Here is a 105,589-nt window from a genome sequence, read left to right on the forward strand (position 1 = left end):
ATGCTGAATAGCATGAATTTTAAAGAATTCCTCTCGGTTATCGTCGTTGCTTTGGCGCCGCTGGCAAGAAATTTCCTGTTAAATAACATTGACAAACATCATAGAATTGAAAAAAATCTAACCACAAATTGTCAACATTTTAAAATTTAGAATGTGTACAGTTTAAACCAAGAAGGCAGCGCATGTGGTCTCAGCTCCCGCCCCAAGCAGGCAGGGCATCTGTTTCGATGCGCTAGGGTCCAAGTAATAAATATGAAACAGAGAAGGTAATACCATGGAAGCGTATCTGCTGGAATTTGGTAACTTGTTGCTGAGATGGCTGCACGTCATTGCCGCCGTCGCCTGGATCGGTGAATCCATCTACTTCGTGATGCTGGACAATGGCCTGAAGCCCCCCAAATCGGAAGAGTGCAAGAAGAAAGGGGTGTTCGGCGAAATGTGGGCGGTGCACGGCGGTGGTTTCTACCACAACCAGAAATATGCCACCAGCCCGGAAAAACTGCCGGATGACCTGCACTGGTCGTTCTGGAAGTCCTACACCACCTGGCTGTCGGGTTTCGCCCTGTTCACCCTGCTGTACATGACCAAGCCGAGCTTCTACCTGGTCAACCCCAACAGCGCCTGGGAATGGGCCGCCAACATGACCGGCTGGCAAGCCAACCTGGTCGCGCTGGTGTTCCTGGCCCTGGGCTGGATCCTGTACAACGAGCTGTGCAAACGCATCAGCCCCAACATGGAACGCGACGGCGTGCTCAGTATCGCCGTGGCCGTGATGATGGTGGTAGTCGCCTACCTGAGCGCCCATATCTTCTCCGGTCGTGCCGCCTTCCTGATCACCGGTGCCGTCATGGCCACCGCCATGTCCGCCAACGTGTTCTTCTGGATCATCCCCGGCCAGCGCCGCATGGTCAAAGCCTTGAAAGCCGGTGAAACCCCGAACCCGATCGACGGCAAGCGCGGCAAGCAGCGTTCGGTGCACAACACCTACTTCACCCTGCCGGTGCTGCTGCTGATGTTGAGCAACCACTACTCCTTCACCTACAACCACCCCCATGCCTGGGTGATCATGACGCTGTTCATCTTTGCCGGCGCGCTGATCCGTCAGTACTTCGTGCTGATGCACTCCGGCCAGCACAAGCCGGCCTATCCGGCGGTGGGTGTGCTGCTGATCCTGGCGGTGGTGTGGATCGGTGCCCCGGCCAGCCAGGCCCCGGCAACGGTCACCACACCGGCCAGCCAGGGCAGCAACGGCGCCCAGGCCGCCGAGCCGGCCGAAGCCGTCACTCTGACCCAGGTGCAGGGCATCATGGAGGCCCGTTGCGTGCAGTGCCACGCGGCCCAGCCGAGCCAGCCCGGTTTCGCCTCCGCCCCCTCAGGCATGATGATGGACTCGGAAGAGCAGACCCGGGTCCTGGCCCAGCAAATCAAGCAGGTGGTGGCCAGTGGCTACATGCCGCTGGGCAACATGACCCAGATGACCGATGAAGAGCGTGCGCTGATCGCCGCCTGGAACGGCAACTGAGTCTTCCCCGCTAAAAAACACCAGGGCCCACCATCCGGCGGGCCCTGGTCATTTCGCCCCGCTACTTCAGCGCCGGGCACCCCGGCACCGGCTCTTCCGGCTCGGTCAGGTTCGCCAGCCAGTAGCCTTTGCGGATCCGCCAGTACACCCCCAGCGCCTTCACCACTTCCTCGCTCAGCACCATGGCGTATACCCAGACGAAGGGCAGTTCCCAGAAAAAGGCCGCCAGCCAGGTCAGCGGCAGGCCGATGATCCACATGGCCACCATGTCCATCCCCAGGCAGAAGCGGCTGTCACCGCCGGAGCGCAGAATGCCCTGGATGGCGGTCATGTTGAATACCTTGACCCAGAACCCCAGGCACATCACCACCATCGCCAGTTGGGTCTGGTAGGCGGTGTCGGCGTCCGGCATGTTCATCCAGCCCAGCAGCGGCGGCGAGACCGCCAGCAGCATGAGCCCCAGCAGCAAGGAGCCCAGCGGCGCTATCCACAGGAAACGGTGGGCCAGCCAGCGGGCCTCGGCAAACTGATCCCGCCCCAACCGCTGACCGATCATGATGCCGCAGGCGCTGACCAGGCCGAAAAAGAAGGCGTGGTACATGCCTTCTATCGGCGCCAGCAGGCTCATCACCGCCAGCGGCACCGTGCCCAGGCGGCCGGCGATCAGGTGATAGCCGAGCGAGCCGGCCGACCACAGGGTAAAGTTGGCCACCAGCGGCCAGGTCAGGGCAATGAAATTCCCCGGCAGCCGGGTGCCGCGCAGCGCGCGCCAGGTGGCGCCTTCCAGCCGCAGCTCCGGCCGCTGTTGCTGCTCCCAGAGGATCCAGCCGAACTGGAACAGCCGGGCCAGCACGGTGGCGATGGCCGCCCCGGTCACCCCCAGGGCCGGCAGCCCCAGGCCGCCGTTGATCAGCCAGTAGTTGAGGGCGATGTTGAGCAGTATGGCCACCGCCGCGTACTTGAGCGGCCAGTCGGCGCGACCGATGGAACGCATGGCCGATTCGTAAACGATGATGCCCTGGGTGGTGAACAGGGTCAGGCCGATCAGGGTGAGATACAGGGTACCCAGCTCGACCACGTTGGGGTCGCTGCTGCCCAGGCGGATCAGCGGCGCGGACCAGCCCAGCAGCCAGAGGGTAAAGGGCAGCATCACCAGGGTGCCCAGCAGCAGCGCGCAGGCCAGGGTCTGGCGCACCTTGTCGCGCCGGCCGGCGCCGAAATACTGGGCCACCATGATGGAGCAGCCGGTGCCGATGGCCGCCATCACCAGGATCAGCACGAAGTTGAGCTTGGCCGACAGCCCCACCGCCGCCACCGCCTCGTTGCCCAGGTGGCTGACCATCAGCACGTCGGCCATGCCCAGCGCCGCCACCAGCGCCGACTGCACCGCCACCGGCAGCGCCAGGTTCATCACCTGCCGCCAGAATTGTCGATACCCCATAATGACTCCCGCCCGGGGCGCCCGCGCAGGCTGTCCCGGAATATTAAGGTAATGTGAAAAAGGATTAACAGTGACACAGAAGCCCCACCGCCAGTACCGAAACGGCTGGCAGGGCAGGCTGGAGAAGTAGTTATGATGGGGATATTCTAATGACCGGATGAAAATCAGGCTATGTGCATATGAATCAACAACCTGTGAATTTGAATCATGATGAGTTCCAGGACCTGCTGGTGCTGGGGCCGGAATGCCGGGAGCGCTTCCTGATCACCGAGGAGGTGCCGGAAATGCAGGAGTACGATCTGCACCTGGGTGGAGTCAGCGTGCTGAAGGGGCAGTACCAGGTCGGCCAGAAGGCGCCGGATCTGCACACCCTGCTGTTCACCACCGCCGGCCGGGGCCGGCTGTCGCTGCCGGGCAAACAGCTGGCGATCCAGCCCGGCAGCGTCACCCTGCTGCCGGTGAACCGGCCCTTCCTGTTCGAGCTGGACGGCGACGACTGGCACATGGCCTGGCTGCTGCTGCGCGACAGCGGCACCTGGGCCCCGCTGCGCGAGCACGACAGCGACGTGTTCCAGCACGAGCAGGTCTGGGCCCTGGCGCCGCTGATGGACACCCTCTACCACCAGACCCGCACCCCGCGCCGGCGCCAGCTGCTGGCCCTGGTCAACGAACTGCTCACCGAAATCCTGCTGCGGCAGAGCGGCCTCAGCCGGCTGGAAATGGCGGTCAAGCAGCTGTTCGCCCGGCTCGAGGCCCAGTTGCACCAGAAATGGAGCCAGGCCTCCCTGGCGGAAGAAGTGCACTGCTCGGTGCCCCATCTCAACCGGGTCTGCCGCAAGCTCTACGGCCAGAGCCCCATGCACCGGCTGGCCCGGCTGCGCCTGCAGCGGGCCCGGGAGCTGCTGGCCCACAGCAACTGGCAGGTCAGCCAGATAGCCCAGCGGGTCGGCTACCCGGACGCCTTCAACTTCAGCCACTGGTTCCGCCATCACACCGGGCTGTCGCCGTCCCGCTTCCGGGAGCAGTCCCGTGCCCATGCGCCCGCCAAGCGCTAGCCATACCCGCCTTGGTCGACCACATTGCATAGCAAAATAAAAATCTGAACTGTTATGTTAATTCTGTATAAGTTACCGTTAAATAGAGATTAAATAAGACATCCGTCACAATGCGGCGCAAAAATTAGGCTAAGATAGGCCCTATGGTCCAACCACCGGGGCGGGCCATCAACCCACGATAAAGGAAAACGACCATGAACCAGCCTAACGAAGACATGAACGACAAGATCTGCGTGGTGACCGGCGCCGCCCGGGGCCTGGGCCGGGCCATCAGCGAAGCCCTGGCCCGGGCCGGCGCCACCCGGGTCTATGCCTGCGACATCAATATGGCGCCGGCCCAGAGCTGGATCGGGGATTACCCCAATGTGACCGCCGCCACCCTGGACGTGTGCGATCCGCAGGCCCTGAGCGAGCTCAGCGGCCGCATCCTGGCCGAGCACGGCCGGGTGGACGTGGTGGTGAACAATGCCGGCATCACCCGCGATGCCCTGCTCGACAAGATGACCGAGTCGGACTGGGATCTGGTGATGAACGTGAACCTCAAGGGGGTGTTCATGATGACCCAGGCCATGCTGCCGCTGATGAAGCTGCACAACAAGGGCAGCATCGTCAGCATCTCTTCCATCGTCGGCACCGACGGCAACATCGGCCAGAGCAACTATGCGGCCAGCAAGGGCGGCATCATCTCCATGACCCGGGGCTGGGCCAAGGAATTCGCCCGCGGCGGCGCCCGGATCCGCGCCAACTGCATCGCCCCCGGCTTTATCAATACCGAGATGACCCAGGCGGTGCCGGAGAAGGTGCTGGACAAGATGCGCGCCCGCATCCCTCTGGGCGAGCTGGGCGAACCCCGGGACATCGCCGAGGGCGTGCTGTTCCTGGCCAGCGAGCGCTCACGCTACATCACCGGCCAGGTGCTGAAAATCGACGGCGGTCTGGTGCTCTAATCCTCACAACACCTCCGCCCGGCTGCTCAGGTGCAGCCGGCGGCGCAATCGCCGGGCCAGGGCGTCCACCAGGATATTGAGCCCGGCGCACACCAGCAGCAACGCCATGGCCCGATCGAAGCGGAACTCGCTGAACGCCGAATCGATAAAAAAGCCCAGGGTGGGAATGCCCAGCATGCCCAGTATCGCCGTTTCCCGGATCAGGTTCTCGAACCGGTACAGGCTGTAGGCCATAAAGGCCCGGTACAGCCGGGGCAGCACCTCGAACAGGTAAAGATTCACTCCGCGGGGAGCGTCCTCCCGCAGCGCCAGGCCATTGAGATGATGCCCCAGCAGGTGGGCGATGATGGCGCCGTTGTGCAGGCCGAGCGCCAGCATGGCCGGCAGCATGCCCGGGCCGAGCAGCAGCATGCCGATAAAGGCCAACAGGTATTCGGGCAGGGAGCGCATCAGCACCAGCCACCCGTGGCTGAGGGTGCGGCTGGCCGGGTTGCCGAAGCGGCGGGAGATGGCCGGAAACCAGGCCAGCGCCAACAGGGCGGTAACCACCAGCGCCAGCAGGGCCAGCACCAGGGTGTTGAACAGCCCGGGCGCCATCTGCCCCCGCCACAGCGCCCCCAACCAGGGCCAGAGCCCGGCCCAGTCGCCGACCCGCAGCGGGGCAGGCACTATGTCCTGAGTGAAAAAGCGCGCCATCAGCGCCCAGTCCAGGCTGGCCAGGGGCGGCAGCCAGAGCAGCGCCGCCAGCAGGCAGAGCGGCACCAGCCGGGGCCGGAGCCACCACTTGATGGTGGCGATGATCAGCACCAGGGCGTAGAAGAAGCTCGCTGCCTCGTCGTAGTAGCCCTGGCGCAGCAGGGACTCCAGGTGATAGCCCAGGGTCGGCAGGCCGATAAAGCCCAGCACCGCCGAGCTGCGGATGCCGCACTCCAGCCGGTAGCCGGTGTAGGTGGCCATCTGCCGCCCACACAGGGGCAACTGGATGAACAGCAGCCGGGACAGGCCGCCGACACCCGGGGGGAGCGCCTGCTCCGGCGCCGGATCCGCCTCTTCGAACAGCTCGCCGTAGATCTTGGCGAAGGTGCCGGCGTAGGGTAGCGCGATGGCCAGTACCCCGGCCGGCGCCGTGAGCCCCAGCAACTGGATAAACAGCAGCGCCCAGAACAGCTCGTGCACCGCCCGCAAGGCCGCCGCCAGCCGGCGCACCCAGGCCAGACGGTAGCCCGCCGCCAGTCCCAGCCCCAGCACCGCCCCCAGGGCCACCCCCTGCAGGGCGAAGGCCAGGGTGTTGGCGAGGGCGGCAAGCAGGGTCCCCGCCTCGGGCGGGGCCGGCAGCAACAGGCCGGCGCCGAGGCGGGAAAGCTCGTGCCAGGGGTCCAGGACGGTAACGGACAAATCGGCCCAGGGCAGGCACAACAGCGCCAGCAGCAGGAACAGCAGGCTGCTGTGCACCATGGCCCGGGCCGGCTGCGGCTGGGCCATCAGCGGCTCCGGTACAGGGCGCGCAGCTGGTCCGGGGTCAGCGCCTGGCTGGCCGCGTCCAGCACCACCCGCCCCTGGCGCAGGCCGACGACGCGGGTGCAGTGAGTGAGCGCCTGCTCCACGTTGTGCAGCGCCAGCACCACGGTGCGGTGGCGGGCACAGACCAGCCGCAGCAGCTCGTCGGCCTGGCGCTCGTCCAGCGCCGACACCGGCTCGTCGCCGATAAAGATGGGCTTTTGCTGGTACAGGGCCCGGCCCAGGCCGACCCGCCCCTGCTGGCCGCCGGAGAGCCGCTCGGCGGCGGTCCACAGCTGGCCGGCCAGCCCCAGCTGGCTGGCCAGCTCGGTGATCTCGGCCCGGGGCCGGGCCAGGGGCCGCACCAGGTTGGCCAGGTTGTACCAGCAGGGATGGCGCTCGAGCCGCCCCATGTAGATGTTGTGGAAGGCCGACAGCATGGGCACCAGCCCCGGCTGCTGCGGGCACCAGGCCACTTCATGGGGGCGCAGCTCGCGCAGCCGGCGCAGCAGGGTGCTCTTGCCGGTGCCCGACTCGCCCAGCAGGGCGATCTTGTCCCCTTCCCTCACCTCCAGCGACAGCTCGCGCAGCACGGGGGTGCCCGCGTAGCCCAGGGTGTCCTGGTGGAAGCGGAACAGGCTGGCGCCCTTGTCCATTACGGCTCGGGATCCATGATGCCGATGGCCACGGCGGTATCGCGGATGGGGGCGTAGTCATCGTTGCCCGCCGCGATAAAGCCAGAGCGGGGGAAGGCCGCCAGCAGCTCGGGATCTTTCATCTCCAGCAGCGCCTGCTGCACCTTCTGCTTGAAGCCGGCGCCGAAGCGCGCGTCCACGTCGCCGCGGATGCTCCACTGGTAGTCGGGATAGGTCGGCGTGGCCCAGATCACCCCGACCTTGCTCTCGTCGATATTGCCCTTGGCCTTTTCCGCCTCCCACACCGCGTAGTTCACCGCGCCCAGCTCGAAGGCGCCGGACTGCACCAGGCTGATGGTGCGGTTGTGGTCGCCGGAAAAGCCGACCCGGGAGAACAGCTGCTCCGGCGCCTGGCCGAAGTGCTGGCGCAGGTAGAACTCGGGCATCAGCCGGCCGGAGGTGGAGCCCTTGTCGCCGAAGGTGAAGCGCTTGCCGGCCAGCCCGGCGGGTAATTGCTCACTCTCGCCCAGACCGGTACTGGCGTGGGCGATGATGTAGCTGACGAACTCGGTGTCTTCCACCCCCTGGGCGATGGCCTCGCTGCCCGGCACCAGCTCGCGGGCCTGCACCCCGGTCAGGCCGCCGAACCAGGCCAGCTGCACCTGATCGTTGCGAAAGGCGCTCACCGCCGCCGGGTAGCTCTTCACCGGAATGTACTGCACCTCCACCTCCAGCTTTTCAGACAGGTAGTCGGCAATCTTGCCGAAGCGCTCGGTCAGGTGGCGTTCATCCTGATCGGGGATGGCGGTAAACACGAAAGGCGCGGCCTGGGCCAGAGAGCCCAGGCACAGAGTCATCAGGCCCAACAGGCGGGCACGCAAAACAGGGGTCATCTTCATGGTCGACTCATCCGGAAAAAGGCGGGAGCCGGATTATAGCCGAAAGCCGGCCGGGATCAGAGCCCCAGCCAGCCGTTCATCAGCGCCATGTAGACCAAGGTGCCGGCGAGGATGCTGAGCAGCGCCTGCCGGCGCCACAGCTGCAGCGCCGCCACCACCGCCACCGCAAGCAGCTGATGGCTGCCGTCGGCGGGCGCGCTCCACTGGTGCACCCCCATGGCATAGAGGGTGAGCAGCACCATCATGGCCACCGGCAGCCGCCGGCCCAGCACCTGGATGCGCCTGTGGTGGGCGATAACCCCCCGCGCCACGAAGGGGAAGGCGCGCAGGCCGAAGGTGACCGCCCCCATGATCAGCGCCGCCAGCAGGTAGTCGAGTTCAGACATGGGCCACCTCCCGCCTGGATTCGGGCCAGGCCAGCAACACCAGCACCAGCATCAGCGAGGCCGCCAGCAGGAAGTAATCACTGACCCAGATGCCGGCCACGGCCGCGGCCAACAGCCCCAGGGCCACGGCGCCCCAGTCCTTTTTGGCGCGGATCTGCTCCACCGCCAGCACGGTGAACAGGGCGGTGAGGGCGAAGTCCAGCCCCTGCAGGCCGGGGGGCAGGCCCCGTGCCAGCAGTATGCCCGCCAGGGTGCCCAGCACCCAGTAGCCCTGGTTGAACAGCGTTACCAGCAGGGCGGTCTTGCTGTCCTTCACCTGGCCGGAGGCGCTGAGCAGGGAATAGGTTTCGTCGGTGATGCCGAAGATAAAGTACTGGCGGCCGAGGGCGCCCTTGGGCAACAGGTGATAGAGCGACAGGCCGTAGAACAGGTGGCGGAAATTCACCAGCAGCGCCGCCACCGCCAGATCGATCCAGCCGATGCCCGCCGCCAGCATGCCCACCGCCAGGTATTGCAGGGCGCCCGCATAGACCAGCACGCTCATCAGCGGCGCCCAGTACCAGCTCAGGCCCGCATCCACCCACAGCACCCCGAATACCGCCCCCAATGGCAAATAGCCCATCATCACCGGCAGGGTAAGCGGCACCACGCCGCGCCACGTATCCATGATTTTCGCCCCGATACCTTATAAAACATTAAAAATTAAGGGATTCACCCTGCATTAGCAAGGTATTAACGCCGCCAGGCAGGCGATTTTCCGGCAGGCGCCAAACGGAACATGCTTTGAGCAAACGGACTTTTATTCGGCGCAACAACCACATAACCCGACCCTGACCGGTATGAAGACATGGCGGAGCCGAGCCCCGTGCGCTGGTGGCGGGCCGCCTTTCGCCCGCGCCACCCATGACCGACGGCCAGGAGCGGCTGACGGACACCCTGTTGTTCTTTTCCTTTATCGCCCTGCGGGTGGGCGGCACAGACTGCTGAAGTGGGCTGGCCACGGCGCCGGCGAGCTGGGCCGGGCAACCCCTGGCCACCAGCCGCCAGATGGCCGCCCATGAAGCGGAATTGCAGGGCATTACCCGATTGCTGATCAGCTTGCATCACCGATGCATCCAGATGGCCAGACATCCTGGCGTGCATTGGCAGCATTTAAATAACCGATCCTAATAGTGCTACATCGGCCGGGTCCCGCACGCAGACACGCCGTGAACCCATCCCTGGGGGCTCCGCCGCGCCATCCCTGGCGCGAAGGGTCTGCTTAGCAGCCCCGGTCGCTGTCGGCAGTGATCTACCATTCGGAACAGTTATTTAAACAATGAAAATAATGGTATATTTTCAATAAATCATGAATTATATTCATAAGGTTAAGTGCTAAAGACCGGAGTTAAGTGATGTTGGAGCGGTTTCACCTTGAAGTACTGGCAGCCATAAAAGAGCAAGGAACCTTAACCCAGGCGGCTGAATCGTTAAATTTATCCCAGTCTGCATTGAGTCACAGCATCAAAAAATTAGAAGGCCAGATCAAAACACCCGTTTGGCAAAAAGAAGGGAGAAACTTGCGCCTTACCGATGCGGGTGAACGAATTCTGACTCTTGCCAATCGGGTATTGCCGCAATTTAAACACACTGAACTGCTATTGCATCAGATAGCGACAGGCGAAATGGGTTCACTTCGCATCGGCATGGAATGCCACCCTTGCTATCAATGGCTGTTAAAAGTGATTGAACCTTATCTTGAAAAGTGGCCAAGCGTTGACATTGACGTGAAGCAGGAATTTCAGTTCGGTGGTCTGGGTGCCCTGCATAGCTACGAGATCGATATCCTCGTCACACCTGATCCCTTGTATAAACCTAATTTGACGTTTATACCGGTATTTGACTATGAACATAGACTCGTCGTTTCGGCAGCTCACCGCCTTGCCATGCAAGACTCGATCATGCCTGAACAGCTGAGTGAAGAAGTATTATTTAGCTACCCGGTAGAGCCTGAGCGGCTGGATGTTTACAGTCAGTTTTTAAATCCCGCAAAATGCACGGTCAAAAAACACAAGACAATCGAAACGACGGAAATCATGTTGCAAATGGTGGCAGCAGGCAGAGGCGTCTGTGCATTGCCTGGTTGGTTAGTGGATGAATTCGCCAAAACAATGGTCATTAAAAGCCTCCGGTTCGGTCAACATGGGATTAGAAAACAAATCTTTTTGGGAATACGAAAAGGCGAAGAACAGATTAATTACCTGAGTGATTTCATTGCTCAGGCTCAGCAGGTCAGATGATCACGCTGCTTTTTCATTCAAACTCCCTCATCTGTTAAATAGCTGTTCCGAATAGTAGATCAATCAAGACAGCGGGCGGGTACTGCTAAGCAGACCCTCTGCGCCAGGGATGGCGCGGCGGAGCCTCCAGGGATGGGTTCACGGCGTGTCTGTGTGCGGTGCCCGGCCGATGTAGCACCATTAGGATCAGTTATTTAAATCATACAGCTGCCGCCCCTGCCAAGTGTTCCAACATCAGTCACAGGCGGTTGTGTCCTGCTCGTTGCACACGCAGCTAACCCAACGTTTACAGGCATCGCCGGCGTTGCTCGAAGCAGCTGCGCCCCGTGAACCCGGCATACCGCTTGCTCTTGTGGGCGCAGGCTTGCCACTAATCATGAAAAAATTGCATGTGTTTATGAGATAAAATCATTTTTGCTCATGTAATGTCCCCTGTATAACATAGCCACGCTTAGCTCTAGACATCTGGACTTCTAGATAACAGACCATCATCAAGCCCAGAAAGAGCAACAAACAGATTCAGATTTTAGTGCGGGAAATGGGGTATCAGGACATTATGAATAACGAATTTAAATTTACCATCAACAGCATTGCTTTCGATGAAAACTATCAGCCCTCTGACAGTACGCGTATTACCACCAACTTTGCTAACCTGGCCAGAGGGGAGAGCCGCCAGGAAAATTTGCGTAACGCCTTAACGATGATTGACAATCAATTTAATTCCTTGGCTAACTGGGATAATCCGAAAGCAGATCGTTATTCAGTTGAACTTGAAATCATTTCCGTTGATATGGATATTGATAACGAAGGCAATGGTCAAAGTTTTCCTACTATCGAAATATTGAAAACGAATATCGTTGATCACAAAACCAACAAACGTATTGAAGGCATTGTAGGGAATAATTTTTCCTCGTACGTGCGGGATTATGACTTCAGTGTGCTGCTGTTGGAGCATAACAAGGATAAGCCGGGTTTCAGTATCCCGGAAAACTTTGGCGATCTGCACGGCAAACTTTTTAAATGTTTTGTGAATTCCGATGCCTACAAGCAGAACTTTACTAAACTGCCTGTGATATGCCTCAGTGTTTCCGATAACAAGACTTATCATCAAACTGAGAACCATCACCCAATATTAGGTGTTGAGTACCTGCCCAATGAATCATCCTTGACTGAGCAATACTTCAAGAAGATGGGATTGAAGGTTCGTTATTTTATGCCGCCAAATAGCGTTGCCCCTCTGGCCTTTTACTTCTTTGATGATTTGCTTAATGATTACAGCAACCTTGAACTTATCAGCACCATCAGCACGATGGAAACTTTTCAAAAGATTTACCGACCTGAAATTTATAATGCTAACGCGGCAGCAGGAAAATGCTATAAACCAAACCTGAAGAACCTGGACCACTCATTAACTCAGATTGTTTATGATCGAGAAGAACGTAGCCAGTTAGCTATCAAGCAGGGAAAACTTGCTGAGGAGAATTTCATCAAGCCATACCAATCCATTCTTGAGCAATGGTCTGCCAATTACGCCTTATAATTAACGACAATATAAAACGGTACTCTTTATGAAAAGATTATTACCCACTTCAACTGCGGGCAGTTTACCCAAACCTTCCTGGCTTGCACAACCTGAGACACTTTGGTCACCCTGGAAATTGCAGGAAGAGGAATTAATTGATGGAAAACACGATGCGTTACGTGTGTCGTTGCAAGAGCAGCAACAAGCTGGCATTGATATTGTCAGTGATGGCGAGCAAACGCGCCAGCATTTTGTGACTACGTTTATTGAGCACCTTAGCGGTGTTGATTTTGAGAAACGTAAGACCGTTAAAATTCGTGATCGCTATGATGCGAGTGTACCGACGGTCGTTGGGGCAGTCAGTCGCCAGCAGCCAGTTTTTGTTGAAGATGCCAAGTTTTTACGTCAGCAAACCAGGCAACCTATCAAATGGGCCCTGCCAGGCCCCATGACCATGATAGATACGCTTTATGATGACCATTATAAAAGTCGCGAAAAGCTGGCCTGGGAATTCGCCAAGATACTCAATCAAGAAGCCAAAGAATTAGAAGCGGCTGGCGTTGACATTATCCAATTTGATGAGCCTGCATTTAATGTGTTTTTTGATGAGGTAAATGATTGGGGGATTGCTGCTTTAGAAAGAGCAATTGAAGGACTTAAATGTGAAACGGCCGTACATATTTGCTATGGCTATGGCATCAAAGCCAATACGGACTGGAAAAAGACGTTAGGTTCCGAGTGGAGACAATATGAAGAAGTGTTCCCCAAACTGCAAAGATCTAATATCGATATTATCTCATTAGAATGTCACAACTCTCGTGTCCCAATCGAGCTGCTTGAACTCATTCGAGGTAAAAAGGTGATGGTCGGGGCCATTGATGTTGCAACCAATACCATCGAGACGCCAGAGGAAGTCGCCAATACCCTACGAAAAGCACTTGAGTTTGTAGATGCCGACAAGCTCTACCCTTGTACCAACTGCGGCATGGCCCCCTTATCTCGTCGAGTAGCAAGAGCCAAGCTAAATGCCTTAAGTGCAGGTGCAGAAATCCTCCGAAGAGAACTCTCGGCCCAGGGCGTTGTTTCCTAAATCAGTGAACTATCTGTCTCAGCCATGATCTGATCAGCTGACGAACGGACTCAGGTGCAGACAGATAGGCAAATCGCGGCACAACATCAGCAACTGGCGGCAGTACAACCGGACCTTGGTCAATCGTGGTTCACTGACCTTCTGGATGGATGAAGAGGCTATCCGGCAGTGGTACTGCCATCAGCACATGGACGCCGGGGACGCGGCTTTTACGATAGTGACGTCGCCATCGAAACCGTCCTCGCGCTCAAGGACTTCTTTGGCCTGCCACTGCGGCCGCTGGAAGCGGTTTATCAACTCCATTTTTCAACTGATGGACATACCCCTGACTTCGCCGGGATACAGCTGCATCTGCCAGCGCGCCCGGACCGTAAACGTGCAATACCGTTTGCCCAACAAAGGTGCTGTCACTCCCCTGGTTATCGATGTCATCGGGCTGAATCTACGAAGGCACCGAGAGACCGGATATGTACCGCCACCAGATTAATGAACTCGACAAACTGGAGCTTAGTGTGGGAGGGATAAGTCGACCCGCTCATCATCCGTTGTTCACGGACGCCTCCCGGCCGCCTCGTTATTTCATACTTGGATCTTCGCCCAGGCGGAGATCCACAACCTATTGAACCGAATGTCCCTCTGTAACGAGGATGACGAAAGTAATCCCCGTTGTCCTTGTCGGCGGCCAGCTTGATCCAGCCGTTCGCCTTGCCCCTCCCCCCGACGACTAAGACGTAAAACCTATTAATAGAAAGAAAATAAATATTTCACTAACCGGTTACAAAAAACCAATATCTGCACAAATTATCGACTTCCTGTTTTTTGCCATGCGGGCGACCAAAGGAGAATCACCATGAATGGAAAATTTGATGCAGACAAAATCGACGCCCTGGTGGATGCCAGGAACGGACGCATCACACCGCTGATTTTCACCGATCCAGAACTCTACGAACTGGAGCTGGAACGACTCTTCGGTCGCTGCTGGCTGTTCCTGTGCCACGAGAGCCAGATCCCCAAGGCCGGCGACTTCTTCAACACCTACATGGGCGAGGATCCCGTTATCGTCACCCGGCAGAAGGACGGCAGCATCAAGGCCTTGCTCAACCAGTGCCGTCACCGCTCCATGCGGGTATGCCATGCGGACTCCGGCAACACCCGCGCCTTTACCTGCCCCTATCACGGCTGGTCCTACGGGGTGGATGGCGCCCTGAAAGACATTCCGCTGGAGGATCGGGTCTATCCCCAGGGCGCCTGCAAGGAACAATGGGGCCTGCTGGAAGTAAACCGTGTCGCCAGCTACAAGGGGCTTATCTTCGGCTGCTGGAGCGACGAGACGCCTGCCCTCGAGGAATACATGGGCGACATCGCCTGGTATCTGGATGGTGTGCTGGATCGCCGGGAAGGCGGCACCGAGATCATCGGCGGCGTCCATAAATGGGAAATCGAGTGCAACTGGAAGTTTGCGGCCGAACAGTTCGCCTCCGATCAATACCACGCCCTGTTCTCCCACGCTTCCGCCATCCAGGTGCTGGGCGCCCAGCCCGATGACGAAGGTTCCAAGAAGCTGGGCGCGGCCCAGACCGCCCGCCCGGTGTGGGAAACCGCAAAAGACGCCATCCAGTACGGCCAGCGGGGCCACGGTTCCGGCTTCTTCTTCACCGAAAAGCCGGATGCCAACGTCTGGGTGGACGGGGAAGTGGCCCAATATTTCCGCGACACCTACCAGGAAGCGAAGGAACGCCTGGGTGAGGTGCGCGCCCTGCGCCTGGCCGGGCATAACACCATGTTCCCGACCCTGTCCTGGCTGAATGGCACCGCCACCCTGCGCATCTGGCACCCGCGGGGGCCGAACAAGACCGAAGTGTGGGCCTTCTGCATTTGTGACAAGGACGCCCCCCAGGAGGTGAAGGAAGCCTTCGAACGCTCGGCGACCCGCGCCTTCGGCCCGGCCGGCTTCCTGGAGCAGGACGACTCGGAAAACTGGGTGGAAATCCAGAAGGTACTGCGCGGCTACAAGGCCCGCCAGAGCAAGCTTATCGTCGAAATGGGGTTGGGCAACGAGAAGGTTCGTGAAGACGGCATTCCCGGCATCACCAACTATATCTTCTCCGAAACCGCCGCCCGCGCCATGTACCGCCGCTGGGCCGACCTGCTGATGCATGAAAAATGGGCAGACGTCGAAAAGGCAACCGAGCAGTTTGAAAAGGAGCTGGTGTGATGAGTCGCTTAATCCCCGTAAACCTCGAGCTTTACCATGAGATCTCGCAATTCATGTATGTCGAGGCGCAACTGCTCGATGACTGGCACTTCCGCGACTGGCTGGACCTGCTGGACGAGGACATCAGCTATACCCTGCGCACCAACGTCAATGCCCAGACCCGCGACCGCCGACGCAGCGTGCAGCCGCCGTCCACCTGGGTGTTCAACGATGACAAGCACCTGCTGGAGCGCCGTATCGCCCGCCTGGAAACGGGCATGGCCTGGGCCGAAGAGCCGCCCTCACGCACCCGCCACCTGATCACCAATATCCGGGTGGAGCCGACGGATATAGCGGGTGAATACGGCGTTTACACCAATTACCTGCTGTACCGCTCGCAAAAGGAAAAGGACATCACCATCTATGTCGGCAAGCGCGCGGACCGGGTGCGCAAGGCCGATACGGAGCCGGGCTGGAAGATCTGCCGGCGTGAAATCACGCTGGACCAGGCCACCTATACCTCTCACAACCTGAGCGTACTTTTCTGATGAACAAGATATTTGTTTGCAACATCGACGAGCTGGAAGAAGGCGAAGCACTGAAAGTGGACTGCGGCGTCAACGGGATCGATGCCCTGGCCGTGTTTAATTCCCAAGGCAACTTCTTCGCCATGAATGACCGTTGCAGCCATGGCAATGCCTCCATGTCCGAAGGCTACCTGGAAGACGACGGCACCGTGGAGTGCCCTCTTCATGCGGCCCGCTTCTGCCTGAAATCCGGCAAGGCGATGTGCATGCCGGCAACGGATCCGATCCAGACCTTTCCGGTGGTGATCGAAGACGATGCCCTCTACGTAGACATGGCGGGGTAACGACCATGGGCTGGCTGGAAGGAGAAGTGATTATTATCACCGGGGGCGGCTCGGGACTGGGACGGGCGCTGATCGACCGTTTTATCCGGGAAGGCGCACGCATCGGGGTACTGGAGCGGGCCGAGGACAGGGTGAAGGCGTTGGCCGAACGATACGGCGACCGAATCGTGGCGGTGACCGGCGACGTCACCAGTTACAACGACAATCTGCGCGCGGTGGAAGCCACCGTGGCCCGTTTCGGCAAGCTTGACTGCTTTGTCGGCAACGCGGGTATCTGGGATCACGGCGCCGACATCCTGAGCCTGTCCGGCGACGATCTCGAGCAGGCGTTTGACGAAATAGTGTCGGTCAATACCAAGGGCTACCTGCTCGGGGCCAAGGCTGCGGTGGATGAACTGATAAAAACCGAAGGCGCCATGATCTTCACCCTGTCGAACGCGTCCTTCTATCCGGCGGGAGGCGGTCCCATCTATACCCTGAGCAAGCACGCTGGCGTGGGCCTGGTCAGGGAGCTGGCTTATGAGCTGGCACCCAGGGTGAGGGTCAACGCCGTGGCCCCTTCGGGCATGAGAACCAACATTCCCGGCGCCGCCGCCCTGGGCCAGGACCAGCTCGGGCTGCTCGACGCCCGGGATCCGGAAAAAATCGCGGGCGGCATGCCCCTGAAGTTCCTGCCCGAACCCGAGGACATGACCGGCCCTTACGTCCTGCTGGCCTCACGGCAGAATAACCGCACCCTGACGGGGGTGTTTATCAATGCGGACTGCGGCCTGGGCATACGGGGCTTGCGCCAGCCCAATGCGGGGCTGTTTTAAGGTGGAAGGGATAAGAAAATGAGTCTGTCACACATCGTCATCATCGGTGCCGGCCAGGCGGGTGCCAACGCCATCCTGGAACTGCGCGCTCATGGCTATGAAGGGAACCTCACCCTGATCGGGGACGAACCCCATTTGCCCTATGAGCGCCCGCCCCTGTCCAAGGAGGTCATTCTGACCCCGGGGTCCGCCCGGGTCGAAATACTGTCGGCGGAAAAGCTGGAAGCGCTGAAGGTGACCGTGATTACCGGCAATGGCGCCGAACGCATCGACCCCGAGGCGCACCTGATCGAGCTGGAAAACGGCGAGACCATCGGCTACGACAAACTGCTGATCGCCACCGGTGGCGCACCGCGCCGCCTGCCCATGTTGGACCGCCTGGAAAAACAGGTTTATACCCTGCGCAACCTGGAAGATGCCAGGAAGCTGGTTACCGTGTTCACGGCCGAAAAAAGGATCGTTCTGGTCGGCGGCGGCGTGATCGGGCTCGAGCTGGCTTCCAGCGCCAGCGCCAAGGGCTGCCGGGTAACGGTGCTCGAGCAGGAGTCCATGGTAATGAAGCGCTGTGCGCCCGCCGCTCTGGGTGAGTATTTGGTCGGGCGACACCGGGCCCAGGGGATCGATATCCGCCTGGCCACCGGGGTAACCCGTGCCGAGTGGCAGGGCGAGGAGATCCATCTTTCCCTGCAGGATGACCAGACCCTGGTGGCGGACGCCGTTGTGTACGGCATCGGCATCGTCCCCAATGTGCAGCTGGCAACCACAGCGGGGCTGGAGGTCGATGGCGCCATCCTGATCGACAAACACTGCCAGAGCTCGCACCCGGATATCTATGCCGCGGGCGATGTCGCCGCCCGGCGCAACGGCGCGGACCGCCCTCGGCGTATCGAAACCTGGGAAAACGCCAACAACCAGGCCGCCATTTTCGCCCGCCATGTGTTGGCGCTGGAGCCGCCGGCCGCCAGGGCGCCCTGGTTCTGGACCGATCAGCTCGGCATCAACGTCCAGTTTGTCGGCGACATGGCGGCGGCGCAGTGGCATGTGCGCGGCGACATGGCGGGCCCCGACACCAACTCGGCCTTCTCTCTGCTCGGTGTGAGCGACGGCACCGTGGTGGCCGGCATCACCGTAAACCAACCCCGGGAAATGAGAAACCTGAAAAAAATGGTGGACAACCGGGTGTGTTTCCAGCCAGAAACTCACCTGGATACCAGCCGGGATCTGCGCAAAATAGTCTGAATCGTTGAACCTTGACCCCCTTCGGCCTGCTCCTTAGGGGCTTGTGAGTCAAGGCGCGGGCCGCGTACCATGGTGGCCCGATGCAGGCGAAACCATCCTATGATCAACAGCAATAAATTTCCCTGAACGTACTGCCAGAAGGAGTATTCCATGGAGTTACGGCATTTGCGCTACTTTGTAACCGTGGCCGAGGAACTGAGCTTCAGCAAGGCAGCCAACCGGCTCTATACGTCCCAACCCTCCCTGAGCCAGCAGATCAAGGATCTCGAAACCGAACTCGGCGTCAGGCTCTTCAACAGAACCAAACGCAAGGTGGAGCTGACGGAAGAAGGAGAGGTCTTTCTCCGGGAAACCCGACTGACCCTGGCCCAGGCGGAAAAGGCGGTGTCCATCACCCGCCAGGTCGCCCAGGCCAGGGCATTCCGCCTTGCCATCGGCTTCGTTCCCGTCGCCGAAATGAACGTCTTCCCCCATATACTGCCGGCTTTTCGTATTCACTACCCCGATCTGAGCGTGGAGCTGAAAAGCCTGAACAACCAGCAGCAGATTGAACGGCTGCGCAACGGCGAACTGGATATCACCTTTACCCGCGACAATGTGCAGGATGAGGAAATCGACAGCTTCCTGATCCTGAAAGAGCCCCTGAAGTTCCTGATCCCGAAGAACCATCCCCTGGCCGACTACGAGGTGGTGCCGGTCAGGATGCTCGACCAGCAGGACTTCATCATCGTCAATCCGTCGGAATCCCTGCCCCTGTACAACCTGATCCTGGCGTTCGCAGAACAGAACCATATCCAGCTCAATATCGTGCAGCAGGCCGACAATATCCTGCTGAACATCAACCTGGTCAATATCGGCATGGGCTGCAGCATACTCCCCACCTACATCACCCCTATCGGGCAGGAAAATGTCGTGCTCAGGCCACTGCAGCCCGAGCTGCCGTTGATCGGCCTCTATGCCAACTACCGCAAGGACAACGGCTCCCCCATCCTCGCCACCTTTATCGGGCACCTGAAGAAACTGTCCTTCAAAGGCGGACAATATTCCGACACGGGATAATACATCCCGTCATACTCCCGATGACCTAATACAAAAAGGGAGCCGAAGCTCCCTTTTTCATGGTGGACAAGCTGAAACGAATTACAGCGCTTTCAGGATATTGTCCACGCTGTCCTTGGCGTCGCCGAACAGCATGACGCTGTTTTCGCGGAAGAACAGCGGGTTCTGCACCCCGGCGTAGCCGGTGTTCATGGAACGCTTGAACACCACTACCTGCTGGGCCTTCCACACTTCCAGCACCGGCATGCCGGCGATGGGGCTGGCCGGATCTTCTGCCGCCGAGGGGTTGACGGTGTCGTTGGCGCCGATCACCAGTACGGTGTCGGTGTCGTCGAAGTCGTCGTTGATCTCGTCCATTTCCAGCACGATGTCGTAAGGCACCTTGGCTTCCGCCAGCAGCACGTTCATGTGGCCGGGCAGACGACCCGCCACCGGGTGGATGCCGAAGCGCACCTTGACGCCGGCCGCGCGCAGCTTGGACACCAGATCCGCCACCGGGTACTGGGCCTGGGCCACCGCCATGCCGTATCCGGGGGTGATGATCACCGAGCTGGAGTTCTTCAGCATTTCGGCCACGTCCTCGCCGTTCACCTCGGTGTACTCGCCGTCTTCCTCTTCACCGCTGCTCACGGCACCGTCGGAGCCGAAGCCGCCGGCGATAACGGAAACGAAGGAGCGGTTCATGGCCCGGCACATGATGTAGGACAGGATGGCACCGGAGGAGCCCACCAGGGCGCCGACGACGATCAGCAGGTCGTTGGAGAGCATAAAGCCCGCCGCCGCCGCCGCCCAGCCGGAGTAGGAGTTGAGCATGGAGATCACCACCGGCATGTCGGCGCCGCCGATGCTGGCCACCAGGTGCCAGCCGAAGGCCAGGGCGATCAGGGTCATCACCAGCAGGGCGAAGCTGGAGCCTTCCACCTGCACGAACCAGATCAGCAGCAGGGCGGACACCACCACCGCCAGCAGGTTCAGCTTGTGGCGATGCGGCAGCATCAGCGGCTTGGACGATACCAGGCCGCGCAGCTTGCAGAACGCCACGATGGAGCCGGTGAAGGTGACGGCACCGATAAACACACCGAGGAAGACTTCGGTGTTGTGAATGTTCAGCATGGCGCCGGACATGTCACCGTGATCGATGTAGGTGTTATAACCCACGAACACCGCCGCCAGGCCGACGAAGCTGTGCAGTATGGCGATCAGTTCCGGCATTTCGGTCATTTCCACTTTCAGTGCGAAGCGGATACCGATGGCGGCACCGATGGCCATGGCCACGACGATCCAGCCCAGGCCGGTGACCTCGGGGTTGAAGATGGTGGCCAGCAGGGCGATGGTCATGCCCGCCACGCCGAACCAGTTACCGGCCTTGGCCGATTCCTGCTTGGACAGACCCGCCAGACTCAGAATAAAGAGCACGGCGGCGATAATATAAGACGCAGTTACAAGTCCTTGTGACATTCCATTAGCCCTTTCTAAACATCTTAAGCATACGGTGTGTAACGGTGAAACCGCCAAACACGTTGATTGAGGCGATCAGTACCGCCACAAAGGCGAGGAAGGTGACAAAGCCACCGGCTCCCACCTGGGACAGGGCCCCCACCACGATAATCCCGGAAATGGCGTTGGTGACCGACATCAGCGGGGTATGCAGGGAGTGGGACACGTTCCAGATCACGTAGTAACCCACGATGCAGGCCAGTACGAACACGGTGAAGTGGGACAGGAACTCGGCCGGCGCCACCGCCGACAGCCAGGCGAACAGCAGCACGCCGACGCCGCCCAGATAGTACTTGAGGTTGCTCGGCTGCTTGGCGTGGGGCTCGGCGGCCGGCTTGGCCGCGGCCTTGGCCTTGGGTGCGGCGGAGACGCTGATGGCGGGCGGCGGGAAGGTGACTTCACCGTCCTTCACCACCGTCATGTTGCGCAGCACCACGTCCTCGAAGTCGACGTCGATGTTGCCGTCCTTCTCCTTGCACAGCAGCTTGGCCAGGTTGACCAGGTTGGTGGAGTACAGGGTGGAGGACTGGGTCGGCAGCCGGCCGTTGAGGTCGGTGTAGCCGATGATCTTGACGCCGTTGTCGGACACGAACAGCTCGCCAGGCTTGGTCAGCTCGCAGTTGCCGCCGTTTTGCGCCGCCAGATCCACGATCACCGAGCCTGGGTTCATGGCCGCCACCATTTCGGCGGTGATAAGCTTTGGCGCCGGCTTGCCGGGGATAAGCGCCGTGGTGATGATGATGTCGACTTCCTTGGCTTGCTGCATGAACAGCGCCATTTCGGCATCGATGAAGGCCTTGCTCATCTCCTTGGCGTAACCGTCGGAAGAATCGGCTTCTTCTTCATAGTCGAGTTCGAGGAACTCGGCACCCATGGAGTTGATCTGTTCTTTTACCTCGGGGCGGGTGTCGAAGGCGCGGACGATGGCGCCGAGGGAGCCGGCGGCACCGATGGCGGCCAGGCCGGCCACGCCGGCACCGATCACCAGCACCTTGGCGGGCGGCACCTTGCCGGCGGCGGTGATCTGGCCGGTGAAGAAGCGGCCGAATTCATGGGCGGCTTCCACCACGGCACGGTAGCCGGCGATGTTGGCCATGGAAGACAAGGCATCCAGGGACTGGGCGCGGGAAATACGCGGCACCATGTCCATGGCCATCACGGTCACGCCCTTGGCCTTGAGTTGTTCCACCAGCTCGGGGTTTTGCGCCGGCCAGATAAAGCTGACCAGGGTGGTGCCGGCCTGCAGCCGCTCGATTTCTTCGGCGGTGGGGGCGTTGACCTTGTAGATGATGGCGGATTGCCAGATTTGATCGGCGCCCACCAGCGAGGCGCCGGCCGCTTCATAGGCCGCATCCTCGAAGCTGGCCTTGATGCCTGCACCCTGCTCGATGCACACGTCAAAACCGAGTTTACGCAGCTGTTCGACCGACTTGGGGGTCGCCGCCACCCGAGTCTCGCCGCTAAGCGTTTCCCTTGGAATTCCAATTAACATAATAATTCCCTGATTAATGTTGATATCGCACCGGATACCGACGAGGCGCGTCCGGTTTCGGGCAAGCTGTTCCTTCAACTGCCAGGCAGCCTTGCCTTTGTTGCTCCAGCCTGATTACGTTCTTTTACAACAGTGCTAGGCCATTCACGTATATCAAAACGACGTTTTTATATCTTTTAACATTATTAACGTCGAAACACCGACGATACCCGCCAGAAGGCGCATATTCACGGGGATATAACGTAAGAAAGAAACAGCACGTCGAGCACTATACTGGCTCCCAAGGAAAAAGATAAATCGATCTTTCCTCGAACCTTAATAGGCTGTGGCTTTCAATCACTAAAGTATCACTTATCGACCGCCGGCCAAGCGGTGGTTTAGCGAGCAGGATCACAGAGCTCGCGAGCGGGTAGCCAAAAGAAACCAGGCCCCCGGCGAGGATGCATCATGCTCGTGCCCGCGCCTGGCCCTGCGCCGAGGCCGGGAGTGGGTCGAGGGTCCATTGCAATGGGCCTTCGCCACCGATGCCGGGGTTGGTCGAATAAATTCGACCCTACAAGATCTCCGGGGGGTGCCGCTCGGCCGGATGAGGCCGGCCGTCGTGATCTTCGCCCTGCTCTTCCGGCTGGCGCGGCAGGGGATCCTGCCCGAACAGGGCCACCAGTTGGCGATACACCGCCGGATAGGCGGCCGCCAGTTGGCGCGGCCGGGTAAAGAACAGTTCGCAGGCCACCGCCAGAAACTCGGCCGGGTGGGTGGCGGCATAGGGATCGATGGGCGGCGCCTCGTCGCGCTCCAGGCGCCGGCAGAGCGAGTCGAACGCCGCCTGGAAGGCATCGCGCCAACTGCCCATCGCCATGCCGGGGCGCATGGGCGGCACGCCGTCGGCATCGCCGCCCAGCATGTCCATCTTGTGGGCCAGCTCGTGGATCACCAGGTTGTAGCCGTCCCAGCCGCCGTCCTCGCACAGCTCGCTCCAGGCCAGCACCAGCGGCCCCTGTTGCCAGGACTCGCCGGCGTGCTCCTCTTCCACCTCGCTCACCAGGCCGAATTCGTCCTGCACCGACTCCCGCCGGGTCACCGGCTCGGGGATGACGATGATCTCGCGAAAGCCCCGGTACCATTGCAGGTCGAGGTACAGGATGGGCAGCGCCGCCTGCAGCGCCAGGGCCACCCTGTCCTCCGGGCCAAACGTCACCCCGAGCAGGGTCAGGGTCTTGCGCGCCAGCAGCGCCTGGCCCAGCTCGCACAGCCGGGTCTGCTCGCTCTCCCCCAGCCCTTGCAGTATGGGGATCTGCGCCAGCACCTCCCGCCAGGGAAGGGCCTCGATCTCCCCGCTCCCTTGCCCGAACCAGCCCTTAAGCCTGGCGAAGAACGACATTGACTCTCCCGCTGGCGCCGCCAGTGCGACGCCGCAACCCTCGATGGGGATAGAAGTACAGGGAACGGCGCCCGGACGCAACTGCCCGGGCGCCGGGCGGACTTATTTCACCCACAGATACCAGTAGCCGAACAGCAGGTTGAAGCCGGCGAAAAACAGGATGCCGGCCCAGCTCAGGGCCACCATGCCGCCGCCCAGGCGGTAGCGCTCCGGCACCTGCGGCAGTTTCATCAGCCGGTAGTTGAGCCAGGCGAACACCAGGGCGCTGATAAAGGCGGAGATCATGGCGAACTCCAGCATGGCCAGCAGGGCGCCCTTGAAGAACATGATGATCAGCGCGCCCACCAGCCCCATCACCACCATCAGCGGGTAGGTATAACGGGCGCCGTGGCCGGTGGGGCCGCTGCCCTTGTGCTGGCCCAGCTGCACGAAGCATTCACTCAGGGCGCGGCTGTAGCCGTCCAGCACCGTCACCGTGGTGGAGAACATGCACAGGAAGGCGATCAGCGCGATCAGCCAGCGGCTCCAGTCGCCCATGACGCTGGCGTACACGTCCACCAGCTGGTGGGCGAAGGCGATGCCGGAGGTGGCCAGGCTCTCGCCGCTGCCGTGCAGCACCAGGGCGCCGAGGGCGACGAAGGCGATGGCCAGCAGGGTGGAGGTGACGTAACCCACGTTGAAATCGACCAGGGCGTCCCGGTAATCCAGCTCATCGCCCAGGGCCTTTTTCTTTTGCCGCAGCCACACGCTGTTCCAGGAAGAGAGCTCGATCGGCGCCGGCATCCAGCCCATCAGCGCCACCAGAAAGCCCACCGCCGCCAGGTTCCAGGGGCTGGGCGCCACGAAGTCGGGGGTGGCCACGCCGCCCTGGTTGAGGGCGATAAACACCGCCGTGACGGTGGCGATGGCCAGGCCGACGATGATCCACTTGGTGACCCGGTCCAGGGTCTTGTAGTGGCCGGTGATCAGGAACACCAGGGAGCCGGCCAGCACGATCATGCTGAGCTGGGTCACGCTCAGGTCGTCGCCGATAAAGAGGCCGAGGATGCTGCCGCACAGCATGGCCACCCCGGCGGTACTGACCACGGAGGCGAAGATGTTGAGGAGGGTAAAAAGGTAGAGATAGCCCCGGCCGATACGGTCGTAGCCCTGGATCAGGGTCTCGTCCGCCGCCATGGTGTAGCGGGCGCCGATCTGGAAAAAGGGATATTTCAGCAGGTTGACGACGATGATCAGGCCCACCAGCTGCCAGCCGTAGATGGCGCCGGCCTGGGTGGAGGCCACCAGGTGGGAGCCGCCGATGGCGGCGGCGGCGCCCAGAATGCCGGGGCCCAATATCCGCATATAGTGGCTTATGCTGCGTGGGCCCTTTTCGGCCGCGTCGACTAACTCTGCCATCTTGTTTTCCTGCCTTTTTACTTTGATTTGTTCACGAAAAGGCAGGTAAAAAGCCACAGCAAACAGCATAAAGCAACTGATTTTTCCATCGGATACGGGCAGTATCAAACAAAAAAACCAATAATAAATCACAAAAAAGAGATTTATATCGCAAAAAAACTTGAACACTCGGTTCATGTTTTGGCAATAAACAAAAAACGATATTTAATATCACACCCTGTTTTTAGAGCATTTACCCAATTGGAACCGTTTCCGCCCGGCCCTGTCAGTCCCTGGCCAGCAGCCAGTTGCCCGCCTCGGGATAACGCCCCTGCAGGGTGAAGGGAATCGACTCCAGCCCCTTGCCGTTGTTGATCTGCAGGGCGAAGTGCAGGTGCGGCCCCGAGCTGAAGCCGGTGTTGCCGGACGCCGCCACCCGCTGCCCCGCCGTCACCCGCTGCCCTTTTTTGACCAGGATGGAGCCGGTGTGCAGATGGGCGTAGAGGCTCATGGTGCCGTCATCGTGCAGCAGCCGCAGGTAATTGGTGCGGGCCCGGTATTCCTGCTTGAGGCCACCGCCGCTGTGGTGATCCACCGCGTCCATCACCACCCCGTCGCGGGTGGCCAGCAGCGGCGTGCCCACCGGCAGGGCGATGTCCAGGGCATAGCGGTTGGCGGGCCTGTTGTGGCTGAACCGGCCGTTGAAGCCCTGGGAAATGCGGTAGCGCCCGGCCACCGGCGACAGCAGATCCAGGCCGCCGGGCTGGGAGGAATAGAGCCCGCGCGGCGCCGGCAGCTGCCGGTGGCTGCCGGGCCGGTTGAAGGACGCCAGCAGCAGCCGCTCACCGGGGGTATAGGCGAAACCGTAGTCGTAACGCCATTCCCCCGGCAGGGCCGGTACCAGCTTGCCGATGAACTTTTCTTCCCGCGGGGCCAGTACGATGGCCTGCAGCATGCGGTGGGGGATCAGCACGTTGTCCTGCTGGGGAAAGCGCAGGGTCAGGGTGGCGGGGCCAAACAGCCGATTGAGGGCGAAGAAGTAGTGGCCGTCCGCTTTCTCGACCACCCGCAGGGAGACGCCCTCTTCGTCCACCTCGTCCCGCGCCCACAGCTCCGGCTGGTGATCGAGCGAGCCCATGTAGCTGTCGGTGTAATGGGTGACGCCGCCGGCATCCTGATAGCGGTAGATATTGGCATCGGACATCGGCGGCAACCAGGCCAATGCCAGAAGGTAAAGACGTAAGGCACTCATCTCGCATCCTTGCTGGAGTGTTTGCCTTTGAGTATGGAAGCCTACAGCGGTTTTTGCATCACGATGGCGTCTTCCCGCCCCTCGCCGGTTCGGTAATAGTCCTTGCGCCGGCCGGCCTTGGCGAAGCCCGCCGTCCGGTACAGTTTCAGCGCGGCCTGGTTGGAGGCCCTCACTTCCAGCCAGGCCATGGCCAGCCGCCGCTGCCGGCACACTTCCAGCCAGTGCTCCAGCAGCCGGCGGCCGAAGCCCCGGCCCTGCCACGAGGGAGCGATGCAGAGATTCATCAGGGTGCTTTCATCGATCACCGCGTCGGCGATAAAAAAGCCGAGCAGCTGCTCCTGCCGCCACAGGGCACCGGAAAAGTAGCGCCCGTGCAGGCTCTCGGCCAGCTGTTCCCGGCTCCAGGGTTCGAGGTGGGCGTCCCGCTCCACCCGGACCATGGCGTCCAGATCGGCGGGCGTCAGTCGGCGGTAAACAACTGGCATAACCGGCTCCATAATTCACGTTTGTGCCGGGCGGTCAGCGGCAGGCCGCCATGCCAGAGAAAGGCCCCGGGGGCGGTGGTCAGGTGAAAGCCCAGCAGCGCCCCGGCAACGGGTTGCTCCGCCGCCAGCCAGGCGGCTTCGTCCATTACCCTGATTCGCTCTTCGGCAAAGGGCAGGGCCCGGGCGATGTCGGCCAGCAGGGTCTCCGGCAGCGTCCGCCCCTGGCCGACCACGATACACAGGGCGGCGGGCCCAGCCTCGGGCCGGGGCGCATGGGGCAGGCGCTCCGGATGCGCGCAGCGCCAGGCCGGCAGTTCAAGCAAGTGCCACAGTTGCGATTGTAACGGCGTCATAGCCACTCCATAACGCAAAAAGCCAGCATGGAAGCTGGCTTTAAGAGGTGAAGTTGGCAGGGGCAGAGGGATTCGAACCCCCAACCGTCGGTTTTGGAGACCGCTGTTCTACCAATTGGAACTATGCCCCTGCAACACGAGGCGCATTATAACCGGCGACCTTCAAAGGTAAAGGGCTTTTTCGGGGGGAAAGGCGCGTTCGCTCACCTTTTCGCCGCTTCCGGGCTGTCACCTCGCCGTATTTTGCTTTGGCCACACATTTCTCTATAATCCGTACGGTTTGCAATCGTCCGGAGTTGCTGGATGCTGGTCTTTTCCCGTTATCGCCAGGCTGGTTTCCTGCCCGTTTTTCATTCAAACGGCGGCGTTTGCGATCATTTTGCTCTAATGGCCCCGTTTTGGGGCTTTTTTATGGTCTCCACTTCACCGGAAGAGCGTTGCTGATGGCAAACCCCCTATTTCAAAAGCATGTAATCTCCATTTCCGACTTCACCCGCGCCGAGCTGGAGCTGGTGATCGACACCGCCGTGATGCTCAAGACCCACCCCCGGCCCGAGCTGCTCAGGCACAAGGTGGTGGCCAGCTGTTTCTTCGAAGCCTCCACCCGCACCCGCTTGTCGTTCGAAACCGCGGTGCACCGGCTGGGCGGCGCCGTGATCGGCTTTTCCGACAGCGGCAGCACCTCCCTGGCCAAGAAGGGCGAAACCCTGGCCGATTCGGTGAAGATCATCAGCTCCTACAGCGACGCCTTCGTGATGCGCCATCCCCAGGAAGGAGCCGCCCGGCTGGCGGCGGAGTTCTCCTCGGTGCCGGTGATCAACGCCGGTGACGGCTCCAACCAGCACCCAACCCAGACCCTGCTGGATCTGTTCACCATCTATGAAACCCAGGGCACCCTGCAGGGCCTGACCGTGGCCTTCGTGGGCGACCTCAAGTACGGCCGCACCGTGCACTCCCTGACCCAGGCGCTCAGCCTGTTCGGCTGCAAGTTCTACTTTATCGCGCCCCAGGCCCTGGCCATGCCCGACTACCTGTGCGACGAGCTCACCGAAAAAGGCATCAACTTCGAGTTCCGCGACAGCATGGAAGAGGTGATGGACGAGCTGGACATCCTCTACATGACCCGGGTGCAGAAAGAGCGCTTCGACGAAACCGAGTACATGCACGTGGCCTCCAAGTACGTGCTCACCCCGGAGGTGCTGGACAACGCCAAGGACAGCCTCAAGGTGCTGCACCCGCTGCCGCGCATCGACGAGATCACCGCCGAGGTGGACGACACCCCCTACGCCTATTACTTCGAGCAGGCCGAAAACGGCGTTTACGCCCGCCAGGCCCTGCTCGCCCTGGTGCTGAACGAAAGCCTGTGAGAGACATGATGAACAAGAGTCAACTGCAAGTCGAAGCCATCCACAACGGCACCGTCATCGACCATATCCCCGCCGGCCAGGGCATCAAGATCCTGCAGCTGTTCGGCCTGGTGCAGACCCACGAGAAGATCACCGTGGGCCTGAACCTGCCCTCCAAGGCGCTGGGCGCCAAGGACATCATCAAGGTGGAGAACACCCGGCTGTCCGCCGCCCAGGCCAACCAGCTGGCGCTGTTCGCGCCCCAGGCCACGGTCAACCTGATCGAGGACTTCGAGGTGGTGGAAAAGCTGCAGCTGCACCTGCCGGAGAGGGTGGAGGGGGTGTTCTCCTGCCCCAACAGCAACTGCATCAGCCACAACGAACCGGTCACCAGCAAGTTCAGGGTAAGGGCGGTGGACGGCCAGGTCCGTTTCCGCTGCGGCTACTGCGAGAAATCCTTCCATCAGGACATGATGGCGGTATAAGGACCCGGGTCCGGCGGATGCCGGGCCCTGGCCGCCCCCTCCCCGCGCTTCAGCCCCCACCATCTATACTTAGCCTGTGCGGAACCAACCATCATGGAGGTGCGCAGATGGCAAGCACTGAGTTCAAGCTGGCGAACGGGGATTGCGTGCTGTTCCGGCCCAGCTACGACAGCGACGACGATTTCGTGGGCTATGAAATGGTGGTCGATTACCCGGATCACCACAGCGAACACATAGCGCGCGAACGCCTCTTCCGGCCCGAGGAATTCGTGGACCTGGTATCCCACTACGCCAGCGACAGGAAAACCCGAATGCTCTGATCACCAGGGGCGGCCAAGGCCGCCCTTTCCTTATGATGACCGTCCAGGGCCCATGCCCGGCCGCTGCCGGACATCGCTACTCGGGCGGGGTGTCCGAGACGGTGCGAAAGCCGATATGGGAGCTGCCCAGATACAGCAGCTGGGGCTGACGGGCCGAGGGCCGGTAGCGCAGGCAGTAGTCGGGGGAACACAGGTGCGAGCCGCCCTTGATCACCTTCACCGGCATGCCCGGATCCCGGGGATCCAGGCTGCTGTCCGGCCCCTGCGGGTTGTGTCCCGGCTCCGGCTCGTGACCGGGCCGGTACCAGGTGCGGGTCAGCTCCCAGACGTTGCCGCCCATGTCGAACAGCTCGTAGCCGTTGCCCGGGTAGCAGCCCACCGGAGAGGTGCCGCGGTAGCCGTCCGCCCCCAGATCCCGGAGCGGAAAGGTCCCCTGCCAGGTGTTGGCCACCGCCGCCACCTCCGCCGCCACCTCCGGCGGCGGCGCTCCCCAGGCGAAGTCCGCGTCCTCCAGCCCGCCACGGGCCGCATATTCCAGCTGGGCCTCGGTCGGCAGCGTCCGTCCGGCCCATTCCGCATAGGCTTTGGCGTCCTCGTAGGTGACATGCACCACCGGGTGGTGCATCCGTTCCCCGATATCGCTGCCCGGCCCTTCCGGCTGGCGCCAGTGGGCCCCGGGCACGAAGCGCCAGCCGGGATCCGCCGGATCCCGGCCGAACACCAGGGAGCCGGGCCGGGCCGCCGCCGGTGGCAGTCCCTCCAGCGCCTCCGCCGGCAGGCCTCGCTCGGCCCGGGTCAGGTAGCCGGTGGCCGCCACGAAGGCGGCGAACTGGGCATTGGTCACCGGATGGCGATCGATCCAGAAGCCGTCGACACTGGCCCGCCGGGCCGGCCGCTCTTCCGGATACCAGCGATCCGAGCCCAGGGTGAAACCGCTTCCCTCCAGCCGGATCATGCCCTGGCGGGCTTCCCCCTGGCGCGCCGGTGGCAGCCCGGAATAGTCCTCGCACAGCAGCGCCGGCAGCGGCGCCTGGCGAGCCTGGCCGAGGGCGAACAGGCTGCCGCCGGCGAGCAGGCCGACAAGGCCCAGGGCCAGCCACCGCCCGTCGCCCCTCCTCATTGGGCCGCCATCCGCTGTCCGGGCGCCTCCCGCACCGGGGTCGCCGGTGTCAGATCCGCATTCAGGGCGATATTGTTGAGCTGGGCGTAGTGGCGCCAGTCCGCCAGCATGGTCTTCACCAGCTCCTGCCGCTCGGTCGCCAGATCATGTCGTTCCCCGGGATCCGCCGCCAGATCGAACAGCCGCCACCCTGCGCCGAGTTGCCGCGGGGCATGGACCAGTTTCATGCTGCCGCGACGGATGGCGGCGCTGCCGTCCACCTCCCAGCCGAGGCCGGCGCTCGCCGGCGATGCCGGGCGGGTGGCGTCGCTCAGGTGGGCCAGCAGGGAGCTGCCCTGCACCGGCAGGGTCGGCCGGCCCCGGTATTCGATGCCCGGGAGCGCCACCCCGGCCAGCTCCAGCAGGGTGGGCATGATGTCCCTCATGCTGGCCAGCTCGCGGCTGATCCCGGCCTCGACGCGGGCCGGGAAATGGGCCACCAGGGGCACCCGGATGCCGCCCTCGAGGATGCCCTGCTTGAAACCGCGGAACGGCTGGGCGCTGACCTGGGCCCAGGCCTTGCCGTAGGCGATAAAGGAGTTGGCTCGCCCCAGGTTGTCCAGGCTGTTGTCGAAGTGCCGGTTCACCCAGTCCTGGATCGGCTGTTCCCGGTCCACCGACTCGGGGCCGTTGTCCGAGGTGAACAGGATCAGGGTGTTGTCGTAGGCACCCGTGGCCTTCAGGTGGTCGAGCAGGCGGCCTATCTCCCGGTCCATCGCCTCCACCATGGCGGCGTAGGCTTCCATCTTGCGGGCCGAGCGCTGCTGTTGCTCCCGGCTCAGGCTCTCCCAGGCGGGCACGCCCTCCAGCCAGGCCCGCTCCGGGTAGTCCTCGCCCAGCAGCCCCAATGCCTTGAGCCGGGCCAGACGCCGGTCGGCCACCGCCTGGTAGCCATCGTCATAATGGCCGCGATACTTCTGCAGCAGGGCATCCGGCGCCTGCAGCGGCCAATGGGGGGCGGTATAGGCGGCGAAGGCGAAGAAGGGCCGGCCCGCCTGCCCGGCGGCATCGATGCCCTCGATCAGCCGGTCGGTGAAGAAGGTGGTGGAATAAAAGTCGTCCGGCAGCGCCAGCGGCTCGCCGTTGTGCAGGAAGGTGGAGGAATAGTTGGCCATCAGCCCCATCTCCGCCTGCTTGAAGTGGGCCGAGCCGCCCTCCAGCACCACGTGGGACTGCGCGAAGCCGAGCCGCTCGGGCCCTTGCTCCGGCGCCATGCCCAGGTGCCACTTGCCGGCGATCAGGGTGTGGTAACCACCATCCCGCAACAGCTCGGCGACGGTCACCGCATCGCCGCGCAGCTCGCCTTCGTAGCCCGGGCGAATGCGCTCGGCGGGCACCTCGGGATAGAGGCGCTTGCGCACCTCCGCCATCATCCCCAGCCCCGACAGGTGCTGATCATTGCCGGTCATCAGCATGGCCCGGGTCGGCGAGCAGCTGGGGGCGCTGTGGAAGTCGAGCAGCAGCCGGCCGTCCCGCACCAGGCCGTCGATATGGGGGGTGTCTATCTCGCCCCCCAGGGCGCCGATATCCGAATAGCCCATGTCGTCGGCCATCAGCAGCAGTATGTTGGGCCGGCTCTCCGCCGCCATGGCCAGCGGGGCCAGCAGTCCCAGGCCGAGGGCCAGTATGGGGTTGCGTATCATCATGAATTCTCCTCCTCAGAACTTGTACATCACCATGCCCTGCAGGCGCACGGTGTCCCCTTCCCGGCCGTCCTGTACCTGGCGGCGGTGGTAGCTGGTCTCGATGCCGTAGCTGACGCCGGCGAGCGGCGACCAGATGTAGTTGAGGTGCCAGGCCTCGAACTGCTGGTTGGCGGCACCGGTCAGGGCACCGGCGGCCACCGCCTCGTCCAGCTCGGCCCGGGCCACCCCGTAGCCCAGGGTGATGTCGCCCGGGCCCGCCGCCAGGCTGACCCCGGCGGTGGCGCCGCTGGCCTCGATGGGCTCCAACTCGCCGGTCAGGGGATCCACGTAGGCAGGCGCCGCCGGGCTGCCCTCCAGGTAGCCGCCGATGCCGTCGCCATGGGTCAGGGCGCCGCGCAGCACCAGTCCCGGTACCGGCCGGTAGGCCGCTTCCAGGTTCAGGCCCCAGCCAACGGCGCTCCGCTCTTCATCGCTGGCCGCCCGGTAATACGCCAGCTGGCGCAGCACCGCCGAGGCACCGAAGTCCAGGCTGCCCGCCTTGCCCTGGTAGCGCAGGGTCAAGTCGGGCAGCGGCTGCTTGGCGCTGTCGGGCGCGGCCACGCTCACCTTGCCGCCCAGGCTGCCCGGATCCTCCAGCGCCGCGGAAAAGCCGCCCCGGCTGTAGCGCAGCTGGGCCTGGCGGGCGGCGTTGCCCTGGCCGGGCTGGGGGGTGAAATCCACGGTCGGGTTCATGCCGAGAAAGCCGCCGAAGTTGGTCCAGGTCTGGCCGGCGGTGATGCCGTTCCACTCGCCGTAGGCGTGGCGCAGGCGGAAGCTGCCGCCGCCGCTGCCGAAGAAATCCCCCTCCAGCACCGCCTTGACCTCGCCCCGTGAGGTGGCGGTCAGGCTGCTCACCCCCAGCCGGCTCTGGTAGCCGTGCAGGATGCTGTGGCCCTCGGGCCCCTTTTCGCCGTCCAGGCGGATGTCGCCGCGCTTGACGCTGTTGCCCAGGTTGGCGTCCAGATCGTGGATGATGTCGAGCTTGGCGTAGCCGTAGACGCTGGCCCTGGTATCGCCTATCTGCCACTCGAAGGCGGTGACGGAGCCGGACAGCGCCGTCCCCGCCAGGGCGGCGCAGAGGGTGATGGGTTTCATGTCCATATCAGTGTTCTTCCTTTTATATGTTGTGGTTAAGCCCTGCCCGGGAAAAATCGGAGACAAGGCATTCCCGGGAGGCGGCATCCGCCGCCTCCGGTAAGCAATAAAGGGGGTGTCGACAGTCAGTCGGGCCGCACACCGGGCGGCTCTTGTGGTTATGCCGGCATCAGGACAGGCTGCCCGGCACCTTGGCCAGGGGAGCCGGTTGCGGTACCCGGCCGGGCGCGGTTTCCCGCGACCAGTACACCCCGGCGGCGCTCACCAGGCACAGCCCGCAGAACAGCATGGAGATGTACTGGGTATTGGTGCCGCCGCCCCCGAGGCTGAGCAGGGTCTGGGCGATCAGCGGGGTAAAACCGGCGCCCAGCACGGCGGTGAGCTGATAGGTCAGCGACAGCCCGGTGTAGCGGGTGCGGGTGGTGAATTTCTCGCTGATAAAGGCGCCCATGGGGCCGTACATCACCGCCTGGATCAAGGGGTTGCCGATGGTGAAGCCGAGCAGCAGCATCCAGGACGAGCCGTGACTGATCAGGGCGAACATGGGCCAGACCATGATGCCGCCCACCAGGGCACCCACCAGCATCACCGGACGGCGACCGTAGCGATCCGACAGCGCCGCCATCAGCGGGATGGTGAAGATGTGCAGCACGCTGGACAGGGTCAGCATCAACAGGGCGTCGCTGCGGCTGTGGCCGATGGACACCGCGTAGGTCAGGCCGAAAGTGGCCAGCATCGACTGCATAAACAGCGGCGCCAGGCCGGCCAGCACGCCGAGGGAGATATTGGAGGACGACTCCCGGAACAGCCGCACCAGGGGGATGCCGGTATGGGCCGACGCCTCCGGCTTGGCTTCTTCCGCCGCCCTGGCCGCCTCGAACTCGGGGGACTCGGTCACGCTGTAGCGCAGGTAGAGGCCGATGATCACCAGGATGGCGGACAGCAGGAAGGGGATACGCCAACCCCAGCTCATGAACTGATCCTCGGGCAGCAGCGAGAACAGCCCCAGTACCATGGTGGCCAGCACGGCGCCGGACGGGCCGCCGGACACCGCTATGCTGGCGCCGAAGCCCTTGGACTTCTTGCTCGAGTGCTCCATCGCCAGCAGGGTAGCGCCGGCCCACTCGCCGCCCACCGCCAGGCCCTGGATCACCCGCAGCACCACCAGGGTGATGGGTGCGGCCACGCCGATGGTCTCATAGGTGGGCAACAGGCCGATCACCACCGAGACCCCGCCCATTACCATCAGGGTGATGAACAACACCAGCTTGCGGCCGACCTTGTCGCCGAAGTGGCCGAACAGCAGGCCGCCCACCGGGCGGGCCACGTAGCCCGCCGCCAGGGTCAGGAACGACAGCATCAGCCCCACGCCGGGCTCCAGCTCGCCGAAGAACAGGGTCGGGAACACCAGGCTGGCGGCGGCGGCGTACAACAGGAAATCGTAGAACTCCACCGTCGAGCCCAGGTAGCTGGAAATGATGGCCCGGCGGCTGTCCTTGCGCTGCTGCCGGGGATCCTTGTCACCGTCACCGGGACGGCCTTGATGGGTTGAAATTGACATTTAACTCTCTCCTCCTAGAGTTGGCCGGGCCAGCCGGCCGTGCTGTCCTGCTTGTCTCCGCTCAATGGAGACATTTAAAAAACAATTCATTTACTTCGATGAAACACCCGCAGTGTAAAAACTGGACGGCAAGCTAACAACGAAAAACAACCCTAAGGTGCATATAGTGCACACTGTTGATTTAAAAAATTTTTTATAAAAAACCCGGACCTGCAGCTCCACTAAAGGAGCCGCAGGCCCGGGCCCGTTATCCGCCCGAAGCGCGGTCGGCTTATCCCTGGCGTGCCGCCAGCATGTCCAGGGCGACGTCCACTATCATGTCTTCCTGGCCGCCCACCATGCGTCGCTTGCCCAGCTCCAGCAGGATGTCCGCCGTCTTCAGGCCGTAGCGCTGCGCCGCCGTCTCCGCATGGCGCAAGAAGCTCGAGTAGACACCGGCATACCCCAGCGCCAGCGTTTCCCGATCCACCCGCACCGGCCGGTCCTGCAACGGCCGCACCAGATCGTCCGCCGCGTCCATCAGGGTGGTGAGGTCGGTGCCGTGGTGCCAGCCCAGCCGCTCGGCGGCCGCGATAAACACCTCCAGCGGTGCGTTGCCGGCCCCCGCGCCCATCCCCGCCAGGCTGGCGTCGATGCGATCACAGCCCTCTTCCACCGCCACCATGCTGTTGGCCACTCCCAGGCTCAGGTTGTGGTGGGCATGGATGCCGGTTTCGGTTTCCGCCTTGAGCACCGCCTTCACCGCCCGGAAGCGGTCGCGCACGTCCTGCATGGTCATGGCCCCGCCCGAATCGACGATGTAAATGCAGGTGGCGCCGTAGTCTTCCATCTTCTTCGCCTCCAGCGCCAGGTTGCCGGGGCTGGTCAGGTGGCTCATCATCAGGAAGCCGACCGTGTCCATGCCCAGCTTGCGGGCGTGCTCGATATGCTGGCGCGACACGTCCGCCTCGGTGCAGTGGGTCGCCACCCGCACCACCCGGGCCCCGGCCCGATAGGCGTTATCCAGGTCGTGCACGGTGCCGATGCCCGGCAGCAACAGGGTGGCCACCCTGGCGTGCGTCACCTCGTCCGCCACCGCCTCAATCCACTCCAGGTCGGTGTGGGCGCCAAAGCCGTAGTTGAAGCTCGAACCCTGCAAACCGTCGCCGTGGGCCACCTCGATGCTGTCCACCCGCGCCGCGTCCAGCGCCCGGGCGATGGCCCGCACCTGATCCAGGGAATACTGGTGGCGCACCGCGTGGCTGCCGTCGCGCAGGGTGACATCGGAGATATAGAGTTTCTTGCCGTTGTTGATGCTCATCCGAAGTTCCTCCTCAGGCGTTGAGCTGGGACAGGGCCATCCGCTCGGCGGTGGCCAGGGCGGCGGAGGTCATGATATCCAGGTTGCCGGCGTAGGCCGGCAGGTAGTGGGCCGCCCCTTCCACCTCCAGGAACACCGCCGTCTTGAGCCCGCTGAAATCGCCCAGGCCGGGAATGTGCAGCGGCGCCTCGGCCGGGATGACCTCAAACTGCACCCGCTGCTTGAGCCGGTAGCCGGGCACATAGCCCTGCACCGCCGCCACCATTTCCTCGATGGAGGCTTCCACCACCGCCGGCTCGGCCGCTTCCGACAGCACATAGACGGTGTCGCGCATCATCAGCGGCGGCTCTGCCGGGTTGAGCACTATGATGGCCTTGCCCCTGGCCGCACCACCGACTTCTTCGATGGCCCTGGAGGTGGTCTCGGTGAATTCGTCGATATTGGCGCGGGTGCCGGGACCGGCGGACTTGCTGCTGATGGACGCCACTATCTCGGCGTAGTGCACCTTCGCCACCCGGGATACCGCCGCCACCACCGGTATGGTGGCCTGGCCGCCGCAGGTGACCATGTTGACGTTGCCCTCAGCCAGGCACTGCTCCAGGTTCACCACCGGCACGCAGTAGGGGCCGATGGCCGCGGGAGTCAGGTCGACCAGCTTGATGCCCGGCTTGTGCTTGCGCAGCAGGGCGTCGTTCTTGAGATGGGCACCGGCGGAGGTGGCGTCGAACACCACGTCGATGTCGGCGAACTCGGGCATCTTCACCAGGCCGTCCACCCCTTCATGGGTGGTGGCCACGCCCATGCGGGCGGCGCGGGCCAGGCCGTCGGAGGCCGGATCTATGCCGACCATGACCCCCATCTCCAGCTGTTGGCCCTGGCGCAAGATCTTGATCATCAGGTCGGTGCCGATATTGCCCGAGCCGATGATGGCCGCTTTCAGTTTGTTCATTTCCTTTTCCCCTCTGTAATGGGTTCAGTCCCGGCCGAAGTTCACGGCCACCTGGCCGATGCCGTCGATATGGGCTTCAAAGCGATCCCCCGCCGCCACCGGCGCCATGGGCCCCAGGGCCCCGGTCAGGATCAGGTCGCCGGCGCGCAGCGGCTCGCCCAGCCGGCTCATGGTGCGCGCCAGCCAGACCGCGGCGTTAAGCGGGTGGCCCAGGCATTCGGCACCGCTGCCGGCGGACACTTCCTCGCCGTTGCGGGTCATGCGCATGCTGGCGGCACGCAGATCCAGGCCGTCCGGCCGGCGGGCCGGGCCGCCCAGCACGAACAGGCCGCTGGAGGCGTTGTCCGCCACGGTGTCGACGAAGCGGATGTCCCAGTCGCGCACCCGGCTGCCGACGATCTCCAGCGCCGGCAGCACCCAGCCGGTGGCGGCCAGCAGCTCGGCGAAGGTGGTGTCGGCCGCCGGCAGATCCCGCTCCAGGATCAGGGCGATTTCCGCCTCTATCTTGGGTTGCAGCACCCGGCCAAAGGGCACCGTCTCGTTGTCGCCATAGCCCATGTCGGCGAACAGGGTGCCGAAATCGGGCTGGTCCACCCCCAGCTGCTGCTGCACCTTGGGGTTGGTCAGGCCGATCTTGCGGCCGACCCCCCGGCGCCCGCCGGCCACGCCCTGGGCCACGTTGATGCGCTGGATGGCGTAGGCCGCCTCGGCGTTATCCTCGCCTATCCGCTCGCGCAGCGGCGCCAGGGGCTGGCCCTCGGCCTCGGCCCGGCGCAGGGCGCCGGCCAGTTGTTCCAGAGTTTCTTGATTCGGGTTCATCGGTTTCCCTCTCTCGGGCGATCAGTGGGTCAGGAAGTCCAGCACCATACGGTTGAACTTGTCGGCGTGTTCCCACTGAGCCCAGTGGCCGCAGCGGTTGAACAGGTGCAGCTCGGCGTTGGGCAGGCCAGCCACCAGGCGCAGGCCGGTGTCCATGGGCACGAAACGGTCCTGCCGGCCCCAGATCACCAGGGTCTCGGCGACAATTTCCCCAAGCCGTGGGCTGAAGTCCGGGAACTGTTTGGGGTTGGCCGCGATGCTCTTGACGAAGTTCTCCAGGTGGTCGCGACGCGCCAGCATGTTGTCGAGCCGGGCCTGGAACAGCTCCTCGGTGAGATCCGAGGTGTCGTAGACGAAGATGTCCATCATCGCCTTGAGGTTGTCGATGGTCGGGGCGCGGTAGAGGCCCTGCAGACGCTTGATGCCTTCGGTGGGCATGGGGGTGAACAGGCTGGCGCCGCCGGTGCCGCCGCCCATCAGTACCAGCTTGCCGAGGCGCTCCGGATAGCGCAGGGCGAAGGCCACGGCGCTGTGGCCGCCCATGGAGTTGCCGAGGATGTCCACCTTGTCGATGTCGAGGGCATCCAGCAGCCCCTTGAGTGCGCTGGCGTTGAGATCGGAGCGGGAGCCCTCACAGACGATGCTGTCGCTCTTGCTCCAGCCGGGGCAGTCCAGCAGTATCACCCGGAAGCCGGCCTCCACCAGGGGCGCGACGTTGCGGTTGAAGTTGGCCCAGCCGCTGGCGCCGGGGCCGGAGCCGTGCAGCATGACCACCACCCGGTCGCCCTGGCCGCAGTCGTTGTAGTGCAGTTGCAGGTCGAGATCGCCTTCCCGGATGCGGACGAAACGGCTGGTGGCGGCTTCGGTAAGATATTGGCTTGTCATAGTCTGGTTCCTGTGGTCGTTGAATTAAGAAAAACGGTTCAGCGCAGCGGCGCCGCGCTGATCGAGCCGAAGCCGGCGATCCACTCGGGGATGGCCCGGTAGTAGCCGTGGTCCGCCCCATAGGGGCCGTAGGCCGAGAGTGCGGCGAAGGCCGCCACCCAGGTCTTGACCTCGTTGGCCGACTTACCGGCCAGGGCCGACAGTTCCTCGTTGCCGAGCCCGTCCAGCTCGGCCAGGCGGCCTTCCGCCAGGGTGGCCATAAACTGCCGATCCCAGTCCGGGTTGAGCGGGTACAGGCTGTGCTGGTCGTCGACGAAGGCCCGCGCCGCCGCTATCACCCGCTGGGTGCGCGCCTCGCGCTCTTCCACCGGCAGGTCACGGCCGCTGCCCTTGAGCCGGTCGGCCAGGTGCTCGTTGGCGGTGGCCAGCTCCGGCACCGGCGGCTGGTGCGACAGACCGCCGGAGCCGATCAGCAGCACCCGTTTATCCAGGCTGCGGGCGAACCGGCCGATGGCCTCGCCCAGCAGGCGGGCACGCTGGAAACCGGGCAGGGGCACGGCCACCGAATTGATGAACACCGGGATCACCGGCACCCGGTCGATGCCGCCCATCAGGAACTCCAGCGGCTGGGCGAAACCGTGATCCACCTGCATGCGGTAGGACACGGCGGCGTCTATACCCTGGGCCAGCACGCTGCGGGCACAGTCTTCCGCCAGCGCCCGGGGCACCGGCAGCTCGCCGGCGGCGCTGCCGAAGTCACCGATGGCCCGGGCCGCCATGCCGATGCAGAAGGACGGCATGATGTCGTAGAAGAAGCCGTTGTAATGATCCGGCGAGAACAGGATCACCAGCTCGGGATCGAAACGGGCGATGCGCTCCCGCGCGGCGGCGATGCTGGCGTCCACCTCCGCCAGCACGGCGGGCGCGGGATCCACATGACCGATCAACGGGGTGTGGGACAGGCAATGCAGATAAACACTCATGGTCATGCCACCTTGCGCGCCGCGGCCGGCGCCTGTTGGGGTTGTGCCTTGGCCTTGAGCGCCTGGCGCAGTTGCCGGCACAGGAGCTCCAGGGTCTGGGGAATGGCGATGCCGGCCACGAAGCGATCCGGACGCAGTACTGCTATGGAGGCCGGGTAGCGCCCGAACCATTCCTTGAGCCGCCCGCTCTCGTCGCCGATACGGATGACCCCTTCCGCCAGGCGGGCCTCGGCCTGCAACTGCACCGAGGGCACCACCTGAATAAAGCAGGTGCCGAGGCGCCGCCAGTGAGCCAGCTCTTCCGCGCTCAGGCCATAAGTGGGATCCGTGCCCCAGGCGATCACCGCGAAACGGCGGCCGATCACCTCGTCCAGCAGCAGCACCTGCTCGCCCAGCCGTACCCTGGGCTGGATAAACAGCTTGCCCACCGGCGATGGCTTCAGCTTGGGCGTCGGCTCGACCAGCACCCCCTGGCGATACTGGGGCATGGGCTTGAAGCGCATTTCCAGGAAGTAGCGCTTGACCGGCGGTATGTAGTTGAGCAGCCAGGAGATGCCGTCGCGCAGGCTGGCCTGCCACTTCTTCGGCGGCGCCAGCACATGGCCGGCGGTGACCGACAGATCGATCATCGCCCTGGCGTGATCCCGGCGTTCCTGCTGGTAGCTGTCGAGCAGTTCGTCGCCGGCCAGGCCCTGGACCACCAGCGCCAGCTTCCACGCCAGGTTGCTGGCATCGCGCATGCCACTGTTGTAGCCCTGGCCCTGCCACACCGGCATGATATGGGCGGCGTCACCGGCCAGCAGGATACGACCGCGGCGGAACTCGCCGGCCAGGCGGGCATTGTGGGTGTAGACCCGCTGGCGGATGACATCGACCCGGGTCGGGTCCGGCAGCACCTTGGCCAGCAGCCGTTGCAGTTCTTCCGGCCGGCTCAGTTGCTCCTCGGTCTCGCCCGGCATCACCATAAATTCGAAACGGCGGATACCGTGGGGCAGGGCCGCGGACACATAGGGCCGCTCGGCGTCGCAGCACATGTAGATGTTGGGGGTGCCCAGGGGATCGTTGCGCACGTCGATCACTATCCACTGGTTGGGCGCCGTCTTGCCCTCGAAGCTGATGTCCAGGGTGCGGCGCACCAGGCTGTTGCCGCCGTCGCAGGCCACCAGGTAGCGGGCGCGCAGCCGCTCTTCCCCTTCCGGGCCGGCCAGCGTCAGGCTGACCCCTTCCCCATCCTGGCCGAACGCCTGCAGATCGCGGGAAAACAACACCTTGACCTTGTCGAAGCGGGCCAGGCCCTCATACAGCACCCGGTCCGCCAGCGGCTGGATAAAGGCGTTGCGGCGCGGCCAGCCGAACTCGTCGGTGTTGGGTTGGATGTCGGCGAAGCAGCGCCCCTTGGGGGTGAGGAAGCGCATGGCGTGCATGGGGGTGGTGTGGGGCAGCACCTGCTCGGCGAGTTCCACCGCCTGGAAGGTGCGCAGGCTTTCGTCGTCCAGCCCGATGGCGCGGGGATAGTCGATCAGGGTATCCAGTTTTTCCACCACTACGACCTCGACACCGCAGTGCCCCAGGTAGTTGGCGATCATCAGCCCGACCGGGCCGGCACCGGCGATCACCACATCGGCGTCGAAACGGGCGTCGGGGCCCGGGGTTGTGAGGGTTGTTGCTGTCACGTTCTTCACTCCTGAATCGGTGAAACTTGATGCCTTTCGTCCGACAGCAGGCAAGCCTTGCCCGTCGGCTCCGACGGGCGGAACCCTTGCTGTCAGGGTCTTGAATGGGTTGCTAAACTCGGGCGCTAAGCCCGGAGGTGGTCATCATTGGGAGCCGGTCAGGGCCAGCCCTGGCGCGGGTTGTAACAATAGGCGGTGTAACCTTGCATAATTGTTTCCCCTTTGTTTCACTCCTTGACCAATGGACCGAGTATAAAAAGCCACCAGTAATGCGGCAATGAAAAACCGCCAGATCGTGCACTAAGTGCACGTAATTGTTTATTAAGGACTTTTATAGATGAGTGGCGATAACAAGAGCGACTACAAAGCGGTGCGTGGCTTGATCCGCGGCCTGGACCTGCTCAACAGCCTCAACCGCTTCGACGGCGGTGCCCGCATCGGCCAGCTGGCCGAAGCCACCGGCCTGCACCGCACCACGGTGCGCCGCCTGCTCGAAACCCTGCAGAACGAAGGCTATGTGCGGCGCAGCGAGTCCGACGACGGCTACCGGCTGAACATCAAGGTGCGGGAGCTGAGCGAGGGCTTTCGCGACGAGCAGTGGATCTCCCAGCTGGCGGCCCCCCTGCTCGGCCAGTTGCTGCAGGAGGTGGTCTGGCCCACCGATATCACCACCCTGGACGTGGACGCCATGGTGATCCGGGAAACCACCCACCGTTTCAGCCGGCTGTCGTTCCACCGCTCCATGGTGGGCCGGCGGCTGCCGCTGCTGCAGACCGCCGCCGGCCGGGCCTATATCGCCCACTGCCCCGACGCCGAGCGGGAGGGCATACTGGCGCTACTGGCCTCCCGTGACGATACCCAGGGCCGGCTGGCCCGCAACCGCATCTGGGTGGACAAGCTGATCCGTCAGACCCGGGCCAACGGCTACGGCGCCAACTACGGGGAATGGGGGGAGGAGGAGAAAATCGGCGCCATCGCCGTGCCCATCCGCCACGGCGAGCAGGTGCTGGGCAGCCTCAACCTGATTTATATCGCCAAGGCCATGCCCATCGAAGAGGCCGCCCGGCGTTACCTGGGCAGCATGAGGGGCATGGTCGGCCAGATAGAGCAGCAGCTGGAGCAGCAGGACGCCGAACGGCGGCAAGCGTTGGAAGAAGCACGGCGGCAGGAAAACGGGGAGAGCCAGTTGGCCGGCGGCGAAGCGCAGACACCGGATACAACCCCGCCCGGTGCCGAGGATGGCGCCGGGCGGGAGCAAGGGTCATAGGCTCAGGGCAGATCGAACACCAGGGCCCGCACCGGCTGGACGGCGCTGAAGCTCAAGTGCGGCTCGCCGCTTAAGGCGGCGCCGTCGCCGGCGGCCAGCCGTTCGCCGTTGACGACCAGCTCCCCCTCCACCAGCTGCACCCAGGCCTTGCGCCCCGGGGCCAGTTCGAGCCCGGCCTCTTCCCCCAGCCCCAGCCACAGCTGGTACAGGCGGGCGTCCTGCCTGATGACCAGCGACCCCTCGGCGCCGTCCGGGCTGACCACCAGGGTCAGGCCGGGAGCGCGGCCGAAGTCCTTCTGCTGGTAGCCGGGCTTGCCGCCGGTGGCGTTGGGCTCGATCCAGATCTGCAGGAACTTCAGCGGCCTGCCGTTGGACGGGTTGAACTCGCTGTGGAAGATGCCGGTGCCGGCGGACATCAGCTGGAATTCCCCCGCGCTCAGCAACTCCTCGTTACCGGAGCTGTCCTTATGGGCGATGCAGCCCTCCAGCACATAGCTGATGATCTCCATGTCCCGGTGGCCGTGGGTGTCGAAACCCGCCCCCGGCGCCACCGCGTCGTCGTTGATCACCCGCAGCCGGGAAAAGCCCATCTGCGCCGGATCGTAGTAGCTGCCGAAGGAAAAAGTGTGTTGGCTGTGAAGCCAACCGAAGTTGGCCCTGCCCCGTTCATCCGCCTTTCTGATGCTGATCATGGAACCCCCTCACTTCAGACGTTGTGCCAGGGCCTGGTCCAGGCCCAGCTTGCCGGCGCCGGAGAACAGCAGGGAGACCGAGGCCGCCAGCAGCGCCAGGCCGAACTCGTAGCCGCCGTTGCTCATGAACAGACCGTTCTCGACGTGCACCGCCAGGATGGCCACCAGCATGGTCGCCGCCAGGCTCAGCGCCGCCGGCCGGGTCAGCAACCCGAGCAGGATAAAGAGCCCGCCGAAGAACTCGCCCGCCCCGGCCAGGAAAGCCATCAGCACGCCCGGCTCCAGTCCGATGGACGCCATCCACTGGCCGGTGCCTTCCAGCCCGTAGCCGCCGAACCAGCCGAACAGCTTCTGGGCGCCGTGGGCCATGAAGATGATGCCCACCGGCAGCCGCAGCGCCAGGGGCGCCCAACCGGACTTGGACTGGAGTACGGAGATCAGGGTCGCCTTGTTCATAAATCACCTCTTCATAAAATTTGAAATAAATGTGTGGGTTTTAACGCCCGCCATCAGGGCGCTCGTTGAACTTGGAGCCAGTGTAGTGAAGCCGATGAAGGGATAAAATCGGAATGATTTGGCAGGTTAGTTTAAATTTTTTGAACTAAATAAAATAACATACGTCCGGGACGGCCGCGACCGCCGGCAAAGCCTGATACACTGACTAATCCAACCATCAGATGAGGACTTTATGATGAGCGATACCCCCTACGTTCCCCCCGAGATCTGGAAATGGGAAGCCCCCAGCGGCGGCGCCTTCGCCCATATCAACAGGCCCGTGGCCGGCGCCACCCACGATAAGATCCTGCCGATGGGCAAACACCCGCTGCAGCTCTACTCCCTGGCCACCCCCAACGGGGTCAAGGTCACCATCATGCTGGAAGAGCTGCTGGCGCTGGGGTTCGAGGCCGCCGAGTACGACGCCCACCTGATCCGCATCGGCGAGGGCGACCAGTTCGGCAGCGGCTTCGTGGCGATCAACCCCAATTCCAAGATACCGGCCCTGGTCGATCACGGTGTGCAGCCGCCGCAACGGGTGTTCGAGTCCGGCGCTATCCTGCTGTACCTGGCGGAAAAGTTCGGCGCCTTCATCCCCCAAGATCCCGCCGGGCGCACCGAGTGCCTGTCCTGGCTGTTCTGGCAGATGGGCAGCTCCCCCATCCTGGGCGGCGGTTTCGGCCACTTCTACGCCTATGCCCCGGAGAAGTACGAATACCCCATCAACCGCTACGCCATGGAGGTGAAGCGCCAGCTGGACGTGCTGGACCGGCGGCTGGCCGAACGCCCCTACATCGCCGGCGAGGAATACAGCATCGCCGACATCGCCATCTGGCCCTGGTACGGCGCCCTGGTGCGCAATCAGGTCTACGAGGCGGCGCAGTTCCTCTCGGCCCACGAGTATCCCCATGTGCAGCGCTGGGCCGAGGCCATCGCCCGACGTCCGGCCGTGCGGCGCGGCCGCATGGTCAACCGGACCTCGGGCCCGCTCGAGGAGCAGTTGCACGAGCGCCATGACGCCAGCGATTTCGAGCTGAGAACCCAGGACAAGCTGGCACCCCCTGGCTTATAGTACCGGCAGGCGTCACCGTTCCCGGCGCTGCCTGCTCTCAAACACGCGATGAAGAAACCTCATCACCTATACGCTCCACCGCGATATCATGGCTACTCCCTGGCAGAGAGTACTGCTCCGCTGTTCGATACCCTCGGTCATTGGAAATAAGCCTTTCGATCTGGTCACGCAGTGCCTTTTCCCATCGACAGCAAGTGGCGCACGACCGGGGGGTGTTCCCCCCGGTGAAAACGCCGCACTTCTTCCTGAATGTCGGCTCCGGCCCTGGAAACCCGGCGATGCTGGCGTAAATGCTCGGCCCAGGACTCGACTTCGAACCATTCGAGCACCAGGCCCGGCTCGGCGGTATCCTCGCTGATACCCCAGGCATAAGCACCGTCGCGCCGCCGCTCGGCCGACAGCCGCCTGGCCGCAGCCGCAAAGGCGGCACGATCAGCGGGATCGATGCGATATTCGATGGTGATCAGCACCGGGCCTCGGTCGTGTTCGACCGGCTCTGCCGTCAGCGGCTCCGGCCAGTGGTTGGAAGGCACCAGATCGGCCTCTCCCCTGGGGAGCTTGAGCCGATGGGCGATAAACCCGACCAGCATGAGCCCGGCGGCGCCCATCAACAAGGTCGGGGGCACGCCAAGCAGCTGGGCAACGCCTCCCCAGCACAGACTGCCGGCAGTCATGGCGCCATTAAACACGGTCAGATACACCGCCAGAGAGCGGCCGCGCACCCAGTTGGGCAAGATGGATTGCGCCACGCCATTGAGGGTGGTCAGGGCGGTGATCCAGGCCGCCCCCAGTGCCAGCAGCGCCACTATGGCTGCCCACTGGGGCGGCGCCAGCGAGAGGAATGCCATCACCGCCGCTGTCACCACGGCGGCCAGCAGCAACAGGCCATCGGCGCTCAGGCGCTCACGTAATCGGGGCATTATGACAGCCCCGCCTATCGCGCCCAGACCGACAGCGCCGAGCAGAATACCGTAGAAACTGGCTCCCCCGCCCAGCAGTTGGCGTGCAATCAGCGGCAACAGCGCCCATACCGAACTTGCCAGGGCAAAGAACAGGAAAGTGCGTGCCAGAACCACATGCAATTCGCGGCTGGCGCGGGCGTAGCGCAAGCCCGCCCGGAAAGCGCCGGCAAAACGCTCGGACAACACATCCGGGGCCACCACCGGCCGTCGCCACCACAGCAGGGCCGTGATGACGAACACGTAGCTGATGACGTCCACGCCATAAGTGACTGCAGCCCCCAGGCCGGCAAGGAGAACACCGCCCAGAGCGGGACCGATGGCTCGTGCGATATTGATCCCCAGAGAATTGAGCGCCACCGCACTCTTGAGGTCCTTCCTTTCCACCAGCTCGGGCACGATGGACTGCCAGACCGGCCCCATCAATGCGGCCCCGACGCCGCCCAGAAAAGTCAGGGCGACCAGGGAAGTAATGGATTGCAAACCGGCGGCCGACAACAGCATCAGGGTGATGCTGGTACAGGCCAGCAGCACCTGGATACCTATCAATAACTTCCGTCGATCGAGGATATCGGCCAGTACGCCGGCCGGAATCGCCAGCAGGAAAACCGGCAACGAAGCTGCGGCCTGCACCAGGGCCACCGCCGCCGGCGACGGTGACAAGTCGGTCATCAGCCAGGCGCTGGCCACATCCCGGATGAAGCTGCCCGTATTGCCAATGATGGTGGCGATCCAGAGCACGGCAAACAGCTTCTGTCGCAGGGGGGCGAAGCCACTCGGTGAAGCATCGCCCGAAGGAAGGCTCTTCTGAGTCATGTTCATGACTCCCTCAGGCTGGTCACCCGCAGAAAACCGCCCACCGGTTCCAGCGCCCCCGGCCACGCCGGGAGGCGTATCGTGGAAACGCCTGATCCAGACACCATCGACATGACCGCGCCCAGGTGGGCGGCAAGGCGCACGAGATGACCCTCATGCGCTGGCCGCAGGGTTGCGGCCAGCGCCTGGCCAAGCGAATCGCTCGTAGGCATGAGCACCTCCTTACACCATCCAGCAGGAACACCCCAGGGCGCCAAAGAAGCCCTTGAAATCCGAAACCGGCACATTGGACGCCCAGGCGCGCGCGTGGTCGTGCCCGTGCAGACCGCAGGCACGGGCACAGCCACAGGAGCCGATGGCCTGGGCACGCATGGGTGCGAGCGAGTGTTTTCCTGCCCCATCAGGCTCGCCCCAGGCACCATAGCCCTTGAAGGTGCGCGTGGGCGACCAGTCGGGCATGGCGGGAGGCAACGGATTGTCATCCAGTGCCGCGAAGTCACCCGCACCGTAGACCACCCGGCCACCCACCATGGTCAAATCCGAGGTAAGAAAGGAAATTTCGTCCTCGGGCACGCTGAAATAGTCCTTGCTCGGCACGAGCAGATCGGCGAACTGACCCACTTCGATACGCCCGCGCCGGCCTTCCTCGTTGGAGAACCAGGCCACATTTTCGGTCCACATCCGCAGTGCCGTCTCCCGATCAAGCAGGTTATGCTGCGGATAGAGATTCAGGCCACCCACCGTCTTGCCGGTCACCATCCACGACAATGAGACCCAGGGGTTATAGGATGCCACTCGGGTGGCATCCGTGCCGGCCGAGACCTTGACCCCTTTCTCCAGCATGCGGGCCACGGGGGGCGTGGCCTCGGCGGCAACGGCACCGTAGCGCTCGACGAAATATTCGCCCTGATACGCCATGCGATGCTGCACGGCGATACCGCCGCCCAGGGCGGCAATGCGGTCGATGGACTGGTCGGAGATGGTCTCGGCATGATCGAAAAACCAGTTGATGCCGGTGAGCGGGATGTCCTGGTTGACCTTCTCGAACACATCCAGCGCGCGTGAAATGGTCTCGTCGTAAGTGGCATGCAGTCGCCATGGCCAATGGTTCTGTGCCAGGATGCGCACCACTTCCTCCAGTTCCCCTTCCATCTCCGGCGGCATGTCGGGGCGTGGCTGGCGGAAATCCTCGAAGTCGGCGGCAGAAAACACCAGCATCTCACCGGCACCGTTGTGGCGGAAATAATCATCGCCCTGCTTGTAGGTGACGCTCGAGGTCCACTTGAGGAAATCTTCTTTCTCCTGCTTGGGTTTCTGGGTAAAGAGGTTGTAGGCCAGGCGCACCGTCATCTGTCCCTCATCGGCGAGTTGCTGAATGACGGCATAATCATCGGGATAATTCTGGAAGCCGCCACCGGCATCTATCACGCCGGTCACCCCGAGACGATTCAGCTCCCGCATAAAATGCCGGGTAGAGTTGACCTGGTAGTCGAAGGGCAGCGCCGGCCCCTTGGCCAGGGTCGCGTACAGGATGGCCGCATTAGGCTTGGCCAGCAGCAGGCCGTTAGGATTGCCCCTGGCGTCACGGGTGATCTCGCCGCCCGGAGGTTCGGGGGTATCCTTGGTATAGCCCACCGCCCGCAACGCTGCGGCGTTAAGCAGGGCTCTATCGTACAAATGCAGCAGGAAGACCGGCGTGTCCGGCGCTATGGCATTGATCTCGGCGATGGTGGGCAGGCGCTTCTCCACAAACTGGTGCTCGGTAAAACCACCCACCACACGTACCCACTGAGGCGCCGGGGTGATGGCCACCTGCCGCTTGAGCATCTCCATGGCGTCGGCCAGGGAACGTACTCCGTCCCAGCGCAGTTCCATGTTGTAGTTGAGGCCACCACGCACCACATGGGTATGGTTGTCGAACAACCCAGGCAACACGGCTCGGCCTCTGAGATCGATCACCCTGGTCCCGGCTCCGGCCAGCGCCATGATGTCGGCTTCCTCCCCCACGGCCAGGAATTTTCCGTCCTTGATGGCGACGGCGCTGGCTACCGGCTTGCCGCGATCCAGGGTGGTGATACGTCCCCGGTGCAGGACCACATCGGCGGTGACTGAGGTACTCATGATGATTTCTCCTCCGTGGATTTGTCCTTAGGCGCCATTTCTTGCTCCTGGCGCCCGGGCAACTGGCCCAGCACATGCTTGCCAGCCTGCGCCTTGTCGCAGGCCGTGCTGAACGCCGTGCCGCCGAGCAATTGCTTGCCGACCGGGATGATTTGCTCCCCGACCAGAATGCCGAGCAGCCCCAGCAGGGCGACCAGCGGCGGAGCCGGTGAGCGTACGTTAAGCAGGCTGTAGATGACGCCAACCAGCAGGCCGGCCCCCAGAGACAGGATGTAAAGCTTCATGCGATCCTCTTCAACATAACTGATGCCGAGAACATTGCCGGCGATTAAGCAGCCTCTTGAAGAGTTCCTCACTTTTCGTCGCCACAGCCGGTACCGCTCGAGAACAGGAATTTAAAAGCAGCGAACTGCGGCGCAACGACGTTGACTGTCACAACAGCACCGCACTCCGAATACCCCGGGCCGATTACTTGGCCGGATTGGGTCCGATACGTTCGCCGTGCTGCACGCGCTCGGGGGCCTGGTGGACCATGGTGTAGGCATAGTCGACGCCCATACCGTAGGCCCCGGAATGTTCCTGCACCAGGCCGATAACGGCGTCGTAGGTTTCCTTCCGAGCCCAGTCGCGCTGCCACTCCAGCAAAACCTGCTGCCAGGTCACGGGGATGATGCCCGCCTGGATCATCCGATCCATCGCATACTTGTGCGCGTCGACCGAGGTGCCACCGGAGGCATCGGCCACCATGTATATCTCATAGCCTCCTTCCAGTGCCGCACACAGGGCGAAGGTGGTATTACAGACCTCGGTCCACAGGCCGGAGACGATCACCTTCTTGCGGCCGTTGGCAGCCAGCGCATCGCGCACATTTTGATCGTCCCAGGAGTTCATTGAAGTTCGTTCGAGGATCTTGTGCTCGGGAAACACCGCAAGCAGTTCGGGATAGGTATTGCCCGAGAAGCTGTCGGTCTCGACCGTGGTGATGGTGGTCGGGATATCGAACACCTTTGCCGCCTTGGCCAATGCCACCACGTTGTTTTTGAGGGTCTGGCGATCGATCGACTGCACGCCAAAAGCCATCTGAGGCTGCTGATCGATGAAGATGAGCTGGCTGTTTTGTGGCGTCAGCACTTCGAGATACTTGTTAGACATGATGGTTCTCCTTCAAGGATTAGAAAGCGGCCTGGGTGCCGTTCGCCCTGACACAGCATTCGAAGGTCTATTCTGCCGTACCGGGCACGGAGGGCCTTAACCAAACGCAAGGGGTGCCGCAGAAAGCCCGTCGCGCCTCATAAACATCAGGTCATGGCACCGTCAGCCGACAGCGTCCATATGCCAGCCTTAAATGTAGCCCTTGTAGCCCACGTCGTTTCGATGGGGATGGTTCCCTCGCCTGCGCGGACGATAATGTCCATATCTGCATGCTGGGGTGGCAAGGATGCTGCGCCTGGGACCATGCTATTCAGCAAAGGAGGAATAGTGATGTTCATCAAGCCAACCATGGCTCCGCCAAGGCCATCAAACGGATGATGCTCGGGCATCGAGGTTTTCCTTCTGCTGATAACGCACCAGTGAGGAAAACTATAGGTCCAAGCAAACATCACAGAAACAGAATAAATGGAATACCATCTATTCCGTTTACCAGACACCTGGACGACGTCCGAAGGAGCCACTCCACATGAACAAACTGCCCGATCTGGAAGCCTGGGCGATCTTCGCCAAGATTGCGGAAACCGGTTCTTTCACCAAGGCCGCGGAGGCGTTGTCACTGTCCCAAGGCACGGTATCCAAGGCGATCAATCGACTGGAAAAACGCATGAAGGTCATACTGTTCCATCGCACCTCCCGGCGCATGGTCCTCACCGACTGCGGGCTGACCGCATTGGGGCGCGCATTGCGTATCCTCGAGGAAGGGGCAGCGATTGAAGCCGAACTGGCGGAGCAATCGGCAAGCCTTCGCGGCTCGGTACGATTTGCCGCACCTATGTCATTTGGCATCTCATACCTCGCGCCGGTGCTGCCGCAGTTCATGGCCACCCATCCCGACGTTACCCTCGACATTGAGTTCGATGACGAATTGATCGATCTGGTTGCAAACCGGTTCGATCTCGCACTGCGTATATCCAACCTGTCCGACTCCAGCCTGCTCGCTCGGCGCCTGTGCAGCGTACGTATCCAACTGGTTGGTTCGCCTGATTACTTTGCACAATATGGACACCCCCAGCACCCTCGGGAATTGGCCAACCATCGCACCCTGCAATATGCCTATTCGCATACCGGCCCGAGCTGGAAATTCCGACATCTCCACCAGGGGGAGTTCACCCAGGCAATACACTCCCCCTTGCGAGTCAACAATGCGGAAGCCTTGGCACCGGCGCTACGGGCGGGACTGGGGTTGGCTCTGCAGCCCGAGTTTCTGGCTTGGCAGGATTTACAGACAGGCGCCCTGGAAACCGTATTGGAGGATTGGCAGGTAGAGCCGATTGCCCTGCATCTGGTTACCCCGCCAGGACGAACCCGGCCAATACGCGTACAGGCATTGATGGATTATCTGATCCAGCATTTCTCGGAAGTGCCCTGGGCCCGGGAGGCCAGCGGGAGACAATGACATTCCCGACTTCGGATGACCACAGTCCCGAAAACTCCGAGCAGAGTCACTGTTTGCCCTACGCCAGCGACAAAAAACCCGGGTACTCTGATCACCAAGGGCGGCCACAGCCGCCCTTTTCACAGGATGAAGATCCGCCGCTAGCCCCGGGTTCAGGGCAGGTCGAACACCAGGGCCCGCACCGGCTGGACGGCGCTGAAGCTCAAGTGCGACTCGCCGCTTAGGGCTGCGCCGTCGCCGGCGGCCAGCCGCTCGCCGTTGACGACCAGCTCCCCTTCCACCAGCTGCACCCAGGCCTTTCGCCCCGGGGCCAGTTCGAGTCCGGCCTCTTCGCCCTGCCCCAGCCACAGCTGGTACAGGCGGGCGTCCTGCTTGATGACCAGCGACCCCTCGGCGCCGTCCGGGCTGACCACCAGGGTCAGGCCGGGAGCGCGGCCGAAGTCCTTCTGCTGGTAGCCGGGCTTGCCGCCGGTGGCGTTGGGCTCGATCCAGATCTGCAGGAACTTCAGCGGCCTGCCGTTGGACGGGTTGAACTCGCTGTGCAGGATGCCGGTGCCGGCGGACATCAGCTGGAATTCCCCCGCGCTCAGCAACTCCTCGTTACCGGAGCTGTCCTTATGGGCGATGCAGCCCTCCAACACGTAGCTGATGATCTCCATGTCCCGGTGGCCGTGGGTGTCGAAACCCGCCCCCGGCGCCACCGCGTCGTCGTTGATCACCCGCAGCCGGGAAAAGCCCATCTGCGCCGGATCGTAATAGCTGCCGAAGGAAAAAGTGTGTTGGCTGTGAAGCCAACCGAAGTTGGCCCTGCCCCGTTCATCCGCCTTTCTGATGCTGATCATGGAACCCCCTCACTTCAGACGTTGTGCCAGGGCCTGATCCAGGCCCAGCTTGCCGGCGCCGGAGAACAGCAGGGAGACCGAGGCCGCCAGCAGCGTCAGGCCGAACTCGTAGCCGCCGTTGCTCATGAACAGACCGTTGTCGACGTGCACCGCCAGGATGGCCACCAGCATGGTCGCCGCCAGGCTCAGTGCCGCCGGCCGGGTCAGCAACCCGAGCAGGATAAAGAGCCCGCCGAAGAACTCGCCCGCCCCGGCCAGGAAAGCCATCAGCACGCCCGGCTCCAGTCCGATGGACGCCATCCACTGGCCGGTGCCTTCCAGCCCGTAGCCGCCGAACCAGCCGAACAGCTTCTGGGCGCCGTGGGCCATGAAGATGATGCCCACCGGCAGCCGCAGCGCCAGGGGGGCCCAACCGGACTTGGACTGGAGTACGGAGATCAGGGTCGCCTTGTTCATAAATCACCTCTTCATAAAATTTGAAATAAATTTGTGGGTTTTAACGCCCGCCATCGTAGCGCTCGTTGAACTTGGAGCCAGTGTAGTGAAGCCGATGAAGGGATAAAATCGGAATGATTTGGCAGGTTAGTTTAAATTTTTTGAACTAAATAAAATAACAGGCGTCCGGGACGGCCGCGACCGCCGGCAAAGCCTGATACACTGACTAATCCAACCATCAGATGAGGACTTTATGATGAGCGATACCCCCTACGTTCCCCCCACAGTGTGGAAATGGGAAGCCCCCAGCGGCGGCGCCTTCGCCCATATCAACAGGCCCGTGGCCGGCGCCACCCACGACCGGGCCCTGCCGGTGGGCAAACACCCGCTGCAGCTCTACTCCCTGGCCACCCCCAACGGAGTCAAGGTCACCATCATGCTGGAAGAGCTGCTGGCGCTGGGGTTCGAGGCCGCCGAGTACGACGCCCACCTGATCCGCATCGGCGAGGGCGATCAGTTCGGCAGCGGCTTCGTGGCGGTCAACCCCAACTCCAAGATACCGGCCCTGGTCGATCACGGCGTGCAGCCGCCGCAACGGGTGTTCGAGTCCGGCGCCATCCTGCTGTACCTGGCGGAAAAGTTCGGCGCCTTTATCCCCCAAGATCCCGCCGGGCGCACCGAGTGCCTGTCCTGGCTGTTCTGGCAGATGGCCAGCGCCCCCATCCTGGGCGGCGGTTTCGGCCACTTCTACGCCTATGCCCCGGAGAAGTACGAATACCCCATCAACCGCTACGCCATGGAGGTGAAGCGCCAGCTGGACGTGCTGAACCGGCGGCTGGCCGAACGCCCCTACATCGCCGGCGAGGAATACAGCATCGCCGACATCGCCATCTGGCCCTGGTACGGCGCCCTGGTGCGCAACCAGGTCTACGAGGCGGCGCAGTTCCTCTCGGCCCACGAGTATCCCCATGTGCAGCGCTGGGCCGAGGCCATCGCCCGACGTCCGGCCGTGCGGCGCGGCCGCATGGTCAACCGGACCTCGGGCCCGCTCGAGGAGCAGTTGCACGAGCGCCATGACGCCAGCGACTTCGAGCTGAAAACCCAGGACAAGCTGGAACAGGGTTGAAAGAAAGGATAAAGGGTGCCCCTTGCCGGGGGCGCCTCAGCTTGATGACCAAGCCGTTGTCATGACCGCATCAGTCGGCCAAAGGGCCAACTCCGCCGACACGCCGCGAGTACATCCATGTAGGCTCGCACCTGCCATCCCTGGCAGGTGACGGTCGGCGGAGTCGTTCCCTTTGTCCGCCTGCTTGGGCATGGGAGTTGGCTGTCCAGATAAACCTGAAGGTTTGTCAGCAGCCCGAGGCGCCCCTTGCCGGGGGTGCCTGTCGCGGCACCGGGCCGTTCAGCCCCTGGCCGCCTTGTATTCCCGCGCCTGGGACGCCAGCCGGATATGGGCGTTGATCTCGCCGTAGCGGGAATAGCCCCGGCGCTGCACCACCTCGAAGAAGACGCCGTGCACCTCGTGGGTGTAGAAGTGGAAGAACTCGCCCTCGTCGTTGCGATCGTAGAGGATATTGAGCCGCCGGAGCCGCGCCAGCAGCTCGGGGGCCAGCTCGAAGCGGGCGTCCAGATCCCGGTAGTAGTTGTCGGGGATCGGCAGTATCCGCTCCCCCCCCACCTGCTCGGCGGTGGCGAAGATATCCCGGCTTTCGAAGGCGATCTGCTGCACCCCCGAGCCCTTGGACTGGCTGATAAAGCGCTGGGCCGAGGCCTCCCGCGCCGACGACATGTTGATGGGAATGCGGATATTGCCGTTCTGGCTGCGCGCCACCCGGCTCACCATCAGGCCGTACACGTCGGGCAGATCCTGGCTCGGCTCGATGTCGAAGCCGAAGATCGACTTGTAGAAGAAGGAGGCCGACAGGAAGTCCACCGGCGCCACCGTCTGGCCGAGGTGATCGATGCGGCTCAGGCCGTAGTCCGGGACCGGCGGCTCCGCTTCGATGGGCTCGAAGTCGATGTCGAAGAAGCGGTAGGCACCGCGCCGCTCCACGAAGTAAACCAGGCTGTCGCCGACCCCGCGGACGGCCGGAATGTTGAGCTCGCCCGGCCCGGCCTGGTGCTCGAAGCGGTTGCAGCGGTAGTGCCGGGTGCGCCGGAGCAGCTGCGTGAGGTTGTCGGTGGCCAGCGCCAGGGCGCACACCGACACCCCGTGGGCCAGGTAATGCTGGTGCGCCAGGCTCTCGGGCTCCCGGTTCAGCACCAGATTGATGTCGCCCTGGCGCATCAGGGTGACCTGCTTCGACTTGTGTTTGTGGGTTTCCCGGAACCCCAGGCCGTGGAACAGCCCGAGCAGCTCCTCGCCGGTGTCGCCTTCGATGGCGAACTCCACGAATTCGATGTCCTGGATCTCGGGGCAGCGGCTGTCCTCGCTGGCCGCCGAGGTCTGGTCGTCCAGCCAGATCAGCGAACGCATGCCGTCCACCGCCTTTTCGGCCGGCGAAGAGGAGCGGAACTCGTCGTTGAAGATCTCATGGGACAGGTAATCGTCGAAGCCCTTGTCCTTCAGGCACTGCACGAACTCCACCACCGGCATGTCGCCCTGGCCGGGGAAACAGCGGAAGTGACGGCTGAAGTGCAGTATCTCCATCTGCAGGCTGGGGGCGTCGGCCACCTGCACCAGGGCGATTTTGTCGAGGGGGATCTCGTCGCGCAGCAGGTCCAGGCTGTTGCCCCGGGCGAACATGTGGAACGTGTCGAGGATGATGCCGAGCCGGGGATGATCCGCCCGCTTGACGATGTCCCAGGCCTGGTCGTAGTCGCGCACGTGGCGGCCCCAGGCCAGGGCCTCGTAGCCTACCCTGAATCCCTCGTTGCCGGCCAGGGTGGCCAGCTCGTGCAGATCCGCCGCCGCCCGCGCCGGATCGTCGATGACGTGGGGCGAGACGTTGCTGCAGATCAGCAGCCGTTGGGTGCCGAGTTCGTGCATCAGCTCGAACTTGCGCTGGGCCCGGTAGAAATTCTGCCGGCGCAAGGGCTCGGGCATGGCCTCGAAATCGCGCAGGGGCTGCAGGGCGATGATCTCCAGCCCCAGATCCGCGGCCAGCTGCCGCACCTGCCCGGGGGTCAGATCCGACTGGGTCAGATCGTTTTCGAATATCTCCACCCCCTGGAAGCCCGCGGCGGCGGCGGCCTCCAGTTTTTCCCGCAGGGTGCCGGACAGGGTGACCGTGGCCAGTGCCGTTTTCATGCCGTTTCCTCCTCCAGTGACAGGGCGAACAGGGCCGCCTTGTAGCTCCCCGCGCCCAGGCCGACGATGACCCCGTCCACCACGTCCGACAGGTAGGAGTGGTGGCGGAAAGCCTCGCGGGCATGGACGTTGCTCATGTGCACTTCAATTTTCTTGCCGGTGACCAGCGCCAGGGCATCGCGGATGGCCACCGAGGTATGGGTGTAGGCGCCGGCGTTGATCACCAGCGGCTCGCCGCTGAACGCCATCTCGTGCAGCCAGCTCACCAGATCCCCCTCGTGGTTGGACTGGCGGATCAGCAGCTCGAAGCCCAGCCCCCTGGCGGTGGCGCACAGCTCGGCGCACAGCTCCTGGTAGGTGAGAGAGCCGTAGTGTTTGGCTTCGCGCAACCCGGTCATGTTGATGTTGGGGCCGTTGTAGATATGTACCCGCCTAGACATGGCTCACCCCCTGGCGGGCCACGTCCGGGTCCACCTTGATGCCGGTAAAGAATTCGAAGGCGTCGATGCCCTGGTGCAGGAACAGCTCGAAGCCGGTAATCAGGTTCAGCCCGGCCCGCTCGGCCCCTTGCAGAAACTCGGTCATGACCGGGGTGTAGACCGCGTCGAAGGCCCAGCGCTGGCCGCCCAGCAGCCCGGCGGCGAAGGCCAGCCCCGGGGTGCTGTAGTGACCGACCGGGGTGGCGTTGACCAGGCCGTCGCAGCCACGGATACAGTCGTCGACCTCGGCCGCCGCCACCGTGCTGGCCCGGGCGCCGCCGGCCTGCAGATCCGCCAGCAACTGCTGCTGGCTGGCGGCCTGCTCGTCGTACAGGTAAATGTGTTCGGCATCCAGCGCGGCCAGGCCGAAGGCGACGGCCCGGCCCACGCCGCCGGTGCCCTTGACGAACACCCGGCCCGGGTTCAGCCCGGGCTGGGCCGCCCGGTAGGCGCGGCCGAAGCCGCTGCAGTCGGTGTTGGTGCCGACGATGCCGCCGGCCTCGAACACCACCGTATTGAGGGCGCCCAGCCCGGCCGGGGTATGCCGCCGCTCGCCGACGATGTCCCAGGCCTTCACCTTGTAGGGATGGGTCACGTTGACCCCGCGATAACCCTGCTCGCCCAGGCGGTGCAGCAGTTCGGCCAGGGCTGGGGTATCGTCCAGCACCAGGTCGAACAGTTCATAGCTCACGTCCAGGCCGTATTGCCGTCCCAGCCAGGTATGCAGCCGGTTGGATTGGGTCTTCTGGATATGCTGGCCTACCAGTCCAAGTTTCATCTCTTACTCCTAGAATCCGAACAGTCGCGGCAGCGTGGTCACCGTTGCCGGCACGAAGGTGATGATCAGCAACACCAGTACCTCGACGAGGAACATGGGGATGATGCGCCGGGTCAGCGCCGCCATGCCCACGTTGGACACCGAGTCGGCCACGAACAGGCACAGGCCCATGGGCGGGGTGATGAGGCCGATCATCAGGTTGAAGATCACCACTATGGCGAAGTGCACCGGATCGATGCCGAAACTCATGGCGATGGGGTGCAGTATGGGCACCAGCACCAGCATGGCGGCCATGCCCTCCAGCAGGAAGCCCACCACCAGCAGCAGCACCAGGATCAGCATCAGGAAGGTGAAGGGCGAGGTCACCATGTCCAGCACATAGCCGCTGATGGCCTGGGGGATGCCGTTGAAGGTCATCAGCCAGTTGGCGGCGGCCACCACCCCGATGATCAGCAGTATGGTGGAGGAGTCGCGCATGGAGGTGACGAAGATGCCCGGCAGATCCTTCAGCTTCAGCGACTTGAGCAGCACGAAGCCGGCGAACAGCGCATAGGCGGCGGCGAAGGCGGCGGCCTCGGTGGGGGTGACCACGCCGGCGACGATGGACACCACAATGAACACCGGCATCAGCAGCGGCACCAGGCCGTTCTTCAGCGCCACCAGCTTCTCTCTCATGTTCAGCCGGGGATGACGGCTGGCGTAGTTGCCGGCGAACAGGAACACGTAGATGGACAGCATGAGCGCCAGCAGCACCCCGGGCACCACCCCGGCCAGGAACAGCGCCGGCACCGAGACCCCGGGCACGATCAGCGCGTAGATGATGGCCGGGATGCTGGGCGGAATGATGGGGCCGATGACCGAGGACGAGGCGGTGAGCGCCGCGGCGAAGCTCTTGGGATAGCCTTCCTTTTCCATGGCGGGCACGAACACCCGGCCCAGGGCCGAGGTGTCGGCCACCGCCGAGCCGGACAGGCCGGCGAAGATCACCGAGGCCCAGACGTTGACCTGGGCCAGGCCGGCCTTGAAGTGGCCGACCAGGGCGTTGGCCAACTGGATGATGCGGCCGGTGATGCCGCTGGCGTTCATCAGTTCGCCGGCCAGCACGAACAGCGGAATGGCGAGGATCGAGAACGAATCCAGGCCGACGAAGGTGCGCTGGGCCAGCAGGGTCACCGGCATGCCGGCGTTGCTCAGGTAGGTGAAGATGGCCAGGATCACCGCGAAGGCGATGGGCACGCCGATGGCCAGCGCCAGCAGCAGTATGATGGTAATCAGCATGGCTCAGCTCTCCTCGCCGTGGCGCAGCGCATGGGCGCCGTTCAGGAAACAGATCAGCGCGGTCAGGGCCAGCAGCACGCCGCCCAGGCTCAGTGCCGCCTGGGCATAGGCCATGGGAATGCCGAGCCCGGTAGACATCAGGCTGCCGCGGGTGGTGAAAAACACGTAGCCGGCGTAGGCCACGATGACCCCGACCGCCAGGGTCGCCAGGTGCACCAGCAACGCCAGCCGGGCCTGGGCCCTGGCCGACAGCAGGTCGGTCAGCAGGTTGAAACCGATCTGCCGGCCTTCGATGTAAGCCAGGCTGGCGCCGAACATGGTGCCGTAGATCATGGTGTAGCGGGCGAATTCCTCGCTCCACAGCAACGGCGCGTTGACCGCATAGCGACTCAGGCTGCTGGCAAACACCACCAGGAAAATCGCCAGCAGGGAGCCACCGGTCAGCAGCGCCAGCAGCGTCCGGTAGTAACGAGTGAGTTTGTTCACGGGAACCTCGGCAGGTTGTACAGGGCTTCGGCGGCCGGTCGCCGCCGAAGGTGGGTTGAACAGGGTTCGGCTCAGAGGCGGGCTTCAGCCTCTGCCACCGCCTGCTGCAGGTCGCTGATCCAGCTCGGGTCGATCTGCGACTCCAGCCACTTCAGCACCGCCGGCTGGGCCAGCTGCTTGAACTCTTCCAGCTCGGCGGGGGTGGGTACCGCCACTTCCATGCCGTTTTCGATGAGCTGGGTCAGGCCGATGGCGGAGTTGAACTGCTGGATGGAGCGGCCCATGACCCCGGCGATCACCGCGTTGCGCTTGATGATCTCCTGGTCCACTTCCGGCAGGCTCTGGAAGAAGCTGTCGTTGATCAGGAAGAAATCGGTGCCGTACACGTGCTGATCCAGGGTCATGTACTGCTGCAGCTCGTCAAACTTGTTGGCATAGATCACGCTGACCGGGTTTTCCTGGCCGTCCACCACCCCGGTGCCCAGGGCGGTCGGCACTTCCGGCCAGGGGATGGGGGTGGGGTTGGCGCCCAGCGCCTTGACCATTTCCACGTAGAGCGGCATGGTCTGCACCCGGATTTTCAGCCCTTCCATGTCCTTGGGAGTGCGCACCGGGCGCTTGGAGTTGGTGAAGTGGCGATAGCCGGTCTCCCCGTAGGCCAGGGTGCGCAGGCCGGTTTTCTGCAGGCAGTGCTCCGCCAGCTTCTGGCCGAAGTCGCCGTCCAGCACCCGCCAGGCCACGGGGGCGGACTTGAAGATATAGGGGGTATCCAGCACCGCCGCCTCCGGACACACCTGGGAGAAGGCGCCGGACACCGCCGTCATCTTGAGGATGCCGTCCTGCACCGACTGCACCATGTCGGTTTCGCCGCCGAGCTGGCTGGCGGGAAACAGCTTGACGGTGACCCGCCCTTCCGACTCGGCTTCCACCAGGTGCTTGAACAGCAGGGTGGCCGCGCCCTTCTTGGAAGTCTGCCAGTCGGCCGGATCCACGTGGCCGAAGTTGATTTCCACCGCCTGGGCGCTCATGGCGCCCAGGCCGCAGGCCAGCGCCAGCGGGCGCAGCAGGGACGTAAAGGTTTTATTCACTCGCATCGGGGAATACTCCTTATTCCGATTTTGTGTATTGACCGTGCCGGGCACCGCCGGGCGGCCTCGTGACAACTCATGTTGCATCGATGTTATTGAGGTTAAGCCTAATCCCCTATCGGCTGGGGTTAAAATGAAAGTTTCGAAGGCAACCATATCGAAATCGATATAAATAAGGGCGAGACCCGCCGTTGCCGTCTTCCGCCCGCGCTGCCCGCGCTCCCCCCATCGGCCTGTAACACCCAGAAAGCCATCGACAACAACGACTTAAAACCAAAATACCGATTCCACCCGGTGGCGGGATGAAACTAAATCGACCGTATTGATATATCAAAAAAGAGTGTAACGGGTCGGAAAAGCGTTCCATCCATAACAAAATATGTGAGCAACTTCATATCCTGCCCATCGTCATCGCCTGGCCCGCGCCGATATCGGCAAGAATAAAGGGGTGATAGATCCATAGCCCCCGCCGGCGGAGCCCGGCCAGAGGTAGCCCATGCTTGAAAACCGAATCAAATTCCGCCACCTGCAGTGCTTTATCGAGGTCGCCCGGCAGCACAGCGTGAGCCGGGCTGCCGACGTGCTGGCGCTGACCCAGCCGGCGGTGTCCAAGAAGCTGAAGGAACTGGAAGAGATGCTGGAGGTGCAGTTGCTGGATCGCAGCAAGAAGGGCGTGGTGCTGACCCAGTTCGGCGAGGTCTTCCTCAAGTATGCCGGCGCCAGCGTCTCGGCCCTGCGCGAGGGCACCGACAGCCTGGTGCAGGCCCAGATGAAGGGCAACATGCGCATCAGCGTGGGGGTGCTGCCGACGGTGGCGACCAGCGTGCTGCCAGAGGCGGTGGCCAGGTTCCGCCAAGCGGGCATGGACGCCACCCTCAACCTGGTGGACGGGCCCAATACCCTGCTGCTGGGCCAGCTCAGGGTGGGCGAACTGGATCTGGTGGTGGGCCGGCTGGCGGAGCCGGAGCTGATGACCGGGCTGTCGTTCCAGCACCTCTATTCCGAGCGGATCACCCTGGTGGTGCGCCCCCGCCACCCCCTGCTCGGCCAGGCGCCCTTCGACATCCAGCAGATCCGCCACTTCAACGTGCTGTTCCCCACCAGGGAATCCATTATCGCCCAGGCCGCCGAACGCTTCCTGATCGCCCAGGGGGTGGGGATGCTGCCGGACAGGATCGAAACCATCTCGGTCTCCTTCGGCAAGGAATATATCCGCCAGACCGATGCCATCTGGATCATCTCCCGGGGCGTGGTGGCGCGGGAGATCTTCGACGGCGAGCTGGTGGAGCTGCCCCTCGACACCAAGGAAACCCTGGGCCCGGTGGGGCTCACCACCCGGGCCGACACCATCCCCAGCCCGGCGGTACAGCTGTTCATGAATGCGGTGCGGGACGCGGCCATCCGGGTCAGGGACAGGGTCGGCGACTAAGGACATACCATTTTCGATATACGAAATTGACAAAACCTTATTTTACATAACCGTTACCCTGATCAACATTGGAAGGAGGATTTCAGTAGCCAAGACAGGCAGAACATATGACACAGACCCTGGCCATCAACGGCGTCACGCTCCACTACCGGCTGGATGGCCCCAGCCACCTGCCCTTGCTGGTATTTTCCAACTCCCTGGGCACCGACCTGCGCGTCTGGGAGCCCCTGCTGCCCCTGCTGGCCGGCCGCTACCGCTTCCTGCGCTACGACAAGCGCGGCCACGGGCTGTCGTCCTGCCCGCCGGCCCCCTACGCCATCGACGACCATGTCGGGGATCTTATCGGCCTGCTCGATGCGCTCGGCCTGAGCCAGGTCAACCTCTGCGGCCTGTCGGTGGGCGGCATCATCGCCCAGGGCGTGGCGGCCCGCCGCCCCGAGCTGGTGAGCCGCCTGATCCTGTGCGATACCGCCCACCGCATCGGCCCGCGCGACGCCTGGGAGCAACGCATTGCCGCCATCCGCGACGGCGGCATCGAAGCGGTCGCCGAGGCGGTGCTGGAGCGCTGGTTCTCCCCGGCGTTCCGCCACCATCACCCCACCGAGCTGGCGCTGTGGCGCCACATGCTGACCCGCACCCCGGTGGAGGGCTATGTCGGCACCTGCGCCGCCATTCGCGACGCGGATCTCACCGACAGCAGCGCCCGCCTGACCCAGCCGGCCCTGTGCCTGGTGGGCGATCAGGACGGCGCCACGCCGCCGGCCCTGGTCGAGAGCCTGGCCGGGCTGCTGCCGCAGGGCCGCTTCGAGGTCATCGCCAACGCCGGCCACCTGCCCTGCGTGGAACAGCCGGCGGCGCTGGCCGCCTTGATCGGTGACTTCCTCGGTGGCCAGGACGCCTCCCCCAGCCGCTTCGAGCAGGGCATGAAGGTACGCCGCTCGGTGCTGGGCAACGCCCACGTGGACCGGGCCAACGCCGGCAAGACCCCCTTCGACGAGCCCTTCCAGACCTTTATCACCGAAGGCGCCTGGGGCTCGGTATGGAGCCGCCCGGGGCTGAGCAAGCGGGACCGCAGCCTGCTCACCATCGCCCTGATGGCCTCGCTCGGCCACGAGGAAGAGCTGGCCATGCATATCCGCGCCACCCGCAACACCGGCGCCAGCATGGAAGAAGTGCAGGAAACCCTGCTGCATATCGCGGTCTATGCGGGGGTGCCGGTGTCCAACACCGCCTTCCGCATCGCCAAGGAAGTCTATAACGAACTCGATAACCAAGAGGAAGCATCGTCATGAGCCGTATCACCGCCCGGGACTGGTCCAGCCAGCCGCCCTACCGCTATCCCGACTACAAATCCACCGCCCTGCGCGGTGTGTCCCAGAGCCTGATCAAGATAGATCCCGAGCTGGCCGAGCTGACCGGCCCGGCCTTCGGCGCCGAGGTACTGGGGCCGCTGGACCACGACCTGACCCAAAACGGCCGGGTCAACGGCGAACCCCTCGGCGAGCGCATCCTGGTCACCGGCCAGGTGTTCGACGAGTTCGGCCGGCCGGTGCCCCACACCCTGATCGAGGTGTGGCAGGCCAACGCCGCCGGCCGCTACGTGCACAAGCGCGATCAGCACGACGCGCCGCTCGATCCCAACTTTCTCGGCTCCGGCCGCTGCCTGACCGATGACCAGGGCCGCTACAAGTTCTACACCATCAAGCCCGGCGCCTACCCCTGGGGCAACCACCCCAACGCCTGGCGCCCGAACCATATCCACTTTTCCCTGTTCGGGCCCTCCATCGCCACCCGGCTGGTGACCCAGATGTACTTCCCCGGCGATCCGCTACTGGCCCATGACCCCATTTTCGAGGCGACCCCGGCCGGGGCCCGGGACCGGCTGGTGAGCGAATTTTCCCTGGCGGTGACCGAAGAGGGTTTCGCCCTGGGCTATATCTTCAATATCGTGCTGCGTGGCGTGGACGCCACCCCCGTGGAGGCCTGAATCATGACCATGAAACAAACCCCGTCCCAGACCGTGGGCCCCTACTTCGCCTACGGCCTGACCGCCCAGCAGTATCATTACCCCTTGAGCCAGGTGGCCGGTGGCAACCTGCTCCGGGGCGAGACCGCCGGCGAGCGCATCCGCGTCACCGGCCGGGTGCTGGACGGCAACGGCCAGCCGGTGGACGACGCCATGATCGAGATCTGGCAGGCCAACGCCGCCGGCCGCTTCAACCATCCGCTCGACCGGCGGGCGGAGCGCCCGCTGGACCGGGATTTTCTCGGCTTCGGCCGCTGCGGCACCGGCACCCGTGAGGATCTGAGCTTCTGCTTCGAGACCGTCAAGCCGGGCGCCGCCCGGCCCGGCCAGGCGCCCTTCATCTCGGTGATCGTCTTCCTGCGCGGCGCCCTGAGCCACGCCTACACCCGCATCTACTTCGCGGACGAAACGGCCGCCAACGCCGAGGATCCGGTGCTGAACGCGGTGCCGGCGGCGCGCCGGGAGACCCTGCTCGCCCGGCGTGTCGACACCGCCACCGGGGTGGAGTACCGCTTCGATATCCGGATGCAGGGCCCGCAGGAAACCGTGTTTTTCGATCTGTAAGCGGGCAGCTCCGGGCCGGGACGCCAACGGCAGCGCTATGCACGAGGCGGTCCCGGCCTTATCCTGTCCGTCACCGCCATCTCAGCGAGGCCATCATGTTTTCCATCTCTCCGTTCGATTCCGCCCTGTACCGGCAACTGCTGTCCGACAAGGAGGCCGCCGCCTTCCTCGGCGACGAGGCCCAGATCGCCGCCATGCTGAAAGTGGAGGGCGAGCTGGCCCTGGCCCAGGCCGACTGCGGGCTGCTTCCCCCCGATGCCGCCGCGGCCATCGCCCGGGCCGCCGCCGGCCTGGCGCTGCCGGCCATCAAGCTGGCCGCCGGCACCGCCTCGGCGGGAGTGCCGGTGCCGGCCCTGGTCAAGGCGCTGAAGCAGGCCCTGCCCGCCGAACAGGCGCGCTGGGTCCATTTCGGCGCCACCAGCCAGGATATCGTCGATACCGCCCTGGTGCTCAACTGCCGGGCGCTGCTGGCGCTGTACGAGGAACGCCTGGGCCGGGTCGTCGCCAGCCTGGCCGGACTGGCCCGGGAGCACCGGCATACCCCGATGGCCGGCCGCACCCGCAGCCAGCAGGCGGCGCCCATGAGTTTCGGCTTCAAGGCGGCCGGCTGGCTGGCCCCCCTGCTGCGCCAGCGCCAGCGGCTGGCCGAGCTCCGGCCCCGGTTGCTCAGGGTGCAGCTGGCCGGCGCCGTGGGTACCCTGGCGGCCATGGGCGAGCGGGCCGACCGCGTCAACCGGCGGCTGGCCGAACGGCTGCAACTGGCGCCGGCGCCGGGCTGGCATACCCAGCGCGACAGCCTGGTGGAGCTGGCCGACTGGCTGGCCATGACCACCGGCCTGCTCGGCAAGGTAGGCCAGGACTGGCTGTGGCTGAGCCAGACCGAGGTGGCCGAGATCGGGTTCAGCAACGGCGGCGGCTCCTCCACCATGCCCCAGAAGTGTAATCCGGTGAACGCCGAGATCATGGTGGCGCTGGCCCGGCACAACGCCGGCCTGGTGGGACAGATGCACCAGGCCATGGTGCAGGAGCACGAACGCAGCGGCAGCGGCTGGACCCAGGAGTGGCTGGTGCTGCCCGCCATGCTGATGGGCACGGCGGTGGCCCTGCATCACGCCCGGGAGGCACTGGCGCACCTGCGGGTCAACCCCGAACACATGCAGGCCAACCTGGCGTTGCATAACGGGGTCATCTACGCCGAGGCCGCCACCTTCGCCCTGGCGGCGCAGATGCCCCGGGACCAGGCCGCCACCCTGGTGTCCGCCGCCTGCCAGGAAGCCCTGGCGGGCCCGCGGCACCTGCTCGAGATCATCCATGAGCGGTCCGGCATCCGGCTGGAGCTGGCGTCGTTGCAGCGACAACTGCTCGACGGCGGCGCCACCGCCCCCTGGCTCGAGGCCATCCTGGCCGAGGCCGCTCAGCCCCCACTCGCTTAAGGAGTCGCCGTGCTGGCCGTCGTTTCCATTACCGCCCCCATCTTTATCCTGATCGCCCTCGGCTACGGCGCCGTGCGCTTCCGGCTGATGCCGGCCGAGGCCGTGCCCGGCCTGGGCCGCTTCGTGCTGTTCTTCGCCATGCCGGCGCTGATCTTCCACACCCTGTCCAACCTCAGCTTCCGCCAGTTGATCGAGCCCCACTACCTGCTGGCCTACGCCGGCGGCTCCCTGCTGCTGCTGACCCTGGGCCTGCTGCTCACCCTGCTGGTGTTGAAGGACGAGGCGGTGCTGGCGTCCTTCAAGTCCATGGGGATGGTGGTGCCGAACAGCGCCTTCTTCGGCTATCCGGTGCTGCTGCAGGTGTTCGACTCCCCGCCGGCCCGCGCCTTCGCCATGGCCCTGCTGGTGGAAAACCTGCTGATCATCCCCCTGGCGCTGGCGCTGCTGGAGTTCAGCGCCAACCGCCACAACGGCGGCTCCCTCGGCCGGGTGCTGCTCGGCCTGCCCGGCCGGGTGCTGCGCAACCCCCTGGTGCTGGCCATCGCCGCCGGCACCCTGGCCGCGGCGCTCAATCTCAGCCTGCCCCAGGCCATGGCCACCAGCCTGGAGCTGCTGGGCCGGGCCTCGGCGGCGGTAGCGCTGTTCGTGATCGGCGCCTCCCTGGTGGGCAGCCCGGTGCGGGGCAACCTGGCCGGCATGAGCACGGTGATGCTGGGCAAGCTGGTCGCCCACCCGCTGCTGGTGGCGCTGATGGTGTGGTGGCTGCCGCCCTTCGACCCGGAGCTGCAACTGGCGGTGATCCTGATGGCCGCCATGCCGATGATGAGCATCTACCCCATCATCGGCGGCCAGTACGGCCAGCGCAGCTTCGCCGCCAGCACCCTGCTGCTGACCACCACCGCCGCCTTCGTCAGCCTGTCTACCATTCTGCTGCTGGTGGGTTAGTCCTGGGGATCCGATTTATCCACACTCCCTGAAGATCCGCGCGGTACAGGTCCGGCACACCGCCGGATCCAGTTGCTGGTAAACATGGTGGATGGCGCTGCCCTTGTGCGGGAACACATTGCCTTCTCCCAGTTCGTCCAGCAGGCCGTTGCGCCGCATAAAACGGCTAACCCTGTCCTTCAGGTTGCACAGATACAGATCGCCGCCATTGGCACGCCGCCGTCGGGCCTCCTGCAGCAACATGTCCGCGCCGACGATATCCACAAAGTTGATGCCGTTGGCCACGATCAGCAGCCGGGGCTCACGGATCGCTTGCAGGTATTCCTGCACATGGTTCACCGCCCCGAAAAACAGCGAGCCGTCTATCTGCACGACCCGCAGCTGTGGACAGTAGGGCAGCCGTTTATCATCCCCGTTGACAAAAACCGGGTGCCTGGCCTCCGGCTCCGGCAGCAAGGTCACCACCTGCGGCCTGGAGGTTCTCTTCAGATAGAACACCAGCGACAGTATGACCCCGGCGTAGATGGCAAACTCCATCGCCACCAGCAAGGTGGCCAGAAAGGTCACGATCAGCACCGTCGCCTCCGACTTCGCCGCCTTGATGATGATGCGAATATGATGAAAATCGATCAGGTTCCAGGACACCACCAGCAGCAGGCCGGCCATCGCCGGGATCGGCACATAGGCGGTCAGCTCGGCAAACAGCAGCAGGATCAGCAGCAGGAACAGGCCGGCAAAGATGGCCGCCATCGGGCTGCGCGCTCCCGAGGTGTAATTGACGCCGGTACGGGTGAAGGAGCCCGAGGAGGCATAACTGGAGAAAAAGGCGCCCACCACATTCGACAGCCCCTGTCCCACGAATTCCTGGTTGCCATCCAGCCGCTGATGCGAACGGGTCGCTACTGCCCGGGCGATGGACACCGCCTCCACCAGACCAAGCAGACCCAGGGCCAGGGCACCCGACGCCAGACTTGCCAAGGTGGCAGGCTGCAGGTCGGGCAGACTGAACGCCGGCAAGGCGCCGGGAATAGCCCCGACCAATGCCACCTGCTGCCGTGCCGGATCCAGAACCATGGCCAGCACGCTGGCCAGGATCAGCGCCAGCAACATATTGGGCCAGCGTGGCCTGAGTTTTTTTATCAGGATGCAGCTCAGCAGGGTGGCCAGTGCCACGGCCGCACTTTGCCAACTGGCCCCGGGCAGATGACCCAGCACCTGCACCCAGTTATCGATAAAGGATCCATCGGTGGCCAGCGTCAACCCCAGCAGGTTCTGCAACTGGCTGGAGGCAATCACCACCGCCGCCCCGGCGGTAAAACCGATCACCACCGAATGGGACACAAAGTTGACCAATACGCCCAGCCGGGCCACCGCCAGCACCAGCTGGAACACCCCCGCCATCAGGGTCAGCGTCAGGGCCAGGCGGATAAATTCGGGCGAGCCGGGCTCGGCCAGCGGACTGACGGTGGTAAATACCACGATGGAAAGGGCCGCGGTGGGACCGGAAATCAGGTGCCAAGAGGAGCCGAACAGGGCGGCGATAATGGCCGGCACCATGGCTGCATAGAGGCCGAACTCGGGGGGAAGGCCGGCGATCAGCGCATAAGCCACCCCTTGGGGCAACACGATGATGGCATTGGTAAAGCCGGCGAGCGCGTCATCGCGCAGCATGGCGCCGGTAAGCCTCGGCGCCCATTGCATGAATGGCAAGTAGCGTCGCCAGCGGGTATTCTCATTCATATTGTCGCCTGTTAAGCAAAGATAATAACGACGACCATGCCGGCCGCCGTTACGCTGGGTCCGGTTTATATCAGAACCTGAACTTGAGACCTGCGGCATAGTTATTGTTATCGTCGAGTTCGTCGTATTGACCGGTTTCCGCCCAGACCGTCAGATATTGATTCAGGTCTTTCGCCACCCTGGCGACCACTGCCGAGTTATCAAGCTCATCCTTGTCGTGATTCTTTTCCTTATAACCGACAGACACACTATATCCGGCGGGCAACCGATAAGTGGCATTGGCGCCGTAGGCATCAAAGTCGCCAGAAGGATGCCGGTCGTTATGTTCATAAATGGCGCCCAGGGTCAGGGCATCCCAACTGTAGCTGACGCTGGCCACATGACGGTAATAATCCTCGCTGGTAGGCAGCATCTTGGCTTCGGTCAGGGTACTGCCCAGGGCAAAATGCAGCTTGCCGTCGTGGTATACCGCCCGCACCGCCTTGGCGTCGAAGTCTTCATCGTTATCATGTTTCAGCGTCAGTACGGAACCGACCAGTTTCCAATGACCGAGGACATTGGGCGTGGCGTAGGCCAGTACACTCGAGGCCCGGTCATTCTGGGCGAAGATGCCGTCCGCCACGCCTCCGGGCGCGTTGTTGGCCCGCGCGATGTTGTAGTCATAAACACCAAACACCGGGTGATAGATATCCATCCACTGACCACTGCTGGTGCGGGGCGCCAGGATCAGGGTGCCGTAGCGGGTAGGCACTATCATCTTGGCCTGCTTGACATGCACCTCGTCACTGCCGGAATTATCGGAGTTGTTGACGGCATCGGAAAAATCCACCGCCACTTCATACAGCACTTTCTGCTCAGTGATGTTTACCACCCCTTTCAGGCCCAGTTCCAGCTGGAAAGACTGCATATCGGCGTCTTGGGATTCTATTTTCAACCCACCGAAATTAAGATTGCCATAAAATGCAGGCGGAGGAAGTTTAATTTCTTCCGCCATAACGGAACAAGAGAGTACAGTGCCACCACAGATGGCAAACAACATTTTACCTTTCATATTATTCCCTTAATAATAAAAATCAGTACAAGGCAGGACAAAAAACAAACACACGCCGCGCCACTCCTGGCACAGAAAATTTTCTTAGCGGCATACAATCGCCGTCCAGAGCGACCCATTACTTGGATCAAGTATTTAAGAGCGTGAGCCAAATAAAAACCATACACTTGATAACCAAAGGAACCATAGTATCTGCATCTGTTAATTAAAATGGAGCCATGACAACAAACAGAAAAACGAAATATGGAATATCGGTGTCGGCATGATTCCATCAATAATGACGTTGCTGTGCATGGTCGCCGGATCCAGGTTACCAACGTCGCCTTGTCGTTATCTCCGAATCCATGACGATATAATCGGGTCCGGCGGCAGTCCGGAAGACTCAGGCCAGCCGCTTGGGCCAGGGACTGGTTTCGCCCGCCGCCATTACCTGCTGCAATAGCGTCTCGGTCAGTTGCAGCCGGGTAGCCGCATAATCCGCCTCATCCCACAGGTTGTGCAATTCATGGGGATCCTGTTGCAAGTCATAGAGTTCACCCCAGGGCTGATTCAGGAACAGGGTAAGCCGGTATTGTGCCGTCACCAGGGTGCGCGACAGGGCCGGTTGCTTGAAGCCCCAGTGGGCGATATTGTCTTCGTGCTCAATCAGCAGCGCATCGCGCAGTGACGCATGTCTCCCGTTCAAAAGAGGCAGAAGGCTGCTGCCCTGTACCCCGTTGAACGGCTTGAGCCCGGCCCTATCCAATATCGTCGGGGCGATATCGATCATGGATGCCATGGCATCACAGCTGGCTGGTCCCCGAGCCGTCGGATCGCGCCAGATAAAGGGGACTCGGGTGATACTGCAACTGGGCTCCGGCCCCTTGAGCAGCAGACTGTAGTCTCCCAGGTAGTCGCCATGGTCAGAGTTGAAAATGACGATGGTATTGTCATCCAGCCCCTGAGCACGCAGGGTGTCCATGATGGCGCCGACGGCATCATCGATCATGGTGATCATGCCGCAGGTCAAGGCCATGGCTTCGCGGATCTCCCGCTCATTGGCCATAAAGGCTTTTTCGGTGCCGGCCTTGCGGTGTCCCTGCAGATATTGCTCACGAACAAACCGCAGATGCGCCGGTGGGTTACGATGGGCTTCAAAGGGTACCGACACCTCGAAATCATCCGGGTCATACATGTCCCAGTATTTGCCGGGCGGGGCAAAGGGATGATGGGGATCCGGGAAGGAGACAAAAGCAAAGAACGGCTGTTCCTTACGCTCCTCCGCCTTCAGATAATCGATGGCCCGGTCACGGATATAGCTGGTGGGATGCAGATCCTCGGGCAGGGCGGTACGAAAGGCTTGCGGGCAACTGTAACCGTGAGGCAACTGGTTGGCCGGGCCGCATATGGCTTCCGGCGAGCCGACCTGCCGACGCAGCCACTGATAATAATGGCCACCGCAGTTATCACCGTGCTGGGTCACCATATCGACCTGCTCGAAACCGTAATAGGGCGTGCTCACCCGATAAGGCTCTTCCCCCTGCCACCGGCTCGGCTCCTCCTGCTGCCAGTCCCCTTCCGGCTCGGCCTTCGCTTCCTTGATGGGCGCATCCCGATAGGGGTTATCCATCGGCAGATCCCGACCGGTAAAAGGCTGAATATGGGACTTGCCGATCATGGCGGTGTGGTAGCCACCGTGACGCAACACATCGGCAAAGGTGACACTGCCGGCCGCAAGGTGCAGGCCGTTTTTACGCAGTCCGTGCACCGACGGATAGCGCCCGGTTAGCAGGGTGGCCCGGTTGGGCATACATACCGGGCTGGCCACATGGAAGTTGTCAAAGCGGGTGCCGGCCCGCGCCAGCTCATCGATATTCGGCGTCTTCAACAGGGGATGGCCATAGCACCCCAGGTAGTCCGCCCTTTGCTGATCGGTCATGATGTAGAGAAAATTGGGTTGACGGCTCATACCAGCAATTCCTTCTTAACGTTGAGTTTGTAACGGTGCACCGCGAGCAAGGCCAAGCCGATGGCAAAGGCTGCCCAGTGAATTTGCCAACTGGTGATCAAAACCCCGATGCCCAATACCAGGCGCAGTATCGATTCGGCTGCTGAAAGCGCGTGACGGTCGAAACGGGCTAGGGCCGAGGAGAACAACAGCACGGCAAAGGCCAGACGTACAAAAATCGATAGCACTTCATGCCACGCATAGGCCGGACCGGCTTCCGCCACCAGCAGCAGCTCCGGGTAGTAGACGAAGGCAAAGGGGATAACGAAGATCACCAGGCCGATGCGGGTGGCTTCCACCGACGTCTTGAGCGGTGACGCCTGACTGATGGACGCGGCGGCAAAGGCGGCAATGGCCACCGGCGGAGTAATAGCCGAAGCTACACCGAAGTAAAACACGAACATATGTGCGGTCAGCGGCTCCAGGCCGAAGCTCAGCATGGCCGGCCCCATGATCAGGATAATGGTCAGATAGGCCGGCAGGGTGGGCATACCCATGCCCAGCACCAGGGCGGCCCCCATGGCCATCAACATGGAGATGAACAGATTGCCCTCGGCAGACTGGCTCACCACCATGGCGAAATCGGTGGGCAGACCGGTGGCGCCCAGTACCCCGACCACTATGCCCACGGCACCGATGCACATCAGCAGGGCGGCAAAGTTGTAGCCCCCTTCGGCGAGCGACAACAGCAACTTGAGCGGCGTCTTGCGCACCGCCGGGTTGAGGATCAAGCTCAGCGGGATCAGGGTAAACAGAGCCAAGATACCGGAGCCGGGCGCAGAGACGCCGGCCACAAGCGCCAGCACTATCACCAGTATCGGCACCACCACCATCAGCAGATTAAGGTAATCCTGGCGGGTCGGCTCGCCGATGACCTCGTCGGCTTCGCGGCTCTGGACCAGCTTGTCGCCCAGGCGGCGGGCCTCGTAGACCACCGCCACAAAGAGGCTGCCGTAGTAGAACAACGCCGGGATCAACGCCGCCACTATGATGGTGAGGTAGGACACCCCGGTAAAATCCGCCATCACCAGGGCGGCGGCCCCCATGATCGGCGGCATGATCTGGCCTCCGGTCGAGGCAGTGGCTTCAACCCCGCCGGCAAAGGCCGGGGGGAAGCCACGTTTGCGGATCATCGGTATGGTAATGACGCCGGTACCGACCACGTTGGCCACGGCACTGCCGGACACGGAGCCGAACATACTGGATGCCAGAATGGCGGCATGGGCCGGGCCGCCGGGGGACTTCCTGAACAGTTTGAAGGCGATCCGGATCATCGAACTGCCGCCGCCGCTGGACTCGAGCACGGCACCGAGCAGGATGAACGGCAGTATGGTACTGATCACGATGCCCAGCAATGAACCCAAAACTCCATTGGCGGTGTTGTACCACAGCGACTCGGCGGTGGCGTTGACAAAATCCAGCGGTGCCCGTTTGAACAGGCCGGGCCAGTATTCACCGGTATAGAAATAAAGCAGGCCTATGGTGCCGACCAGCGCCAACGCCAGCCCCCAGATGCGCCAGCACAGCAGCAGGATCACCACGCAGCCGATCAGCGCGGTGTAGGCATTGCTGGCCTCGAAGAAAAACAGCGCTTCGTTCAATGCCTTCAGCACGATGTAGTAATCATAAAAGGCGTAGCCCGCTAGGCCAACCAGCGCCAGATCCAGCATCAGGCCGGGCAACATCAGGCCCGAGGCTCTCTGCCCGAGCAGAGAGGTGAAGGGCTGCTTGATCACCACCGCCAGTACGGCGATAAAGAAGATGGTCGGCCTCAGCCACTCGTGGTTGAAGGGGCCGAAGCGGGGCAGCAAGCCGAATTGGGGCATGGCATTAATGATGCCAATAAAGGCGATAGCCAGCCCAAGCAGCAGGGTGCAATAACCCTGCAACAAGGTGAGATGTCTGTTCATAATCAACCCCTCTGAGGGTATGAAAGATTGTCGGGGCCAGACCTGGTCCGGCATTCCTGACAGGTCTTGTTATTCCTCGTCGGGAATAAGCTCGGTAGGGACGTTGATCCGTTTTTCCTGGTAATACCGGTAGGCGCCGGGATGCAGCTTGGTGACAACACCTTCAAACGCATTCTCGATGGAAACACTGCGTAAGGTCACGCTCGATGCCTGGGTATCGGCCTGGCGCTCCCAGAAGGACTTGGTCAGCTGATAGGCGGTTTCTTCCGCCAGTGCTTTATTGGCGATCACCATCATGGTAAAGGCGATCATGGTAATGTCGTCTTCATTAGCCAGATTGGAGTAGGTATCGGCCCCAATGGTATGGGCGAACATGCCGGGCAGGTTCTGGGCTTTTTGCCACGCTTGCGACTCGGCCGCCTCTTGGGTCAGGCCGAACAGGCGAATGGGGCGGGTCAACGCGAACTCTTCTATGCCGGTCGAGCCCGGAAGTGCCGCCCGAAAGAGGATATCGACCAGGCCATCGGTGAAGGCCTGGCCGGATGCCGGCCAGTCCATCTTGACCGACTGATAGTCCACATTGGGCTCATAACCGCTGTTGATGCGAATGAATTCTTCGATATTGACCCCTGCGGTGCCGGAAGCCGGGCCGGTATAGACTCGCTTGCCCTTGAAGTCGCTCCAGTTTTCTATGCCGTTATCGGCCCAGGTGATGCCATGATAAAGCCCGGCCATGAACCCGAACAGCGCCCGGACATTCTCCGCGCTTTTCTGTGCCGGACCGGCGGTATTCTTGTACATGTTTTCACCGTTCTGCATGTAGCTCAGGACTTCGCTCGGCACCACGGTCAGGTCTGTCTGACCCATACCCACCTTGAGCGGGGTACGGGTCAGGGTCTGGCCGGAGTTGAGCTGAATGGAAATCCCCGCCTCCTCCTTTGCATACTTGCTGAGCAGGGTCATGATGGTGGTATTGATATTGGTCGGACTACCACTTTCCGCCTTGAGAATGCTGGCACTGGCAGCCTGGCTGCTCAGCAGCAGCAATCCGGAGACTGCGGCAACGGTAAAAATTTTTCGGCTAAAACGGGCCATAACATCCCTCTCCATAAGTAAACTCCCTGGGCCGTTACCGCGCTCGAAATGAACATTTTGGTAACAAATTAACAACAACAGAAATATCTCACACAGGGCAATAACAAAGAAGATTGTTTTTTGCATTGGGCGATACACATAATGCATCACGATTGACACAGTCATGCTCGTCGGCAGGCACAGATAGCGAGCTCATGGAGGAGAACAAAATGAACATCAATAATGCCACCCTGGTCAAAACCCGCTTTTCTCATCTGCGTCTGGTACTGGCCATTGCTCATCACGGCTCGGTACACAAAGCGGCCGACGAGTTGCACATCACCCAGCCCGCCGCGACCCGGGCATTGAAAGAGCTGGAAAGCCAGTTGGGATCGGCCCTGTTCGAGCGCTCGCCCCAAGGAATGAACCTGAATATCTACGGCCAGCACTTTGCCGAGCACGCCCGAGTTTTGCTGAATCAGTTCAACTCCGCGCTGGAGCAGCTCAACGAGATCCGTACCGGCAGTTATGGCCATATCAACCTGGCCATGCAGCTCGCCGCGGCCCCTAACCTGCTCCCCCTGACCATCAGCAAGATCCAGCGACGGCATCTGAATATTTCCCTCAATATTCAGGAAGGCAGCAGCCAGAAGCTGCTGAACATGCTGATGGAAGGCCACGTCGACATGATCGTCGGCCGTCTGGTCCCGCTCCCCGCCAGTAGCCCGCTGGAACAGACGCCACTGTTTTATGATGCTTTTTCCATCGTCTGTGGCCCCCGGAATCCACTGGCGACACGTACCGACATCGAACTTCGCGAGTTACTCGACTGTAAATGGATCTATCCCGCCTCCACCGGCTCCCAGTTGATGGGAGATGTGGCGACCGCCTTCAAGAGCCACGGATTGCCCCTGCCCGAACCGATGCTGGAAGTGACTTCGCTGCTGACCATGCGCAAGACGCTGCAATACACCGACATGATTGGCTTGCTGGTCAACCAGGCCGCCAAGGAAGAAGCCAGTCAGGGGCAACTGAATATTCTCCCCATCAAGTTTGACTCTGTACTGACGCCCATCGGTATTACCACTCGCGCCAAGTCCGAGCTGACCCCGGCCATTAACCTAGTCAGTCAGCTGATTATCGATGCTGCCGGGGAAATGCTGGCCAATCCTGGCTTTGAACTTGTACCCGCCTGACGCCAAGTCATATTCATCACCCGTTTAGCCTCGACAGCATCCAAGTGGCCGGTAAAACCACCCGCCCACCGCTCCCCCTTTCGGGTGAAATTCCCGCCGCGGCTTGCGCCGGCCGGCCCGGCTCGCCACACTACACCATTATTCCCGACCCCAGGCCGCCTTCCATGACCCTGCACCATACCCTGCAACAGACCTTCGGTTTCTCCTCGCTGCGCCCGGGCCAGCAGCAGGTGATAGAGCAGTTGCTGGCCGGCCGGTCGGCGGCGGCCATCTTCCCCACCGGCTCGGGCAAGTCGCTGTGCTACCAGTTGCCGGCGCTGCTGCTGCCGCACCTGACCCTGGTGATCTCGCCCCTGCTGGCGCTGATGCAGGATCAGTTGGCCTTTCTGCGCCGGCTGAACATTCCCGCCGCCAGCATCGACTCCAGCCAGGGCTGGGAAGAGAGCCGGCGGGTGATGCAGGAGGTGAGCGAGGGCCGCATCAAGATCCTGATGATCTCGGTGGAGCGGCTGAAGAACGAGCGCTTCCGCCAGTTTATCGGCCGGGTGCCGCTGTCGCTGCTGGTGGTGGACGAGGCCCACTGCATCTCCGAATGGGGCCACAACTTCCGCCCCGACTACCTCAAGCTGCCCCAGTACCGCCAGCAGCTCGCCATTCCCCAGGTGTTGCTGCTCACCGCCACCGCCACCCCCAAGGTCATCGAGGATATGCAGCGAAAGTTCGCGATCCCTAAGGAAAATGTGGTGATCACCGGTTTCTACCGGCCCAACCTGCAGCTGCAGGTGCTGCCGGTGGACGAGCAGGACAAGGCCGCCGCCCTGCAGCAGTTGCTGGCGGCAGAGCCCCGCTCGCCCACCATCGTCTACGTGACCCTGCAGCACAGCGCCGAGCAGCTGGCCGAGCGCCTGGCGGCGGCCGGCATCCCCGCCCGGGCCTACCACGCCGGCCTGGAGCAGGATCTGCGCAAGCAACTGCAGCAGGATTTCATGCAGGGGCGGGTTCCCTGCATCGTCGCCACCATCGCCTTTGGCATGGGGGTGGACAAGGCCGATATCCGCCGGGTGATCCACTTCGATCTGCCCAAGTCCATCGAGAACTACAGCCAGGAGATCGGCCGGGCCGGGCGCGACGGCAACCCTTCCACCTGCACCCTGCTGGGCAACCGGGCCGGGCTCAACGTGCTGGAAAACTTCGTCTACGGCGACACCCCCGAGCCCGCCGCCATCCGCGCCATGCTCGGGGAGCTGCAGCAGGCCGGCCCCCAGTGGGAACTGATGCCGCTGCGGCTCTCCAACGCCACCAATATCCGCCTGCTGCCGCTCAAGACGCTGCTGGTGTACCTGGAGCTGGACGGCATTATCGAGCCGCAATACAGCTATTTTGCCGATTATCGCTTCAAGTTCCTCAAGCCGCGCGAGGAGATCCTCGCCGCTTTCCAGGGCGAGCGCCAGGCCTTTCTGCAGCAGCTGTTCGACGGTTCGCCCCAGGCCCGCAGCTGGTGCCAGGTGAATTTCGAGGCCATCCGGCAGCGCGCCGGCGGCGAGCGGCAGCGGGTGATCCGCGCCCTCGACTACCTGCACCAGCAGGGCTGGATCAGCCTGGAAAGCAAGCAGATGATCGAGGTGTACCGGGTGCTGCAATCCGGCTTCGATCCGGAGGCGGAAGCCGCGCGGCTGCATGCACTCTTCCGGCAGAAGGAGCGCAGCGAGCTCACCCGGCTGGAGGAGATGATCGACTTCTTCGAGAGCGACGACTGCCTGAGCCGGCGCCTGGCCGGCTATTTCGCCGACCACCAGGCCCCGGCCCGCTGCGGCCACTGCTCGGTGTGCGCCGGCCGGCCCGCCCGGCTGCCGGCCCCGGCGTTGCCGCCCCTGCCCGCCCCGGAGCAATTGGCCCAGTGGTGCCGGGCGCTGCGGCAGGAGGATGGCACCCCGCTCAGCGCCCACACCCTGGCCTGCTTCCTGTGCGGCATCAGCACGCCCCTGCTCAACCGGCTCAAGGCCAGGGGCAAGCCCGGCTTCGGCACCCTGGAGCGGCAGCGGTTCGGGGAAGTGGCGCAGTTGCTGGCCGGTTGAAAAGCCGGGCGGCGGTCTCCCCACCGCCCGGAGCGAAGGGGGTCAGAATCGCGTTTCTATGGATTCCAGGATCCGGTAGTCGTCATCCACTAGCGCCAGCCGGCGCCACTTGTCGAAGGTCAGGCAGGGATGTGAGGTTCCAAACAGCACCATGTCCCCCACCTGCACCTCGGTATCGGCCGGCAAGGTCATGAAGGCGTGCTGATCCATCACCTTCTCCACCCGCCAACCGGCCAGCGCCTCTCCCAGCCGGCGGCCATCCCGATAGTGGGCCAGGGGAACGGGCAGGCCGGCGTCGAAGGCCACGTCGCGCTTGCCGAAGCCCAGCACCGCCTGGCCCGGCTCGGGCAGTGACTGCACATAGGCGGCCAGCTCCAGGGCCGACACCAGATCGCCGCCCAGCTCGCAGGCCGCCGGGCTGCGCGCCATCACCCCTTGCTGGGCCTCGGCATAGATGCCCAGATCGTGGGTCAGGTAGCAGCCCGGGCGCAGCAGCGGCAGGGCGCCTGCCGGCAGTTCGGCGGCACCCAGCCCCTTGGCCACCAGATCGTACCAGGCCGAGCCGGCACCGGTGATCAGCAGGGGCCGGGGGCTGCGCTCGGCTTGGTAGCCGAGCAGCCCGACCGCCTCCGCCACCAGCGCCAGGATCCGCGGCTCCGCCTGCTCACCGCCGATCACCCCTTCGTAAAACTCGACCCCGGCCAGCTCCAGGCCCGGCAGCGCCAGGATCCGCTCGCTCAGCGCCTTGGCATCGTCCAGGGAGCGGCAGCCGCAGCGCCCGCCCGGCACCCCCAGCTCCACCAGCACCCGCAGCCGTTGCCTGCGCCCGGCGAAGAATTCGGACAGCCGGACGGCATTGGCGGCACTGTCGACACAGCAGTAGAAGTCAACTCCGGTCTCCAGCAGCTCGGCCACCAGGGCCATGTTGGCTTTCCCCACCAGTTGGTTCGCCATCAGTACTCTTTCGGCTCCGGCCTCATGGGCGACCCAGGCCTGCTGGGGGGTGGCCACCGTCATGCCCCAGGCACCCGCCGCCAGCTGCCGCCGGAACAGGTCCGGGCTCATGGTGGTTTTGCCGTGCGGGGCGAAGGCCATGCCCTGGCTGGCCATAAAGCGCTGCATCCAGGCCAGGTTCTGCTCCAGAGCCGACAGCTTGATCATCGCCAGGGGCAGGCAGGCGTCTTCCGCCAGCACCTGGTAACCCCCGTCGCCCCGTGCGCAAGGCACGCCGCCCTTGTGCCGGCCGAGCCGCTCATCTTGATACTTCATAACCAAAAACCTCTGACTGATAATTAAACTAAAAAAAGTAACACAAATTAAATTATTGTTTTTAAATGATATTTAAAATTGATATATGAATATTTGGTACAAAATATCATAATCAACCCATGCAATTGTGCGCATTTTCACTGTTTTGGAAAGCAAAAAAACCAATAATTTTGACGAGGTTCAAGATGACATACGAGATAGACATAGTGTCCCGCATCACCGAAAAATTTCCGGAACTGAGCGAGTCCGAGAAGCGGGTGGCCCAGCTGCTGCTGGACGATATCGCCGCCGCTTCCCGGGCCAGCATCGGCGAACTGGCCCGGGAAGCCGGGGTCAGCCAGGCTACCATCACCCGCTTCGCCAAGGCGGTGGACTGCCGGGACGTACGGGATCTCAAGGTGCGCCTGGCCCAGTCCCTGGCGGTGGGCCAGCGCTTTATCCACGAGGCGCCGGATCTGGACGGCATCAACGGCATCTATGAAGGCATCAAGAATGTGCTGGAGCTCAACCGCAAGGTGGTGGATGAAACGGCCATCAAGCAGGCGGTGAGCTGGCTGAGCCAGGCCCGCCAGACCCTGGTGGTGGGCATGGGCGGCGGCTCCACCATCATGGCCCAGGAGCTGCAGTATCGCCTGTTCCGGCTGGGCTTCGTGGTGAGTAGCTACAACGACGGCCTGCTCTGCCGCATGGTGGCCTCCTCGGTATCGGCCCAGGACGTGTTCGTCGCCTTGTCGCTGACCGGTTTTACCCCCGAGGTGGTGGAGTCGGCGGACATCGCCAGGCATTACGGGGCCAAGGTCATCGCCATCACCCCCAAGGGGTCGCCCCTGGCCAAGGTAGCCGACCTGACCCTGGGGCTGGTCACCCAGGAAACGGACTTCATCTACAAGCCCACCGCCTCGCGCTACGCCATGATGGCGCTGCTCGATGTGCTGGCCACCGAACTGGCCCTGGGCCACAAGCGCCAGGTGCGGGATCAGCTGCGGCGACTCAAGCTGACCCTGGACGCCCACCGGGGCGGCACCGACAGACAACCCCTCGGCGACTGAGCCGGGACATAAGGAAAAGGACGGTTATGCACTACGACATCATCTTCACCCAGGCCACACTGGTAGATGGCACCGGCGCCCCGCCCCGGATTGCCGATGTGGCCGTCCAGGGCGAGCGCATCGCCGCCGTCGGCGAACAGCTGCCGGGCGAGGCCGAGCAGCGGATAGACGGCCGGGGGCTGGTACTGGCGCCGGGCTTTATCGACGTGCACACCCACGACGACACCAATGTCATCCGCACCCCCGGGATGCTGCCCAAGCTGAGCCAGGGGGTGACCACGGTGATCGTCGGCAACTGCGGCATCAGCGCCGCCCCCGTGACCCTGATGGGCAACCCGCCCGATCCCATGAACCTGCTGGGCCAGCGGGAAGATTTCCGCTATCCCACCCTGGGCCACTACATCGCGGCCGTCAACCGGGCCCGGCCGGCGGTCAACGTGGCCGCCCTGGTCGGCCACACCGCCCTGCGCCAGAACCAGATGGACGACCTGTTCCGCCCGGCCCGCCCGGCGGAGATCGCCGCCATGCGCGCCCAGTTGCGGCAGGCCCTGGAGCAGGGTGCCCTGGGGTTGAGTTCCGGCCTCGCCTACGCCAGCGCCAACGCGGCGCCCAGCGAGGAAGTAATGGCCCTGGTGGAGGAGCTGTCCGCCCACGGCGCCCTCTACACCACCCATTTGCGCACCGAGTTCGAAGGCATACTGGAGGCGATGGAAGAAGCCTTCGCCACCGGCCGCCATGGCCGGGTGCCCGTGGTCATCTCCCACCTCAAGTGCGCCGGTGCCGGCAACTGGGGCCGGACGGTGCAGACCCTGGCGGCTCTGGAGCAGGCGGCCCGGCATCAGGAGGTGGGCTGCGACTGTTACCCCTACGCCGCCAGTTCCTCGACCCTGGATCTGAAACAGGTCACCGCCGATTTCGAGATTTTCATCACCTGGTCTGAGCCCCATCCGGAGCTGTCTGGCCGCACCCTGGCCGAGATCGCGGCCGGGTGGGAGCTGCCCCTGCTGCAGGCGGCGGAGCGGCTGATGCCCGCCGGCGCCGTTTACCACTGCATGGCGGAAGACGACGTGCGCCGGGTGCTCGCCCACCCCCTGACCATGGTCGGCTCCGACGGCCTGCCCAATGATCCGCACCCGCATCCCCGCCTGTGGGGCGCCTTTCCCCGGGTGCTGGGTCACTACTGTCGGGAGCAGCGGCTGTTTTCCCTGAGCGAGGCGGTGCACAAGATGACCGGCCTGTCCGCCCGCCGTTTCGGGCTGGTGGACCGCGGCCTGGTCCGGCCCGGTTATTTCGCCGATCTGGTGCTGTTCGATGCCGAACGGATCCGGGACGGCGCCACCTTTGAACGCCCCTGCACCCCGGCCCCCGGCATCGAGCTGGTACTGGTCAACGGCCTCCCCTGCTACCGGCAGGGCCAGGCCACCGGCGAGCGGCGGGGACGTTTTCTTTATCCCAAACACCATCGAGGAGAACAACAATGAGTATCAAGCGTTACGGCATCGAAGGCGGCACCGGCACCGGCGGGCAGCACCTGCCCTTCGCCCGGGCGGTGGAAGCCGGCGGCTGGCTGTATGTATCGGGCCAGACCCCGATGAAGGACGGCGAGGTGGTCGAGGGCGGTATCGTGGAGCAGTCGCGGCTGGCCATCGAAAACTGCCTGGAGATCATGCGCGATGCTGGCTTCGGCCTGGAGCACATCGTCCACGTCAAGGTGATCCTCACCGATGCCCGCTACTTCACCTCTTTCAACAAGGTGTTCCGCGAGTACTTCGGCGAGCATCCCCCCGCCCGCATCTGCGCCGTGGCCGACCTGGTGGTGGACTGCAAGGTGGAAGTGGATCTGACCTGTTACAAGACGCCCCAATAAGGCGGATGGCGGCCGGGTGCCGCCGGATAAAAAAGCGGCACCGACGAGCGGTGCCCAAATCAATCAAATGTTTTAGCGACGCAATTATAAAAGGTGTGTTATGGACAGTACACTGTTTCTGAGCGGCTTCATTGCCTACGTTATCTTCATGATCTGGCTGGGTTGGCGGGTTTCCCGCCGGCACCGCACCGGCACCGACTTCCTGCTCGGCGGCCGCTCCCTTCCCCTCTTCCTCACCCTGGGCACCACGGTCGCCACCATGGTGGGCACCGGCTCCAGCATGGGTGCCGTGGGCTTCGGTTATGCCAACGGCTGGGCCGGCATGCTCTACGGCATCGGCGGCGCCGTCGGCATACTGCTCACCGCCTGGTGGTTCGCCCCGGTGCGCAAGCTGCGCTTCATGACCATGAGTGAGGAGCTGTCCTACCTACGTGGGCGCCAACCGGCTGGTCAAGAACCTGGTGGGGGTGCTGATCTTCGTGGCCTGCATCGGCTGGCTCGGCGCCCATATCCTGGGCGGCAGCCTGTACCTGTCCTGGGCCACGGGCATCGACATGACAGTAGCCAAGCTGTTTATCGCTCTGGCCTTCACCATCTATGTGGTGATCGGCGGCTACACCGCCGTGGTCTGGACCGACACCATTCAGGCGGTGGTGCTGTTCTTCGGCTTTATCCTGATGGCCCTGGGCGCCGTGCACTATATCGGCGGCTGGAACAACCTCTACCAGGGCCTGGATCCCGCCGTGCTGACGCCCTTCGCGGTGGACAAGCTGGGTGCACTGCCCGCCCTGTCGCTGGCCGTGGTGGTCGGGGTGGGCGTGCTGGCCACCCCCTCCTTCCGCCAGCGTATCTATTCCGGCAAGGATGTCGCCACGGTACGCCGTTCCTTCGTGATCTCCGGGGTACTCTACCTGTTCTTCGCCGCCCTGCCCGCCATCATCGGCATGGCCGCCCACGTCATCGATCCGGGGCTGGACAACAACAACTTCGCCTTCCCCTTCGTGGCCGCCACCGTGCTGCCCGCCGGCCTGGCCCTGGTGGTGCTGATCGCCGGCCTGTCGGCCACCATGTCCTCCGCCAGCTCGGACGCCATCGCCGGGGTGTCGATCATGCTGCGCGATCTCTACATACTGGTGACCGGCCGCATGCCGACAGAGGAAAAAACCATCGCCTATTCCCGCATCGCCCTGATCACGGTGATCGGCCTGGCGCTGGCCTTTGCCCTGACCTCCAACGACATCATCACCTACATCACCCGGATGATCTCCACCGTGATGTCGGGCATGTTCGTCTGCGCCCTGCTCGGCCGCTACTGGCAGCGCTACAACTGGCAGGGAGCCATCGCCACCCTGGTCGGCGCCTCCGTCGCCTCCTTCGCGGTGATCCTCAATGCCGACTGGAACGCCTACTGGGGCAACCCCTGCATCCCCTCGGTGCTGGTGGCGGCCCTGTCCGGAACGGTGATCAGCCTGCTCACCCCGGCCAACAAGGTCAGCCCCGAGGAAGCCCTGCGGTTGCTGACCGAGGAGCGGGAACAGATGGAAACCGCCGGTCTGCGGCCGGCTCCCAAGAGCGGCGCCACCAAGACAGCCTGATTGAAAAGGCGGCTGCGGCCGCCTGGAGACCCCTATGAACATCATCGGTTTTGGTGAGTGCATGCTGGAGATCGCCGGTGCCCCGCTGGCGCTGCGCTTCGGCGGCGACACCCTCAATACCTGCCTGTACCTGTCCCGGCTCGGCCCCCGCCACGGCCACCGGGTGGCCTATGCCACCGCCCTGGGCGACGACGAGCTCAGCGCCGAGCTGCTCCGGTCCTGGCAGGAGGAAGGTATCGACTGTCGCCTGGTCAGCCGCCTGCCGGGCGGCACCCCCGGGCTCTACCTGGTCACCACCAGCCCCGGCGGGGAACGTTATTTCCACTACTGGCGCGCCAACAGCCCGGTGCGCGGCTACTTCGCCGAGCCGGGCACCCCACTGGAGCAAAGCCTGGTCCGGGATCACTGGGATGTCTTCTACCTGAGCGGCATCAGCCTGGCCATACTGCCGCCCGCCGGCCGCGAGCGTCTGCTGGCCTGTGCCCGGCAGGCTCGGGAGCGCGGCATGGCGGTGATCTTCGACAACAACTACCGCCCCCGGCTGTGCCCGGCCGGCGAGGCCCGTCACTGGCACGACCGGTTGGCGCCTCTGGTCACCCTGGCCCTGCTGACCGAAGAAGACGAACAGTCCCTCTACCCCGATGAAGCCACCGACGCTCTGATCGCACGCTGGCAGGGGGCCGGCTGCCGGGAGTTGGTGCTCAAACGGGGCGCCGCTCCCTGCCTGATCGCCCTCGGCCGGGAGCGTTTTTCACAAGCCCCGGTGCCGGTCGCCTCGGTGGTGGACACCTGTGCCGCCGGCGATTCCTTCGCCGCCGGCTACCTGTCGGCCCGCCTCGCGGGTGAAGCGCCGGCCGTCGCCGCCCGGCTGGGCCATGAACTGGCCGGCATCGTTATCCAGCATCCCGGCGCCATCATTCCCCTGGATGCCATGTTTTCCCTGCTATAAGGAAGTCCCATGTCACAGCACAACTCACTGGCCGCCACCCTGGCCCGTTTCAAGATCATCCCGGTGATCCAGATCAACAATATCGAACAGGCGCCGGCCCTGGCTCACGCCCTGGCGGACAACGGCCTGGCCGTGGCGGAAGTGACCTTCCGCAGTAACGGCGCCGCCGAGGCCATCCACCGGATGAAACAGGCCAGGCCCGAGCTGCTGATCGGCGCCGGCACCATCCTCAACGGTGACCAGGCCGAAGCCGCCCTGGCGGCCGGTGCCGAATTCATGGTGGCGCCGGGCCTCAACCCCAGGACGGTACGGACCTGCCAGGCGCTGGGGGTGCCCTTTATTCCCGGTATCAACAGCCCCAGCCAGATCGAGCAGGCCCTGGAACTGGATCTGACCCTGCTCAAGTTCTTTCCCGCCGAGGCCTCGGGCGGTGTCGGCATGGTCAAGGCCCTGCTCGCCCCCTACCAGCAGATCAGTCTGATGCCCACCGGCGGCCTGACCCCGGACAACGCCGGCAATTACCTGGCGCTGCCGCGGGTGCCCTGCTGCGGCGGCACCTGGCTGACCCCGACCCAACTGGTCGACGACGGCGACATGGCCGCCATCGGCCTGCGCATCCGTCAGGCGGTGGAACGATTTTCGATCCGGTCTTGAAGCCAATACCTCAACCTGGAACATCATCGTCGGCCCAATGGACGGACCCCGCCTTGGAAACAGTACGAGCCCCCAGTCCGGGGGCAATCCGGCTCCGGACACAATTCGCCCAAATGCACCACTTTAGTGATAGGTGAGTTTCCAGTGAGCATAAAGGGTGCACTCTCTACTTTCTGTCCTAACGGCAGTGTAAGTCACTACAACTCCAACAAAACACAGATCAAGGAATGGAGTGATCTTTTTTATTCAGGATCTTGAGCCACCATCATCCCTTGAAATCCAGGAGGGGCGAGCCCTGCCACCGGATTCTCCCCTATTGCTCCCGGCCGTTATCTGTCCCGCAGATCCCACCTTTCACTTTCTGGCACGACCGTTGCTAAGAAACATAGCGCCAAACGGAACACTGACAATAAGGACAGAGCATGAATGACAAGTTGTTATCCCTGCCGCAAACCCGGCGGGACTTCCTGATGAAAGTCGCGGTAATGGGCGGTACCGGCCTGGTGATGGGCACCATGAAGGCCTGGGGCATGGACATGTCTTCCAGGGCCGTTTCCCCTCCCATGCTGTCGGGCTCGGGCAATGGCAAGACGGTGCTGATCCTGGGCGCCGGCCTGGCGGGCATGACCGCCGCCTATGAGCTGGGCAAGGTTGGCTACCAATGCACCATTCTCGAAGCGCGGGATTTCGCCGGCGGCCGCTGCCAGACCGCCCGCGCCGGCTTCCGGCTGACCGAGCTGGGCGGCGAAGAGCAGCAATGCCGGTTCGACGAAAGCTACTATATCAATCACGGCCCCTGGCGCATCCCCTTCAATCACCAATCCACCCTGCATTACACCCGTGAGTTCGGGGTGCCGCTGGAGACCTTCGTCAACGACAACGATGCGGCCTACCTCTATTTCGAGGACGTGGACGGCCCGCTCGCCAACAAGCCGGTGCGCCAGTTCGAGATCAAGGCGGACTTGCGCGGCCAAGTGAACGAGTTGCTGGCCAAGTCCATCCACGCCAGTCAGCTGGATCTGCCCCTGACCGGGGACGACAAGAAAAAGCTGCTCGACTACCTGGTCAACGAGGGCTACCTGTCCGCCAGTGATTTCAGCTACCAGGGTACCGGTGGCCGCGGCTACAAGGTGAACCCGGGCGCCGGTACCGAACCCGGCCCGGGCGAAGCCTCGGATCCGCTGGCGCTGAAGGATTTGCTGGCCTCCGGCATGGGCCATGTCTATCGCAGCGTACACAGCTTTACCCAGCAGGCCACCATGTTCCAGCCGGTCGGCGGCATGGACAGGATAGCCAGGGCGTTCGAGCAACGGGTGGGCAACCGGATCCGCTACGGCATGGAAGTCGGCCGTATCCGCCAGCATGGAGATCAGGTGATTATCAGCGGTAAGCAGCTCGCCGACAACGGCGATTTCGAGCTGGCCGCCGACTACTGCCTGTGCACCATCCCGCTGTCGGTGCTGCGCCATATCGACACCGACTTCTCCCCGACCTTCAGCGACGCCATCGGCCAGGTCGCCTACGAGCCCACCTGCAAGATAGGGCTGCAAATGAAACGCCGCTTCTGGGAAGAGGATCACTTTATCTACGGCGGCCATATCAGGACCAACCTCAAGGGCATCGGCAATATCTCCCTGCCCTCCGACCAGTGGCAGAGCGCCAAAGGCGTACTGCTCGGCTACTACAACTTCGGCGCCAACGCGGCGGAAGTGAGCGCCAAAAGCCTGGAAGAGCGCACCCGCTTCGCCCTGGAGGCCGGCGAGAAGATCTTTCCCGGTGCCTACCAGTCTTCCTGCGAGTCGTCCTTTTCCGTGGCCTGGCACAGGGTCAAGTACAACCTGGGCGGCTGGGCCGAATGGAACGATCAGGCCAGGGCCACCGCCTACCCCACCCTGCTGAACGCCGAAGGGCGGGTACTGCTGGCCGGCGAGCACCTCAGCTACCTGACCGGCTGGATGGCCGGGGCCATCGAATCGTCCTGGCAGCAAATGGCCAAGCTGCATGCCATGGCCCAGCAGGCCTGAGGAGCGAAGGATGCGCATTATCAGCATAAGCATGGCCCTGCTGCTGGGTTCCGGCCTAGCACAAGCGGGCAACGAGGGCGAGCAGCTGTTCCAGCAGAACTGCATGGCCTGCCATCAGGCCCAGGGCCAGGGCATACCGGGAGCATTCCCCGCCCTGGCCGGTAACGCCCTGGTGCAGGGCAGCGGCGAGCAGGTGCTGCGGGTGGTGTTGCACGGACGGGGCGGCATGCCTGCCTTTGCCCAGTCTCTGCCCGACCACAAGATAGCCGCCATCCTGAGTTACATCCGCAGCCACTGGGGTAACGAGGCGGCCGCCATTTCCGAGCGGGAAGTGGCGGCGATACGCCAGAGCAGCACCAAGAGTGAAGTGGTCGACCGCATGCAGGTCCGCACCCAGAACTGACCCTGTTTAACGAGGAATACACCATGAAACCGATTTTTACCCTGAGCGCCCTGGCGCTGTGTTCTGGCCTGGCCTTTTCCGCCCAGGCCGAGATAGTCACCCATCCCATCCCCAACTCGGACTTCCCCATCGCACAGGCGGTCGAAGTCACCGGGGACGTCACCACCTTCTATGTCAGCGGCCAGGTTCCCCCGGTGATCGACGCCGATGCAGATGGCAACAGCAAGGCCGCCTTCGGCGACACCCGGCAGCAAACCATCGGTGTCATCGAACGAATCAAGACGATTCTGGAAGCCCGGGACATGGCACTGAGCGACGTGGTCAAGATGCAGGTCTTCCTGGTGGGCGACCCGGAACTCGACGGCAAGATGGATTTTTCCGGCTTTATGGAAGGCTACAAGGAGTACTTTGGCCAGGGCAAGGCCGGCCTGCCGGCTCGTTCCGCCATGCAGGTGGCCGGGCTGGTCAACCCCGGCTGGCTGGTGGAAATTGAAGTGACGGCGGTCAAGGATCGCTGACCGGTTCGGGCCTGTTTCCTGTTGTGGTGTTGGGCGGAGTCATCTCCGCCCTTTTTATGCTCAATCCCAGGCCGGACCGAAATCGGGGCTGACCAGCCGTTGATTGGTGGCAATGCCGCGCACCCGGGCCAGTTCCGCCTCGCTCAGCCGCAGCCCGGCGGCGTCCAGGTTGGCCTGCAGGTGGCTCCGCCTGGTGGAGGCCGGTATGGCGATGTGGCCTTCCTGCAGCAGCCAGGCCAGGGCTACCGAGGCCGGGCTCACCCCGTGGGCCGCGCCGATTGCCTGCAACACCGGCTCCTCCAGCACCTTGCCGTAGGCCAGCGGCATGTAGGCGGTGACCCGGATGCCCCGGGCGCGGCAGAACTCGACGATGGGCTCGTTGCGGAACAGCGGGTGCAGCTCCACCTGGTTGGTGAGGATGGCGTCGGCCCCGACGGCGTCGATCGCCGCCTGCAGGTGGCGGACGGTGAAGTTGGACACCCCGATATGGCGGGTCAGCCCCCGCGCCCTGGCCTCGGCCAGCTGCTCCATATACACCGCCACCGGTATCTCGTCCCGGGGCGAGGGCCAGTGGATCAGGGTGAGATCCACCTGCTCCGTTTGCAGCTTTGCCAGGCTCGCTTCCAGGCTCGGGATCAGCCGGCCCGGGGCCAGGTGCTCGGTCCAGATCTTGGTGGTGAGGAAGACCTCCCCGCGCGGCACCCCGCTTGCGGCCAGGGCCCTGCCCACCTCCGCCTCGTTGTCGTAGATCTGGGCGGTGTCGATATGGCGGTAGCCGAGCTCGAGCCCGGTGCTCACCGCCGCTACCACCTCTTGCTCCTTCAGCCGGAAGGTACCCAGCCCCATGGATGGTATCTGCATCTTGTGCTCCTGTTGTGGATGGTTGTCGGTAACGATATGGGTTCAGGGTAGCCGGCGGACGGCGAACCGTCCGCCGGCTACCGGATTCATCGGGTTCGCGGTGCCGGCAGGGCGTCGCCGCGGGCATCCAGGGCACCGCTCAGCCGGGTCAGCAGCAGGGCCACCAGCACCACCAGGGCGCCGATCCAGGGCGTCTGCATCAGTCCGCCGCGTTCCACCACCAGGCCGCCCAGCCAGGCGCCCAGGGCAATGCCCAGGTTGAAGGCGGCGATGTTGAGCCCGGAGGCCAGGTCCACCGCCCGGGGGCTGTACCGCCCGGCCAGTTGCACCACGTACAGCTGCAGGCCGGGCACGTTGCCGAAGGCGAAGGCGCCCCACAGCAGCAGGGTGAGCACCGCCGCCCAGGGGTGGCCGGCGCTGAAGGTAAAGACCAACAGCACCAGCGCCAGGCCGGCGAAGACGATGTTCAGCGCCCGCACCGGCCCCAGCCGGTCGGCCAGCCGGCCGCCCCAGAGGTTGCCCACCGCCACCGACACCCCGTACACCAGCAACAGCAGGCTCACGGTGTCGGCGGCGAAGCCGGTCTCCTGCTCGAGGATGGCCGCCAGGTAGGTAAAGGCGATAAAGGTGCCGCCGTAGCCGATGGCGGTGATGGCATACACCAGCAGCAGCCGCGGCTGGGCCAGCACCGCCAGTTGCTGGCCCAGGCGGGCGGGCGCCGGCTGCTTCAGGTTGCGCGGCACCAGCAGGGCGCTGCCGAGCAGGGCCAGCACCCCGAGCAGGGACACCACCAGGAAGGTGGCCCGCCAGCCGAGGCTCTGGCCGATAAAGGTGCCGAGCGGCACCCCGGTCACCAGGGCCACGGTCAGGCCGGTGAACATGATGGCGATGGCGCTGGCCTCCTTCTCCCTGGCCACCAGGCCGGTGGCAATGGTGGAGCCGATGGAAAAGAAGACCCCGTGGGCCAGGCCGGTCAGCACCCGGGCCAGGATCAGCGAGCCGTAGCCCGGCGCCCGCCAGGCCAGCAGGTTGCCGAGCACGAACAGCGCCATCAGCGCCAGCAGCAGGTGCTTGCGGTTCCAGCGTCCGGTCAGGGCGGTGAGCACGGGGGCGCCCACCGCCACGCCCAGGGCGTAGAGGCTGACCAGCAGGCCGGCGGATGGCAGGGACACGCCCAGATCCTGGGCGATGGTCGGCACCAGGCCGACGATGACGAATTCGGTGGTGCCGATGGCGAAGGCACTGAGGGTTAATGCGAATAACGCGACTGGCATGGCTTGCTCCGTCTTGGCTTGAGTAATGGTCGGGACGGAGGCATTCTAGGCCGGGTTACTTTTGTCAAAAACGCTATAAAGCACAAATCATATTTGCAGGAATCACAATGATCACCCGTTCCGACGATCTGACGCTGCTGCTGGCGGTGGTGGACAGCGGCGGCTTTTCCGCCGCCGCCGAGCAACTGGGCATACAGGTGGCCAGGGTGTCCCGGGCGGTGAGCCGGCTGGAGCGGCAGCTGGGCACCACCCTGCTCAACCGCACCACCCGCCAGGTGGAGCTGACCGAGGAAGGCCGCCGCTTCAGCGAGGAAGTGCGCCGGGGCCTGGCCCTGCTCGACCGGGCGGAAGAGGCCCTGCACAGCGCCCGCCACGGTCCTTCGGGCCGGTTGCGGGTGGATGCGGCCAGCCCCCTGGTGCTGCACCAGCTGGTGCCGCTGGTGGCGGAGTTCGGTGCGGCCTACCCCGCCATCCGGCTGGAGCTGAGCTCCAGCGACGGCATCATCAATCTGCTGGAAAAACAGACCGATATTGCCATCCGTATCGGCGGCATGAGCGACTCCACCCTGCACGCCCGGCTGCTGGGAGAGAGCCCGCTGCATATCGTCGCCTCGCCGGACTACCTGCGCCGCCGGGGCAGCCCGGCCAGCGCCGCCGAGCTCGACCGGCACCGGCTGCTCGGCTTTATCGGCAGCGGCGGGCTCAACCGCTGGCCCCTGGCGCGGGGCGCCGTGGTGCCGGACATCGCCGCCAGCAGCGGCGAAACCCTGCGCCAGCTGGCCCTGGCCGGCAACGGCATCGCCTGCCTGTCGCGCTTCATGATAGGAGAGGATCTGGCGGCGGGCCGACTGGTGCCGTTGCTGCAGCAGGAATACCTGCCGCTGCCGGAGCGGGAGCAGGTGCACGCCGTCTACTACCGGCACAGCGCCCTCTCCGCCCGCATCGGCGCCTTTCTCGACTTTATCGGCCCGCGCCTGAGGTTATGAGCCGGCCTCGCCGCCCGCCGGAACGGGCCGCGCCCGGGGAGCCAGGCGCGAGGCCAGCAGGGAGTCGGCCAGCATGTGCAGGAAGTGAAACACCAGGCAGCCGACCACCGCCAGGCCACCCGCGGCGTTCATCGCCACCAGCACGCTCACCGCCACCGGCGTGGTCTTCTGGGCGGCGGTGAACAGCAGCGCCAGCCGGGCCGGCCGGGCCAGCGCGAGCCCGGCCCCCGCCAGCAGGCACAGCCCCAGCAGGGTGCCGTGCAGCAGCAGCGACCAGGCCGCCAGCGCCAGCAGATCCGGCCAGCCCAGCTGCAGCAGCGCCTCCCGGCTGGTGGACAGGGTGATCCAGGCGGTGATCACCACGCTCAGGGTCGGCACCACCCCCATCCAGCGGCGCACCACCAGGCCGCCCAGCAGCTGGCGCAGCACCAGGCCGAGCACGAAGGGCAGCAGCACCATGGACGACAGCTTGTGCAGCAGCGGCCAGGGCGAGAGCGCCGCGCCCTGGCCGATCAGCAGGCTCAGCATCAGCGGGATGGTGACGATGCCGAGCAGGTTCAGCCCCAGGGTCATGAACAGCGACCACTGGGCCTGGCCGCCGCTGAGCCGGGTCAGCACCACGCAGGACGAGAGCGTCGGCGGCACCACCGACACCACCAAGAGCCCCAGTGCCAGGCCGGGGGCCAGGCCGCCATGCTGGTAGACCAGCCAGCCCACCAGCGGCGACAGCAGCAGGCTGATCACCAGCGCCGCCAGGAACACCCGGCCGAAGCCGGGCCCGGGCCTGAGCTCCTGCAGCCGGCTCTGCAGGCCGTTGACCAGGAAGATCACCGCCACCAGCCAGGGCAGCGGCTGCCACTGGGCCAGCCAGAGCCCGGGGCCGGGCAGCAGCAGGGCCAGCAGTATGGCGGCGCAGAGGCCGCCGGGAAGTAACCAGGCGATGATGAACTCCTTACCCGGGCCCGGCCCGGAACGGACGCGGGACTCAGTCTATCCTGACCCTGGCCTCGCCGATACCCGGGAAGCGGGCGCACACCTCGGCGCCGGGGGCGATAAAGCGCATCCCGGTCCAGCTACCGGTAGTGATCAGATCCCCGGGCTCCAGTCCCTGGTTGCGCGCCACCAGGTGGTTCACCGACCAGCCCAGCAGGCTCGCCGGATCCCCCAGCGGGTGGCCGCCGCGTTGCTCGGCCAGCTGTTCGCCGTTCACCGTCAGCACCAGCGGCCGTTGCGCCAGCTCGAGCCCCTGCCAGTCGCTGATGCCGCCGCCGACGATCAGCGCCCCGTTGATCTGGTTGTCCGCCAGCCGCCACAGGGCGCCGGCCTGCTGCCACTGGCGCAGCCGGGTGTCCACCAGTTCGATGGTCACACACAGCTCGCCCAGCGCCGCCCGCACCTCGGCCTCCTCATACAAGAAGGCCCGGGGCGGCAGGGGGCGGGTCACCCGGAACGCCAGCTCCGCCTCGATGCCGATCATGTGAAAGTCATCCCCGCTCAGGCGGGCGCCACTGGCGTGGACCCGTCGGGGCGGGATGGGCGCGCTGTAGGGCTCGCTGTCCTTGTTGGGCGCCCCCACCTTCCAGCAGCGGGTGCGCTGCCCCGGCCACAGCGCCCGCGCCACCCCGTCCTGGACGGCGTAGGCCTGGGCCACCGTCTGCGGCCCCACCGCCTCCGCCGGGGTGTCGAACTGCTGGCCGCCCCGGTAGGCGGCCAGCACCAATGCCACCGCCTGTTGCATCTCCTGTTGTTCCATCCTGGTCATCCTGTCGTGGTCTGCTCCACCAGGGCCGGCCAGCGCCAGCCCCGTCCGTTTGCTCGTTCATAGTCCGCCGCCAGTTGCAGCAGCTGCGCGTCCTGGCCGAAAGCGCCCACCAGCTGGAAGCCGATGGGCAGGCCGCCCGCCGAGGGCGGCGCCGGCAGGTTGATGGCCGGGTGCCCGCAGGCGTTGACCCAGCCGGTGTAGATGGCGTGGCCCCGCGGTCCCACCGCCTGGCCGGCGATCTCCGGCGGATACGCCTGCGCCGCCGGCCAGGGCAGTGCCGCCGCCGAGGGGGTGATGATGATGTCCACCGCCTCGAAGGCCCGGCTCACCCGCTCCCGGAAACGGCGGATGCCCTCCCAGCCGCCCAGGTAGTCCGCCGCCGGCAGCTGCCGTCCCTGCGCGGCCAGGGCCCGGAAGCGCTCGGCGGCCACCGGCTCGGCTTGTGGCAAGGCGGCGAAGATGGCCGCCACCGCCGCCGCTCCCATCATCGGCCAGAAGCGGTCCACCGCCTCCAGGCCGAAGGGCAGCGCGCCCCGGGTCACCCGGTGGCCCAGCCCTTCCAGCACCGCCACCGCCCGCTCGACGCTCTCCGCTATCTCCGGATCCAACGGTTGCTCGCCGAAGCGCGGTACGTAAAGGATCCGCAGCGGCCCGGCGCTGGTCGCCGGCCGGGCCCACAGGGAGCCCTGATCCCGCCGGTCGGGACCTTCGATGACGCGGTACAGCGCCTCGGCGTCCGCCGCGGTGCGCGCCAGCGGGCCCACCACCTCGAAGTCCAGCATCACCTGGGGCAGGCTGCCGGCCCGGGCCACGGCGCCGATGGAGGGCTTGAGCCCCACCAGGCCGGTGTGGGATGCCGGCCGGCGGATGGAGCCGCCGCCATCGGTGCCCAGCGCCAGCGGGCAGAGCCCCGCCGCCACCGCCGCCACCGCGCCGCCGCTGGAGCCGCCCGGGGTCAGCGCCGGGTTCCAGGGGTTGCGGGTCACCCCGAACAGGGCGTTGTCGGTATAGCCCTCCAGGGTGAACTCGGGCACGTTGGTCTTGCCCAGGATCACCAGCCCCGCCGCCCGGCAGCGGGCCACCGCCAGTTCGTCCTCCTCGGCAATCCGGCCCGCCAGCGCCCGGTTGCCCCAGGTGGTGGCCAGGCCCTCGACGTTGAGGTGGTCCTTGACCGTGAGCGGCACCCCGTCGAGCGGGCTGAGGGGGTTGCCCTCGGCCCAGCGTGCGGTGGCGGCGGCGGCGTCTTCCCTGGCGGTCGGGTTTATCGTGATCAGGGCATTGAGTTTCGGATTAAGCCGGGCGATGCGTTCGCCCAGCGCCTCGACCACCGCCAGCGGGGTCAGGGTGCCGGCGGCGTAGGCCGCCGCCAGCTCCAGGGCGCCCAGGCGCCAGCTCTGGGTTACATCATGTTGGGCAGCCATAGGGCGATCTCCGGGAACATCATCAGGCTCAGGGTGAACAGCATCATGATCAGGATAAAGGGCACCACTCCCCACATCACGTCGCTGATGTTACCGCCGTCCTTGCGCACGCTCTGCACCACGAACAGGTTCATGCCCACCGGCGGGGTGATCAGCGCCAGCTCGCACATCAGCACCACGAACACCCCGTACCAGATGGGATCCACGCCCAGGGCGGTGACGATGGGATAGGTGATGGGAATGGTCAGCACCTGCATCGACAGCACGTCCATGAACATGCCGAGCGCCAGGTAGAACAGGATCAGCAGCAGCAGCAGGCCGGTGGCGCTGAGCCCGAAGGAGGTGACCCAGGCGGTCAGCTCGTCCACCACCCCGGTGAGGCTGATGGTCAGGTTGAGCACGAAGGCGGCGGTGATGATCAGCAGTATCATGCCGGTGATGCGCGCGGTCTGCACGAAGCACTCCTGCAGGAAGGCGAGCGACAGCCGGCCCGAGCGCCAGGCGAAGTAGAGCGCCGTCATCACCCCCAGTGCGGCGGACTCGGTGGCGGTGGCCAGGCCGGTGTAGATGCTGCCCATGACGATGCCGAACACCACCGCCGGCGGGATCAGGTGGCGTGAGAGCCTGAGCTTCTCGGCCAGGGGCAGCCGTTCTTCCCGCACGCTGTTGCTGCCCATGTTGGCGAAGCCGATATAGACCATGAACAGCAGGCTGAGCAGGATGCCGGGCACCAACCCCGCCATAAACAACTTGCCGATGGAGTTGTTGGTGAGCGAGCCGTAGATCAGCATGTTGACGCTGGGCGGGATCAGTATGCCCAGGGTACCGCCGGCGGCCAGGCTGCCGAGCGACTGGCGCATGGAATAGTTGCGCTCCTTCAGCGAAGGCAGGGCGACGGTGCCGATGGTGGCGGCGGTGGCCACCGAGGAGCCGGAGGTGGCGGCGAACAGGGCGCAGGAGCCGATGTTGGTGTGCAGCAGCCCCCCGGGCAGGCGGCCCAGCCAGGCGGCCATGGCCAGGAACATCTTGTCGGCGATGCCGCTGCGCAGCAGCAGCTCGCCGAGCAGGATGAACAGCGGGATGGCGGTGAGCAGGGCCTCGTTGTGCACGCTCCACACCACGGCGCCGATGGAGTCGATAAAGGCACCGCCGAACACCATCAGGCCGCCGATCACCCCGATCAGGGCCATGGCCACGGCGATGGGCAGGCCCAGCAGCAGCATGCCGAGCATGGCGAAAAAGCCGATAAATACGGTGGTGACGCTCATTTTACTCCCTCCCCGGCCAATACCGGTGTCATGCCGTCATCGGCCTGTTGCTGGCGCTGGGCGAAGTCGTCCAGCTCGGCCTTGAGCTCTTCACTCACGCCCTTGGGATTGAACTCCCGGTTGAGCGCCGGCGCGTCGCCCCTGGCCAGCAGCCAGCTGGCGCGCAGGCCGTAGCCTAGGGCCACCAGGGCGAACACCGAAAGCCCCGCTATCCACACTCCCTGGGGGTAGATCAGCGGCGTGGCCCAGGGGGTCTGGGAGGTGCTGCCGTAGTCCAGGGTCTCGCGCACCACGCTCAGGCACACCCAGGCCATGAACAGCCCCAGGCCGCTCATGAACAGGGCCGACAGCCAGTTGAGCAGGCTCTGCAACCCCGCCGGCAACCGTTCGTGGAAGATGTCGATGCGCATGTGCGCCCGCCCGAACAGGGCGATGGTAAAGGCCAGGGTGGCGCCCACCGCCAGCGCATAGCCACTGAGTTCGTCCACCCCCTGCAGCGATACCTTGAAAAATTTGCGCAGCAGGGTTTCCACCGCGATCAGCATCGACAGCAGCAGAAAGACACCGCCGAACACCAGGCTGGCCAGTTGCTCGATTCGCTTCATTTCAACCTCTCCTTGTAGCGACGCGGGCGGGACCACCCCGCCCGCGCCGGGACATTACAGCCCGGCGATATCCGCCAGATCCCGCTGCCAGTTGGCGGCACAGTCGGGGTTGGTTTTATTGCACTGCTCGGCCCAGGTGGGGTAGGACACGGATTGCACCGTGCTGGCCAGGGTGGCCAGATCCGCCTCGCTCACCGGTACGTCCACCAGGTCGTACTGGGTGCCGGTGGTGCAGGGCTCGGCGCCCACGTTGCAGCGGCTGGCGTCCAGGAACAGCTCTTCCGAATAGCTCCAGATGTCCTCGTTCAGCTCGTCGAAGGCCGCCTGCAGCCGCTGCTGCTGCTCCGGGGTCAGCTTGTTCCAGGTCTTGAGGTTGATGCCGTAGCCGTTCAGCGCCAGCTGGAAGCCGAGCGGCAGCATATGGGTGGTCACCTCGGGCCAGCCGGCGGAGTTGGCGGAGCTCGGGCCGGTGATGGCGCATTCGATCATGCCGAGCGCCAGGCTCTGGTGCACGTCGCCGAAGGCCACCGGCACCGGCACCCCGCCCACCGATTCCACGAACTGGGCCAGGTTCTGGTCATAGACCCGCACCTTGAGCCCCTTGACGTCCGCCAGGCTGTTGATGGGGTGCTTGCAGAACAACACCTGGGGCCCGAAGGGCCAGACCGCCAGCAGCTTGGTGTTGAACCGCTCCTGCAAGCGCTGGTCCACCGTGTCCTGGTAGGCTTCCACCACCCGCCGGCCCTGCTGGAAGTCCGGGTTCAGGCCCACCAGATCCAGGCCGAGGATGGTCGGCTCGTCCCGGGAAACCTGGGACATGCGCAATGAAATCAGATCGAACAGGCCGGATTTCAGCACCCGCAGCTGCTCCACGTCCTTGATGCCGGTGGTGTCCAGCGGCTTGTAGTTGATGCTGAGCGGCAGCCCGGTCTTTTCCGCCAGGGTCTCGAAGAAGGGTTGCTCCTTGTTCTTCTGGATAAGGCCGGTGGCCAGGGGCTGGCCGATCACCTTGAGGTTGATGGTTTCGGCCAGGGCCGGGGTGCCGGCGAGGGTGGTGCCGAGCAGGGTGGCTAACAGTAACTTTCTCATCGTGAGGTACTCCTTCCTTGAACATGCGGATTGCATCCGGGGTGGCCCGCCCGGGGCGGACCACCGAAACGGGCTCAGCGGTCGGCGAGGAAACGCATGGCTTCCTGCACGCCGCCGGGCCGGTGCGGCACGCCGGCACAGGCCAGCCCCATCTCCACCCCGGCCAGGGTGCCGAGCAGGGTGAGATCGTTGATGGCGCCCAGGTGGCCGATGCGGAACACCCGGCCCTTGAGCTTGCCGAGGCCGGCGCCGAGCGACATGTCGAACCGCTCCAGGATCAGCCGGCGCAACCGGTCGGCGTCGTGGCCCTCGGGCAGCAGCACCGTGGTCAGCACCGGGCTGTGCTCGGCCGGGTTGAGGCAGAGCACCTCCAGGCCCCAGGCCTGCACCGCCCGGCGGGTGGCCTCGGCATGGCGCTGGTGGCGGGCGAAGACGTGGTCCAGCCCCTCCACCTCCAGCATATGGATGGCTTCCTTCAGGCCGTACAGCAGGTTGGTGGCCGGGGTGTAGGGGAAGTAGCCGGTGGCGTTGCTGGCCAGCATGGCGCTCCAGTCCCAGTAGGACCTGGGCAGCCGGGCCTGTTTGGCGCGCGCCAGGGCCTTGTCGCTCAGGGCGTTGAAGCTGATGCCCGGCGGCAGCATCAGGCCTTTCTGGGAGCCGGAAATGGTGACATCCACCCCCCATTCGTCGTGGCGGTAATCCGCCGAGGCCAGGCCTGAGATGGTGTCCACCATGAACAGCGCCGGATGGCCGGCCTCGTCGATGGCCCGGCGAATGTCGCCGATGCGGCTGGTCACCCCGGTGGAGGTTTCGTTGTGCACCACGCACACCGCCTGGATCTGGTGGCCGTCATCCCGGCGCAGGCGCTCGGCGATGGCCTGCGGATCGGCGCCGTGGCGCCAGTCGCCGGGGATGAACTCCACCTCCAGCCCGAGCTTGCCGGCCAGCTCGTGCCAGAGGGTGGCGAACTGGCCGGTTTCGCACATCAGCACCCGGTCGCCGGGGCTCAGGGTGTTGACCAGCGCCGCCTCCCAGGCCCCGGTGCCGGAGGCGGGATAGATCACCACCGGGCTCTCGGTCTTGAAGATGCGCTTGATGCCCGCCAGCACCGCCTGGCCCAGTTCGGCGAACTCGGGCCCCCGGTGGTCGATCACCGGGTTGTCCATGGCGCGCAGTATCCGGTCCGGTACCGGTGAGGGCCCGGGGATCTGCAGAAAGTGACGCCCGCTCTTGTATGACATGTCTCACTCCTTGAACTGCCTTGATGATGGAGGCAGGGCCTCCGGTAAGGGCCCGCGGGCCCTAAATACTCCGTATCCGTTCAGTAACGCACCTTGGGCTTGGCCATCTCCGGCTTGCCGCAGGGCAGGAAGCGGCCCTGGCCGGCCTGGCCCAGCACCTCGCCGTCCCGCCACACCACCCTGCCCCGGCTCAGGGTCAGCACCGGCCAGCCGGTGACAGTGCGGCCCTCGTAGGGGGTGTAATCCACGTCATGGTGCAGCAGCTCGTTGCGGATGGTGACCTGCCGGTTCGGGTCCCAGAGCGCGATGTCCGCGTCCGCGCCCACCGCTATGCTGCCCTTCTGCGGATAGAGGCCGTACAGCTTGGCCGGGTTGGTGGCGGTCAGCTCCACGAAGCGGTTGAGGCTGATGCGGCCCTTGTTCACCCCTTCCGAGAACAGCAGCGGCAACCGGGTTTCCAGCCCGGGGATACCATTGGGGATATAGGGAAAGGCGACTTCCTCGCCGTTCGGCTTCTTGCCCTGGGGATCGTCGTAGCGAAAGGGAGCGTGATCCGAGGAGAAGATGGTGAACAGGCCGTCTTCCAGCCCGTCCCAGATCACCTGCTGGTTGGCCTGGTCCCGGGGCGGCGGGCTGCACACGCATTTGGCGCCCTCGTAGCCGTCCAGCCCCAGATCCTCGGCGGTGAGGAACAGGTACTGGGGGCAGGTTTCCGCATAGATGCTGATGCCGTGGCTGCGCGCCCAGCGGATCTGCTCCACCGCCTCGGCGCCGGACACGTGCACGATCAGGATGGGCACGTCCACCAGCTCGGACAGGGCGATGGCCCTGTGGGTAGCCTCCCGCTCCACCAGCATGGGCCGGGCGGCGGCATGGAAGCGCGGCGCCCTGTGGCCGGCATCCAGCAGGCGCCGGGTCAGCCAGCTGATGCAGTCGGCGTTTTCCGCATGGATCATCGCCATGGCGCCCTCGGCCCGGGCCACCGCCAGCACGTCCAGGATCTGGCCGTCGTTGAGCTTGAGGTCGTCGTAGGTCATGTAGATCTTGAACGAGGTGCAGCCCTGGCGGATCAGTTCCGGCAGCTCTTCCTTCAGCACCGTCTCGGTGGGGTCGCTCACGATCAGGTGGAAGGCGTAGTCGATCACCGCCTTGCCCTCGGCCCGGCGGTGGTAGTCTGCCACCGCCGCCTTCAGCGACTGGCCCTTCTCCTGGGCGGCGAAGGGCATCACCGTGGTGGTGCCGCCGCAGGCGGCGGAGCGGGTGCCGGTGAAAAAGTCGTCCGCCATGCGCAGGCCGTCCGGCATCGGCTGGTCCAGGTGGCAGTGGCCATCGACCCCGCCCGGCAGCACCAGCAGGCCGCTGGCATCCAGCTCTTCCCGCCCCGGCGCCAGGTTCAGGCCCATGGCCACGATGCGGCCGTCGCGGATCCCCAGATCACAGTCGGTGATATCGGCCGCGGTGGCGATGCGGCCATGGCGGATCACCAGATCAAACTCGGACATGACTCCTTCCTCCCTGTCGGTGTATTGCTGCATGAATCTTTAATTCATAATTATGTATGCGTAATTAATCATCCATGTGCACCGTATTCAAATCCCGGGAGAAGTTAATGTGAAGAAGATCTCAAAATGTAAAAATTAAGTTAAATATGGTGATGGGACGGCAGGGCTGGCATAACGGCCAATGGGATCAAAAGGAGATGAAGGAGGGAAAAACGCCGGCCCGGCGGGAGCGCCAGAGGGGCCATATCACTTAACAATCAGGCCGCCCCATTATCCCTTCGGTCGGAAGTGTTGTTGACTGCCGGCGGAGTACAGGCTGTCGGCCAAAGGGCACTACTCCGCCGACACGCTATGAATACCTCCCTGTACGCTCTCTGTTTCATCCCTGAAACAGAAGGTCGGCTGAGCAGCGTCCTTTGTCCTCCCTATCACTCCAGTGTCGCCTGCTGGCCCCCCTTCAGGTGGCGCCGGGGCTTGAAAGAGGCAACAGGGCTGGTCTCTTCTCTTTGCCAGCGTTCAAACGGATCGCTATTCCAGGGCGACGGCAGGTGAGGCAGTGTGGGAGAAGGGGGAAAAACGGAATGCTCAGGGTCCGGCCACAGACCCTGTGCGCGGTACTCAGCCGAGCCGTTGCTGCTTGTCTTCCAGCTCCCTGACCAGCAGATCGCCGGTATGCATCACGTGCTCGGCCAGGATGCGGCCAGCCCGCTCGCCGTCCCGCGCCTGCAATGCCTCCAGCAGGGCCCGGTGCTCGGCCACCGATTCTTCCCAGCGGTGATGAAAGCCGATGGCCAGGTAGCGGCCACGGCTGACCCGGTTCATCAGCTGGTGGTGCAGCTGGGTCAGGGTCTCGTTGCCGGCCAGCTCGATGATCAGCCGGTGGATATGCTGGTTGATCTCGAAATACTGGTGCTTGTCCTGCTCCTGGTGGTATTGCTCCAGCTTGTCCTGCAGCTGCCCCAGCCGGGTCAGCTCCGCTTCGGTCGCCCGCAGGGCGGCCAGCTCGGCGGCCCGGCGCTCCAGGGAGCAGATCACTTCAAAATGTTCGCGGATTTCCTCGGGGGTGATGGTCGACACCCGGGCGCCCCGGTTCGGCTCTATGGTGACCATGCCTTCCGAGTTGAGCACCTTCAGCGCCTCCCGCAGGGGGGTACGGGAAATATCCAGCTGCTTGCACAGCGCCGGCTCGTTGATGCGCTCCCCTTCCTTGAGCTCGCCCTCGATAATCATGGTGCGGACGCAATCGGCCACCTCTTCGTGCAGCGAACGACGACGCAGAGAGTTTCTCCCCAGGGTATTGATTGCTGTAGCCATCATCGTGCTCCTGTTGTTATTGCTTTGTAGGCCGCTTACCTTAATCTGTTGCCGGTAAAAGCGATACGTCCGGACCCCGCAAGGGTGATCCCGGTCTTGTCCGCCCCGGCCTGCCAGCGTGAAAGCCCCGGACCGGCCGGGGCTCTGCATTACATAATATATAATTATGGCTTAAGTGAAAATAAATTGCCCCAATTTTTGACCTGGGCGGGATCCCGATCGGCCAGCAGCATGCCCTTCCACACCCCGGTGGACACGGTGTCGTAGATGGGAATACCCAGCTCCTGCTCCAGATCCGCCGCCACCCGGGCACCGCGCAAATTGGTACAGAAGACAGTGATGGCATCGCATTGCTGTTCGCGGGCCACGGCGCGGATCATCTCCTCGATGGTGGCTTCGCTCACCTGTGAGAAGGAGAAGTTGCCCCTGTCGTTGAGGTGGCGTTCGGCCACGCACTCGTAGCCGGCGGCGGCATAGGTGTTGATCACCTTTTGCTGCACCTCGTGCAGATAGGGGGTGACCAGACCGAAGCGCTTGACCCCGGTGATGGCGAATAGCTCGTTCAGCGCCAGCACCGAGGTGGTGGCCGGAATGCCGGTGGCCTCGGTAATGGCCCGGCACAGGATCTCATCGTCCTGGAATCCCCGCCAGCCGGAAGAAGTCCCGCTCCAGGTAATGGACTGTACCCGGGCATCCGCCAGCAGCCGGGAGGCCTGCAGAAAAGGCTCGTTGTCGAACTGGCTCAGGGCCTGGTCGGTAAGCGAGATCTCGGTCACCTTGAGCCGGCCGAAATGGGCGCTGACGCCGCTCACGCCGTGCAGTATGTCGGCGGTGACCGGCTCCAGGGTGGTATTGGAAGAAGGGGTCAGCACACCCAATAAAGTACGATCAGTCATCACTTGCTCCTTGTTAGTCATCACATTAAGTCATCAATAACCCAGGGCACGCGGCAGGGCCGTCACTATCCCGGGGAAAATCCAGCACAACACCAGCACCAGGTACTGAAGCGCAATAAAGGGCCAGACGTAGCGCAGCAACTGGGACATGGGGATCTTGGCGATACCGCACATCACGAACAACAGTACCCCCACCGGCGGTGTCATCATGCCGATCACCAGGTTGAACACGAACAGGAACCCGAAGTAGAGCGGGTCTATGCCGTAGGCCAGGGCGATGGGGGCGAACAGCGGCACCAGCATGATGTAGGCTGCGTTCGACTCCAGGAACATGCCCACTACCAGCAGCATGGCCATTACCAGCGCCAGGAACAGATGGGGGTTGTCGGTCAGCGCCTGGATGAATTCCGACAGCCGCATCGGGATCAGGTCGATGGTGAACAGGAAGGTCAGCGGCGTGGCGAAGGCGATCAGGGCACCGACCACGGCCGAGGTCAGTGCCGCCCGGAACATGCAGCCCGGCAGATCGGCCCAAGCCAGCTTGCGGGTCACCCACTTGCCGATGACAAAAGCGTAGATCACCGCGATGGCCGCGCCTTCGGTAGCGGTGAAGACACCGCCGACGATGCCGCCGATCACCACCACCGGCATCAGCATGATGGCCCCTGCCCGCCGGGTTTGCAGCAGCAGGTTCTTCAGGCTGAAGGGCTCGCCGGTAGGCGCATAGCCCTTGCGGTGCGCAATCCAGCTCGACAGCGCCATCATGCCCACCACCAGCAGGATGCCGGGCACCACGCCGGCCATGAACAGGCCGCCCACCGACACCGAGGAGCCGGCCATCAGGGCGTAGACGATCATCGCCGCACTGGGGGGAATAATGGGCCCCAGGTTGGAGGCGGACGCCACTACCGCCGAGCCAAAGCCCGCGTCGTAATGCTTTTTCATCGCCGGCATCATGGTGGTGCCCAGGGCGCTGGCACCCGCTACGGCGGCACCGGTCACCGAGGCCAGACCCAGCCCGGACAGCAGGGTGACATGGGCCAGCCCGCCCTTGACCCGGCCGACGAAGGCATTGGCGAAGTCGATGGTGCGCTGCATCACCTGGCCGCCGACCATCAGCTCGCCCGCCAGCATGAACAGCGGAATCGCCATCAGCGGAAAGGAGTTGACCGCGTGCATCATGCGCTGGGGCATGACCGACAGCTCGATGCCGCTGTAGGCCAGGCCGCCTAGGGCCGCCAGCCCGAGGGCGAAGGCCAGGGGCATGCCCAGCAACGCCAGGATCAGGAAGGTGATAATCGCCAGGGTGGTCATGCTGCCTCCTCCTCATCGTCGGCCCAGACACGGGTGCCCTGCCAGGCCATGAACAGCAGGTGCAGCAGGGCATGGCCGCAGCTCAGCATCACCGGCACGTAGAATACCGATGCACTCACCGGCACCGTCGGCATCAGCTCGCCCCAGCCGTCGATGGCCACCAGCACCGCCTGGTAACACACCACCACCATCAACACGCCGCTGACCGCCAGCATCAGTCGGGCCAGCCCCTCCTGCAGCCGGGCCGGCAGCCGGTTGATGAGCACGTCGATGCCCACATGGACGCCCTGCTTCAGGCCGTGGGGAATCGCGAGGAACACCGCCCACACGAAGGCCAGGCGGGACATTTCGTCGGCCCAGTCGATGGACTCGGACAATACATAGCGGCAGAACACCTGGGCCGACACCAACAACACCATGATCGCCATGCTGGTGCAGATGGCGTAACGGGACAGCCCGTCCAGCCCCAGCAGGCAGCGGCGCAGGGCCGCGGCCGGCGAAGGCAGGGGCGAAGGTCCGCTCAGCATGCCGGCCTGATCGGAATGACCGGTTTTCATGACTTGGCATCCTCCAGCACCGCATCGACCAGTTCGTCACCCAGGCGAGCTTTCAGCTCCTCGATGATGCCGGTGGTCTGCTGCTGCATCTGTTGGTAGAGTTCGGGGCTGACCTGGTTCAGCTGCATGCCGGCGGCCACCAGTTGCTCCCGGGACAGCAGATCCTCTTCCGCCGCCTTTTCCCGCTGCCACTGTACCGCCTTGACCATGGCGTCACGCATCAGCTGCTGCTCTTCGGCGGAGAGCTTGTCGAAATGCTTCTTGTTGGCCACCACCACGATAAAGTCGAAGAAGTGGCCGGTGTCGGTCAGGTATTGCTGTACTTCCTGGTAGTTGTTCTTGCGGATGATGCTGAAGGGATTTTCCTGGCCGTCGATCACCTTCTGTTGCAGGGCGGAATAGACTTCGTTGATGCCCATGGAGGTCGGGCTGGCGCCCAGGGCACGGAAGGTCTTGAGGTGGGTTTCGTTCGGTTGCAGACGGATCTTGAGCCCCTCGAAATCATCGATGGAGTCGATGGGCTTGACGCTATTGGTGATATGGCGCGGACCCAGCTCCATAAAGCCCAGGGCAACAAAGCCCTTGTCCGCCAGCTTGTCGTTGAGCAGCTCGCCGACCCGGCCGTCGATCACCCTGAACGCGGTTTCCCTGTCCTTGAATACGAAAGGCAGGCTGACCGCCTCCAGCTCGGGCACGGTACGGGACAGGAAGGAAACCCCGATCCAGGTCATGCTCAGTACCCCGGAGCGCACCTGATCCACATTTTCGGAAGCACCGCCCAGCTGCATGGCCGGAAACAGGTGCACCTTGATATCGCCAGCGGTGGCCTTTTCCACTTCCTGCTTGAACACTTCCATCGCCAGGCTGCTGGAGTGATCGGCGGCAAAGTTGCCCGCCACCCTCAGGGTCTCGGCCCCCGCCGTCCCGGCAAAGAGGCCGGCCCCCAGCATTACTGCCAACAAACTCTTTTTAAAATTGTGACCAAAAGAGTGTACATTGCTATCCATTGCCTTCTCCTCGGGTAAGATGCTGCCGCCAACATCATTATGAATTCATAATTATATATACATTCCATTAACAGTACTGGCAACCGCAAAATCTCGCCAGAAGCTGACCAGAAAGACTAAAATAAGCACAAGAGATTGAATTTAAATGAGATAAAAGAAAAAAACAGAAGGTGGGCTGTTAATAAAGTGTGATCCAAATCGCAGGGCTGCGACACCGAAGATCCGAGGTAACTTAAAACAAAAAAGCCACCCGGAGGTGGCTTTTTGTGTTTGATGGCCGAGTGGCAAAGGCACCGCCTTTACAGCGGAGGCGCCGCGTGCCGACTTCATCCAGTAGTCCGGCGCAGACAATACGAAAAGCCCTGACCAATCGGTCAGGGCTTTGAGGTAATGGCGGAGCGGACGGGACTCGAACCCGCGACCCCCGGCGTGACAGGCCGGTATTCTAACCAACTGAACTACCGCTCCGCAAAAGCCGTATAGTCAGATACTAAATTGGGTGCCTGGCAGTGACCTA

The 105,589-nt window shown here is 63.7% G+C and carries 98 protein-coding genes and 2 tRNA genes; 39 read left to right on the top strand and 61 right to left on the bottom strand.

The window, feature by feature from the left end; all coding sequences use genetic code 11:
- The first annotated feature begins 274 nt into the window (after positions 1-274).
- Positions 275-1,522, top strand: coding sequence for a urate hydroxylase PuuD (locus C7H85_RS15085; protein ID WP_106730526.1), 1,248 nt, complete (start codon positions 275-277; stop codon positions 1,520-1,522).
- A 61-nt stretch (positions 1,523-1,583) separates the two neighbouring features.
- Here C7H85_RS15085 and C7H85_RS15090 read toward each other — a convergent pair whose 3' ends face one another.
- Positions 1,584-2,963, bottom strand: a complete 1,380-nt coding sequence (locus tag C7H85_RS15090) for an MATE family efflux transporter (protein WP_106730527.1) — start codon at positions 2,961-2,963, stop codon at positions 1,584-1,586.
- A 179-nt stretch (positions 2,964-3,142) separates the two neighbouring features.
- Between C7H85_RS15090 and C7H85_RS15095 the strand changes: the two genes are divergently transcribed.
- Complete coding sequence (locus tag C7H85_RS15095; RefSeq protein ID WP_106730528.1) at positions 3,143-4,018, top strand: helix-turn-helix transcriptional regulator; 876 nt, start codon at positions 3,143-3,145, stop codon at positions 4,016-4,018.
- Between the two features lie 194 nt (positions 4,019-4,212).
- Positions 4,213-4,965 (top strand): 3-oxoacyl-ACP reductase FabG, encoded by a 753-nt coding sequence (fabG, locus tag C7H85_RS15100; RefSeq protein WP_106730529.1) that lies wholly within the window; start codon positions 4,213-4,215, stop codon positions 4,963-4,965.
- 3 nt (positions 4,966-4,968) lie between these two features.
- On the opposite strand, the gene C7H85_RS15105 is transcribed toward fabG, so the two are convergent.
- Genes C7H85_RS15105 through C7H85_RS15125 form a run of 5 tightly spaced genes read right to left on the bottom strand, consistent with a single transcriptional unit; the run spans position 4,969 to position 9,049 of the window.
- Complete coding sequence (locus C7H85_RS15105; RefSeq protein WP_245879688.1) at positions 4,969-6,447, bottom strand: PhnE/PtxC family ABC transporter permease; 1,479 nt, start codon at positions 6,445-6,447, stop codon at positions 4,969-4,971.
- Entirely contained in the window at positions 6,447-7,118 is a 672-nt protein-coding gene (locus C7H85_RS15110; RefSeq protein ID WP_106730530.1) for an ATP-binding cassette domain-containing protein, read from the bottom strand. The genes C7H85_RS15105 and C7H85_RS15110 overlap by 1 nt, the downstream gene beginning before the upstream one ends.
- Positions 7,118-7,996, bottom strand: coding sequence for a putative selenate ABC transporter substrate-binding protein (locus tag C7H85_RS15115; RefSeq protein WP_245879689.1), 879 nt, complete (start codon positions 7,994-7,996; stop codon positions 7,118-7,120). The genes C7H85_RS15110 and C7H85_RS15115 overlap by 1 nt, the downstream gene beginning before the upstream one ends.
- A 56-nt stretch (positions 7,997-8,052) precedes the next feature.
- A complete protein-coding gene (locus C7H85_RS15120; RefSeq protein WP_094039295.1) occupies positions 8,053-8,382 on the bottom strand; it encodes a branched-chain amino acid transporter permease in 330 nt (109 codons plus the stop codon).
- The gene (locus C7H85_RS15125) at positions 8,375-9,049 is read right to left on the bottom strand and encodes an AzlC family ABC transporter permease (RefSeq protein WP_106730531.1); all 675 of its coding nucleotides are present in this window, start codon (positions 9,047-9,049) and stop codon (positions 8,375-8,377) included. Before C7H85_RS15125 ends, C7H85_RS15120 begins: the two co-directional genes overlap by 8 nt.
- Positions 9,050-9,776: 727 nt before the next feature.
- Here C7H85_RS15125 and C7H85_RS15130 point away from each other — a divergent pair.
- The 10 genes from C7H85_RS15130 (at position 9,777) to hcaR (ending at position 19,451) form a co-directional block, all read left to right on the top strand.
- Positions 9,777-10,661, top strand: coding sequence for a LysR family transcriptional regulator (locus C7H85_RS15130; RefSeq protein WP_106730532.1), 885 nt, complete (start codon positions 9,777-9,779; stop codon positions 10,659-10,661).
- Positions 10,662-11,217: 556 nt separating this feature from the next.
- Entirely contained in the window at positions 11,218-12,201 is a 984-nt protein-coding gene (locus tag C7H85_RS15135; RefSeq protein ID WP_106730620.1) for a DUF1852 domain-containing protein, read from the top strand.
- A 28-nt stretch (positions 12,202-12,229) separates the two neighbouring features.
- Entirely contained in the window at positions 12,230-13,273 is a 1,044-nt protein-coding gene (locus C7H85_RS15140) for a methionine synthase (protein ID WP_106730533.1), read from the top strand.
- A gap of 115 nt (positions 13,274-13,388) precedes the next feature.
- On the top strand, positions 13,389-13,760 hold the full coding sequence (locus tag C7H85_RS15145; protein WP_425445077.1) for a transposase: 372 nt from the start codon (positions 13,389-13,391) through the stop codon (positions 13,758-13,760).
- 363 nt (positions 13,761-14,123) lie between these two features.
- Positions 14,124-15,488: a 3-phenylpropionate/cinnamic acid dioxygenase subunit alpha gene (hcaE, locus tag C7H85_RS15150; protein WP_106730535.1), complete on the top strand. Its 1,365-nt coding sequence runs from the start codon at positions 14,124-14,126 to the stop codon at positions 15,486-15,488.
- A complete protein-coding gene (gene hcaF, locus C7H85_RS15155) occupies positions 15,488-16,015 on the top strand; it encodes a 3-phenylpropionate/cinnamic acid dioxygenase subunit beta (RefSeq protein WP_106730536.1) in 528 nt (175 codons plus the stop codon). Before hcaE ends, hcaF begins: the two co-directional genes overlap by 1 nt.
- Positions 16,015-16,338 carry a 3-phenylpropionate/cinnamic acid dioxygenase ferredoxin subunit gene (hcaC, locus tag C7H85_RS15160; RefSeq protein ID WP_106730537.1) on the top strand — a complete coding sequence of 108 codons (324 nt, stop codon included), beginning with the start codon at positions 16,015-16,017 and terminating at the stop codon, positions 16,336-16,338. The genes hcaF and hcaC overlap by 1 nt, the downstream gene beginning before the upstream one ends.
- A gap of 5 nt (positions 16,339-16,343) precedes the next feature.
- Entirely contained in the window at positions 16,344-17,153 is an 810-nt protein-coding gene (gene hcaB / locus C7H85_RS15165; protein WP_106730538.1) for a 3-phenylpropionate-dihydrodiol/cinnamic acid-dihydrodiol dehydrogenase, read from the top strand.
- A gap of 18 nt (positions 17,154-17,171) precedes the next feature.
- Positions 17,172-18,392: a 3-phenylpropionate/cinnamic acid dioxygenase ferredoxin--NAD(+) reductase subunit gene (hcaD, locus tag C7H85_RS15170; protein ID WP_106730539.1), complete on the top strand. Its 1,221-nt coding sequence runs from the start codon at positions 17,172-17,174 to the stop codon at positions 18,390-18,392.
- A 150-nt stretch (positions 18,393-18,542) separates the two neighbouring features.
- Positions 18,543-19,451 carry a DNA-binding transcriptional regulator HcaR gene (gene hcaR, locus C7H85_RS15175; protein ID WP_106730540.1) on the top strand — a complete coding sequence of 303 codons (909 nt, stop codon included), beginning with the start codon at positions 18,543-18,545 and terminating at the stop codon, positions 19,449-19,451.
- A gap of 81 nt (positions 19,452-19,532) precedes the next feature.
- Here the strand turns inward: hcaR and pntB are convergent, their stop codons facing one another.
- The 8 genes from pntB to C7H85_RS15215 all read right to left on the bottom strand — a co-directional run bounded on the left by pntB (position 19,533) and on the right by C7H85_RS15215 (position 27,419).
- Positions 19,533-20,909, bottom strand: coding sequence for a Re/Si-specific NAD(P)(+) transhydrogenase subunit beta (pntB, locus tag C7H85_RS15180; RefSeq protein WP_106730541.1), 1,377 nt, complete (start codon positions 20,907-20,909; stop codon positions 19,533-19,535).
- 4 nt (positions 20,910-20,913) lie between these two features.
- Positions 20,914-22,440, bottom strand: a complete 1,527-nt coding sequence (locus tag C7H85_RS15185) for a Re/Si-specific NAD(P)(+) transhydrogenase subunit alpha (RefSeq protein WP_106730542.1) — start codon at positions 22,438-22,440, stop codon at positions 20,914-20,916.
- A 553-nt stretch (positions 22,441-22,993) separates the two neighbouring features.
- Entirely contained in the window at positions 22,994-23,821 is an 828-nt protein-coding gene (locus tag C7H85_RS15190; protein WP_106730543.1) for a M90 family metallopeptidase, read from the bottom strand.
- A gap of 102 nt (positions 23,822-23,923) precedes the next feature.
- Entirely contained in the window at positions 23,924-25,219 is a 1,296-nt protein-coding gene (locus C7H85_RS15195) for an Nramp family divalent metal transporter (RefSeq protein ID WP_106730621.1), read from the bottom strand.
- 265 nt (positions 25,220-25,484) lie between these two features.
- Complete coding sequence (locus tag C7H85_RS15200) at positions 25,485-26,450, bottom strand: peptidoglycan DD-metalloendopeptidase family protein (protein ID WP_106730544.1); 966 nt, start codon at positions 26,448-26,450, stop codon at positions 25,485-25,487.
- 41 nt (positions 26,451-26,491) lie between these two features.
- Complete coding sequence (gene rimI, locus C7H85_RS15205; protein WP_245879690.1) at positions 26,492-26,935, bottom strand: ribosomal protein S18-alanine N-acetyltransferase; 444 nt, start codon at positions 26,933-26,935, stop codon at positions 26,492-26,494.
- Positions 26,911-27,288: a hypothetical protein gene (locus C7H85_RS15210; protein ID WP_106730545.1), complete on the bottom strand. Its 378-nt coding sequence runs from the start codon at positions 27,286-27,288 to the stop codon at positions 26,911-26,913. Before C7H85_RS15210 ends, rimI begins: the two co-directional genes overlap by 25 nt.
- A 54-nt stretch (positions 27,289-27,342) precedes the next feature.
- Positions 27,343-27,419, bottom strand: a tRNA-Trp gene (locus C7H85_RS15215).
- Between the two features lie 172 nt (positions 27,420-27,591).
- Between C7H85_RS15215 and C7H85_RS19740 the strand changes: the two genes are divergently transcribed.
- The 4 genes from C7H85_RS19740 (at position 27,592) to C7H85_RS15230 (ending at position 29,439) form a co-directional block, all read left to right on the top strand.
- Entirely contained in the window at positions 27,592-27,732 is a 141-nt protein-coding gene (locus C7H85_RS19740; protein WP_158260100.1) for a hypothetical protein, read from the top strand.
- Positions 27,732-28,655 (top strand): aspartate carbamoyltransferase, encoded by a 924-nt coding sequence (gene pyrB, locus C7H85_RS15220; RefSeq protein ID WP_106730623.1) that lies wholly within the window; start codon positions 27,732-27,734, stop codon positions 28,653-28,655. The genes C7H85_RS19740 and pyrB overlap by 1 nt, the downstream gene beginning before the upstream one ends.
- 5 nt (positions 28,656-28,660) lie before the next feature.
- Complete coding sequence (gene pyrI, locus C7H85_RS15225) at positions 28,661-29,119, top strand: aspartate carbamoyltransferase regulatory subunit (protein ID WP_106730546.1); 459 nt, start codon at positions 28,661-28,663, stop codon at positions 29,117-29,119.
- 107 nt (positions 29,120-29,226) lie between these two features.
- Positions 29,227-29,439 (top strand): hypothetical protein, encoded by a 213-nt coding sequence (locus C7H85_RS15230; protein ID WP_106730547.1) that lies wholly within the window; start codon positions 29,227-29,229, stop codon positions 29,437-29,439.
- A 76-nt stretch (positions 29,440-29,515) separates the two neighbouring features.
- Here C7H85_RS15230 and C7H85_RS15235 read toward each other — a convergent pair whose 3' ends face one another.
- The 10 genes from C7H85_RS15235 to C7H85_RS15280 form a co-directional block, all read right to left on the bottom strand.
- Positions 29,516-30,559, bottom strand: a complete 1,044-nt coding sequence (locus C7H85_RS15235; RefSeq protein WP_106730548.1) for a formylglycine-generating enzyme family protein — start codon at positions 30,557-30,559, stop codon at positions 29,516-29,518.
- Positions 30,556-32,244: an arylsulfatase gene (locus tag C7H85_RS15240; protein WP_106730549.1), complete on the bottom strand. Its 1,689-nt coding sequence runs from the start codon at positions 32,242-32,244 to the stop codon at positions 30,556-30,558. The genes C7H85_RS15235 and C7H85_RS15240 overlap by 4 nt, the downstream gene beginning before the upstream one ends.
- A 12-nt stretch (positions 32,245-32,256) precedes the next feature.
- The gene (locus tag C7H85_RS15245; protein WP_106730550.1) at positions 32,257-33,384 is read right to left on the bottom strand and encodes a DcaP family trimeric outer membrane transporter; all 1,128 of its coding nucleotides are present in this window, start codon (positions 33,382-33,384) and stop codon (positions 32,257-32,259) included.
- Between the two features lie 163 nt (positions 33,385-33,547).
- Complete coding sequence (locus C7H85_RS15250) at positions 33,548-34,939, bottom strand: MFS transporter (RefSeq protein WP_106730551.1); 1,392 nt, start codon at positions 34,937-34,939, stop codon at positions 33,548-33,550.
- Positions 34,940-35,210: 271 nt separating this feature from the next.
- The gene (dmpG, locus tag C7H85_RS15255; RefSeq protein ID WP_106730552.1) at positions 35,211-36,239 is read right to left on the bottom strand and encodes a 4-hydroxy-2-oxovalerate aldolase; all 1,029 of its coding nucleotides are present in this window, start codon (positions 36,237-36,239) and stop codon (positions 35,211-35,213) included.
- Positions 36,240-36,252: 13 nt separating this feature from the next.
- A complete protein-coding gene (locus C7H85_RS15260) occupies positions 36,253-37,188 on the bottom strand; it encodes an acetaldehyde dehydrogenase (acetylating) (RefSeq protein WP_106730553.1) in 936 nt (311 codons plus the stop codon).
- Positions 37,189-37,212: 24 nt separating this feature from the next.
- Positions 37,213-38,007, bottom strand: a complete 795-nt coding sequence (gene mhpD, locus C7H85_RS15265; RefSeq protein ID WP_106730554.1) for a 2-keto-4-pentenoate hydratase — start codon at positions 38,005-38,007, stop codon at positions 37,213-37,215.
- 21 nt (positions 38,008-38,028) lie between these two features.
- Positions 38,029-38,892 (bottom strand): alpha/beta fold hydrolase, encoded by an 864-nt coding sequence (locus C7H85_RS15270; protein WP_106730555.1) that lies wholly within the window; start codon positions 38,890-38,892, stop codon positions 38,029-38,031.
- A 38-nt stretch (positions 38,893-38,930) separates the two neighbouring features.
- Positions 38,931-39,875, bottom strand: a complete 945-nt coding sequence (mhpB, locus tag C7H85_RS15275) for a 3-carboxyethylcatechol 2,3-dioxygenase (protein WP_106730556.1) — start codon at positions 39,873-39,875, stop codon at positions 38,931-38,933.
- A 2-nt stretch (positions 39,876-39,877) separates the two neighbouring features.
- On the bottom strand, positions 39,878-41,548 hold the full coding sequence (locus tag C7H85_RS15280) for a bifunctional 3-(3-hydroxy-phenyl)propionate/3-hydroxycinnamic acid hydroxylase (RefSeq protein ID WP_106730557.1): 1,671 nt from the start codon (positions 41,546-41,548) through the stop codon (positions 39,878-39,880).
- Positions 41,549-41,885: 337 nt separating this feature from the next.
- Between C7H85_RS15280 and C7H85_RS15285 the strand changes: the two genes are divergently transcribed.
- Positions 41,886-42,815 (top strand): DNA-binding transcriptional regulator, encoded by a 930-nt coding sequence (locus C7H85_RS15285; protein ID WP_106730558.1) that lies wholly within the window; start codon positions 41,886-41,888, stop codon positions 42,813-42,815.
- Positions 42,816-42,817: 2 nt separating this feature from the next.
- Here C7H85_RS15285 and C7H85_RS15290 read toward each other — a convergent pair whose 3' ends face one another.
- Together C7H85_RS15290 and C7H85_RS15295 are read right to left on the bottom strand one after the other, a co-directional pair.
- Positions 42,818-43,507 carry a pirin family protein gene (locus C7H85_RS15290; protein WP_106730559.1) on the bottom strand — a complete coding sequence of 230 codons (690 nt, stop codon included), beginning with the start codon at positions 43,505-43,507 and terminating at the stop codon, positions 42,818-42,820.
- Positions 43,508-43,516: 9 nt separating this feature from the next.
- Positions 43,517-43,963 (bottom strand): DoxX family protein, encoded by a 447-nt coding sequence (locus tag C7H85_RS15295; RefSeq protein ID WP_106730560.1) that lies wholly within the window; start codon positions 43,961-43,963, stop codon positions 43,517-43,519.
- A 235-nt stretch (positions 43,964-44,198) separates the two neighbouring features.
- Between C7H85_RS15295 and yghU (C7H85_RS15300) the strand changes: the two genes are divergently transcribed.
- Entirely contained in the window at positions 44,199-45,074 is an 876-nt protein-coding gene (yghU, locus tag C7H85_RS15300; protein WP_210433670.1) for a glutathione-dependent disulfide-bond oxidoreductase, read from the top strand.
- A 164-nt stretch (positions 45,075-45,238) separates the two neighbouring features.
- Here yghU (C7H85_RS15300) and C7H85_RS15305 read toward each other — a convergent pair whose 3' ends face one another.
- The 5 genes from C7H85_RS15305 to C7H85_RS15330 form a co-directional block, all read right to left on the bottom strand.
- Entirely contained in the window at positions 45,239-46,849 is a 1,611-nt protein-coding gene (locus C7H85_RS15305) for an MFS transporter (RefSeq protein ID WP_106730562.1), read from the bottom strand.
- Between the two features lie 222 nt (positions 46,850-47,071).
- Positions 47,072-48,970 carry an amidohydrolase gene (locus tag C7H85_RS15315; protein WP_210433671.1) on the bottom strand — a complete coding sequence of 633 codons (1,899 nt, stop codon included), beginning with the start codon at positions 48,968-48,970 and terminating at the stop codon, positions 47,072-47,074.
- Positions 48,967-49,254, bottom strand: a complete 288-nt coding sequence (locus tag C7H85_RS15320) for a XapX domain-containing protein (protein ID WP_106730565.1) — start codon at positions 49,252-49,254, stop codon at positions 48,967-48,969. Before C7H85_RS15320 ends, C7H85_RS15315 begins: the two co-directional genes overlap by 4 nt.
- Before the next feature lie 184 nt (positions 49,255-49,438).
- The gene (locus C7H85_RS15325; protein WP_106730566.1) at positions 49,439-50,122 is read right to left on the bottom strand and encodes a hydrolase; all 684 of its coding nucleotides are present in this window, start codon (positions 50,120-50,122) and stop codon (positions 49,439-49,441) included.
- Positions 50,123-50,268: 146 nt separating this feature from the next.
- Positions 50,269-50,511 carry a hypothetical protein gene (locus tag C7H85_RS15330; RefSeq protein WP_106730567.1) on the bottom strand — a complete coding sequence of 81 codons (243 nt, stop codon included), beginning with the start codon at positions 50,509-50,511 and terminating at the stop codon, positions 50,269-50,271.
- Between the two features lie 137 nt (positions 50,512-50,648).
- Here C7H85_RS15330 and C7H85_RS15335 point away from each other — a divergent pair, with 137 nt between their 5' ends.
- Positions 50,649-51,578, top strand: a complete 930-nt coding sequence (locus tag C7H85_RS15335) for a LysR family transcriptional regulator (protein ID WP_106730568.1) — start codon at positions 50,649-50,651, stop codon at positions 51,576-51,578.
- Positions 51,579-51,730: 152 nt separating this feature from the next.
- Here the strand turns inward: C7H85_RS15335 and C7H85_RS15340 are convergent, their stop codons facing one another.
- Both C7H85_RS15340 and C7H85_RS15345 read right to left on the bottom strand, forming a co-directional pair.
- A complete protein-coding gene (locus tag C7H85_RS15340; RefSeq protein ID WP_106730569.1) occupies positions 51,731-52,420 on the bottom strand; it encodes a pirin family protein in 690 nt (229 codons plus the stop codon).
- Positions 52,421-52,429: 9 nt separating this feature from the next.
- Positions 52,430-52,876, bottom strand: a complete 447-nt coding sequence (locus C7H85_RS15345; RefSeq protein WP_106730570.1) for a DoxX family protein — start codon at positions 52,874-52,876, stop codon at positions 52,430-52,432.
- 235 nt (positions 52,877-53,111) lie between these two features.
- Between C7H85_RS15345 and yghU (C7H85_RS15350) the strand changes: the two genes are divergently transcribed.
- The gene (yghU, locus tag C7H85_RS15350) at positions 53,112-53,981 is read left to right on the top strand and encodes a glutathione-dependent disulfide-bond oxidoreductase (RefSeq protein WP_106730624.1); all 870 of its coding nucleotides are present in this window, start codon (positions 53,112-53,114) and stop codon (positions 53,979-53,981) included.
- Positions 53,982-54,260: 279 nt separating this feature from the next.
- Here yghU (C7H85_RS15350) and C7H85_RS15355 read toward each other — a convergent pair whose 3' ends face one another.
- From C7H85_RS15355 to C7H85_RS15380, 6 genes are all read right to left on the bottom strand, one after another.
- Complete coding sequence (locus C7H85_RS15355; protein ID WP_106730571.1) at positions 54,261-56,108, bottom strand: bifunctional sugar phosphate isomerase/epimerase/4-hydroxyphenylpyruvate dioxygenase family protein; 1,848 nt, start codon at positions 56,106-56,108, stop codon at positions 54,261-54,263.
- Complete coding sequence (locus C7H85_RS15360; protein WP_106730572.1) at positions 56,105-56,548, bottom strand: type II 3-dehydroquinate dehydratase; 444 nt, start codon at positions 56,546-56,548, stop codon at positions 56,105-56,107. The genes C7H85_RS15355 and C7H85_RS15360 overlap by 4 nt, the downstream gene beginning before the upstream one ends.
- On the bottom strand, positions 56,541-57,365 hold the full coding sequence (locus C7H85_RS15365; RefSeq protein ID WP_106730573.1) for a shikimate dehydrogenase family protein: 825 nt from the start codon (positions 57,363-57,365) through the stop codon (positions 56,541-56,543). The genes C7H85_RS15360 and C7H85_RS15365 overlap by 8 nt, the downstream gene beginning before the upstream one ends.
- 9 nt (positions 57,366-57,374) lie before the next feature.
- A complete protein-coding gene (locus C7H85_RS15370) occupies positions 57,375-58,643 on the bottom strand; it encodes a TRAP transporter large permease (RefSeq protein WP_106730574.1) in 1,269 nt (422 codons plus the stop codon).
- 3 nt (positions 58,644-58,646) lie between these two features.
- On the bottom strand, positions 58,647-59,129 hold the full coding sequence (locus C7H85_RS15375) for a TRAP transporter small permease (protein WP_106730575.1): 483 nt from the start codon (positions 59,127-59,129) through the stop codon (positions 58,647-58,649).
- Positions 59,130-59,200: 71 nt separating this feature from the next.
- Positions 59,201-60,223: a DctP family TRAP transporter solute-binding subunit gene (locus C7H85_RS15380; protein ID WP_106730576.1), complete on the bottom strand. Its 1,023-nt coding sequence runs from the start codon at positions 60,221-60,223 to the stop codon at positions 59,201-59,203.
- Positions 60,224-60,713: 490 nt separating this feature from the next.
- On the opposite strand from C7H85_RS15380, the gene pcaQ reads away from it, so the two are divergent.
- The 6 genes from pcaQ (at position 60,714) to C7H85_RS15410 (ending at position 66,614) form a co-directional block, all read left to right on the top strand.
- A complete protein-coding gene (gene pcaQ / locus C7H85_RS15385; protein WP_106730577.1) occupies positions 60,714-61,646 on the top strand; it encodes a pca operon transcription factor PcaQ in 933 nt (310 codons plus the stop codon).
- 107 nt (positions 61,647-61,753) lie between these two features.
- The gene (pcaDC, locus tag C7H85_RS15390) at positions 61,754-62,938 is read left to right on the top strand and encodes a bifunctional 3-oxoadipate enol-lactonase/4-carboxymuconolactone decarboxylase PcaDC (protein ID WP_106730578.1); all 1,185 of its coding nucleotides are present in this window, start codon (positions 61,754-61,756) and stop codon (positions 62,936-62,938) included.
- The gene (gene pcaH / locus C7H85_RS15395; RefSeq protein WP_106730579.1) at positions 62,935-63,633 is read left to right on the top strand and encodes a protocatechuate 3,4-dioxygenase subunit beta; all 699 of its coding nucleotides are present in this window, start codon (positions 62,935-62,937) and stop codon (positions 63,631-63,633) included. The genes pcaDC and pcaH overlap by 4 nt, the downstream gene beginning before the upstream one ends.
- Before the next feature lie 3 nt (positions 63,634-63,636).
- Positions 63,637-64,236 carry a protocatechuate 3,4-dioxygenase subunit alpha gene (gene pcaG / locus C7H85_RS15400; RefSeq protein WP_106730580.1) on the top strand — a complete coding sequence of 200 codons (600 nt, stop codon included), beginning with the start codon at positions 63,637-63,639 and terminating at the stop codon, positions 64,234-64,236.
- A gap of 95 nt (positions 64,237-64,331) precedes the next feature.
- Positions 64,332-65,669 (top strand): 3-carboxy-cis,cis-muconate cycloisomerase, encoded by a 1,338-nt coding sequence (pcaB, locus tag C7H85_RS15405; RefSeq protein WP_106730581.1) that lies wholly within the window; start codon positions 64,332-64,334, stop codon positions 65,667-65,669.
- Positions 65,670-65,678: 9 nt separating this feature from the next.
- The gene (locus tag C7H85_RS15410; protein WP_106730582.1) at positions 65,679-66,614 is read left to right on the top strand and encodes an AEC family transporter; all 936 of its coding nucleotides are present in this window, start codon (positions 65,679-65,681) and stop codon (positions 66,612-66,614) included.
- A gap of 15 nt (positions 66,615-66,629) precedes the next feature.
- On the opposite strand, the gene C7H85_RS15415 is transcribed toward C7H85_RS15410, so the two are convergent.
- From C7H85_RS15415 to C7H85_RS15435, 5 genes are all read right to left on the bottom strand, one after another.
- Complete coding sequence (locus C7H85_RS15415) at positions 66,630-68,354, bottom strand: SulP family inorganic anion transporter (RefSeq protein ID WP_106730583.1); 1,725 nt, start codon at positions 68,352-68,354, stop codon at positions 66,630-66,632.
- 70 nt (positions 68,355-68,424) lie between these two features.
- Positions 68,425-69,405, bottom strand: coding sequence for a porin (locus C7H85_RS15420; protein WP_106730584.1), 981 nt, complete (start codon positions 69,403-69,405; stop codon positions 68,425-68,427).
- Positions 69,406-69,787: 382 nt separating this feature from the next.
- On the bottom strand, positions 69,788-71,353 hold the full coding sequence (locus C7H85_RS15425) for a sulfatase family protein (protein ID WP_106730585.1): 1,566 nt from the start codon (positions 71,351-71,353) through the stop codon (positions 69,788-69,790).
- Entirely contained in the window at positions 71,350-73,302 is a 1,953-nt protein-coding gene (locus C7H85_RS15430) for a TRAP transporter permease (protein WP_106730586.1), read from the bottom strand. The genes C7H85_RS15425 and C7H85_RS15430 overlap by 4 nt, the downstream gene beginning before the upstream one ends.
- A gap of 69 nt (positions 73,303-73,371) precedes the next feature.
- The gene (locus C7H85_RS15435) at positions 73,372-74,556 is read right to left on the bottom strand and encodes a TAXI family TRAP transporter solute-binding subunit (RefSeq protein WP_158260101.1); all 1,185 of its coding nucleotides are present in this window, start codon (positions 74,554-74,556) and stop codon (positions 73,372-73,374) included.
- Positions 74,557-74,606: 50 nt separating this feature from the next.
- Between C7H85_RS15435 and C7H85_RS15440 the strand changes: the two genes are divergently transcribed.
- Together C7H85_RS15440 and C7H85_RS15445 are read left to right on the top strand one after the other, a co-directional pair.
- Positions 74,607-75,572 carry a LysR family transcriptional regulator gene (locus C7H85_RS15440; protein WP_158260102.1) on the top strand — a complete coding sequence of 322 codons (966 nt, stop codon included), beginning with the start codon at positions 74,607-74,609 and terminating at the stop codon, positions 75,570-75,572.
- A 164-nt stretch (positions 75,573-75,736) separates the two neighbouring features.
- On the top strand, positions 75,737-77,647 hold the full coding sequence (locus C7H85_RS15445) for a RecQ family ATP-dependent DNA helicase (RefSeq protein WP_106730589.1): 1,911 nt from the start codon (positions 75,737-75,739) through the stop codon (positions 77,645-77,647).
- Positions 77,648-77,689: 42 nt separating this feature from the next.
- On the opposite strand, the gene C7H85_RS15450 is transcribed toward C7H85_RS15445, so the two are convergent.
- Positions 77,690-78,916, bottom strand: coding sequence for an amino acid deaminase (locus tag C7H85_RS15450; RefSeq protein WP_106730590.1), 1,227 nt, complete (start codon positions 78,914-78,916; stop codon positions 77,690-77,692).
- Between the two features lie 185 nt (positions 78,917-79,101).
- Here C7H85_RS15450 and C7H85_RS15455 point away from each other — a divergent pair, with 185 nt between their 5' ends.
- From C7H85_RS15455 to C7H85_RS15495, 9 genes are all read left to right on the top strand, one after another.
- Complete coding sequence (locus C7H85_RS15455) at positions 79,102-79,965, top strand: MurR/RpiR family transcriptional regulator (RefSeq protein ID WP_106730591.1); 864 nt, start codon at positions 79,102-79,104, stop codon at positions 79,963-79,965.
- 26 nt (positions 79,966-79,991) lie between these two features.
- A complete protein-coding gene (locus C7H85_RS15460; protein ID WP_106730592.1) occupies positions 79,992-81,446 on the top strand; it encodes an N-acyl-D-amino-acid deacylase family protein in 1,455 nt (484 codons plus the stop codon).
- Positions 81,443-81,832, top strand: a complete 390-nt coding sequence (locus tag C7H85_RS15465; protein WP_106730593.1) for a RidA family protein — start codon at positions 81,443-81,445, stop codon at positions 81,830-81,832. Before C7H85_RS15460 ends, C7H85_RS15465 begins: the two co-directional genes overlap by 4 nt.
- A gap of 410 nt (positions 81,833-82,242) precedes the next feature.
- Positions 82,243-83,427, top strand: coding sequence for a sodium:solute symporter family protein (locus C7H85_RS15470; protein ID WP_210433672.1), 1,185 nt, complete (start codon positions 82,243-82,245; stop codon positions 83,425-83,427).
- Positions 83,428-83,461: 34 nt separating this feature from the next.
- A complete protein-coding gene (locus C7H85_RS15475; RefSeq protein ID WP_106730594.1) occupies positions 83,462-84,376 on the top strand; it encodes a sugar kinase in 915 nt (304 codons plus the stop codon).
- A 9-nt stretch (positions 84,377-84,385) separates the two neighbouring features.
- The gene (gene eda / locus C7H85_RS15480) at positions 84,386-85,030 is read left to right on the top strand and encodes a bifunctional 4-hydroxy-2-oxoglutarate aldolase/2-dehydro-3-deoxy-phosphogluconate aldolase (RefSeq protein ID WP_106730595.1); all 645 of its coding nucleotides are present in this window, start codon (positions 84,386-84,388) and stop codon (positions 85,028-85,030) included.
- A 422-nt stretch (positions 85,031-85,452) separates the two neighbouring features.
- Positions 85,453-87,054 carry a flavin monoamine oxidase family protein gene (locus tag C7H85_RS15485; RefSeq protein WP_210433673.1) on the top strand — a complete coding sequence of 534 codons (1,602 nt, stop codon included), beginning with the start codon at positions 85,453-85,455 and terminating at the stop codon, positions 87,052-87,054.
- Between the two features lie 10 nt (positions 87,055-87,064).
- Complete coding sequence (locus tag C7H85_RS15490; protein ID WP_106730596.1) at positions 87,065-87,457, top strand: c-type cytochrome; 393 nt, start codon at positions 87,065-87,067, stop codon at positions 87,455-87,457.
- Positions 87,458-87,480: 23 nt separating this feature from the next.
- Positions 87,481-87,975 (top strand): RidA family protein, encoded by a 495-nt coding sequence (locus C7H85_RS15495; protein WP_106730597.1) that lies wholly within the window; start codon positions 87,481-87,483, stop codon positions 87,973-87,975.
- A 60-nt stretch (positions 87,976-88,035) separates the two neighbouring features.
- Here the strand turns inward: C7H85_RS15495 and dkgB are convergent, their stop codons facing one another.
- Complete coding sequence (gene dkgB, locus C7H85_RS15500; RefSeq protein ID WP_106730598.1) at positions 88,036-88,836, bottom strand: 2,5-didehydrogluconate reductase DkgB; 801 nt, start codon at positions 88,834-88,836, stop codon at positions 88,036-88,038.
- 86 nt (positions 88,837-88,922) lie between these two features.
- The gene (locus C7H85_RS15505) at positions 88,923-90,110 is read right to left on the bottom strand and encodes an MFS transporter (RefSeq protein WP_106730599.1); all 1,188 of its coding nucleotides are present in this window, start codon (positions 90,108-90,110) and stop codon (positions 88,923-88,925) included.
- A gap of 107 nt (positions 90,111-90,217) precedes the next feature.
- Here C7H85_RS15505 and C7H85_RS15510 point away from each other — a divergent pair, with 107 nt between their 5' ends.
- On the top strand, positions 90,218-91,096 hold the full coding sequence (locus C7H85_RS15510; protein ID WP_106730600.1) for a LysR family transcriptional regulator: 879 nt from the start codon (positions 90,218-90,220) through the stop codon (positions 91,094-91,096).
- Here C7H85_RS15510 and C7H85_RS15515 read toward each other — a convergent pair.
- The 14 genes from C7H85_RS15515 to C7H85_RS15580 all read right to left on the bottom strand — a co-directional run bounded on the left by C7H85_RS15515 (position 91,091) and on the right by C7H85_RS15580 (position 105,540).
- Positions 91,091-92,041 (bottom strand): bile acid:sodium symporter, encoded by a 951-nt coding sequence (locus C7H85_RS15515; RefSeq protein ID WP_342749349.1) that lies wholly within the window; start codon positions 92,039-92,041, stop codon positions 91,091-91,093. The two genes, C7H85_RS15510 and C7H85_RS15515, sit on opposite strands and share 6 nt — an antisense overlap.
- Positions 92,042-92,081: 40 nt before the next feature.
- The gene (locus C7H85_RS15520; RefSeq protein WP_106730602.1) at positions 92,082-92,849 is read right to left on the bottom strand and encodes a 2-keto-4-pentenoate hydratase; all 768 of its coding nucleotides are present in this window, start codon (positions 92,847-92,849) and stop codon (positions 92,082-92,084) included.
- Positions 92,850-92,854: 5 nt separating this feature from the next.
- Positions 92,855-94,279 (bottom strand): amidase, encoded by a 1,425-nt coding sequence (locus C7H85_RS15525; protein WP_106730603.1) that lies wholly within the window; start codon positions 94,277-94,279, stop codon positions 92,855-92,857.
- On the bottom strand, positions 94,258-95,547 hold the full coding sequence (locus tag C7H85_RS15530; RefSeq protein WP_106730604.1) for a TRAP transporter large permease: 1,290 nt from the start codon (positions 95,545-95,547) through the stop codon (positions 94,258-94,260). Before C7H85_RS15530 ends, C7H85_RS15525 begins: the two co-directional genes overlap by 22 nt.
- Positions 95,544-96,152: a TRAP transporter small permease subunit gene (locus C7H85_RS15535; protein ID WP_106730605.1), complete on the bottom strand. Its 609-nt coding sequence runs from the start codon at positions 96,150-96,152 to the stop codon at positions 95,544-95,546. Before C7H85_RS15535 ends, C7H85_RS15530 begins: the two co-directional genes overlap by 4 nt.
- Before the next feature lie 54 nt (positions 96,153-96,206).
- Positions 96,207-97,241, bottom strand: coding sequence for a TRAP transporter substrate-binding protein (locus C7H85_RS15540; protein WP_106730606.1), 1,035 nt, complete (start codon positions 97,239-97,241; stop codon positions 96,207-96,209).
- A gap of 74 nt (positions 97,242-97,315) precedes the next feature.
- Positions 97,316-98,482, bottom strand: a complete 1,167-nt coding sequence (locus C7H85_RS15545) for a pyridoxal-phosphate-dependent aminotransferase family protein (RefSeq protein WP_106730607.1) — start codon at positions 98,480-98,482, stop codon at positions 97,316-97,318.
- 80 nt (positions 98,483-98,562) lie between these two features.
- On the bottom strand, positions 98,563-99,984 hold the full coding sequence (gene hydA, locus C7H85_RS15550) for a dihydropyrimidinase (protein WP_106730608.1): 1,422 nt from the start codon (positions 99,982-99,984) through the stop codon (positions 98,563-98,565).
- Positions 99,985-100,602: 618 nt separating this feature from the next.
- The gene (locus tag C7H85_RS15555; RefSeq protein ID WP_106730626.1) at positions 100,603-101,298 is read right to left on the bottom strand and encodes a GntR family transcriptional regulator; all 696 of its coding nucleotides are present in this window, start codon (positions 101,296-101,298) and stop codon (positions 100,603-100,605) included.
- 164 nt (positions 101,299-101,462) lie between these two features.
- The gene (locus C7H85_RS15560; protein ID WP_106730609.1) at positions 101,463-102,194 is read right to left on the bottom strand and encodes a maleate cis-trans isomerase family protein; all 732 of its coding nucleotides are present in this window, start codon (positions 102,192-102,194) and stop codon (positions 101,463-101,465) included.
- 33 nt (positions 102,195-102,227) lie between these two features.
- Positions 102,228-103,508, bottom strand: a complete 1,281-nt coding sequence (locus C7H85_RS15565) for a TRAP transporter large permease (RefSeq protein WP_106730610.1) — start codon at positions 103,506-103,508, stop codon at positions 102,228-102,230.
- On the bottom strand, positions 103,505-104,065 hold the full coding sequence (locus C7H85_RS15570; RefSeq protein WP_106730611.1) for a TRAP transporter small permease: 561 nt from the start codon (positions 104,063-104,065) through the stop codon (positions 103,505-103,507). The genes C7H85_RS15565 and C7H85_RS15570 overlap by 4 nt, the downstream gene beginning before the upstream one ends.
- Positions 104,062-105,015: a TRAP transporter substrate-binding protein gene (locus C7H85_RS15575; protein WP_245879691.1), complete on the bottom strand. Its 954-nt coding sequence runs from the start codon at positions 105,013-105,015 to the stop codon at positions 104,062-104,064. Before C7H85_RS15575 ends, C7H85_RS15570 begins: the two co-directional genes overlap by 4 nt.
- Before the next feature lie 448 nt (positions 105,016-105,463).
- Positions 105,464-105,540, bottom strand: a tRNA-Asp gene (locus tag C7H85_RS15580).
- Positions 105,541-105,589 lie beyond the last annotated feature (49 nt).

This window comes from Zobellella endophytica (genome assembly GCF_003012775.1).
GTDB lineage: Bacteria > Pseudomonadota > Gammaproteobacteria > Enterobacterales > Aeromonadaceae > Oceanimonas > Oceanimonas endophytica.

Excerpts from the sequence above, each read along its gene's own strand:
- C7H85_RS15085 (WP_106730526.1), top strand. The coding sequence starts at position 275 with ATGGAAGCGTATCTGCTGGAATTTGGTAACTTGTTGCTGAGATGGCTG.
- C7H85_RS15090 (WP_106730527.1), bottom strand. The coding sequence starts at position 2,963 with ATGGGGTATCGACAATTCTGGCGGCAGGTGATGAACCTGGCGCTGCCG.
- C7H85_RS15095 (WP_106730528.1), top strand. The coding sequence starts at position 3,143 with ATGAATCAACAACCTGTGAATTTGAATCATGATGAGTTCCAGGACCTG.
- fabG (WP_106730529.1), top strand. The coding sequence starts at position 4,213 with ATGAACCAGCCTAACGAAGACATGAACGACAAGATCTGCGTGGTGACC.
- C7H85_RS15105 (WP_245879688.1), bottom strand. The coding sequence starts at position 6,447 with ATGGCCCAGCCGCAGCCGGCCCGGGCCATGGTGCACAGCAGCCTGCTG.
- C7H85_RS15110 (WP_106730530.1), bottom strand. The coding sequence starts at position 7,118 with ATGGACAAGGGCGCCAGCCTGTTCCGCTTCCACCAGGACACCCTGGGC.
- C7H85_RS15115 (WP_245879689.1), bottom strand. The coding sequence starts at position 7,996 with ATGAAGATGACCCCTGTTTTGCGTGCCCGCCTGTTGGGCCTGATGACT.
- C7H85_RS15120 (WP_094039295.1), bottom strand. The coding sequence starts at position 8,382 with ATGTCTGAACTCGACTACCTGCTGGCGGCGCTGATCATGGGGGCGGTC.
- C7H85_RS15125 (WP_106730531.1), bottom strand. The coding sequence starts at position 9,049 with ATGGATACGTGGCGCGGCGTGGTGCCGCTTACCCTGCCGGTGATGATG.
- C7H85_RS15130 (WP_106730532.1), top strand. The coding sequence starts at position 9,777 with ATGTTGGAGCGGTTTCACCTTGAAGTACTGGCAGCCATAAAAGAGCAA.
- C7H85_RS15135 (WP_106730620.1), top strand. The coding sequence starts at position 11,218 with ATGAATAACGAATTTAAATTTACCATCAACAGCATTGCTTTCGATGAA.
- C7H85_RS15140 (WP_106730533.1), top strand. The coding sequence starts at position 12,230 with ATGAAAAGATTATTACCCACTTCAACTGCGGGCAGTTTACCCAAACCT.
- hcaE (WP_106730535.1), top strand. The coding sequence starts at position 14,124 with ATGAATGGAAAATTTGATGCAGACAAAATCGACGCCCTGGTGGATGCC.
- hcaF (WP_106730536.1), top strand. The coding sequence starts at position 15,488 with ATGAGTCGCTTAATCCCCGTAAACCTCGAGCTTTACCATGAGATCTCG.
- hcaC (WP_106730537.1), top strand. The coding sequence starts at position 16,015 with ATGAACAAGATATTTGTTTGCAACATCGACGAGCTGGAAGAAGGCGAA.
- hcaB (WP_106730538.1), top strand. The coding sequence starts at position 16,344 with ATGGGCTGGCTGGAAGGAGAAGTGATTATTATCACCGGGGGCGGCTCG.
- hcaD (WP_106730539.1), top strand. The coding sequence starts at position 17,172 with ATGAGTCTGTCACACATCGTCATCATCGGTGCCGGCCAGGCGGGTGCC.
- hcaR (WP_106730540.1), top strand. The coding sequence starts at position 18,543 with ATGGAGTTACGGCATTTGCGCTACTTTGTAACCGTGGCCGAGGAACTG.
- pntB (WP_106730541.1), bottom strand. The coding sequence starts at position 20,909 with ATGTCACAAGGACTTGTAACTGCGTCTTATATTATCGCCGCCGTGCTC.
- C7H85_RS15185 (WP_106730542.1), bottom strand. The coding sequence starts at position 22,440 with ATGTTAATTGGAATTCCAAGGGAAACGCTTAGCGGCGAGACTCGGGTG.
- C7H85_RS15190 (WP_106730543.1), bottom strand. The coding sequence starts at position 23,821 with ATGTCGTTCTTCGCCAGGCTTAAGGGCTGGTTCGGGCAAGGGAGCGGG.
- C7H85_RS15195 (WP_106730621.1), bottom strand. The coding sequence starts at position 25,219 with ATGGCAGAGTTAGTCGACGCGGCCGAAAAGGGCCCACGCAGCATAAGC.
- C7H85_RS15200 (WP_106730544.1), bottom strand. The coding sequence starts at position 26,450 with ATGAGTGCCTTACGTCTTTACCTTCTGGCATTGGCCTGGTTGCCGCCG.
- rimI (WP_245879690.1), bottom strand. The coding sequence starts at position 26,935 with ATGCCAGTTGTTTACCGCCGACTGACGCCCGCCGATCTGGACGCCATG.
- C7H85_RS15210 (WP_106730545.1), bottom strand. The coding sequence starts at position 27,288 with ATGACGCCGTTACAATCGCAACTGTGGCACTTGCTTGAACTGCCGGCC.
- C7H85_RS19740 (WP_158260100.1), top strand. The coding sequence starts at position 27,592 with ATGCTGGTCTTTTCCCGTTATCGCCAGGCTGGTTTCCTGCCCGTTTTT.
- pyrB (WP_106730623.1), top strand. The coding sequence starts at position 27,732 with ATGGCAAACCCCCTATTTCAAAAGCATGTAATCTCCATTTCCGACTTC.
- pyrI (WP_106730546.1), top strand. The coding sequence starts at position 28,661 with ATGATGAACAAGAGTCAACTGCAAGTCGAAGCCATCCACAACGGCACC.
- C7H85_RS15230 (WP_106730547.1), top strand. The coding sequence starts at position 29,227 with ATGGCAAGCACTGAGTTCAAGCTGGCGAACGGGGATTGCGTGCTGTTC.
- C7H85_RS15235 (WP_106730548.1), bottom strand. The coding sequence starts at position 30,559 with ATGAGGAGGGGCGACGGGCGGTGGCTGGCCCTGGGCCTTGTCGGCCTG.
- C7H85_RS15240 (WP_106730549.1), bottom strand. The coding sequence starts at position 32,244 with ATGATGATACGCAACCCCATACTGGCCCTCGGCCTGGGACTGCTGGCC.
- C7H85_RS15245 (WP_106730550.1), bottom strand. The coding sequence starts at position 33,384 with ATGGACATGAAACCCATCACCCTCTGCGCCGCCCTGGCGGGGACGGCG.
- C7H85_RS15250 (WP_106730551.1), bottom strand. The coding sequence starts at position 34,939 with ATGTCAATTTCAACCCATCAAGGCCGTCCCGGTGACGGTGACAAGGAT.
- dmpG (WP_106730552.1), bottom strand. The coding sequence starts at position 36,239 with ATGAGCATCAACAACGGCAAGAAACTCTATATCTCCGATGTCACCCTG.
- C7H85_RS15260 (WP_106730553.1), bottom strand. The coding sequence starts at position 37,188 with ATGAACAAACTGAAAGCGGCCATCATCGGCTCGGGCAATATCGGCACC.
- mhpD (WP_106730554.1), bottom strand. The coding sequence starts at position 38,007 with ATGAACCCGAATCAAGAAACTCTGGAACAACTGGCCGGCGCCCTGCGC.
- C7H85_RS15270 (WP_106730555.1), bottom strand. The coding sequence starts at position 38,892 with ATGACAAGCCAATATCTTACCGAAGCCGCCACCAGCCGTTTCGTCCGC.
- mhpB (WP_106730556.1), bottom strand. The coding sequence starts at position 39,875 with ATGAGTGTTTATCTGCATTGCCTGTCCCACACCCCGTTGATCGGTCAT.
- C7H85_RS15285 (WP_106730558.1), top strand. The coding sequence starts at position 41,886 with ATGAGTGGCGATAACAAGAGCGACTACAAAGCGGTGCGTGGCTTGATC.
- C7H85_RS15290 (WP_106730559.1), bottom strand. The coding sequence starts at position 43,507 with ATGATCAGCATCAGAAAGGCGGATGAACGGGGCAGGGCCAACTTCGGT.
- C7H85_RS15295 (WP_106730560.1), bottom strand. The coding sequence starts at position 43,963 with ATGAACAAGGCGACCCTGATCTCCGTACTCCAGTCCAAGTCCGGTTGG.
- yghU (WP_210433670.1), top strand. The coding sequence starts at position 44,199 with ATGAGCGATACCCCCTACGTTCCCCCCGAGATCTGGAAATGGGAAGCC.
- C7H85_RS15305 (WP_106730562.1), bottom strand. The coding sequence starts at position 46,849 with ATGACTCAGAAGAGCCTTCCTTCGGGCGATGCTTCACCGAGTGGCTTC.
- C7H85_RS15315 (WP_210433671.1), bottom strand. The coding sequence starts at position 48,970 with ATGAGTACCTCAGTCACCGCCGATGTGGTCCTGCACCGGGGACGTATC.
- C7H85_RS15320 (WP_106730565.1), bottom strand. The coding sequence starts at position 49,254 with ATGAAGCTTTACATCCTGTCTCTGGGGGCCGGCCTGCTGGTTGGCGTC.
- C7H85_RS15325 (WP_106730566.1), bottom strand. The coding sequence starts at position 50,122 with ATGTCTAACAAGTATCTCGAAGTGCTGACGCCACAAAACAGCCAGCTC.
- C7H85_RS15330 (WP_106730567.1), bottom strand. The coding sequence starts at position 50,511 with ATGCCCGAGCATCATCCGTTTGATGGCCTTGGCGGAGCCATGGTTGGC.
- C7H85_RS15335 (WP_106730568.1), top strand. The coding sequence starts at position 50,649 with ATGAACAAACTGCCCGATCTGGAAGCCTGGGCGATCTTCGCCAAGATT.
- C7H85_RS15340 (WP_106730569.1), bottom strand. The coding sequence starts at position 52,420 with ATGATCAGCATCAGAAAGGCGGATGAACGGGGCAGGGCCAACTTCGGT.
- C7H85_RS15345 (WP_106730570.1), bottom strand. The coding sequence starts at position 52,876 with ATGAACAAGGCGACCCTGATCTCCGTACTCCAGTCCAAGTCCGGTTGG.
- yghU (WP_106730624.1), top strand. The coding sequence starts at position 53,112 with ATGAGCGATACCCCCTACGTTCCCCCCACAGTGTGGAAATGGGAAGCC.
- C7H85_RS15355 (WP_106730571.1), bottom strand. The coding sequence starts at position 56,108 with ATGAAAACGGCACTGGCCACGGTCACCCTGTCCGGCACCCTGCGGGAA.
- C7H85_RS15360 (WP_106730572.1), bottom strand. The coding sequence starts at position 56,548 with ATGTCTAGGCGGGTACATATCTACAACGGCCCCAACATCAACATGACC.
- C7H85_RS15365 (WP_106730573.1), bottom strand. The coding sequence starts at position 57,365 with ATGAAACTTGGACTGGTAGGCCAGCATATCCAGAAGACCCAATCCAAC.
- C7H85_RS15370 (WP_106730574.1), bottom strand. The coding sequence starts at position 58,643 with ATGCTGATTACCATCATACTGCTGCTGGCGCTGGCCATCGGCGTGCCC.
- C7H85_RS15380 (WP_106730576.1), bottom strand. The coding sequence starts at position 60,223 with ATGCGAGTGAATAAAACCTTTACGTCCCTGCTGCGCCCGCTGGCGCTG.
- pcaQ (WP_106730577.1), top strand. The coding sequence starts at position 60,714 with ATGCTTGAAAACCGAATCAAATTCCGCCACCTGCAGTGCTTTATCGAG.
- pcaDC (WP_106730578.1), top strand. The coding sequence starts at position 61,754 with ATGACACAGACCCTGGCCATCAACGGCGTCACGCTCCACTACCGGCTG.
- pcaH (WP_106730579.1), top strand. The coding sequence starts at position 62,935 with ATGAGCCGTATCACCGCCCGGGACTGGTCCAGCCAGCCGCCCTACCGC.
- pcaG (WP_106730580.1), top strand. The coding sequence starts at position 63,637 with ATGACCATGAAACAAACCCCGTCCCAGACCGTGGGCCCCTACTTCGCC.
- pcaB (WP_106730581.1), top strand. The coding sequence starts at position 64,332 with ATGTTTTCCATCTCTCCGTTCGATTCCGCCCTGTACCGGCAACTGCTG.
- C7H85_RS15415 (WP_106730583.1), bottom strand. The coding sequence starts at position 68,354 with ATGAATGAGAATACCCGCTGGCGACGCTACTTGCCATTCATGCAATGG.
- C7H85_RS15420 (WP_106730584.1), bottom strand. The coding sequence starts at position 69,405 with ATGAAAGGTAAAATGTTGTTTGCCATCTGTGGTGGCACTGTACTCTCT.
- C7H85_RS15425 (WP_106730585.1), bottom strand. The coding sequence starts at position 71,353 with ATGAGCCGTCAACCCAATTTTCTCTACATCATGACCGATCAGCAAAGG.
- C7H85_RS15430 (WP_106730586.1), bottom strand. The coding sequence starts at position 73,302 with ATGAACAGACATCTCACCTTGTTGCAGGGTTATTGCACCCTGCTGCTT.
- C7H85_RS15440 (WP_158260102.1), top strand. The coding sequence starts at position 74,607 with ATGAACATCAATAATGCCACCCTGGTCAAAACCCGCTTTTCTCATCTG.
- C7H85_RS15445 (WP_106730589.1), top strand. The coding sequence starts at position 75,737 with ATGACCCTGCACCATACCCTGCAACAGACCTTCGGTTTCTCCTCGCTG.
- C7H85_RS15450 (WP_106730590.1), bottom strand. The coding sequence starts at position 78,916 with ATGAAGTATCAAGATGAGCGGCTCGGCCGGCACAAGGGCGGCGTGCCT.
- C7H85_RS15455 (WP_106730591.1), top strand. The coding sequence starts at position 79,102 with ATGACATACGAGATAGACATAGTGTCCCGCATCACCGAAAAATTTCCG.
- C7H85_RS15460 (WP_106730592.1), top strand. The coding sequence starts at position 79,992 with ATGCACTACGACATCATCTTCACCCAGGCCACACTGGTAGATGGCACC.
- C7H85_RS15465 (WP_106730593.1), top strand. The coding sequence starts at position 81,443 with ATGAGTATCAAGCGTTACGGCATCGAAGGCGGCACCGGCACCGGCGGG.
- C7H85_RS15475 (WP_106730594.1), top strand. The coding sequence starts at position 83,462 with ATGAACATCATCGGTTTTGGTGAGTGCATGCTGGAGATCGCCGGTGCC.
- eda (WP_106730595.1), top strand. The coding sequence starts at position 84,386 with ATGTCACAGCACAACTCACTGGCCGCCACCCTGGCCCGTTTCAAGATC.
- C7H85_RS15485 (WP_210433673.1), top strand. The coding sequence starts at position 85,453 with ATGAATGACAAGTTGTTATCCCTGCCGCAAACCCGGCGGGACTTCCTG.
- C7H85_RS15490 (WP_106730596.1), top strand. The coding sequence starts at position 87,065 with ATGCGCATTATCAGCATAAGCATGGCCCTGCTGCTGGGTTCCGGCCTA.
- C7H85_RS15495 (WP_106730597.1), top strand. The coding sequence starts at position 87,481 with ATGAAACCGATTTTTACCCTGAGCGCCCTGGCGCTGTGTTCTGGCCTG.
- dkgB (WP_106730598.1), bottom strand. The coding sequence starts at position 88,836 with ATGCAGATACCATCCATGGGGCTGGGTACCTTCCGGCTGAAGGAGCAA.
- C7H85_RS15505 (WP_106730599.1), bottom strand. The coding sequence starts at position 90,110 with ATGCCAGTCGCGTTATTCGCATTAACCCTCAGTGCCTTCGCCATCGGC.
- C7H85_RS15510 (WP_106730600.1), top strand. The coding sequence starts at position 90,218 with ATGATCACCCGTTCCGACGATCTGACGCTGCTGCTGGCGGTGGTGGAC.
- C7H85_RS15520 (WP_106730602.1), bottom strand. The coding sequence starts at position 92,849 with ATGGAACAACAGGAGATGCAACAGGCGGTGGCATTGGTGCTGGCCGCC.
- C7H85_RS15525 (WP_106730603.1), bottom strand. The coding sequence starts at position 94,279 with ATGGCTGCCCAACATGATGTAACCCAGAGCTGGCGCCTGGGCGCCCTG.
- C7H85_RS15530 (WP_106730604.1), bottom strand. The coding sequence starts at position 95,547 with ATGAGCGTCACCACCGTATTTATCGGCTTTTTCGCCATGCTCGGCATG.
- C7H85_RS15535 (WP_106730605.1), bottom strand. The coding sequence starts at position 96,152 with ATGAAGCGAATCGAGCAACTGGCCAGCCTGGTGTTCGGCGGTGTCTTT.
- C7H85_RS15540 (WP_106730606.1), bottom strand. The coding sequence starts at position 97,241 with ATGAGAAAGTTACTGTTAGCCACCCTGCTCGGCACCACCCTCGCCGGC.
- C7H85_RS15545 (WP_106730607.1), bottom strand. The coding sequence starts at position 98,482 with ATGTCATACAAGAGCGGGCGTCACTTTCTGCAGATCCCCGGGCCCTCA.
- hydA (WP_106730608.1), bottom strand. The coding sequence starts at position 99,984 with ATGTCCGAGTTTGATCTGGTGATCCGCCATGGCCGCATCGCCACCGCG.
- C7H85_RS15555 (WP_106730626.1), bottom strand. The coding sequence starts at position 101,298 with ATGGCTACAGCAATCAATACCCTGGGGAGAAACTCTCTGCGTCGTCGT.
- C7H85_RS15560 (WP_106730609.1), bottom strand. The coding sequence starts at position 102,194 with ATGACTGATCGTACTTTATTGGGTGTGCTGACCCCTTCTTCCAATACC.
- C7H85_RS15565 (WP_106730610.1), bottom strand. The coding sequence starts at position 103,508 with ATGACCACCCTGGCGATTATCACCTTCCTGATCCTGGCGTTGCTGGGC.
- C7H85_RS15570 (WP_106730611.1), bottom strand. The coding sequence starts at position 104,065 with ATGAAAACCGGTCATTCCGATCAGGCCGGCATGCTGAGCGGACCTTCG.
- C7H85_RS15575 (WP_245879691.1), bottom strand. The coding sequence starts at position 105,015 with ATGCTGGGGGCCGGCCTCTTTGCCGGGACGGCGGGGGCCGAGACCCTG.